119 protein-coding genes and 1 tRNA gene (2 of these 120 running past the window's edge) are annotated in these 113,414 nt (G+C 48.3%); 44 read left to right on the top strand and 76 right to left on the bottom strand.

The genetic code is table 11. The annotated features are described in order from the left end of the window. From N530_RS0105050 to N530_RS0105085, 8 genes are all read right to left on the bottom strand, one after another. A protein-coding gene (locus N530_RS0105050) for an HD family hydrolase (protein WP_026479811.1) crosses the window boundary here: on the bottom strand, window positions 1-207 show its start. The gene continues 360 nt to the left of window position 1, outside the view; only the first 207 of its 567 coding nucleotides appear in the window; its start codon is at window positions 205-207; its stop codon lies off the left edge, out of view. A gap of 68 nt (window positions 208-275) precedes the next feature. Next, window positions 276-551, bottom strand: a complete 276-nt coding sequence (locus N530_RS0105055; protein WP_018687641.1) for an HU family DNA-binding protein — start codon at window positions 549-551, stop codon at window positions 276-278. Window positions 552-780: 229 nt separating this feature from the next. Next, window positions 781-3,210, bottom strand: a complete 2,430-nt coding sequence (gene lon / locus N530_RS0105060; protein WP_018687640.1) for an endopeptidase La — start codon at window positions 3,208-3,210, stop codon at window positions 781-783. Between the two features lie 242 nt (window positions 3,211-3,452). Then, window positions 3,453-3,803, bottom strand: coding sequence for an AzlD domain-containing protein (locus N530_RS0105065; RefSeq protein ID WP_026479812.1), 351 nt, complete (start codon window positions 3,801-3,803; stop codon window positions 3,453-3,455). Continuing rightward, window positions 3,800-4,546: an AzlC family ABC transporter permease gene (locus N530_RS0105070; RefSeq protein ID WP_035266503.1), complete on the bottom strand. Its 747-nt coding sequence runs from the start codon at window positions 4,544-4,546 to the stop codon at window positions 3,800-3,802. The genes N530_RS0105065 and N530_RS0105070 overlap by 4 nt, the downstream gene beginning before the upstream one ends. 78 nt (window positions 4,547-4,624) lie before the next feature. Further along, on the bottom strand, window positions 4,625-7,105 hold the full coding sequence (gene clpA, locus N530_RS0105075) for an ATP-dependent Clp protease ATP-binding subunit ClpA (protein ID WP_026479813.1): 2,481 nt from the start codon (window positions 7,103-7,105) through the stop codon (window positions 4,625-4,627). After that, the gene (gene clpS, locus N530_RS0105080; protein WP_018687636.1) at window positions 7,105-7,473 is read right to left on the bottom strand and encodes an ATP-dependent Clp protease adapter ClpS; all 369 of its coding nucleotides are present in this window, start codon (window positions 7,471-7,473) and stop codon (window positions 7,105-7,107) included. Before clpS ends, clpA begins: the two co-directional genes overlap by 1 nt. 247 nt (window positions 7,474-7,720) lie before the next feature. Next, window positions 7,721-8,074, bottom strand: a complete 354-nt coding sequence (locus N530_RS0105085) for a phasin family protein (RefSeq protein WP_018687635.1) — start codon at window positions 8,072-8,074, stop codon at window positions 7,721-7,723. A gap of 272 nt (window positions 8,075-8,346) precedes the next feature. Between N530_RS0105085 and N530_RS0105090 the strand changes: the two genes are divergently transcribed. Further along, window positions 8,347-9,657, top strand: a complete 1,311-nt coding sequence (locus tag N530_RS0105090) for a D-alanyl-D-alanine carboxypeptidase family protein (protein WP_026479814.1) — start codon at window positions 8,347-8,349, stop codon at window positions 9,655-9,657. Between the two features lie 70 nt (window positions 9,658-9,727). On the opposite strand, the gene N530_RS0105095 is transcribed toward N530_RS0105090, so the two are convergent. The 5 genes from N530_RS0105095 to N530_RS19010 form a co-directional block, all read right to left on the bottom strand. Further along, entirely contained in the window at window positions 9,728-10,432 is a 705-nt protein-coding gene (locus N530_RS0105095) for a DnaJ domain-containing protein (RefSeq protein WP_026479815.1), read from the bottom strand. Continuing rightward, complete coding sequence (locus N530_RS0105100) at window positions 10,429-11,163, bottom strand: hypothetical protein (protein ID WP_026479816.1); 735 nt, start codon at window positions 11,161-11,163, stop codon at window positions 10,429-10,431. Before N530_RS0105100 ends, N530_RS0105095 begins: the two co-directional genes overlap by 4 nt. A 35-nt stretch (window positions 11,164-11,198) precedes the next feature. Next, window positions 11,199-11,636 (bottom strand): DUF1489 family protein, encoded by a 438-nt coding sequence (locus tag N530_RS0105105; RefSeq protein ID WP_026479817.1) that lies wholly within the window; start codon window positions 11,634-11,636, stop codon window positions 11,199-11,201. 43 nt (window positions 11,637-11,679) lie between these two features. Next, window positions 11,680-13,080 (bottom strand): L-serine ammonia-lyase, encoded by a 1,401-nt coding sequence (locus N530_RS0105110; protein ID WP_026479818.1) that lies wholly within the window; start codon window positions 13,078-13,080, stop codon window positions 11,680-11,682. Between the two features lie 105 nt (window positions 13,081-13,185). After that, window positions 13,186-13,326 (bottom strand): hypothetical protein, encoded by a 141-nt coding sequence (locus N530_RS19010; RefSeq protein WP_155851920.1) that lies wholly within the window; start codon window positions 13,324-13,326, stop codon window positions 13,186-13,188. Between the two features lie 401 nt (window positions 13,327-13,727). Here N530_RS19010 and N530_RS0105115 point away from each other — a divergent pair, with 401 nt between their 5' ends. From N530_RS0105115 to N530_RS0105125, 3 genes are read left to right on the top strand one after another with little or no spacing between them, the layout of a single operon-like run. Then, window positions 13,728-14,648, top strand: a complete 921-nt coding sequence (locus N530_RS0105115) for a DMT family transporter (RefSeq protein WP_026479819.1) — start codon at window positions 13,728-13,730, stop codon at window positions 14,646-14,648. After that, window positions 14,645-15,634, top strand: coding sequence for a heparan-alpha-glucosaminide N-acetyltransferase (locus tag N530_RS17450; protein WP_051540770.1), 990 nt, complete (start codon window positions 14,645-14,647; stop codon window positions 15,632-15,634). The genes N530_RS0105115 and N530_RS17450 overlap by 4 nt, the downstream gene beginning before the upstream one ends. Further along, the gene (locus N530_RS0105125) at window positions 15,621-16,106 is read left to right on the top strand and encodes an isoprenylcysteine carboxylmethyltransferase family protein (RefSeq protein WP_026479820.1); all 486 of its coding nucleotides are present in this window, start codon (window positions 15,621-15,623) and stop codon (window positions 16,104-16,106) included. Before N530_RS17450 ends, N530_RS0105125 begins: the two co-directional genes overlap by 14 nt. 12 nt (window positions 16,107-16,118) lie before the next feature. On the opposite strand, the gene N530_RS0105130 is transcribed toward N530_RS0105125, so the two are convergent. The 6 genes from N530_RS0105130 to N530_RS0105155 all read right to left on the bottom strand — a co-directional run bounded on the left by N530_RS0105130 (window position 16,119) and on the right by N530_RS0105155 (window position 21,023). Continuing rightward, complete coding sequence (locus N530_RS0105130; protein WP_018687625.1) at window positions 16,119-16,505, bottom strand: MerR family DNA-binding transcriptional regulator; 387 nt, start codon at window positions 16,503-16,505, stop codon at window positions 16,119-16,121. A gap of 124 nt (window positions 16,506-16,629) precedes the next feature. Further along, window positions 16,630-18,039 (bottom strand): magnesium transporter, encoded by a 1,410-nt coding sequence (mgtE, locus tag N530_RS0105135; protein ID WP_026479821.1) that lies wholly within the window; start codon window positions 18,037-18,039, stop codon window positions 16,630-16,632. A 153-nt stretch (window positions 18,040-18,192) separates the two neighbouring features. Further along, window positions 18,193-19,746: a sodium:alanine symporter family protein gene (locus tag N530_RS0105140; protein WP_026479822.1), complete on the bottom strand. Its 1,554-nt coding sequence runs from the start codon at window positions 19,744-19,746 to the stop codon at window positions 18,193-18,195. A gap of 11 nt (window positions 19,747-19,757) precedes the next feature. Next, window positions 19,758-20,195 carry a universal stress protein gene (locus N530_RS0105145; RefSeq protein WP_018687622.1) on the bottom strand — a complete coding sequence of 146 codons (438 nt, stop codon included), beginning with the start codon at window positions 20,193-20,195 and terminating at the stop codon, window positions 19,758-19,760. Between the two features lie 103 nt (window positions 20,196-20,298). Beyond that, on the bottom strand, window positions 20,299-20,580 hold the full coding sequence (gene yidD / locus N530_RS17455; RefSeq protein WP_035266420.1) for a membrane protein insertion efficiency factor YidD: 282 nt from the start codon (window positions 20,578-20,580) through the stop codon (window positions 20,299-20,301). After that, complete coding sequence (locus tag N530_RS0105155; protein WP_026479823.1) at window positions 20,580-21,023, bottom strand: iron-sulfur cluster assembly scaffold protein; 444 nt, start codon at window positions 21,021-21,023, stop codon at window positions 20,580-20,582. The genes yidD and N530_RS0105155 overlap by 1 nt, the downstream gene beginning before the upstream one ends. A gap of 167 nt (window positions 21,024-21,190) precedes the next feature. Here N530_RS0105155 and folE point away from each other — a divergent pair, with 167 nt between their 5' ends. Beyond that, on the top strand, window positions 21,191-21,814 hold the full coding sequence (folE, locus tag N530_RS0105160; protein WP_026479824.1) for a GTP cyclohydrolase I FolE: 624 nt from the start codon (window positions 21,191-21,193) through the stop codon (window positions 21,812-21,814). A 5-nt stretch (window positions 21,815-21,819) separates the two neighbouring features. Then, on the top strand, window positions 21,820-22,287 hold the full coding sequence (gene hisI / locus N530_RS0105165; RefSeq protein ID WP_035266422.1) for a phosphoribosyl-AMP cyclohydrolase: 468 nt from the start codon (window positions 21,820-21,822) through the stop codon (window positions 22,285-22,287). Between the two features lie 18 nt (window positions 22,288-22,305). On the opposite strand, the gene N530_RS0105170 is transcribed toward hisI, so the two are convergent. Both N530_RS0105170 and N530_RS0105175 read right to left on the bottom strand, forming a co-directional pair. Then, complete coding sequence (locus N530_RS0105170; protein ID WP_018687617.1) at window positions 22,306-22,737, bottom strand: CBS domain-containing protein; 432 nt, start codon at window positions 22,735-22,737, stop codon at window positions 22,306-22,308. Between the two features lie 83 nt (window positions 22,738-22,820). Next, window positions 22,821-23,537: a rhomboid family intramembrane serine protease gene (locus N530_RS0105175; RefSeq protein WP_026479826.1), complete on the bottom strand. Its 717-nt coding sequence runs from the start codon at window positions 23,535-23,537 to the stop codon at window positions 22,821-22,823. 357 nt (window positions 23,538-23,894) lie between these two features. Between N530_RS0105175 and N530_RS17460 the strand changes: the two genes are divergently transcribed. The 3 genes from N530_RS17460 to N530_RS0105195 all read left to right on the top strand — a co-directional run bounded on the left by N530_RS17460 (window position 23,895) and on the right by N530_RS0105195 (window position 26,039). Next, window positions 23,895-24,572: a PAS domain-containing protein gene (locus tag N530_RS17460; RefSeq protein WP_051540771.1), complete on the top strand. Its 678-nt coding sequence runs from the start codon at window positions 23,895-23,897 to the stop codon at window positions 24,570-24,572. 96 nt (window positions 24,573-24,668) lie between these two features. After that, window positions 24,669-25,271, top strand: coding sequence for a PilZ domain-containing protein (locus tag N530_RS0105190; RefSeq protein ID WP_018687613.1), 603 nt, complete (start codon window positions 24,669-24,671; stop codon window positions 25,269-25,271). A gap of 156 nt (window positions 25,272-25,427) precedes the next feature. Beyond that, window positions 25,428-26,039, top strand: coding sequence for a transglutaminase-like cysteine peptidase (locus N530_RS0105195; RefSeq protein ID WP_026479828.1), 612 nt, complete (start codon window positions 25,428-25,430; stop codon window positions 26,037-26,039). A gap of 130 nt (window positions 26,040-26,169) precedes the next feature. Here N530_RS0105195 and N530_RS0105200 read toward each other — a convergent pair whose 3' ends face one another. Next, window positions 26,170-27,183, bottom strand: coding sequence for a zinc-binding alcohol dehydrogenase family protein (locus tag N530_RS0105200; protein WP_026479829.1), 1,014 nt, complete (start codon window positions 27,181-27,183; stop codon window positions 26,170-26,172). 37 nt (window positions 27,184-27,220) lie between these two features. Continuing rightward, window positions 27,221-27,508, bottom strand: coding sequence for a putative quinol monooxygenase (locus N530_RS0105205; RefSeq protein ID WP_026479830.1), 288 nt, complete (start codon window positions 27,506-27,508; stop codon window positions 27,221-27,223). A 95-nt stretch (window positions 27,509-27,603) separates the two neighbouring features. Between N530_RS0105205 and N530_RS0105210 the strand changes: the two genes are divergently transcribed. After that, a complete protein-coding gene (locus tag N530_RS0105210) occupies window positions 27,604-27,960 on the top strand; it encodes a helix-turn-helix domain-containing protein (RefSeq protein ID WP_026479831.1) in 357 nt (118 codons plus the stop codon). 59 nt (window positions 27,961-28,019) lie between these two features. Here the strand turns inward: N530_RS0105210 and clpX are convergent, their stop codons facing one another. After that, the gene (clpX, locus tag N530_RS0105215) at window positions 28,020-29,309 is read right to left on the bottom strand and encodes an ATP-dependent Clp protease ATP-binding subunit ClpX (RefSeq protein ID WP_026479832.1); all 1,290 of its coding nucleotides are present in this window, start codon (window positions 29,307-29,309) and stop codon (window positions 28,020-28,022) included. Between the two features lie 281 nt (window positions 29,310-29,590). Further along, the gene (locus tag N530_RS0105220) at window positions 29,591-30,223 is read right to left on the bottom strand and encodes an ATP-dependent Clp protease proteolytic subunit (protein WP_018687607.1); all 633 of its coding nucleotides are present in this window, start codon (window positions 30,221-30,223) and stop codon (window positions 29,591-29,593) included. 218 nt (window positions 30,224-30,441) lie between these two features. Between N530_RS0105220 and N530_RS0105225 the strand changes: the two genes are divergently transcribed. The 3 genes from N530_RS0105225 to N530_RS0105235 all read left to right on the top strand — a co-directional run bounded on the left by N530_RS0105225 (window position 30,442) and on the right by N530_RS0105235 (window position 33,250). After that, a complete protein-coding gene (locus N530_RS0105225; RefSeq protein ID WP_026479833.1) occupies window positions 30,442-31,701 on the top strand; it encodes a cytochrome P450 in 1,260 nt (419 codons plus the stop codon). Between the two features lie 17 nt (window positions 31,702-31,718). Beyond that, window positions 31,719-32,897 (top strand): MalY/PatB family protein, encoded by a 1,179-nt coding sequence (locus tag N530_RS0105230; protein WP_026479834.1) that lies wholly within the window; start codon window positions 31,719-31,721, stop codon window positions 32,895-32,897. Between the two features lie 119 nt (window positions 32,898-33,016). Beyond that, on the top strand, window positions 33,017-33,250 hold the full coding sequence (locus tag N530_RS0105235; protein ID WP_026479835.1) for a hypothetical protein: 234 nt from the start codon (window positions 33,017-33,019) through the stop codon (window positions 33,248-33,250). A gap of 65 nt (window positions 33,251-33,315) precedes the next feature. Here N530_RS0105235 and N530_RS0105240 read toward each other — a convergent pair whose 3' ends face one another. The 4 genes from N530_RS0105240 to N530_RS0105255 all read right to left on the bottom strand — a co-directional run bounded on the left by N530_RS0105240 (window position 33,316) and on the right by N530_RS0105255 (window position 36,419). After that, window positions 33,316-34,593, bottom strand: a complete 1,278-nt coding sequence (locus N530_RS0105240; protein ID WP_018687603.1) for an O-acetylhomoserine aminocarboxypropyltransferase — start codon at window positions 34,591-34,593, stop codon at window positions 33,316-33,318. A gap of 135 nt (window positions 34,594-34,728) precedes the next feature. Next, window positions 34,729-35,157 (bottom strand): CoA-binding protein, encoded by a 429-nt coding sequence (locus tag N530_RS0105245; RefSeq protein ID WP_018687602.1) that lies wholly within the window; start codon window positions 35,155-35,157, stop codon window positions 34,729-34,731. Between the two features lie 21 nt (window positions 35,158-35,178). After that, a complete protein-coding gene (locus N530_RS0105250) occupies window positions 35,179-35,610 on the bottom strand; it encodes a VOC family protein (protein ID WP_026479836.1) in 432 nt (143 codons plus the stop codon). Next, window positions 35,610-36,419: an enoyl-CoA hydratase gene (locus tag N530_RS0105255; protein WP_026479837.1), complete on the bottom strand. Its 810-nt coding sequence runs from the start codon at window positions 36,417-36,419 to the stop codon at window positions 35,610-35,612. The genes N530_RS0105250 and N530_RS0105255 overlap by 1 nt, the downstream gene beginning before the upstream one ends. Before the next feature lie 96 nt (window positions 36,420-36,515). Here N530_RS0105255 and N530_RS0105260 point away from each other — a divergent pair, with 96 nt between their 5' ends. From N530_RS0105260 to argC, 7 genes are all read left to right on the top strand, one after another. After that, on the top strand, window positions 36,516-37,409 hold the full coding sequence (locus N530_RS0105260) for a hypothetical protein (RefSeq protein ID WP_026479838.1): 894 nt from the start codon (window positions 36,516-36,518) through the stop codon (window positions 37,407-37,409). A gap of 1 nt (window position 37,410) precedes the next feature. Then, complete coding sequence (locus N530_RS0105265) at window positions 37,411-37,842, top strand: PaaI family thioesterase (protein WP_026479839.1); 432 nt, start codon at window positions 37,411-37,413, stop codon at window positions 37,840-37,842. A gap of 235 nt (window positions 37,843-38,077) precedes the next feature. Then, window positions 38,078-38,542: a 50S ribosomal protein L13 gene (rplM, locus tag N530_RS0105270; RefSeq protein WP_026317143.1), complete on the top strand. Its 465-nt coding sequence runs from the start codon at window positions 38,078-38,080 to the stop codon at window positions 38,540-38,542. 5 nt (window positions 38,543-38,547) lie between these two features. Beyond that, window positions 38,548-39,102 (top strand): 30S ribosomal protein S9, encoded by a 555-nt coding sequence (gene rpsI / locus N530_RS0105275; RefSeq protein ID WP_018687596.1) that lies wholly within the window; start codon window positions 38,548-38,550, stop codon window positions 39,100-39,102. 75 nt (window positions 39,103-39,177) lie between these two features. Then, window positions 39,178-40,218 carry a GTP pyrophosphokinase family protein gene (locus tag N530_RS0105280; protein ID WP_026479840.1) on the top strand — a complete coding sequence of 347 codons (1,041 nt, stop codon included), beginning with the start codon at window positions 39,178-39,180 and terminating at the stop codon, window positions 40,216-40,218. Between the two features lie 145 nt (window positions 40,219-40,363). Next, window positions 40,364-41,311, top strand: a complete 948-nt coding sequence (gene speB, locus N530_RS0105285) for an agmatinase (RefSeq protein ID WP_026479841.1) — start codon at window positions 40,364-40,366, stop codon at window positions 41,309-41,311. A gap of 51 nt (window positions 41,312-41,362) precedes the next feature. Continuing rightward, the gene (argC, locus tag N530_RS0105290; protein WP_026479842.1) at window positions 41,363-42,289 is read left to right on the top strand and encodes an N-acetyl-gamma-glutamyl-phosphate reductase; all 927 of its coding nucleotides are present in this window, start codon (window positions 41,363-41,365) and stop codon (window positions 42,287-42,289) included. A 1-nt stretch (window position 42,290) separates the two neighbouring features. Here the strand turns inward: argC and N530_RS0105295 are convergent, their stop codons facing one another. Beyond that, entirely contained in the window at window positions 42,291-43,382 is a 1,092-nt protein-coding gene (locus N530_RS0105295) for a COX15/CtaA family protein (RefSeq protein ID WP_026479843.1), read from the bottom strand. A gap of 148 nt (window positions 43,383-43,530) precedes the next feature. On the opposite strand from N530_RS0105295, the gene N530_RS0105300 reads away from it, so the two are divergent. Together N530_RS0105300 and N530_RS17465 are read left to right on the top strand one after the other, a co-directional pair. Continuing rightward, the gene (locus tag N530_RS0105300) at window positions 43,531-43,761 is read left to right on the top strand and encodes a DUF2842 domain-containing protein (protein WP_026479844.1); all 231 of its coding nucleotides are present in this window, start codon (window positions 43,531-43,533) and stop codon (window positions 43,759-43,761) included. A gap of 139 nt (window positions 43,762-43,900) precedes the next feature. Further along, complete coding sequence (locus N530_RS17465; protein WP_155851923.1) at window positions 43,901-45,079, top strand: GNAT family N-acetyltransferase; 1,179 nt, start codon at window positions 43,901-43,903, stop codon at window positions 45,077-45,079. A 33-nt stretch (window positions 45,080-45,112) separates the two neighbouring features. On the opposite strand, the gene N530_RS0105310 is transcribed toward N530_RS17465, so the two are convergent. Further along, a complete protein-coding gene (locus tag N530_RS0105310) occupies window positions 45,113-47,287 on the bottom strand; it encodes a GumC family protein (RefSeq protein WP_026479845.1) in 2,175 nt (724 codons plus the stop codon). A 272-nt stretch (window positions 47,288-47,559) separates the two neighbouring features. On the opposite strand from N530_RS0105310, the gene N530_RS0105315 reads away from it, so the two are divergent. The 4 genes from N530_RS0105315 to N530_RS0105330 all read left to right on the top strand — a co-directional run bounded on the left by N530_RS0105315 (window position 47,560) and on the right by N530_RS0105330 (window position 52,160). Next, the gene (locus tag N530_RS0105315; RefSeq protein WP_026317141.1) at window positions 47,560-48,123 is read left to right on the top strand and encodes a polysaccharide biosynthesis/export family protein; all 564 of its coding nucleotides are present in this window, start codon (window positions 47,560-47,562) and stop codon (window positions 48,121-48,123) included. Then, on the top strand, window positions 48,101-49,270 hold the full coding sequence (locus N530_RS0105320) for a glycosyltransferase (RefSeq protein WP_051540772.1): 1,170 nt from the start codon (window positions 48,101-48,103) through the stop codon (window positions 49,268-49,270). Before N530_RS0105315 ends, N530_RS0105320 begins: the two co-directional genes overlap by 23 nt. A gap of 83 nt (window positions 49,271-49,353) precedes the next feature. Beyond that, window positions 49,354-50,910, top strand: coding sequence for an undecaprenyl-phosphate glucose phosphotransferase (locus N530_RS0105325; RefSeq protein WP_026479847.1), 1,557 nt, complete (start codon window positions 49,354-49,356; stop codon window positions 50,908-50,910). Continuing rightward, window positions 50,907-52,160 carry an O-antigen ligase gene (locus N530_RS0105330; RefSeq protein WP_026479848.1) on the top strand — a complete coding sequence of 418 codons (1,254 nt, stop codon included), beginning with the start codon at window positions 50,907-50,909 and terminating at the stop codon, window positions 52,158-52,160. The genes N530_RS0105325 and N530_RS0105330 overlap by 4 nt, the downstream gene beginning before the upstream one ends. Before the next feature lie 358 nt (window positions 52,161-52,518). Here the strand turns inward: N530_RS0105330 and N530_RS0105335 are convergent, their stop codons facing one another. From N530_RS0105335 to N530_RS0105370, 8 genes are all read right to left on the bottom strand, one after another. Continuing rightward, the gene (locus tag N530_RS0105335; protein ID WP_026479849.1) at window positions 52,519-52,758 is read right to left on the bottom strand and encodes a GIY-YIG nuclease family protein; all 240 of its coding nucleotides are present in this window, start codon (window positions 52,756-52,758) and stop codon (window positions 52,519-52,521) included. A 123-nt stretch (window positions 52,759-52,881) separates the two neighbouring features. Then, a tRNA-Pro gene (locus N530_RS0105340) sits at window positions 52,882-52,958 on the bottom strand. A gap of 220 nt (window positions 52,959-53,178) precedes the next feature. Beyond that, window positions 53,179-53,745, bottom strand: a complete 567-nt coding sequence (locus N530_RS0105345) for a MerR family transcriptional regulator (protein ID WP_026479850.1) — start codon at window positions 53,743-53,745, stop codon at window positions 53,179-53,181. A 73-nt stretch (window positions 53,746-53,818) separates the two neighbouring features. Continuing rightward, on the bottom strand, window positions 53,819-54,130 hold the full coding sequence (locus N530_RS0105350) for an integration host factor subunit alpha (RefSeq protein ID WP_018687584.1): 312 nt from the start codon (window positions 54,128-54,130) through the stop codon (window positions 53,819-53,821). A 96-nt stretch (window positions 54,131-54,226) separates the two neighbouring features. Continuing rightward, window positions 54,227-55,198, bottom strand: coding sequence for a beta-ketoacyl-ACP synthase III (locus N530_RS0105355; protein ID WP_026479851.1), 972 nt, complete (start codon window positions 55,196-55,198; stop codon window positions 54,227-54,229). A 5-nt stretch (window positions 55,199-55,203) separates the two neighbouring features. Further along, a complete protein-coding gene (gene plsX, locus N530_RS0105360; protein ID WP_026479852.1) occupies window positions 55,204-56,280 on the bottom strand; it encodes a phosphate acyltransferase PlsX in 1,077 nt (358 codons plus the stop codon). Between the two features lie 109 nt (window positions 56,281-56,389). After that, window positions 56,390-56,989 carry a DUF177 domain-containing protein gene (locus N530_RS0105365; protein ID WP_081773895.1) on the bottom strand — a complete coding sequence of 200 codons (600 nt, stop codon included), beginning with the start codon at window positions 56,987-56,989 and terminating at the stop codon, window positions 56,390-56,392. 12 nt (window positions 56,990-57,001) lie between these two features. After that, on the bottom strand, window positions 57,002-57,538 hold the full coding sequence (locus N530_RS0105370) for a ubiquinol-cytochrome C chaperone family protein (RefSeq protein WP_026479854.1): 537 nt from the start codon (window positions 57,536-57,538) through the stop codon (window positions 57,002-57,004). Window positions 57,539-57,654: 116 nt separating this feature from the next. On the opposite strand from N530_RS0105370, the gene N530_RS17470 reads away from it, so the two are divergent. After that, entirely contained in the window at window positions 57,655-58,182 is a 528-nt protein-coding gene (locus tag N530_RS17470) for an outer membrane protein assembly factor BamE (RefSeq protein WP_035266430.1), read from the top strand. 51 nt (window positions 58,183-58,233) lie between these two features. Here N530_RS17470 and N530_RS0105380 read toward each other — a convergent pair whose 3' ends face one another. From N530_RS0105380 to N530_RS0105415, 8 genes are all read right to left on the bottom strand, one after another. Further along, on the bottom strand, window positions 58,234-59,448 hold the full coding sequence (locus N530_RS0105380; RefSeq protein WP_026479855.1) for an MFS transporter: 1,215 nt from the start codon (window positions 59,446-59,448) through the stop codon (window positions 58,234-58,236). Continuing rightward, a complete protein-coding gene (gene nusB, locus N530_RS0105385; protein WP_026479856.1) occupies window positions 59,445-59,912 on the bottom strand; it encodes a transcription antitermination factor NusB in 468 nt (155 codons plus the stop codon). Before nusB ends, N530_RS0105380 begins: the two co-directional genes overlap by 4 nt. Further along, complete coding sequence (gene ribH, locus N530_RS0105390; protein ID WP_026479857.1) at window positions 59,912-60,355, bottom strand: 6,7-dimethyl-8-ribityllumazine synthase; 444 nt, start codon at window positions 60,353-60,355, stop codon at window positions 59,912-59,914. The genes nusB and ribH overlap by 1 nt, the downstream gene beginning before the upstream one ends. Before the next feature lie 35 nt (window positions 60,356-60,390). After that, the gene (locus N530_RS0105395; protein ID WP_026479858.1) at window positions 60,391-61,017 is read right to left on the bottom strand and encodes a riboflavin synthase; all 627 of its coding nucleotides are present in this window, start codon (window positions 61,015-61,017) and stop codon (window positions 60,391-60,393) included. Next, on the bottom strand, window positions 61,017-62,126 hold the full coding sequence (gene ribD, locus N530_RS0105400) for a bifunctional diaminohydroxyphosphoribosylaminopyrimidine deaminase/5-amino-6-(5-phosphoribosylamino)uracil reductase RibD (RefSeq protein WP_026479859.1): 1,110 nt from the start codon (window positions 62,124-62,126) through the stop codon (window positions 61,017-61,019). The genes N530_RS0105395 and ribD overlap by 1 nt, the downstream gene beginning before the upstream one ends. A gap of 18 nt (window positions 62,127-62,144) precedes the next feature. Further along, a complete protein-coding gene (gene nrdR, locus N530_RS0105405; RefSeq protein ID WP_018687573.1) occupies window positions 62,145-62,627 on the bottom strand; it encodes a transcriptional regulator NrdR in 483 nt (160 codons plus the stop codon). Between the two features lie 3 nt (window positions 62,628-62,630). Then, window positions 62,631-63,947, bottom strand: coding sequence for a serine hydroxymethyltransferase (glyA, locus tag N530_RS0105410; RefSeq protein ID WP_018687572.1), 1,317 nt, complete (start codon window positions 63,945-63,947; stop codon window positions 62,631-62,633). A gap of 159 nt (window positions 63,948-64,106) precedes the next feature. Beyond that, on the bottom strand, window positions 64,107-65,381 hold the full coding sequence (locus N530_RS0105415) for a murein L,D-transpeptidase (protein WP_026479860.1): 1,275 nt from the start codon (window positions 65,379-65,381) through the stop codon (window positions 64,107-64,109). A 129-nt stretch (window positions 65,382-65,510) separates the two neighbouring features. Between N530_RS0105415 and N530_RS0105420 the strand changes: the two genes are divergently transcribed. Continuing rightward, complete coding sequence (locus N530_RS0105420) at window positions 65,511-66,296, top strand: DUF1295 domain-containing protein (RefSeq protein ID WP_081773896.1); 786 nt, start codon at window positions 65,511-65,513, stop codon at window positions 66,294-66,296. Window positions 66,297-66,357: 61 nt separating this feature from the next. Here the strand turns inward: N530_RS0105420 and ldtR are convergent, their stop codons facing one another. After that, the gene (gene ldtR / locus N530_RS0105425) at window positions 66,358-66,870 is read right to left on the bottom strand and encodes a transcriptional regulator LdtR (protein ID WP_026479862.1); all 513 of its coding nucleotides are present in this window, start codon (window positions 66,868-66,870) and stop codon (window positions 66,358-66,360) included. A gap of 134 nt (window positions 66,871-67,004) precedes the next feature. After that, a complete protein-coding gene (locus N530_RS0105430) occupies window positions 67,005-67,466 on the bottom strand; it encodes a DUF6163 family protein (RefSeq protein WP_155851925.1) in 462 nt (153 codons plus the stop codon). A gap of 101 nt (window positions 67,467-67,567) precedes the next feature. Between N530_RS0105430 and hemB the strand changes: the two genes are divergently transcribed. From hemB to N530_RS0105450, 4 genes are all read left to right on the top strand, one after another. After that, a complete protein-coding gene (hemB, locus tag N530_RS0105435; protein ID WP_026479864.1) occupies window positions 67,568-68,569 on the top strand; it encodes a porphobilinogen synthase in 1,002 nt (333 codons plus the stop codon). Window positions 68,570-68,625: 56 nt separating this feature from the next. Further along, window positions 68,626-69,069 (top strand): RDD family protein, encoded by a 444-nt coding sequence (locus tag N530_RS0105440; protein WP_026479865.1) that lies wholly within the window; start codon window positions 68,626-68,628, stop codon window positions 69,067-69,069. A gap of 66 nt (window positions 69,070-69,135) precedes the next feature. Next, the gene (locus N530_RS0105445; RefSeq protein WP_026479866.1) at window positions 69,136-69,885 is read left to right on the top strand and encodes an arginyltransferase; all 750 of its coding nucleotides are present in this window, start codon (window positions 69,136-69,138) and stop codon (window positions 69,883-69,885) included. Between the two features lie 22 nt (window positions 69,886-69,907). After that, on the top strand, window positions 69,908-70,816 hold the full coding sequence (locus tag N530_RS0105450; protein ID WP_026479867.1) for a DMT family transporter: 909 nt from the start codon (window positions 69,908-69,910) through the stop codon (window positions 70,814-70,816). Here the strand turns inward: N530_RS0105450 and N530_RS17475 are convergent. The 3 genes from N530_RS17475 to N530_RS0105465 are packed head-to-tail and all read right to left on the bottom strand — an operon-like array spanning window position 70,778 to window position 73,380. Next, on the bottom strand, window positions 70,778-71,278 hold the full coding sequence (locus N530_RS17475) for a flavin reductase family protein (RefSeq protein ID WP_018687563.1): 501 nt from the start codon (window positions 71,276-71,278) through the stop codon (window positions 70,778-70,780). The two genes, N530_RS0105450 and N530_RS17475, sit on opposite strands and share 39 nt — an antisense overlap. A 14-nt stretch (window positions 71,279-71,292) precedes the next feature. Beyond that, window positions 71,293-72,198 carry an aldo/keto reductase family oxidoreductase gene (locus N530_RS0105460; RefSeq protein WP_026479868.1) on the bottom strand — a complete coding sequence of 302 codons (906 nt, stop codon included), beginning with the start codon at window positions 72,196-72,198 and terminating at the stop codon, window positions 71,293-71,295. Between the two features lie 24 nt (window positions 72,199-72,222). Then, the gene (locus N530_RS0105465; RefSeq protein WP_026479869.1) at window positions 72,223-73,380 is read right to left on the bottom strand and encodes an LLM class flavin-dependent oxidoreductase; all 1,158 of its coding nucleotides are present in this window, start codon (window positions 73,378-73,380) and stop codon (window positions 72,223-72,225) included. A 145-nt stretch (window positions 73,381-73,525) separates the two neighbouring features. On the opposite strand from N530_RS0105465, the gene N530_RS0105470 reads away from it, so the two are divergent. Further along, window positions 73,526-74,245, top strand: coding sequence for a GntR family transcriptional regulator (locus N530_RS0105470; RefSeq protein WP_026479870.1), 720 nt, complete (start codon window positions 73,526-73,528; stop codon window positions 74,243-74,245). Here N530_RS0105470 and N530_RS0105475 read toward each other — a convergent pair. From N530_RS0105475 to mscL, 5 genes are all read right to left on the bottom strand, one after another. After that, complete coding sequence (locus N530_RS0105475; RefSeq protein WP_026479871.1) at window positions 74,224-74,970, bottom strand: gamma-glutamyl-gamma-aminobutyrate hydrolase family protein; 747 nt, start codon at window positions 74,968-74,970, stop codon at window positions 74,224-74,226. The two genes, N530_RS0105470 and N530_RS0105475, sit on opposite strands and share 22 nt — an antisense overlap. After that, window positions 74,943-75,944, bottom strand: coding sequence for a GH25 family lysozyme (locus N530_RS0105480; protein WP_026479872.1), 1,002 nt, complete (start codon window positions 75,942-75,944; stop codon window positions 74,943-74,945). Before N530_RS0105480 ends, N530_RS0105475 begins: the two co-directional genes overlap by 28 nt. A gap of 198 nt (window positions 75,945-76,142) precedes the next feature. Continuing rightward, complete coding sequence (locus N530_RS0105485) at window positions 76,143-76,346, bottom strand: hypothetical protein (RefSeq protein ID WP_018687557.1); 204 nt, start codon at window positions 76,344-76,346, stop codon at window positions 76,143-76,145. 18 nt (window positions 76,347-76,364) lie between these two features. Next, complete coding sequence (gene parC, locus N530_RS0105490) at window positions 76,365-78,623, bottom strand: DNA topoisomerase IV subunit A (protein WP_026479873.1); 2,259 nt, start codon at window positions 78,621-78,623, stop codon at window positions 76,365-76,367. 174 nt (window positions 78,624-78,797) lie between these two features. Then, a complete protein-coding gene (gene mscL, locus N530_RS0105495) occupies window positions 78,798-79,211 on the bottom strand; it encodes a large conductance mechanosensitive channel protein MscL (protein WP_026479874.1) in 414 nt (137 codons plus the stop codon). 194 nt (window positions 79,212-79,405) lie between these two features. Between mscL and N530_RS0105500 the strand changes: the two genes are divergently transcribed. Continuing rightward, complete coding sequence (locus N530_RS0105500) at window positions 79,406-82,909, top strand: PAS domain-containing hybrid sensor histidine kinase/response regulator (RefSeq protein ID WP_026479875.1); 3,504 nt, start codon at window positions 79,406-79,408, stop codon at window positions 82,907-82,909. Window positions 82,910-82,913: 4 nt separating this feature from the next. Here N530_RS0105500 and N530_RS0105505 read toward each other — a convergent pair whose 3' ends face one another. From N530_RS0105505 to N530_RS18550, 6 genes are all read right to left on the bottom strand, one after another. Then, window positions 82,914-83,609 carry a response regulator transcription factor gene (locus N530_RS0105505; protein ID WP_155851927.1) on the bottom strand — a complete coding sequence of 232 codons (696 nt, stop codon included), beginning with the start codon at window positions 83,607-83,609 and terminating at the stop codon, window positions 82,914-82,916. An 81-nt stretch (window positions 83,610-83,690) separates the two neighbouring features. Then, window positions 83,691-83,993, bottom strand: coding sequence for a hypothetical protein (locus tag N530_RS0105510; protein WP_026479877.1), 303 nt, complete (start codon window positions 83,991-83,993; stop codon window positions 83,691-83,693). Between the two features lie 69 nt (window positions 83,994-84,062). Beyond that, entirely contained in the window at window positions 84,063-84,563 is a 501-nt protein-coding gene (locus N530_RS0105515) for a lytic transglycosylase domain-containing protein (RefSeq protein WP_026479878.1), read from the bottom strand. Window positions 84,564-84,710: 147 nt separating this feature from the next. After that, window positions 84,711-85,469: an N-acetylmuramoyl-L-alanine amidase gene (locus tag N530_RS0105520; protein ID WP_026479879.1), complete on the bottom strand. Its 759-nt coding sequence runs from the start codon at window positions 85,467-85,469 to the stop codon at window positions 84,711-84,713. Next, on the bottom strand, window positions 85,466-86,179 hold the full coding sequence (locus N530_RS0105525) for a DnaJ family molecular chaperone (RefSeq protein WP_026479880.1): 714 nt from the start codon (window positions 86,177-86,179) through the stop codon (window positions 85,466-85,468). The genes N530_RS0105520 and N530_RS0105525 overlap by 4 nt, the downstream gene beginning before the upstream one ends. 135 nt (window positions 86,180-86,314) lie before the next feature. Beyond that, window positions 86,315-86,941, bottom strand: a complete 627-nt coding sequence (locus N530_RS18550) for a hypothetical protein (protein WP_051540776.1) — start codon at window positions 86,939-86,941, stop codon at window positions 86,315-86,317. 162 nt (window positions 86,942-87,103) lie between these two features. Between N530_RS18550 and N530_RS0105535 the strand changes: the two genes are divergently transcribed. Together N530_RS0105535 and N530_RS0105540 are read left to right on the top strand one after the other, a co-directional pair. Then, complete coding sequence (locus N530_RS0105535; protein WP_026479881.1) at window positions 87,104-90,754, top strand: hydantoinase B/oxoprolinase family protein; 3,651 nt, start codon at window positions 87,104-87,106, stop codon at window positions 90,752-90,754. Between the two features lie 57 nt (window positions 90,755-90,811). After that, window positions 90,812-91,270: a lytic transglycosylase domain-containing protein gene (locus N530_RS0105540; RefSeq protein WP_026479882.1), complete on the top strand. Its 459-nt coding sequence runs from the start codon at window positions 90,812-90,814 to the stop codon at window positions 91,268-91,270. A gap of 21 nt (window positions 91,271-91,291) precedes the next feature. Here N530_RS0105540 and N530_RS0105545 read toward each other — a convergent pair whose 3' ends face one another. Further along, window positions 91,292-92,665, bottom strand: coding sequence for a serine hydrolase (locus N530_RS0105545; protein ID WP_026479883.1), 1,374 nt, complete (start codon window positions 92,663-92,665; stop codon window positions 91,292-91,294). Between the two features lie 164 nt (window positions 92,666-92,829). Here N530_RS0105545 and N530_RS0105550 point away from each other — a divergent pair, with 164 nt between their 5' ends. Further along, the gene (locus tag N530_RS0105550; RefSeq protein ID WP_018687543.1) at window positions 92,830-93,645 is read left to right on the top strand and encodes a GH25 family lysozyme; all 816 of its coding nucleotides are present in this window, start codon (window positions 92,830-92,832) and stop codon (window positions 93,643-93,645) included. Window positions 93,646-93,678: 33 nt separating this feature from the next. Further along, entirely contained in the window at window positions 93,679-94,854 is a 1,176-nt protein-coding gene (locus tag N530_RS0105555) for a lytic murein transglycosylase (RefSeq protein WP_026479884.1), read from the top strand. 47 nt (window positions 94,855-94,901) lie between these two features. On the opposite strand, the gene N530_RS0105560 is transcribed toward N530_RS0105555, so the two are convergent. Continuing rightward, complete coding sequence (locus tag N530_RS0105560; RefSeq protein WP_026479885.1) at window positions 94,902-95,468, bottom strand: TetR/AcrR family transcriptional regulator; 567 nt, start codon at window positions 95,466-95,468, stop codon at window positions 94,902-94,904. A 54-nt stretch (window positions 95,469-95,522) separates the two neighbouring features. Here N530_RS0105560 and N530_RS0105565 point away from each other — a divergent pair, with 54 nt between their 5' ends. Then, window positions 95,523-95,930, top strand: a complete 408-nt coding sequence (locus N530_RS0105565) for a RidA family protein (RefSeq protein WP_026479886.1) — start codon at window positions 95,523-95,525, stop codon at window positions 95,928-95,930. Between the two features lie 3 nt (window positions 95,931-95,933). Here N530_RS0105565 and N530_RS0105570 read toward each other — a convergent pair whose 3' ends face one another. The 4 genes from N530_RS0105570 to N530_RS0105585 all read right to left on the bottom strand — a co-directional run bounded on the left by N530_RS0105570 (window position 95,934) and on the right by N530_RS0105585 (window position 99,971). Next, window positions 95,934-97,154, bottom strand: a complete 1,221-nt coding sequence (locus N530_RS0105570) for an alanine racemase (RefSeq protein ID WP_026479887.1) — start codon at window positions 97,152-97,154, stop codon at window positions 95,934-95,936. 213 nt (window positions 97,155-97,367) lie between these two features. Further along, window positions 97,368-97,955: an FMN-dependent NADH-azoreductase gene (locus N530_RS0105575; RefSeq protein WP_026479888.1), complete on the bottom strand. Its 588-nt coding sequence runs from the start codon at window positions 97,953-97,955 to the stop codon at window positions 97,368-97,370. Between the two features lie 94 nt (window positions 97,956-98,049). Then, complete coding sequence (gene metF, locus N530_RS0105580) at window positions 98,050-98,964, bottom strand: methylenetetrahydrofolate reductase [NAD(P)H] (RefSeq protein ID WP_018687537.1); 915 nt, start codon at window positions 98,962-98,964, stop codon at window positions 98,050-98,052. After that, on the bottom strand, window positions 98,964-99,971 hold the full coding sequence (locus N530_RS0105585) for an ArsR/SmtB family transcription factor (RefSeq protein WP_371179694.1): 1,008 nt from the start codon (window positions 99,969-99,971) through the stop codon (window positions 98,964-98,966). Before N530_RS0105585 ends, metF begins: the two co-directional genes overlap by 1 nt. Window positions 99,972-100,053: 82 nt before the next feature. On the opposite strand from N530_RS0105585, the gene N530_RS17485 reads away from it, so the two are divergent. Continuing rightward, on the top strand, window positions 100,054-100,437 hold the full coding sequence (locus tag N530_RS17485; protein ID WP_211097844.1) for a DUF2293 domain-containing protein: 384 nt from the start codon (window positions 100,054-100,056) through the stop codon (window positions 100,435-100,437). A gap of 4 nt (window positions 100,438-100,441) precedes the next feature. Here the strand turns inward: N530_RS17485 and N530_RS0105595 are convergent, their stop codons facing one another. Both N530_RS0105595 and N530_RS0105600 read right to left on the bottom strand, forming a co-directional pair. Beyond that, window positions 100,442-101,122 (bottom strand): SDR family oxidoreductase, encoded by a 681-nt coding sequence (locus N530_RS0105595; RefSeq protein ID WP_026479889.1) that lies wholly within the window; start codon window positions 101,120-101,122, stop codon window positions 100,442-100,444. 52 nt (window positions 101,123-101,174) lie between these two features. After that, window positions 101,175-102,047 carry an alpha/beta hydrolase gene (locus tag N530_RS0105600; protein ID WP_026479890.1) on the bottom strand — a complete coding sequence of 291 codons (873 nt, stop codon included), beginning with the start codon at window positions 102,045-102,047 and terminating at the stop codon, window positions 101,175-101,177. Between the two features lie 115 nt (window positions 102,048-102,162). On the opposite strand from N530_RS0105600, the gene N530_RS0105605 reads away from it, so the two are divergent. Next, the gene (locus N530_RS0105605; protein WP_202899020.1) at window positions 102,163-102,834 is read left to right on the top strand and encodes an RluA family pseudouridine synthase; all 672 of its coding nucleotides are present in this window, start codon (window positions 102,163-102,165) and stop codon (window positions 102,832-102,834) included. 134 nt (window positions 102,835-102,968) lie between these two features. After that, the gene (locus tag N530_RS0105610; RefSeq protein WP_162150936.1) at window positions 102,969-104,132 is read left to right on the top strand and encodes a YdgA family protein; all 1,164 of its coding nucleotides are present in this window, start codon (window positions 102,969-102,971) and stop codon (window positions 104,130-104,132) included. 91 nt (window positions 104,133-104,223) lie between these two features. On the opposite strand, the gene aspS is transcribed toward N530_RS0105610, so the two are convergent. Further along, entirely contained in the window at window positions 104,224-106,023 is a 1,800-nt protein-coding gene (gene aspS, locus N530_RS0105615) for an aspartate--tRNA ligase (protein ID WP_026479893.1), read from the bottom strand. 774 nt (window positions 106,024-106,797) lie between these two features. Between aspS and N530_RS0105620 the strand changes: the two genes are divergently transcribed. Further along, window positions 106,798-107,376 (top strand): hypothetical protein, encoded by a 579-nt coding sequence (locus N530_RS0105620; protein WP_026479894.1) that lies wholly within the window; start codon window positions 106,798-106,800, stop codon window positions 107,374-107,376. Window positions 107,377-107,387: 11 nt separating this feature from the next. Then, window positions 107,388-108,545 (top strand): ribonuclease D, encoded by a 1,158-nt coding sequence (gene rnd / locus N530_RS0105625; protein ID WP_018687525.1) that lies wholly within the window; start codon window positions 107,388-107,390, stop codon window positions 108,543-108,545. Between the two features lie 9 nt (window positions 108,546-108,554). On the opposite strand, the gene N530_RS0105630 is transcribed toward rnd, so the two are convergent. The 4 genes from N530_RS0105630 to N530_RS0105645 all read right to left on the bottom strand — a co-directional run. Continuing rightward, the gene (locus N530_RS0105630) at window positions 108,555-110,075 is read right to left on the bottom strand and encodes a Ppx/GppA family phosphatase (RefSeq protein WP_026479895.1); all 1,521 of its coding nucleotides are present in this window, start codon (window positions 110,073-110,075) and stop codon (window positions 108,555-108,557) included. A gap of 17 nt (window positions 110,076-110,092) precedes the next feature. Further along, window positions 110,093-112,336, bottom strand: coding sequence for an RNA degradosome polyphosphate kinase (locus N530_RS0105635; protein ID WP_371179695.1), 2,244 nt, complete (start codon window positions 112,334-112,336; stop codon window positions 110,093-110,095). Window positions 112,337-112,413: 77 nt separating this feature from the next. Next, window positions 112,414-113,091 carry a DnaA ATPase domain-containing protein gene (locus N530_RS0105640; protein ID WP_026479897.1) on the bottom strand — a complete coding sequence of 226 codons (678 nt, stop codon included), beginning with the start codon at window positions 113,089-113,091 and terminating at the stop codon, window positions 112,414-112,416. A 30-nt stretch (window positions 113,092-113,121) separates the two neighbouring features. Further along, window positions 113,122-113,414: the final stretch of an AI-2E family transporter gene (locus N530_RS0105645; protein ID WP_026479898.1), read on the bottom strand. Its footprint extends 862 nt past the window's final position; 293 of the gene's 1,155 nt are visible here — the last part of the coding sequence; its start codon lies beyond the right edge, outside the window; its stop codon occupies window positions 113,122-113,124.

Below are 113,414 nucleotides of genomic sequence, written 5' to 3' on the forward strand. Positions count from 1 at the left end.
CACAATATCGTGGATGAGTAACATTTTTAAAATCTTGAGACGATCCAGCTCGGCAGGCGCAGACTCAAGGAGAATCATTGCGGCAAGTGTCGTCTGCCAAGAATGTTCAGCTGAGTTTTCAAAACGATCTTCGCCCAGCGGCTTGGTTTGCCTTAATACGGATTTCAGTTTTTCGCTTTCCAGCAAAAATGAAACAATATTTTCCATTTTTTTATCCCCAAAAAAACGAAAGCCCGCGAACATGCGCGGGCTTTCGTACAAATATTATGCAGAAATTAGCTGTTCACAGCGTCTTTCAGGCCTTTGCCTGCAGAGAACTTAGGAACTCGTTTAGCAGGAATATCAACAGGCTGACCTGTCATAGGGTTACGGCCAGTTGTTGCAGCGCGCTGCTGAACAACGAAATTACCGAAACCAAGAACACGAACATCGTCGCCGCCCTTCAAAGTTTCTGTAATGACTTCAAAAAGTGCTTCAACAGCTGTTGTTGCATCGCTTTTTGTGATGCCAGCTTTTTCGGCTACAGCGCCGGCCAATTCGTTTTTATTCATTTCATTATCTCCAAGTTCCCATCGTTGAATATCAACGAATCAAGTTTGCCTAAAGCAATACGGGATAATAACGAGATTTTCGGTGTTTAGAAATCGAAACGGGCAAAACCCTATATTTTCTGGGGTTTCTGCACCGCTTTTGCTCATAAATATAAAAAAACGCCGCAAAATGCGGCGTTTTTCGATCAAAATACAGAGCGTATTTAGCACGCTCCATATATTTTCAGGGTCAGTGAGCCAGATTCGCAGCCTGATTGGCACGTGCCAACCGCAAATCAGCTGCTAAAGCCTCTTCTTCTTCGCTCCACTCAATCGGTACTGGTTGCTCAACCAGCGCATGAAGCAAAACCTGATCCAAGTGTGCTACCGGCACAATCTCAAGTGCTGACTTCACATTGTCCGGAATATCAGCCAGATCCTTGGCATTGTCTTCTGGAATAAGCACTTTCTTGATGCCGCCACGCACCGCTGCAAGAAGCTTTTCTTTCAGACCACCAATTGGCAGCACGCGTCCACGCAGTGTGATCTCACCTGTCATTGCAATATCCTTATGGATCGCAATACCTGTCAAAATCGACACAATCGATGTTGCCATCGCAATACCGGCTGATGGACCATCTTTTGGCGTTGCACCTTCCGGCACGTGAACATGGATGTCCCGCTTGTCGAACTGTGTTGGCTTAATGCCGAACTCAATTGCCCGCGAACGCACATAGGATGCTGCCGCAGAAATTGATTCCTTCATCACATCCTTCAGATTGCCGGTAACCGTCATTTTGCCTTTACCCGGCATAGCGACGCCTTCAATCGTCAGTAATTCACCGCCAACTTCCGTCCACGCCAATCCAGTCACAACACCAACACGGTCTTCTGTATCAATTTCACCATGACGGAATTTCGGCACGCCCAGATAATCATCAAGATTATCTACAGTGACTTTTACCGTTTTCGTATCGGTACGTAGAATCTCAGTCACGGCTTTACGGCCAAGTTTCATCAATTCGCGTTCCAAAGAGCGCACGCCAGCTTCACGGGTGTAAAGCTGAACCGTTCTGCGGATTGCATCTTCATCAACCGAAAACTCACCGTCTTGAAGCGCATTGTCTTTGATCGCCTTCGGCATCAAGTGACGTTTTGCGATCTCGACTTTTTCGTCTTCTGTGTAACCAGCGATACGAATGATTTCCATACGGTCCATCAATGGGCCAGGAATATTCAGCGAGTTAGCGGTCGTAATGAACATCGTTGATGACAGATCATACTCAACCTCAAGATAGTGGTCCATGAACGCATTGTTCTGTTCAGGATCAAGCACCTCAAGCATTGCAGATGATGGATCGCCACGGAAGTCCTGCCCCATTTTGTCAATCTCATCGAGAAGGAACAATGGGTTGGATTTCTTAGCTTTCTTCATCGACTGAATGATCTTGCCCGGCATAGAACCAATATAGGTTCTGCGGTGACCACGGATTTCAGCTTCATCACGAACGCCGCCAAGCGCCATGCGCACAAACTCACGGCCTGTTGCTTTCGCAATAGACTTGCCAAGCGATGTTTTACCAACTCCTGGAGGGCCAACAAGACACAAGATTGGGCCTTTGAGTTTGTTCTGGCGTTTTTGAACGGCCAGATACTCAATGATCCGCTCTTTGACTTTTTCCAAGCCATAATGATCTTCATCCAGCGTTGCTTGCGCTTCGTTCAAATCATATTTGACTTTGGTTTTCTTGTTCCACGGAATAGAAACCATCCAGTCCATATAATTGCGAACAACTGTCGCCTCAGCAGACATAGGGCTCATCTGCTTGAGCTTTTTCAGCTCAGCATCAACCTTTTCGCGCGCTTCCTTCGTGAACTTGGTTTTAGAGATTTTCTCTTCAAGTTCAGCAAGCTCGCCGCCGCCGTCCTCGCCGTCGCCAAGTTCTTTCTGGATCGCCTTCATCTGCTCATTGAGATAATATTCGCGCTGCGTCTTTTCCATCTGGCGTTTAACGCGGCTGCGGATACGTTTCTCAACCTGAAGTACGGAAATTTCAGCTTCCATGTGATCAAGCGCTTTTTCCAAGCGCTCTTTCGTCGAAGCTGTTTCCAAAAGCGTCTGCTTATCAGCAATTTTGATTGCAAGATGCGATGCAACTGTATCAGCCAGTTTAGAGAAATCCTCAATCTGGCCTACAGCGCCGACAACATCGGGCGAAATCTTTTTGTTGAGTTTTACATAATCTTCAAACTCAGACGCAACCGAACGCGCAAGCGCCTCGACTTCAATCGGGTCTTCTTCGACCTCAGCTGTGACGATCGCTTCAGCTTCCATGAAATCATCACCATTGATGAATTCAGTCACTTCCACACGGCTCACACCCTCAACCAATACTTTCACAGTATTGTCAGGAAGCTTTAGGAGTTGCAGCACATTGGCAAGCGTGCCGTTTGTGTAAATACCGTCGCCAGAAGGATCATCATCGCCAGCATCATGCTGTGTGACCAACAAAATCTGACGGTCGTTTTCCATCACATCTTCAAGCGCACGGATTGATTTATCGCGTCCGACAAAAAGCGGGACGATCATATGCGGAAAAACAACAATATCGCGCAATGGTAGAACGGCATAACGCCCGTCAACACCACCCGCTGCTGCTTCCATGATTTGGTCGCTCATAGTCTTTCCTTTCGTGCCTTTCGGCAGATATTTTAGACACATGCTAACATAGCCCTGTGTCCCGTCTTTTAGGGCACTTTTCGATGCAGTTAATTAAGGCATCTAGTCGGTGCTCAGTGTAATTGGAATTTCAAACACCTGATTTCAAGGATTTTAAACACCGTATGCACACGAATCATCGGGTATTCTGCCCTATTCGTGCATTTATGCAAAGATTAGGCCCACTTATCCTATATTTAGCCCTAAATTCCGAGCGCCATTCCGGCGGATAGAACCACAAGGGCTGCTAAAACACCAAGCCCGACATGTCGCCCGATAAAGATATAGGCCGCAAAGCCAGAAAGCGCTGCCGCTATGCGCAGCAAAACAGGCGTTTCGGCCAAGGCACCGGACGGAAAGACAATCAACTGCGCAATAACAGCTGCAACCAGCGCTGTGGCAACGGATCTGATATAGACCAAAATTTCTGAACTATCATCAATTCGGTTACCCATCAGCACACCGAGCCAACGCCACATATCCGTGGCAATCCATCCCGCGATAAGAATAAAGACCAGCGGCCACCACCACGTATCAATCGCATCAAAGGTCATGCGTCACCTTTTGCCGTTTGCTTGCGCCAAATACGCCCAATAATATAAGCGGCCGTTCCGCCGATGAAACCGGTGGCAAGAAGATCTATCCCCGGAAGGGTGAGGTAGAAATAAGGGCCGATCATAAGGCCGATAACCATTGCTATTTTGCCCGTAACTTCTCGTGCAGAGCCCCAAAGCGAGGTTAAAAAATAGATGGGCGTTAAAAAGAAGAGCACGCCCAGCACTTTTGGCGAAAAACTATTGGCCGATAGATAAACACCAAGCACCACGAATTGATTAATGGCCGTGATCGTGCCGCCTAACCCGCCAAAATAGTACGTTCTATATTGTTTGGGCACATCTTTGAAACGGCGCAGTGCAATGACCCATGCCGTGATTGCGATAAAATGCGACAATAAAAGCAGAACCCATGTGCGCGTATTCTTCGTGCGCATCTCTGGTATTAGCGCAATCGCCATCGGCATCATACGCGCAGAAGACAGCGTGACAGCGATAAAGGCTGCAATCAACGTTGCACCATTGGATATGGCCGTAATCAGCACCACACAGGCTGGCAATGCCCATATGGTCGATGTCATGACCAATGCTTGAAGCATTGTGATGCCGTTTTCTCTGGCCAGTCCTGCAAAGCCCACAAACGCACACATCAATAAAAAGGTCGGTAGGCAAATAGCCTCACGCATACCTTTTAAGAGCCAATAGCGGCCTGCATTTTCTGGATTAAGAGATTCGTCGTTCATGCCCTTCGCTACCATGATTATAAAAAACGTAAACAAAAAAGCGCCGGAACAATGTCCGGCGCCTTATTCGTTTTATGTTTATTTACGTGGCACCTTAGGCACACTGGATCGGCCTTTTGTACCACTGCCGCCCTCGTCTTTGTCATCCTTGGTTGGCTTTTTGGATGCACTTGCCGCGGGTTTACGTTTAACAGGCGCTTTGGTTGCCGTTTTGGCCTTGGCACCTGCCTTAGCCGTCACTTCAGACTTAGGCTTTATCGGCTCTTGTTCGGCGATTGTGTCGAGTTTTAAAGTCTCTACACCGCTCTTATCTTTTTCAACGGTGACTTTAACAGTACCGCCTTGTTTCAAGCTGCCGAACAGTAATTCTTCCGCCAATGGCTTTTTGATGTGCTCTTGAATGACACGGGCAAGCGGACGCGCGCCCATGCGCTCATCATAACCCTTATTCGCAAGCCAAGAGATTGCCTGCTTTGAAAGATCGAACACAACATTGCGATCAGCCAATTGAGCCTCAAGCTGCATAACGAATTTCTGCACCACTTTGTGGATAACAGGCACCGGTAGCGGACCAAACGGAATGATCGCATCCAAACGGTTGCGGAATTCCGGTGTGAAGAGCCTATTAATGGCTTCCACATCATCGCCCTCACGTTTGGAAGAACCAAACCCGATGGCATTTTTAGCCGCATCAGAAGCACCAGCATTGGTTGTCATGATAATAACAACATTGCGGAAACTCACTTCCTTGCCATTATTATCTGTCAACTTGCCGTGGTCCATCACCTGCAACAAAATGTTGAAGAGATCTGGATGTGCTTTTTCGATTTCATCAAGCAGCAACACGCAATGCGGGTTTTGATCGACGCCGTCCGTCAACAAACCACCTTGGTCAAAGCCGACATATCCTGGAGGCGCACCAATCAAACGCGATACGGTGTGACGCTCCATATATTCAGACATATCAAAGCGCAGTAATTTAACGCCAAGTGATGATGCCAGCTGATTAGCAACTTCGGTTTTACCAACACCTGTTGGGCCAGAAAACAGATAAGAACCAATCGGCTTTTCGATTTCGCGCAAGCCTGCCCGCGCAAGTTTGATCGATGAAGACAAGGATTCGATTGCGAGATCCTGTCCGTAAACGACGCGCTTTAGCTCTTTTTCAAGACCAAACAGAACCTGCTCATCATCTTTCGATACAGATTTAGGCGGAATCCGAGCGATTGTCGCAATGGTTTCTTCAATGTCGATGACATCAATCAGTTTTTTGCGTTTTTTCGCAGGCACCAACATTTGGCGCGCGCCAGTTTCATCAATCACGTCAATCGCTTTGTCTGGCAATTTACGGTCATTGATATAGCGCGCGGAAAGTTCAACCGACGCTTTAACGGCTTCGTCCGTATATTCCAGATTGTGATATTCCTCGAAATACGGTTTTAGGCCGCGCATAATGTCGATTGCATCTTCAATGCTTGGTTCTTTGACATCAATTTTCTGGAACCGGCGCACAAGTGCGCGGTCTTTTTCAAAGAAATTACGAAATTCTTTGTATGTTGTGGAACCAATACAGCGGATTGAGCCCGATGAAAGCGCAGGCTTTAGAAGGTTTGACGCATCCATTGCGCCGCCTGATGTAGCGCCAGCACCGATGACCGTGTGAATTTCGTCGATGAACAGGATTGCGCCTGGAAAATCTTCCAGTTCTTTGACAACTTGTTTCAAACGCTCTTCAAAGTCACCGCGGTAGCGTGTACCTGCGATCAAAGCGCCCATATCCAGCGAGAAGATCGTATCATCTTCAAGCACTTCTGGCACATCGCCATCAACGATACGTTTTGCCAAGCCTTCGGCAATCGCTGTTTTACCAACGCCCGGATCACCCACATAAAGCGGGTTGTTTTTTGAACGGCGGCAAAGCACCTGAATGGTACGGTTAATCTCTTCAGTACGGCCAATAAGAACGTCGATCTTGCCAGCGCGTGCCTTTGCATTGAGGTCCACGCAATAAGATGACAATGCGCTTTCAGGTTTTTTAGCACCTTCTTCGCTTTCGCCCTGTCCGAGATTTGGACCGCCTTCTTCTGCACCATCTGGTGTGCGTGCCACAGATGCGCCCGGACGCTTGGCAATGCCATGCGCGATATAATTGACCGCATCATAGCGTGTCATATTTTGCTCTTGTAGGAAGTAAGCGGCATGGCTTTCACGTTCAGCAAAGATTGCGACAAGCACATTGGCACCGGTTACTTCTTCACGGCCAGATGATTGCACATGAATGACTGCGCGCTGAATAACGCGCTGGAAGCCAGCCGTTGGCTTGGCGTCCTCATCATAACCTGTGGCAAGGTTGGCCAGCTCATTATCAACATATTCAAAGAGCGTGCGGCGCAAAGCGTCCACATCAACATTGCAAGCATCAAGAACTGATTTGGCGTCAGAATCGTCAATGAGCGCCAATAGCAAGTGTTCAAGCGTGGCATATTCATGCTCGCGCTCGCTTGCTAGTGTCAGTGCCTGATGAAGCGCTTTTTCCAGACTTTGGGTAAATGCCGGCATTATTTTTTCTCCATCACACACTGTAAAGGGTGTTGGTTTTGACGCGCAAAATCCATCACCTGTGTTACTTTCGTTTCGGCAACTTCATATGTAAACACACCGCACTCGCCGACGCCATACTGATGAACATGCAACATGATTTGTGTCGCTTGGTCACGGTTTTTCTGAAAAAATCTTTCCAGAACATGAACAACGAATTCCATCGGCGTGAAATCATCATTAAGCAGCAGCACGCGGTACATATTCGGCTTTTTTAGTTTCTTGTCGGTACGCGTGATAACGCCTGTGCCACGGCCGCCATCAGACGCACCGTCATCGTCCTCATTATCAGGACCAAGTGTTATCGAAACTCGTTCATCATTTTTCATTGTCAGCAAAAGTTCTACTCGGCTTATATCACTCGAAGTTGCGCGTATTATGTAAGCACTCATGTTCTGATTTTAAGCCCCTTATATAAACGTGCAAGCTTGAGCCGAGCTTTCATTCAGTTTTGTTAGCATTTGAGCCCAATATTTAAGGCTTTCTCGTGTTAAATTATACAAAAAATAAAACCCGCCTGCTCTTTCGAACAGACGGGTTCATATCTAACCGAAGCGAGAAACGCTTCAGGCAATATTATTTTGTTGTTTTAGCAGCCGGCGTAGCAGCAGCTGGAACAAAAGCTTCGAAAGGCTGGAAAGCTTCTTTAGCAACATTCATGTAAAGTTCAGACATTTTTGTAGCCTGCGCAACCATCGCTTCGTAAGCTGATTTCGCATAGTCTGTCTGTACTTCCATTGCTTTTTCTACTGATTTTGTAGCAGTAAGTTTTTCAAAAGCAGCTGTACCAGTTTCGTACTGGGACTTAGAGAAGTCTGTCGCTTCTGATGCAATAGTCTGCATGCCTTTTGTCAAAGACGCATATGACTTCAATGATGAGTCCATCATTTCTTTGTTTGTTTTGCTAATTTCTTCGAATGACTTGATCATGGGAGTGACCTTTCAAATTGGTTTTCTAAGTATCTCCGAGTTACGTCGCCGCTCTCGTTAGGGAATATATAGTGTGCACCGCACCATAATGCAAGTGTCAATTTGGTGCAGTGCACCATTTTCGTTGTTTTATCTATTTTTAGTCAAAACCGTCTCAAATTGGATAGAAATCGATTACCATAAACGGATTGGTAACCCTGTTCGGCTAGGTTTTGGAAAGTAATGGCTTTGAAAGCCTGTGTTTGAGTTCAGTGTAAAAGTGTGAGTTAATCGTGTTCCAGTCATCCGACCGCCCGACGTCCTTCGCCAAATCATCAAAGTTCAGGGTCATAGCCGCCGTGCTTGTCGCCTTCTTTGTCGCTGCACCTGTTAGTCAGGCGCATGCGAACTCAAAATATGCAGGTATCGTGATTGATGCCCGAACAGGCAAAACGCTTTATGACTATAAAGCAGACGAAAAGCGCTATCCGGCATCGCTAACGAAAATGATGACGCTTTATATGCTGTTTGAGGCAATGAAGCAGGGCAAGGTCAAGAAATCGACCAAAATCCGCATTTCTAGTCATGCCGCATCAATGGAGCCATCCAAGCTTGGCATTAAAGCAGGCGGTTCACTTACTGCTGAACAGGCCATTTATGCGCTTGTTACCAAATCAGCCAATGATGTTGCCGCGGCAATTGGTGAGCATCTGGCAGGAACCGAAAGCAATTTCGGTGTCATGATGACCCGCAAGGCACATCAATTGGGCATGAAATCAACGGTGTTTCGCAATGCGTCCGGTCTTCCAGATTCCAGACAAGTATCTACAGCCCGCGACATGGCGCGCCTAGGCATTGCTTTGCAGGAACATTTCCCACGTGAATTTGAATACTTCAATACACGTAGCTTCAAATATGGTCGCTCAACATTCGGCAACCACAATCGCCTGCTTGGTAAAGTCAAAGGCGTGGACGGCATTAAAACCGGCTACACACGTGCTTCTGGTTTCAACCTTGTTACTTCTGTAAACACGGGCGGTCGCAGCATCGTTGGTGTTGTTCTAGGTGGCCGTACAGGCAGCTCACGTAATGCACAGATGACAAAACTCATAAACTCATATCTCGGCAAAGCTTCGCGCCGTGGTGGTGGTGATTTAATTGCAAAAGCAAATCCAACCCAGTTCGCAGCGCCAGTACAAGCAGGTATCGCGAGCATATCGCCGTCGCGCTTGCCTATTCCGGCAGATTTACAGCGTCCAGAAGTGACACAAGAAGCCGTTGCCGTTGCTTACGCCCCTGTTCCAAAGCCGCGCGTGAATGTTGATAGCGGTATCACGACAGCATCCATCAAGCCGCGTTCAGGCTGGGTCATTCAGATTGCTGCATTGGACAGTCAGTCGCTTGCTCTTGATTATTTGCGTGATGCGCAATCCAAAGCATCTTCAGTTCTTGATCAACGCGATCCTTTTGTTGAAGTATTCAAAAAAGGTAATGCAACATATCACCGTGCACGCTTTGCAGGCTTTGCCTCTAAATCAGATGCATGGGACACTTGTTCAGCGCTGAAACGTTATGATTACGCCTGTATGGCCTATCAAAAGTAACCCTTTTTATCACCTTTGAGTGAATGTGTTTGTTCACTCAAATTCAAATTCTGAACCCTCGTATTTTGTATCAGGATCTATCTTCATGCGCTCGCAACAAAAAGTCCTTCGCCTCGTTAACCCGCTGCGCCAAAAACGCGCTACCGCCAACATCGGGGTGAACGCGCTGCATCAAGCTTCGATGCGCCTTTCTGATTTCCACAGCGGTCGCTCCCGCCTCAATGCCAAGGATCTGATAGGCTTCTTGATGTGTCATGGCTCCAGATTGAGCCGCGCCAGTGCGCCCCGCGCTCGCGTTCGCCTCAAAGTCATCTCGCCATTGCGGCAAACGGCGGTCAAGATACGCCTCTAATAATTGCATACTTTCATGGTCGCCGGACATTTCGGCGGCCAAAATCAGCAGCGCTTCGTCGCTAAGCGCGTCAAGTACATCGCCCTCATAGCTACCAGCCAGCACAACACCGTTCATGGCGCCGGTATCATGATCGAGCATCATTTCCAGCATCGCGGTGCGCACCGTTGATTTTTGCGCCTTGGCTTTTGTAACGCCGCTATATTTGCGCATCCGCGAAAACAGAGCAAAAGCAACCATCATCATCGGCCCGCCGATAGAAACCCTGCCCGCAAAGCTTAGAATGATACCAACAACGCCAAGGATGATTGGCACAGCAAGCCGCAAACCTTTCGCGATCTGCGCTGGTTTTGCATTAACGGCATAAATACCCAGCAAAACGGCAATGCCAATACAGCCAATGAGTACGAGAAGAATGGTCATGATCTTCTTCCGCCTGATAGTTTTTCTAATAATAATTTATCTGATCGTGCGCCGCGCAATTGAAGCGCTTTTATGCCGCCAGTCGCATAGATGGCAATTGATGACAGCAAGTCTTTCAATACATTGGGCGCATTGCGGTCAAACCTGAACCAGCCCCCCGATGATAAGCGCGCGACTTCTTTAAATGTTGCTTCGGCAAGGTTGTTATGACCTTCCTGAAACACGAAAACAGGCACTTTGCGCATGCCAAGCTGCGCAGCCGCATGGCCTAAATCATCTGGATTTTCTTCCATCGCATCACCAATATAAACCAAGGCATTGATCGGCATATTGGCATTCTCATCAATAGCGTGTTTCAAAACTTTATTGATTTGTGTGTGGCCCGCTCTGCAATCAATCTTGCTCATCATTGTGGCCAAGTCATCGCCGGAGCGCACCCAGCGCGATGCACGGCACTCGCCGCTGCCGCGAAAATAAACCAGCTGCATGGACAAGGGCGTTGATTTGCTGACCGCTTTGAACATCTCCGCTTGAATATGGCACGCCATATCCCATGTTGGCTGACGGCTCATAGTCGCATCGAGTGCCAAAACGACCCTGCCCTTTGCACCATTGGCGGCACTCTTGGCTTGATTGAGAAAGCTGCTGATTTCAGACGCAGAAGACCGCGCCACCGCGCCGCCTTTTGCAGTCGTTGGGTTTCGTACAGGAATTTTTGAGCGCTCTTTCATGATTATAAAATGGCGCTCTTGTTTACTTATGCAAGCTAAATCAGGCCAAGGCCTGCTAATTCAGCGCGCATCTCTTCTGGCATATCTGAAATTTCAGCTTCTCCAGCACCTAAATCGCGCGGCGTATCTTCTGCTTTGAAATATCGCCACCCTTGAAAAGGACGCTTTGGTTGGTGGGCGGTGAGCACAAGTTCAGGCTTCATCACAATATCGCAGCGCGAAATGCCTTGGCTGTCATTATAGGTGCGCAGATCAATAATCTCTTGTCTGCACTGCACGCGGCCCTTGATTACCCAATAGAGCGATCCCGCGCCGATGATTTCATCTGCGCGCTTTGGTGCCATACGTGTCGTATGCACAATTTCAAGCGGTTGCTTAACGCTGCTCAAACGCTTTTTACGGCGTTCGATCGACTGCGCCAAATCGTCAACAGTTTCCACGCCGACGCATAATTTTATCAGATTTAAGGCCATATGTTTAAAATGGACATCTGCCTGCAGAAATCAATGGTGCGCTTTAACAAGCCACAACATTCACAGCCAAACCGCCCTGACTGGTTTCTTTGTATTTCTCATCCATATCGCGGCCTGTTTGGCGCATTGTTTCAACGCAAGTGTCAAGCGACACGATATGTTCGCCGTCGCCCATCAATGCCAAAGATGCGGCCGTTACCGCTTTTACCGCGCCAAGGCCGTTGCGTTCAATGCATGGCACTTGCACGAGCCCTGCGACCGGATCACAGGTCATGCCGAGGTGATGTTCTAAGGCAATTTCAGCAGCATTTTCGATTTGTTCTGGCGTGCCGCCCATAATCGCAGCAATTCCGGCTGCGGCCATTGCAGAAGCAGACCCCACTTCGCCCTGACAACCGACCTCTGCACCCGAAATCGACGCATTGTGCTTTATCAAGCCGCCAATGGCCGCCGAAGTAAGCAAGAATGTGCGAATATCTTCCGGTTTAATATTATCATGGAACTTTGTGATGAACTTCAACACAGAAGGAACAACACCGGCCGCCCCATTGGTTGGCGCGGTGACAACACGGCCACCGGCCGCATTTTCTTCATTGACCGCCATTGCGTAAACATTCAGCCAGTCATTTGCTTCCAGCGGGTTAAACTTGTTCGACAAGCGTCTTTCGTCCAAGCGCTCGGCCAATTGTGCAGCGCGGCGGCGCACTTTTAATCCACCGGGCAAAATACCGCTTTCATTCATACCGCGCTCAATGCAGCCATCCATCGCAGACCAGATACCATCCAGCTTGGCGTTTAATTCAGTCTCACTGATACGGCAAAGCTCATTATCGCGTTTCATCGCCGCGATGGATTTGCCTGACTTTTTAGCCATGGCCATCATTTCATCGGCTGTTTTGAAGGGAAAAGGTACATCGGGTGCTGGTTCTGGCGTGGCGATATTATCAAGCCGCGCCAATTCTTCTTCTGTGACTACGAACCCGCCGCCTACAGAATAATAGACGCGCCGCAATAATGTGCGTCCTTCACCATCATAGGCGCTAAAGGAAAGTCCGTTCGCATGGCCTGGCAAGGCTTGTTTCTTGTCGAAAACAAGATCGATTTTTGGATCAAAATCGTAAGCAGGATGACCTTCTGGTGTAACTTGCCCTGTCTCTTTGATGGCAGAAATGATTTCATCAATTTTGTTGGGATCGATTTCGGCGGGCAAATAGCCAGCCAAGCCCAGCATAACAGCGCGGTCTGTCGCATGGCCAACACCAGTGAAAGCCAATGAGCCATGCAGGGATGCACCAAGACGCTTGATTTCTGAGGCTTGTGGTTTGGGCCAGTTGCCGGAAAGTATTTCTTCCAAGAATCGCGCGGCAGCCGTCATCGGCCCCATCGTATGCGATGAGCTGGGCCCAATACCAATTTTGTAGAGGTCAAAGACGGACAGAAACATAAACAAACTCCGGTTGTCGTACTAACTTAAACCAAGCTTGCTAGAAGTTTCGCTCTTTGTCGACATGTGCTGTCAGAAGCGCGACATAAAAGAGAAATACCGGATTTAAGAAACCGGTTGAACTGTGTTTGAAGCTAGTTCAGGGCCTGAGCCACTCAACATAGCGATGATACAAACCAACACGACGAAAATACCAAGAGCCCAAGCGGTAATGTTCCAGCAAGGCTTCTCTACGTGATCTTCCATATGAACTTTGCCCATAATTAATTTAAACCCAACGAGCTGTTTGAACAGCTGTCGTGAAGACGGCGTATAGGCCGGTGTATCTGGGGACGCAAGTTAAAAAACTATTAACGCCGTGAATGGCTGATATGCACCGAAAGCATAGAAGAAAACAAAGCCCGACATTTCAATCACTTAAATAGATAAGAACGCTTAATATCTATTAACATCACAATTGGCACTCTAGGTGACGCCTGTGAAATAGAGTGGAAAACCAACTTGAAATCAAAAAACGTCACAAATTTAGATATTTATACCGCTCCTAAAACTCTAACGTTTTGGCTTTCACGTAGCGATTAAGAATGGTCTAGGGTCTCATTGATGATTCCGTCCACCGTATGAGCAACCCTAGGAAGAAGCCTCACATGAACCCGATTCGAAAAGCCTCGCCTGCGGACCTTGCTCTCCTTCTTTTTGTCGCGATCATTTGGGCAATGGCTTTCATAGCCATTAAAATTGCCGTGCCAGAAGTTGGGCCTCTCTGGCTTGCCGCCATTCGCGTTGGCATTGGCGCGCTTGTTTTAGCGCCCTATGCGATTTATCGCGGTATGGCGCTGCCGAGTTCGTCAAGAATGTGGACGCTGATTATCGCAATGGCTATTCTTAATGTCGTCATTCCATTTTTCCTCATTTCGTGGGCAGAACTGACGATTGATGCAGGCGTGACCTCACTTTTGATGGGTGTCGGCCCTTTTCTAGCATTGGTATCTGGTCATTTTTTCACCAATGATGACAAAATCAATATGCGCAAAGCAATCGGTGTGCTTTTTGGGTTTGTTGGTGTTTTGACGATTGTTGGCGCTGATGCGCTAAGCCAAATGGGCGACAGCAATATTCTTGGACAACTGGCAGCGCTTGGCGGCTCTTTGTGTTATGTAACGGCAGGTGTTCTTATCCGCAAAATTGATATGCCGCCGACACGTTTGGCTTTTCTAGCCTTGTTAATTGGCACGGTTATTTTGTTTCCGCTCGCACTTCTATTTGCCGATCCAATAAGCGCCATGCCTTCGTCATACGCCATGATGGCGCTTATTTTCCTCGGCGTTTTACCAACCGGCGTTGCCTATATCATCCGGTTCTATCTCATCAATAAAGTTGGATATTCCACCTTTTCCATGTCAATTAATTTGATACCCGTTTTTGGTATTTTCCTTGGGTTTTTAATTCTCGGCGAGCCTTTAAGGCCACAAATTCTGATTGCGCTGGCCTTAGTGCTCATAGGCCTGTTCATTGCCAAATCTGGCGGCCCAAAGGGCGAAAAGATCGATAAAGAGGCCGTTTCATGAAGCAACACAAAACAAGACTTCCCTTTCTTGATGTTTTGCGCGGTATCGCCTTGGTGGCGATGGCAATTTATCACTTCGGCTGGGATTTAGCGTTCTTCAATTATGTCGCGCCCGAACTCGTGAATGAAGGCGCATGGAAATATTTTGCCCGCAGCATTGCCTCATCATTTCTAATTTTGGTTGGCGTCGGGCTAATACTCGCCCACAGCAAGGGCATAGGCTGGCAAGGTTTTTGGAAGCGCTGGGCGAAAGTTGCAGGCGCTGCATTGATCATTACAATCGCAACGTATTTTGCGACACCGGACGCGTTTATCTTCTTCGGCATTCTGCACCAGATCGCATTCGCGAGCCTTGCCGGATTATTGTTCTTACGGCTGCCATGGCCAGCGCTCATCATATTGGGTGCCGTTTGGATTGGTGCTGCGCCCTATTTGCGCTTGGATGCACTGAGCGGTCTGCATATGGCATGGACAGGTCTTGCCAATGAAACCGTGCGTTCTAATGATTATGTGCCTGTATTTCCGTGGTTTGGTGTCGTTCTTATCGGCATGGGTATCGGCGCGTTTCTGTTTCAGCGCGAACAACTATTTACGAACCCGTTTGCAAGGTTTTCACACACTTGGCTTGGCCGGTTTCTGGCCTATATTGGTCGTCACAGCCTGATTTTTTATCTCATACACCAGCCTATTCTTATCGCGCTGATATATCTTTTTTCGCTTGTTATGCCTGCGCAAATTGACCCGGCGCGGCTTAGCGCCGATTTTCAAAGCAACTGCCAGCAGACCTGCATGATGCAATATGGTGAAGCGCGCTGCACATTCTATTGTGGCTGTGTTGAAGCAGATCTTGCCGCGGTCGACCTGTTTACGCCCCTTATGAACGGCACAATCAAATTTACCGAGGAAGAACCCCTTGCTATCTCGCAAGCTTGCAGCTTGGATATGCTAGCCATACCGCAAGAGGACGCAACAAATGACAACGGATAATAATTACAAGGACCGCCCAAATACCATTCCTTGGCCACCGATAGTTTTAGTGTGCACAATCGCGATTGGCTTTATTTTATCCGGACTTGTACCGCTTGGATTTCCACGCACCATTTTGGGCGAATTGCTCTTTGGCCTTGGCCTTATGCTTATCGTGCTGGCATTGTTGATTGATGTTTCTGCAATGCGTTTGATGAGAAAGCACCAAACAGCCATTTTGCCCAATCGCGGCGCTGATAAATTGTTGACCAAGGGTATTTTCGCGTTCAGCAGAAACCCAATTTATGTTGCCAATATCATGCTCATCATTGGCCTTGGTCTGACTTTCGGCACATTCTGGCATTTATTACTCGCGCCAGTAGCAGCATTCGCAACGCGCAAATTGGCGATTGATCGCGAGGAAAAGCATTTAGAATCGCGCTTCGGCAACGCGTTCAGAACCTATAAAAAGAAGGTCAATCGCTGGGTTTGACTTGAAGAGAGATCAGGATGTAACACGCATCTCTGCCAAACGGTTGACGCATGCTTCTTCTACAGCATCAAGCTCGGCCAATGTTTCTTCAATGTCTTTGCGCTTTTGCCGTAGTTCGCCGCGCTTTTCTTCAACGCGGTCTACAATTTTCTGCAATTGGCCCGCCTCACCTTGAGGCGCTTTATACATCTGAATAATGTCTCGAATTTCAGCGATTGAAAATCCAAGACGCTTACCGCGCATAATTTGCTTAACGAGCAAGCGGTCCGCAGGGCGAAAAAGGCGCGTGCGCCCGCGCCGTACCGGAGCGATGAGCCCCTCATCTTCATAGAACCGTAAAGTGCGGGTCGAGATTTCAAACTCGCGTGTCAGTTCTGTAATGGTATAAAATTCGCGCATAATATGTGCCTCCCATGTCGGAGACATTCCCCTATTTGCGAACGACTAGATAAAATTCTTACGTAAAAGTCAATTAATATATGACCTATTGGTCAAATAAACTACAGTTTAATTAATGCACTATTTAAACAAGGAATACCGCAGCCAGCCCCAAAAAGGCAAAGAAGCCAATAACATCGGTAACGGTCGTCACAAATACACTGGATGCACTGGCTGGATCAATGTCCATTTTTGCAAGCATGAGAGGAATGAGAATACCCGCAAGAGCGGCGCAAATCATATTGATTATCATGGCCGCTGCGATCACCAGCCCCAACGGCACATTGCCAAACCAAGCAGACGCCATCAGTCCAATCAATATCGCAAATAACATGCCGTTTATGAGGCCAACGGTTAATTCACGGCGAATGATACGCCCTGAGTTATAGATATCGATATCTTTGGTTGCCAGAGCGCGCACAGCAACCGTCATTGTTTGCGTGCCCGCATTACCGCCCATAGAGGCGACGATCGGCATGAGAACCGCTAAGGCGACCATTTGTTCAATTGTCGCGTCAAACATGCCAATGATGTAAGACGCGATGATTGCAGTTGCCAAATTGACAAGCAGCCAAACAAAGCGCGAGCGTGTGGTCGATATGACATTATCGGACAGTTCTTCGTCGCCAACACCAGCTAGGCGTTTAAAGTCTTCTTCTGCTTCCTGCTGGATAACATCAACGACATCGTCAATTGTAAGCACACCGACCAGCCGGTCGTTTTCATCGACAACCGCAGCAGACAGCAAGTCATATTGCTCAAATATTTGTGCAGCCTCTTCCTGATCCATCTCGGCAGGAATAGCGTGGCGTGTTTCGCGCTGAATGTCTTCGACGCGCACATCGCGCCCTGCTCGCAAAACGCTATCCAAATCAACCGCGCCCACGAGGCGGAATGTCGGGTCAATAACGTAAAGCTGTGAGAAGCTATCGGGCAGATCATCGGTATCGCGCAGATAATCAATCGTTTGGCCAACCGTCCAATAAGGCGGCACAGCAACAAACTCAGATTGCATACGGCGGCCAGCTGATTCTTCAGGATAATCCAAAGAACGGCGCAGCCTGATACGCTCGGTAAACGGGATTTTAGCCAAAATGTCGGCCTGATCCTCCTCCTCCATATCCTCAAGGATATAGACGGCGTCATCGGTATCCATCTCGCGCACAGCAAGCGCAATCTGTTCATTCGGCAGGACGGTCACGATATCCATACGGATCGCTTCGTCCACTTCCGTTAGCGACGAGAAATCAAACTGATCACCCAAAAGCGCAACAAACTCTTGGCGCTCATTTGGCTCCAAAGCTTCAATCAGGTCGCCAAGTTCAGATTCGTGAAGATTTTCGACTGTGCGTTGAAGTTGCTCGACATCACTTGCCTCGATGGCATTCGAGATTTGTTCGATGACGTCCGCGCGAATAACACCGTCGTCACCGTAAATTTCGGTGCCGTCAGAAGTCGCGGTTTGCGCTTCACGGATGTTTTCTGTTTCTGACATCAAAGATTATCGCACTTAACTCTATAAGGATTGAAGCCTTATTGGCTTTCTTTAAGAGTTATATGACGGAGCGCTAAATGCAAATGTATTGATGACAAGTCTTTTAAAAAAAATTCAAAGTGGAGGCATTTATATAAATGCCTCCACAATTATTTAGTGTTTAAACTTCTTGATCTCACCAGACGCCAAACGAGCGCTGTAAGACTTAAGCTCTTTCTTCACGAGCTTCATGAGGAAGTATAAAGCAAAGATGTTCACGACCGCCATTGCGAAGATCGCGGCATCAGAGAAGTCAATAACGGGGCCAAGGCTGGCCGCAGCACCGATGATAATAAAGATACAGAAGATTGTTTTGAAACTAAGCTCCTGCATTTTGCCTTCACCGAACAGATAGGTCCAAGCTTTCAATCCGTAATAAGACCAAGAAATCATGGTTGAAAAGGCAAAGAGCACAACGGCCACAGCCAAAACATATGGGAACCAAGAGATTGACGCGCCGAAAGCCGCTGATGTTAATGCGACACCAGAATTGTCACCTACCGTTGCAATCGCGTTTCCTGCTTCATTGAGAACGAATTGGCCTGTGGCCGGATCCATAATCAACTGACCAGAAATTGTGATAACCAAAGCTGTCATTGTACAAATAACAACAGTGTCAATCAGTGGCTCAAGCAGTGAAACGAAGCCTTCTGTAATTGGCTCATTTGTGCGAACAGCAGAGTGCGCAATCGCCGCTGAACCAACACCCGCTTCGTTTGAAAAGGCTGCACGTTTGAAACCTTGGATCAAAGCGCCTACAAAGCCGCCCGCAATACCAAGTCCTGTAAATGCACCTTCAAAAATCTGGCCAAATGCCCAACCGATTTTGTCATAATTGACAATCAAGATTATCAATGCGGCGCCAACATAAAGAACGCCCATAAATGGTACGATCTTCTCAGTCACGTTCGCAATCGACTTAATGCCGCCGACAATCACAGCAAACACGATAACTGCGAATATTACACCGGTAATCCAACCTGGATAATCTCCTACGATACCGGAAATCTGCGCATGAGCCTGATTGGCTTGGAACATATTGCCGCCGCCCAAAGCGCCGAGAATACAGAAGATTGAAAATACAATCGCCAGTATTTTACCACCCGGTAGGCCAAGTTCATCAAAGCCCTTTGACATATAGTACATAGGGCCACCAGAAACGGTGCCGTCGGGATATTCATTTCGGTATTTCACACCAAGCGTACATTCGGTAAACTTGGACGCCATACCCAAAAGACCCGCTAAGATCATCCAGAATGTCGCTCCTGGGCCGCCTATACCGACAGCAACAGCAACACCGGCAATATTACCTAGCCCAACAGTACCCGAAAGCGCTGTTGCAAGGGCCTGAAAATGACTGACTTCACCTGCATCATTTGGGTCAGAATAATCGCCTTTTACCAATTTGATCGCATGGCCAAAAAACCGGAACTGCACAAAACCAAAGTAAAGCGTGAAAATTGACGCCGCGACCACAAGCCAAAGCACAATCCATGGGAAAGTTGTGCCCGGAAATGGTGCAAAGATCAGATTTACAAATGGTCCTGTTACAGTGGCAAAAACCTCATTGACCTTTTGGTCAAGTGTTACGACTTCTTGCGCGTAAGCTGTTGAAGCCGCTGCGGCTGCCGCAACTTGCGAAAACAAAATTGTTTGAATTTTTTTCATATTATCGCCCCCTACGCCACAACAGTGACAGGAACGCTAGCGCTCATGACAAGGTTAGAAGTTGCACTGCCGAAAATACGCTTCGTAAAGCCGCCTGCAGATGAGCGCGCGACGACGATTTGTTGCGCATTATTTTCTTTTGAAATGTCATTCAGTGCAGTGGCTACATCGCCGTGACGAACGATACCTTCGGTTTTCACCCCTGCATCTGATAATTTCTTAATCGCTGGATTTATAATGCGTTCTTTTGCAGTCGAAATTTCTTCTTCACGGCGCTTGTGCCGCACTGCATTTTCTTCAGCTGTTTGAAATGAATAGGGTGACCATTCGATGATATAAGCAACCAGAATTTCACAATCGCCAATAAGGCCTGCTAGATTCTGTGCATATGCCAACGCTCGTTCACCTGTTTCGTGACCATCTAGGCCAACCACAAGTTTCGTCGTCATTTAATATTCCTCCCTAAAACATCCATCCCCCTTGATGGATTTTAAGAGTGAAACACAAATAATAATAAGCAGCAACAAGTACTAATTTAGGCTGTTGATAGATTTATTCTATCGGCACATTGTCAATGCCACTTGTACCGCCGGGGCCGCACCGTATGACACGCCGAAAAGTCAGCCAACCACCACGAAACAAGCCGTGGCGCGCAATAGCTTCATAGCCATATTCAGAACACGTCGGTATATGGCGGCACGTATTACCAATAAATCCAGACAGGGTGAGCTGATAAAGCCGAATAAAGCCTGTGCCAAGCAACCGCCCCGGTGTGCGGCGCCATTTACCCTGCCAATTGCGAGAATCGGGTTGTTTTTTATGGTTGGCGCACATTATGCAGCCGGTTCCTTTTGGCGCTCAATCTGATCGATTGCATCAACAATAGCGTCAAAGACAAGCAATGTTGATGCATGGCGCGCCTTATAATCTTTGACCGGCTGCAGATATTTGAGCTCTGCAAAACGCCCCTGAGGCGGCTCACCCTCTTCTTTGAGCATCTGAATCATTTGGCTACGCGTGTCGCGCAATTCCTGCGCTTTGGCACCAATGATATTAGAGGCAACAATTGATGCTGCTGATTGGCCAAGTGCGCAAGCCTTAACAATCTGCGCAAAATCAGAAACAACATCGTCGTCCATCTTCAAATCAATAGAAATCGTCGAGCCACAAAGTTTTGAATGCGCTTTTGCAGTTGCATCAGGGCTTTCTAGTGTGCCAACACGGCAAATATTACCTGCATATTCAAGCAACTTGGAATTATATACATCATCAATCATGTTCAGACCGCGTCAAAAAGTTACTTAAATAAAGTGGCAATCCACCGTTCGCATTCTATATAGGTGTTTGAAAGAGCGATCTGCAAGGTCGCGAAACCGCAGTGTTTATGAAATAAGACCTCTAGCGCTAGCTGAGTCTGTTTGATGCCTTTTGTTGGAGACGAGCCGTGGATGCCATTGTGAATAAGCTGCCAGGCAAGGAAAATACTATGTTGGATAATAACAACACGAAACCAACTCAGGCTGAAGCGGAAGAAGCAGTACGCACACTCCTGCGCTGGATAGGTGAAGATATTACACGTGAAGGCCTGCTTGATACGCCCAAACGCGTTGTGAAAGCTTATGGCGAACTGTTTGGCGGCTATAATGCTGACCCTTCTGAGGTTCTGGGTAGAACCTTTGAGGAAGTCGCCGGTTACAATGATGTTGTGCTGGTCAAAGACATTCACTTCCACTCACATTGCGAACACCACATGGTGCCTATCATCGGCAAAGCGCATGTTGCGTATTTGCCGGATGAACGCGTTCTTGGTCTTTCAAAGATTGCACGCGTCGTTGATATTTTTGCGCACCGTTTGCAAACGCAAGAAACAATGACAGCCCAAATCGCCACATCAATTGATGAAACGCTCGCACCGCGCGGTGTTGCCGTGATGATTGAAGCTGAACATATGTGCATGGCTATGCGCGGCGTTCGCAAGCAAGGCTCAACGACAATAACAACACGGTTTACCGGTGAGTTTGATAAGCCGGAACACCAATATCGCTTCCTCGAAATGTTACGTCAGTAAAATCTATGAGTTTGCCCGTGTCACAAATTGTTTTCGCCTCTGCTGATGTCTCCAAGCAAGAATTGGATTCAGGCGACTTGTTTCGCCCGCGTTTTAATGAGGCTGGACTTATCACGGCAATCGCTGTGGATGCGGAAGACAACACCATATTGATGGTGGCATATATGAATGCAGAAGCGCTGAAACTCAGCTTGCAAACGGGCATCGCCCATTATTGGTCACGCTCACGCAATGCACTTTGGAAAAAAGGCGAAACATCTGGCAATGTGCAGATCATCGCAGAAATACGCACCGACTGCGACCAAGATGTGGTCATGATGCGCGTGCGCACGCAAGATAGTGGTGCAAATTGCCATACGGGCCGAAAAAGCTGTTTTTACAGAAGCTTAAAAGTAGCCGATGACGGGAAAGTTGTTCTTTCTTTTGATGAGAAAGACCAACCGCGTTTTGACCCGTCAAAGGTCTATAAATAACGCCAAATATGCGCCGTATTAAACGGAAGCAATATAAGATTTAATTTCTTCTGCTTCGGCTTCAACAGCAGCAATGCGGCGTTTAACAACATCACCGATTGAAATAATGCCGACCAGTTTTCCATCTCGTGCAACTGGAACGTGCCTAAAACGGCCTTTCGTCATCAGTTCCATGAGTTCTGCAATGTTGGTACTTTCTGCACATGTCACAACGTTTTTTGTCATGTGCGTTGATATGGCACTGTCTAGTGCTTCTGCGCCATGATTGGCGATTGCACGCACCACATCACGCTCCGACAAAATGCCATCAATACTGCCATTTCCAGACGATACGATTAAGGCACCAATCTTATGCTCACGCAGTGATTTTACCGCGTCCATGGTCGTTGTTTCAGGCGGCAAGGTAAAGACTTCCGAACCTTTAACTTCCAATATGCGTGAAGCTGTCATCGTTCATTCCTCCTACAAAAAACCATCTAGAAAGAAATGATGTACACAAACGGCATGTTTGACAAGACGCTATACTGCTTTCTTTACTTATGGCGCTTTGTATCCAGATAACCGATGGCGAAAAATCCTGCGATAAGCCCGCCTATATGGGCCTCCCATGCAATGGATGCGCCGCCGCTAAGCCCAAGAACATCTGACCCGAAAGCAAAGTTTAGAACCATCCATATGGCCAAGAACGGAATAACGCCGCGTTGGCGAAGCGAATCTAATGGACCATAGAGCGGCCCCGCAAGGCCAGCACGTGGGTTGCGCCGATTGGCTTTAAATCCGAAACGCGCAGCACCGCCTAAAAATCCAGAGACAGCACCCGATGCACCAATCAACGGCACCGTATCGCCGTAATAAATAATCGTGTGTAATATCACCGCGCCAAGTGCAGTCAGTATCCAGAACAAAATAGAGCGCAGCGCGCCAAGCCGGTAAGCAACGGGCGCACCAAAGGCAACAAGCCAAACCATATTCATGCCCAAATGGGTCCAATCACCATGCAGGAAAGTGTGCCCAACTGGCGAAATCAACGTCGGTAAATCTAACGTGAAAAACTCTGGCGTGAAGCGTATTGGGAAATAGGCAAAGGTGACGAACACCCATTCAGCAAGCTGCTGCGAAAAAACCGAATTGCGCAAAATGTGCATGCCGACACAAATAACAACGAACACCACCAAAATCGCAGGTAAGTTGAATATAGGCTCGCGCGGCTTTTCCTCGGCAAGCTCATTGTCGACGGGTAGATTTTCCATAGGCACCTGCAGTTCGTATGATTGTTACATCCCTACATAATATCAATGGGCATTTTTGCCAGCACCTATAGGGCATAAAAAAATGGCCACTGATGTTTCCATCAATGGCCGTTGAGACGAGTCCCTGCTCACCCCTAAATTTGTGCTGTTTGGAACGAGTGGCTCCAAGTTGGTTTATTAATGCCATATTAACGAACGGCTATCAAACGAAACAGCTTGTTAAGGTTAACAAATCTTTTCCATTTATCGCCCCTGCTTTGGCCCGCTTCGTGCAACGCCTGTCTCAAGAGAGCTGCAAGGCACGTCATATGTCCCGTCTTGCAACAGTTGAAACAGATAAATGGGAAACTGATAGCGATGCTTCACAATGGCACAACGCAGTTGTTTGATTATTGGAATGCCGTCAAAGGCAACCGCACAGCACCCTTGCGATCTGAAATTGCGCCGGCTGCAATATCATCCATATTACCGTCGACCTTTATTCTTCATCAAGACGACACTGGACAGATGGTATTTCGCCTCGCAGGCACTGCATTATGCTTGCTCTTTAGCGAAGAGTTGAAGGGCAAGCCCTTTGACCATCTGTTAGATCAGGATGACCGCAACCTCATGCGCCGCACCCTATCGTCGTTACAAACAGAGATGGTTGCCGTTGTGCTTCAATTAGATGGCACATCTGAGCGCGGGCGATCTGTTCAGATTGAAGCGCTGCTTTTACCGATGATGGATGAAGAGCCCCGTATTCTTGGCTGCTTGCACACAATGGACATGCCCTATTGGATCGGCGCAGAAGCTTTGATGAGCCTCACCATTTCAAACTTGCGGATTATTGATGCGGGAAAAGAGCTTATATCGCTTCATAACCGTCCTGCAGTCGCTTTGTCGCAACGTAAAGCGGCACCGCAGCCCTTTCAATCAAGTAGCAAATTCGCCGTTTTACAGGGCGGAGCAATGCTTGGCGCGAAACAAGCGCCGCGCGTTGCTACCCGATTACAAAAGCCAAATTTAGTTATCCTGCCTGGCGGGCGATCATGATCAACAATATATAAAAATTTAAGCCCGCGGCTTACCTGTTGTTAACCTCGATGCCTCATTCTAAGGGGACTATTTATTAGACTCGTGGAAAAACCGATGAGCTTTGCCCCAAATGCAGCTGAGATTGACCTAACTAGACGCCAGTTTCAGCGCGTCGATGTTAATTTAATTGGCCGCTATATGTTGCAGGACCGTTCAGAACATGAGTGCAAGATTTGCAACATGTCACCGGGCAGCGCAGCATTCATATGCAACAAAGTTGGTGAAATCGGAGAACGTGTCGTCGCCTATATCGATCATGTTGGTCGCATCGAAGGTAAAATTACCCGCATTACAGACGTTGGCTTTGCGATTGAGTTGACCTCGACAGCACGTAAGCGCGAAAAACTTGCCGCGCAGCTTACTTGGCTTGCCAACAAGCATGAGCTTGCTCTTCCTGAAGATCGTCGCCACGAACGTATCGTGCCACAGAAACAAGCTGTTGTGTTGTCGCTTCCAGATGGGCGTCAATATCGCTGCCGTATCATTGATTTGTCTCTGTCCGGCGCAGCTATAGAGTTGAAAGTAAGACCTGCATTGGGCTCGGCTGTGACACTTGGCAATATGCGTGGGCAGGTTGTTCGTCATTTTGAAGACGGAATCGCAATTGAATTTGCAGTAATTCAGCGACGTGAAAGCCTCTCAGATTACCTAAACTAGGCAATTTATATCAGCAAAAACAATATGTTGCTGAGAATACGCAAAAAATACTTTGAATTTTACACGTAATTTCACAGAATTTGCCTCAAATTTACACGCCAGAATTCGGCTGATTTAAAACTCTTGCTGTCAGTGTTCATCCCACAGGAGATGGACATGACAACAATTAAAAAATCAGCGATTAAGTTTTTAGCTTCCGCATTCGGCGCTGCACTGTGTACCATTATGGCATCGAGCGGCAGTGCCTATGCGCTCAGCATGAAAACGACGAATTTTACCACACAGCCAATTGGCCACAATGAGTTTTGTAAAGCTGCCCCCGTTGAATGCCAACGCACAGGCCGCAACATAGCACCGCATCAATTGACGCGTGCGAGCTGGGCTAAAATTGTCGATGTAAACAATCACGTGAACACGACTGTCGCCCCGCTTACAGATCTTGAAATCTGGGGCAAAATGGAAGTTTGGTCATACCCAACAAATGTTGGCGATTGCGAAGACTATGTTCTTTTGAAACGCATCAAACTGATTAAGGCTGGCATTAATCCGGGCAATCTTTTGATTACCGTGGTCAAACAACCCAATGGCGAAGGTCATGCCGTTTTGACTGTACGCACCGATCGCGGTGACTTCATTCTTGATAACCTTGTCGGCCGTATCGATGATTGGCGTGACACACCTTATGAATACCTAAAGCGGCAATCGACTGAGCATGCTGGTCGCTGGGTAACAATCGAAGACAACCGAAGCCGTATCGCACGGAACTGACGTGTAAATAGCAACACTGTTAATTTGAGTTTGCCCGGGTCGAGTCCCATCATCCATCCCCAGACTTGGGCAACGGCCGATCTTCTTAATTGAAGATCGGCCTTATTTTTATTCGCTAACAAGCTTTGTTCTAAAAGCCTTCGAGCACAAGTTTGCCCCGCGCTTTTCCGCTTTCAAGAATAGCATGGGCGCGTTTCAAATTTTCTGCATTGATTATGCCAAGTGTCTCTGTCGCCGTTGAGCGGATTTTACCGTCATCAAGCAATGCGGCAACTTCGTTCAATATATCGCCCTGCCGCTGCATATCATCTGTTTCAAACAGCGAGCGCGTAAACATCATTTCCCAATGTATCGACACGGCTTTGCCTTTGAACGGCATAATATCGAAGCTTTCTGGATCATCAATCAATCCAAATCGCCCCTGCGGTGCGATCAGCTCTCCAACTTGTGCGGCATAGCTACCCGAATAATTTGTCGAGAATACAAAACCGGGCTGACCTATGTCCAAGGCTTCGATCTGTGCAGCCAACGGCTTGCTGTGGTCAATCACATGGTGCGCACCCAACTCTTTGACCCAGTCCATTGTTTCGGGGCGTGATGCCGTTGCTATAACGGTAAGATCCGTCAAAGCACGCAGCAGCTGGATTGCGATTGAACCAACACCGCCTGCCCCGCCAATGATCAAAACCGCAGGTGCAGCGCCTGGAACAGGATCATTCACACGCAAGCGGTCAAACAGCATTTCATGCGCTGTCAGCGTTGTTAATGGCAAGGCAGCGGCTTCTGCATCTGTCACCGATTTAGGTTTAGAGCCGACAATGCGTTCATCCACGAGATGATATTCAGAGTTTGTACCCTGCCTATTAATGGCGCCAGCATACCAAACCTCATCACCTGGCTGGAACAATGTCACATCGCTGCCTGTCTCGACGACTTCACCAACCGCATCCCAGCCTAAAACAACAGGAACATCATTTTCTGATTGCTTGCGGCCACGTATTTTGAAATCAACCGGATTAACCGACACAGCCTTTACCCGAACCAACAAATCTCGGCCTGTTGGTTGCGGCTTATCCATTTCCAATTCAACCAGCGCCTTGTCATCGACAATCGGCAAGCTCTCATAATATCCAATTACTTTCATTTTATTCTCCATCGCCGCAAAATGTTGCGGTGTTTAATCAAGCTATTTTGCTGAGTTCATTGACACTGAAATTAGCAACCGCTCCATCCGTTGCCTCCATATAGGCTGCTAAATGCGGCGCACTCATATGCTGCTGCCAAAGCTCACGGCTTTCCCAGTTTTCATAAAACACGAAGAAGCCCGGATTCTCATTATCGCTGTGTAGATCATATTGCAGACAGCCCTGCTCTGCGCGTGTGATCGACACGAGCTTCTCAAGCTGTGTGCGTACCAAATCTTCGCTGCCAGCAACCGCTGTAATTTGGGCCAGAATAGTAAGTGCCATGTCAGTTCCTTTTTTGACAATCAATCAAGTTAGATGCATATGAGACTTTACACACAATCTGACAAGTACGCACAATTGATGCATATAGGTACATTATGGATACTGTAGAAACGCACACACATCTACCGGCACAGCGCTTTGAAAATTATGATTGCAGCGAGGGGTGCCCCGTTGAAGCAGCGCTTGAACAAATTTCAGGTAAATGGAAGGGCTTGATTATCTTCCACCTGATGCAAGAAACTCTGCGCTTCAACGAGTTATCCCGCCGCCTTTCTGGCGTGACACAGCGCAGCCTGACGAAGCAGCTACGTGAATTAGAAGCTAGCGGCATTGTTCACCGGAAAGTCTTTGCTGTGGTACCACCAAAGGTGGAGTATCGCCTGACAGATAAAGGCCGCGAACTGCATGATGTGATTGAAGCATTACGCTCTTGGGGAAGCCGTTACAGATAATAAAAACGCCGCAAACTCAATGAGCTTGCGGCGTTTTTAAATTTAATAGTGCTCGCTCTTTAAGCTGAAGCGTTCTCTGCTTCTTCGGCACGCTCTTCATAAATATAAAGTGGGCGCGCACCGCCGCGAACAACTTCGTCAGATATAACGACTTCGCGTACACCTTCCATCGCTGGCAATTCGAACATTGTGTCCAGCAAAATGCTTTCCATAATAGAGCGAAGACCACGAGCACCTGTTTTGCGCTCGATAGCTTTTTGCGCGATTGCGCTCAAAGCATCTTCGTGGAATGTCAGCTCTACGTCTTCCATAGAGAAGAGACGCTGATACTGCTTCACGATCGCATTTTTTGGCTCGGTCAGAATGCGGATAAGCGCTTCTTCATCAAGATCTTCCAATGTTGCAAGAACCGGCAAACGGCCCACGAACTCAGGAATCAAACCAAAGCGTAGCAAATCTTCTGGCTCAACCTTGCGGAAGAGTTCGCCTGTCTTGCGCTCATCAGGCGCTTCCACAGAAGCGGCAAAACCAATGGACGTACCTTTACCGCGCTCGGAAATGATACGGTCTAGACCCGCAAATGCACCACCTGAAATAAACAGGATGTTTGATGTATCAACCTGCAAGAATTCCTGCTGCGGATGCTTACGGCCACCTTGCGGCGGCACGGAAGCAACAGTGCCTTCCATGATCTTCAAGAGTGCCTGCTGTACGCCCTCACCCGATACATCGCGTGTAATAGACGGATTATCAGACTTACGAGAAATTTTGTCGATCTCATCGATATAAACGATGCCGCGCTGCGCGCGTTCAACATTATAATCAGATGCCTGAAGCAGTTTGAGAATGATGTTTTCAACATCTTCGCCCACATAACCAGCTTCTGTCAGTGTGGTTGCATCGGCCATTGTGAACGGCACATCAATCACACGCGCTAGCGTTTGAGCGAGAAGCGTTTTACCGCAACCTGTTGGGCCGATCAGCAAAATGTTAGATTTCGCCAATTCCACATCATCGTTTTTCTCGGCATGTGCCAAACGCTTATAGTGGTTGTGAACAGCAACAGAAAGAATGCGTTTCGCATAAGGCTGGCCGATGACATAATCATCAAGCGCACCCAAAATCTCTTGCGGTGTTGGCACACCTTCGGACGATTTAGCCACAGAGGATTTATTTTCCTCGCGGATGATATCCATACACAATTCAACACATTCATCACAAATGAAGACGGTTGGTCCTGCAATTAGTTTACGCACTTCATGCTGGCTCTTGCCGCAAAAAGAGCAGTAGAGTGTGTTCTTTGCGTCTCCGCCTGAACTTCCACCACCACTATTACCGACTTTGCTCATCAATTCGTCCCTATGTTTCGCAGCATATTCTACTATGCCGGATTTTGCCCTTTCGGGGGCTATTTGTCCCGTGATTACCGATCATAAGGTAAACGGATACTATTTAACTGGACGCAAAACATTTCCAGCGTGATTCGTATCAACATGTGACCACACTTCTTGTAACCAACACATTAACGCGTCCAAAATTTAACGCGATTGCGCAAATACGCAATCGCAAAGGCGTGTCACAATTGCCGCACTCACGTCTAAAACAACGCAATATGCGTTAAATCAGACGATTACTTAGCGCTTTCGCTCTCAATCGCCGCACGTGACGTGATCACTTTGTCGATCAAGCCAAATTTTTGTGCTTCATCAGAAGACATAAAGTTATCGCGCTCAAGTGCGTTTTCAATCGTGTCGTAGTCCTGACCTGTGTGTTTGACATAGATCTCATTCAAACGACGCTTCAAGCGCTCTGTGAACTTGGCGTGGATCATAATGTCCGTTGCCTGTCCCTGATAACCACCTGATGGCTGGTGCACCATGATTGATGCGTTTGGCAATGCAAAGCGCATATCTTTTTCGCCAGCGGCAAGAAGCAACGAGCCCATGGACGCTGCCTGCCCTGTACAAAGCGTAGACACAGCAGGCTTAATGAACTGCATTGTATCATAGATCGCCATGCCAGCAGTCACAACACCGCCTGGTGAGTTGATATACATTGCGATTTCTTTTTTCGGGTTTTCTGCCTCAAGAAAAAGAAGCTGCGCACATACGAGTGTCGCCATGCCGTCTTCAATCGGGCCCGTGATAAAGATAATACGTTCTTTAAGAAGGCGTGAAAAAATATCATAGGCGCGTTCACCGCGTGCGGACTGCTCCACAACCATCGGCACAAGGTTCATCGCGGTTTCAATTGGATTGCTCATTTATCACCTTTGGCGTGTTAGCTTGAATTCATGTTTAATTTTGCGAATGCAAAATTATAATTCTAATTCCCGACTTCATAGACATTTCGGGAATCATTTAAATCTGTTCCTGATAAATAGGGTGTCAAACCCCTATTTCGCAAGGTAGGTATGGGAATTTGGTTTAAAGGTGGTTTATACATTCCATTCCTACCCCTCTTTCACATCATTTATTTGCTATGACCATCTGCCCAAATTACCTTAAAATTACGTTGAAGCCCTCCGGCCCCCATGTATCCATTGACCCACATGAGCCAGCCTTCGTTCAGAACCCCTATGCTGCATATGCCGCCTTGTTTGAGGCTGGTCATCCGGTTTTCTTTTGGGAAGAATATGGCATTTGGTGCCTGGCAGGTTTTGATGCCGTCAATACTTTGTTTCGTGACCGCCGGTTTGGACGACAAATATTGCATGTGGCAACCCGCGAGGAACTTGGCTGGCCAGAGCGCCCTGCACATTTGAAAAACTTTGATGATGTCGAGCGCCATTCACTTTTAGAGCTTGAGCCGCCCGGCCATACGCGTTTGCGCAAATTGGTAAACCGCGCCTTCGTATCACGGCAGGTCGAATTGCTGCGCCCGCAGATTACAGACCTTTGCCTGCAACTTGCGGATAAGTTTAGCGGCGAGACTGAACTTTTGGCTGATTATGCAACGCCGCTTCCCCTTACGACGATCTGCCGCTTGCTGGGTGTTCCCGTTGATGCTGGCCAGCAATTGCTTGATTGGTCGCACGCCATTGTGAAAATGTATGTGCTGGACCCAACGCCTGCCGATGAAGCAGCCGCGGACAAAGCGTCGAAAGACTTTGCCGATTTTCTGCGTCATCACATTCAGCAGCATAAGCAGGCACCGAAGGATGATCTGCTCTCAACGCTCATCGCCGCCACAGAAGATGGTGACCGATTGACGGAAGACGAGTTGATTTCAACGATTGTCGTGCTGCTTAATGCTGGTCATGAAGCAACGGTTCATCAGCTTGGCAATGCTGTGAAAACGATTCTAGAAAGCGGCATAAGTCCTTCAAAACTATTTGAAAGTGATGCTTCAACAATTGCTACGGTCGAAGAGTGCATACGCCATGACGCGCCGCTGCACATGTTCACGCGCTATTGCCTTGATGATCTAACACTTGAAGTCGATGGCGCATCTATTCCTTTGAAAAAAGGTCAACAGATCGGACTTCTCTTGGGAGCAGCCAATCGCGACCCACGCAAGTTCGATGCGCCTGACCAGTTTAATCCGGAACGCTCGTTCCAAGGCAATGTATCGTTCGGCGCTGGCATTCATTTTTGCATTGGGGCACCGCTCGCGCGGCTTGAGTTGCAAATAGGACTGCGTACATTGTTTGAACGCGTACCGGATTTAAAACTATCGACACCGCCGCAATATCGCGACATTTTCCACTTTCACGGACTTGATAAAGTTCTCATTTCATAGACGACAAAGAGGCATTCATGACCACCCCAAACTTTGACGAACAGATTAAACGCATTGGCACAAATTGCGCCAAATGGGACGCACTTGAGAGCACATATAACATTGCGAGCGACGAAGGCTTGGCCATGTGGGTGGCTGACATGGAATTTAAGCCACCGCAATCGGTTCTTGATGCGCTGAGCTCAATGGTCGATCACGGCGTCTTTGGGTATTATGGCGATCAAACCTCTTACAAAAACGCTATCGTAAACTGGATGGACCGCCACCATAATTGGAAAATTGACCCAGCGTGGATTTTCACGACGCATGGCCTCGTTAATGCTACGGCATTTTGTGTTCAAACATGGTCTAAGCCCAATGATGCCGTTATCCTGTTCACGCCTGTTTATCATGCCTTTGCACGCATTGTTGAAGCCAATGGTCGCCGTGTGCATGAAAGCCCTCTGATTGATAAAGATGGGCGCTATGTGCTTGATATGGAAGGTTTGGAAAAGAGCCTTAAGGGCGATGAGACAATGCTCATCTTCTGCTCACCGCACAATCCGGGTGGACGCGTTTGGTCAAAAGACGAACTAAAAGAAATTTGCGATTTCTGCATCAAGCATGATCTGCTTTTGGTGTCTGATGAAATTCACCATGATCTGGTTTTCGGTGATGCCAAACACACAATCATGAGCTTGATGGGCGAAGACATCAAATCGCGCCTTGTCATGATGACGGCAAGTTCAAAGACATTCAACATGGCGGGCGGTCATTGCGGCAATGTCATTATTGAGGACAAAAAGCTTCATGGCGAGTTCGACGCAACGCTGAAAGCCAATGGCATTTCATGCAATAGTTTTGGCATTCGCATGACGGAAGCTGCCTATAATGGCGGCGATGAATGGCTGGAAGCGCTTCTTGCCTATCTATCAGAAAACAAACGTATTTTTGATGAAGGCATTAATGCCATCCCCGGCATTCGCTCGATGAATTTGGAAGCAACCTATCTTGCTTGGGTTGATTTTTCAGGCACTGGCATGGACCGCGCCGAGTTTACAAGGCGCATTGAGAAAGATGCCAAGATTGCCACCAATAATGGGCCTACATTTGGCTCAGGCGGCGAAAGCTGGCAGCGCTTTAACCTTGCTGCCCCACGCGCACAAATCATCGATGCCGTGGCGCGGATGCAAGCTGCCTTTGGTGATATGCAATAGGAAGCATGGCAATCAAGATAGCGTATCTGATTTTGTCGGATACGCTATTTTTGTAGGCACGAATTTTAACAATCTTGCGCTAATCATCCACGCTCAAGTCAGCAAGGGATTAAACGCATATGTTCGGCAGTTCAAAATCACGCCTTCCAGCCATTATAACATTTACAGACGGCAAGCAGCTTAAATGTGAAATTACACCGGGCTCAACACCCGGCCTCATGTCTGCCATTAGCGGCGAGAACGTCTTTATGGATCTGTATGTGGAAGGCAAACGTAAGTTTTACTTACGTCAGCATGTGCTTAGCGTTGAAGAAGACAGCGAAGCTGTAGCGCTTAAAGAAAGCAAAGCTTAAATCTCAACGAATTCATCGTGTCCAAGGCGGGGCTATCCCCGCCTTGAAGTTGTTTGAAGGCTGGCTTAGCCAAGCGCCTTATCAATATCTGCAATGATATCGTCAACGCTTTCAATACCAATTGAAAGTCGAACCACATCATTGCCAGCGCCTGCTGCTTCGCGCTGTTCGTCCGTCAACTGGCGGTGCGTTGTTGACGCAGGGTGGATAACAAGCGAGCGTGTGTCGCCAAGGTTAGCAACATGGGAGATTAGTTCCAAGCTTTCCACGAATTTGACGCCTGCATCATAGCCGCCTTTTAGGCCGACAGTGAAAACACCACCTGCCCCGTTTGGCGAATATTTCTTTTGCAATGCGTTGTAAGGATCATCTTCCAAACCGGCATAACGCACCCACGACACTTTATCATGTGATTTCAAGTGTTTTGCGACCGCAAGCGCATTGTCGCAGTGACGCTGCATACGCAAGGACAAGGTTTCTGCACCAGTCAAAATATTGAATGAGTTTTGCGGAGAGATCACGGGACCAAAATCGCGCATACCCAACACGCGGCAAGCGATTGCAAACGCAATATTGCCAAGTGCTTCATGCAACACAACGCCTGCATATTCCGTGCGCGGCTTTGAGAGCATCGGGTATTTGTCTGTTGCAGACCAATCGAATGTGCCGCCATCAATGATGAGACCGCCCATAGAATTGCCGTGCCCACCGATGAATTTAGTCAATGAATGAACAACAATGTCCGCACCATGTTCGAATGGGCGAATAAGATATGGCGTTGCCATTGTGTTATCGACGATCAGCGGAATGCCATGTTTTTTAGCTACTGCTGACACAGCTTCAAGATCGGTGACGATGCCGCCTGGGTTCGCCAAGCTTTCGCAGAAAATAGCTTTCGTATTCTCATCGATCTGGCTTTCAATCGTAGACACATCATCCATATCGGCCCAGCGCACATGCCAATCGAAGTTCTTAAACGCCTGATTAAACTGGTTGATTGAACCGCCATAAAGCCGGTTTGCTGCGATGAAATTATCACCCGCATTCATGATCGTGTGGAAAACCAGCAATTGTGCGGCATGACCAGATGAACATGCAAGAGCGGCTGTACCGCCTTCCAATGCTGCGACTTTTTCTTCGAGCACTGCTGTGGTTGGGTTCATCAACCGTGTGTAGATATTGCCAAATTCCTGCAAACCAAAAAGCTTAGCTGCATGGTCTGTGTCTTTGAAAACATAGGCTGTTGTCTGATAAATTGGCGTAATGCGTGCACCCGTCGTCGGGTCAGGCGATGCGCCAGCATGAATTGCGAGTGTGTCGAAACCGGGTGTGTGAGGCGCCATATTCATCTCCTAAATAAATTTATGTATGCGTTATTGAACAATTGCTCGCCTTTGCAAAGGAAGGATTTTCTAACAAAGCTCGAATGAGCGGGCATATACATGCATTTCAAGCAATTTGCTGAAATTATAATCTGGTTAAAGCCTCAGTCGTGGTATCTCAATGGCAGGGCAGCGGTCTTGCACAACAACCAGCCCCTGCTCCTCAGCAAACAGTGCCGCTTTATCATCGCGCACGCCGAGCTGTGACCAAATGTATTTAGGCTGCGGCGTCAGATCGAGCGCTTCTTCGATCACGCCGAACAAATGCTCCGGCGCGCGGAATACATCGACCATATCAATCGGCTCCGGAATATCGGCAAGGGATGCGTAAGTCATCGCTTTGTTGATGATACGGCCTGAATGACCCGGATTGACGGCAAAGACCGTGTAACCTTTGTCGACTAAATACCCGATCACCCGGTTGCTAGGTCGGTCGCGGTTAGCAGACGCGCCAACGACTGCGATGGTTTTCACTGTGGTCAGCACATCGCGCAAAAACGCATCTTCATAAATATCGTGGTCCAAAAAGTATTACTCCGGCAAAAATTATTCGGGCAACGGCATGTTGCGGTTTTCATCAAGTGGCGCAAATGGATTATGTGCTAATTCCCAAAGATGACCATCGGGATCTGCGAAATAGCCTGAATAGCCACCCCAGAACGTTTTATGAGGCTGTTTGGTCGCCGTAGCGCCGCACTTGATTGCATGCGCAAACGCCTCGTCCACGGCCTGTTCATCATCAAGATTATGGGAGATCGAAACACCGCGATATTGCACGGGCATATCTTCGACACCTGCATCATCAGCCAGAGCCGCTTTACCAAACAGTCCTAAAACCGTACCGCTCGTGATAAAAAAAGTGACGCTGTCTTGGCTGGCTGAAGACTTTTTAAAGCCAAGCTTTTCGTAAAATGTGGTGGAGCGTTCAATGTTCTCAACACCCAGCGTTATCATCGTCAAACGTGGCTCAAATACCATTAACGGTCACTCCACTTTGCTTCACGCTTTTCAATAAAAGCTTCAATGCCCTCGCACGCATCGCCTGCCAGCATGTTTTCCGTCATCACTTTGGATGTGTAATCATAGGCTTCACGAAGCCCCATCTCTGCTTGTGCGTAAAATGCCTGCTTGCCCGTTTTGACGGTCATTTGTGATTTTGAAGCGATCATGGTCGCATATTTTGTAACCACTTGATCCAGATAATCTTCGGGAACAATGCGGTTAATCAAGCCATATTCTTTGGCATCGCCTGCCTCAATCGTCTCGCCAGTCAGCAGCATTTCCATTGCTTGTTTGCGGTGAACATTGCGCGTGAGAGCGACCATTGGCGTTGAGCAGAACAAGCCGATATTAACACCGGGAGTACAAAAGGTTGCCTTGTCGGTCGCGATTGCCAAATCACATGTTGCAACCAGTTGGCAGCCTGCGGCCGTTGCCAAGCCATTAATGACCGCGATTACGGGCTTTGGACATTCATTGACTGCCAACATTAGCTCCGAGCACAGATCAAATGTCTGCGTGAAGAACGCCTGCCCCTTATCTGCATCCGCACGTCTGGCTGTCATTTCTTTTAAATCATGGCCGGCGGAAAACACTTTACCCGCATGACCAATGACAATGACGCGCACGCTATCATCAGAGCCGGCGGCAACAATTGCATCACGCAATGCTGTCATCAACGCAATCGACAATGTGTTCGCTGAACCATTGTTGAGCGTCAAATGCAAAATGGCATCTTTTTGCAGCGATAATAGAATTTTATTTTCCGATTGCGGGACGGCTGACATGGCTTTAGCTTCCAGTTGAATATCGATTTCAAACTACCAGTGTCAGGCTCCAAGTGACAAGGGTGGCCGACGACTTGTTACAATGGATTTGTTCATATGAGCGCTCAACAAAACACAGTCAGCTACGAACGCTATGATTTCTGGAGCGTCTCGACGCTGCACTTATGTGCATTGACCTTTGTTGCGCTGAACGCAGCGCTTGCATGGCTTCGCGGTGAAACGGATTTCATTATCGGCGCGCTCTATCTTCTAACATTCGTACATATGGGATTTTGTATCGCGCGCAATAATTTTAGCGGATCGCGCAAAACGACATGGATATTATTGGTTCTAGCTCTGCTCGTGAGCGAGTCAATAAGGTTCTCAGGCTACCTTATCCCAGCCAGCCAATTAACTTCCGGCATTACCACCGCTCCCACTGTCGGGCCCTATATTGGTAAATTTATACAAAATATGACGCTTATTGGCCTCAATCTTTCTGATCTTGGCGCATTGATTTTCTTATTGATACTTGGGGCGAGCATGACTGCCTATTTCAAAATCAATAGCCATGGCGAAGGCACGCTGGAGCGAATTGTTGTACTGGGCATCCTTTTGATGTTCGCACTGCTTTTAGGAAGCGTTCTTTTTAGCGGAGCCGATACTTCCGCGACAGCTGGGGGAAACGATCCTGCCCTGCCGCAATGGTATCTTTTGCCGTTTTATTCAGCGCTGCGTGCCATTCCCAATGAAGTTGGCGGCATCATCATGCTGTGTATCATGCTCATAATTCCAATTGCCGCTATTTTTATAGGAACCCCAAAAGCAAAAGGACGGCGCCTGTTTATGCGCATACTTATGGGGCTTGCGCTTGCATCTTTTGTTGGTCTTGGTGTCCTTGGCGCGCAATCCGTCAATAACAATATGATGATCGCTTCTCAGGTGCTGATTGCCATTTACTTTTCATATTTCATTATCGGAACGATTTTGACACCGAGACCGGAGAATTAAAATGACTGAATTTAAACCAGTGATGACTGCGTCTGCTATTGAGCATTTTCTTGATACGCAGTTTTCAGAAGTTCATGTCGATGGCCGTGTATTTTCAGTTGTTGATGTTTCTCCAGCAAAAACAACGCTTCGCCTTGACCCAATTGCGCGGCATTTACGTCCCGGCGGCACCGTTTCAGGGCCAACACTTTTCGCGCTGGCAGATGTTTGTGCTTATCTGGTCATTCTTGCTCATATCGGCCCGATGAAGCACACCGTTACGACCAATCTCAATATCAACTTCATGCATAAGCCTAAGCCCGGCCCGCTTAATTGCGTCTCGACCTTGCTAAAACTTGGTAAAAGGCTTGCTGTTGTTAATTGCGATATATTGGATGAAAATAAGACGATTGTGGCCCAAGCAACGGCAACATATTCAATTCCATCGAAATAATTATACGGTAAAATAATACCACACTGTTAAGTCACTGTTTTTGCTTAACATTTACGTTTTGACGTTTTCAATATCACTTGACAGTGCCCCTCACCCTCAGTAAACGCAGCTCTATCGCGCAAAGCTTCTGTTTTGTGCGGTTTATTTTTTGGAATATGCGATCAATTTGCATCCCAAATACAAGCAACAAAAAAAGCCTGAACCGACTGGTGACGGATATCTAAAGGAAACTCTTATGCGCACATTTTCGCAGAAGCCTCACGAGGTGGAGAAAAAGTGGCTGATTATCGACGCTGAAGGTCTCGTCGTTGGTCGTCTTGCCTCTATTATTGCTCACCGTCTTCGCGGCAAGCACAAGCCTACATTTACACCGCATGTTGATGATGGTGACAATATTGTCGTTATCAACGCTGACAAAGTTGTCTTCACAGGCAAAAAACGCAGCGACAAAATTTATTACTGGCACACAGGCCACCCAGGCGGCATCAAGCAGCGCACAGCTGACCAACTTCTTCTTGGTCGCTTCCCAGAGCGCGTTCTTGAAAAAGCTGTTGAGCGTATGATCCCACGTGGTCCGCTTGGTCGTCGTCAGATGAAAAACCTTCGCGTTTACGCTGGCTCTGAGCACCCACACACAGCTCAACAAGCAGAAACGCTTGATGTTGGCGCAATGAACTCCAAGAACAAGAAAGTTGGTTGATCCAAATGGCTGAAATTAATTCACTTGAAGAACTGGGCGCAGCAACTGGCGCTATCTCTGCCGAAGCTGCTGTTGAAGCTGCACCGGTTTACGAGAAAAAAGTTGATGAATATGGCCGTGCCTATGCAACTGGCAAGCGTAAAGACGCTGTCGCACGTGTATGGTTGAAGCCAGGTTCTGGTAAAATCACAATCGTTGGTGAGCCTAAAAAGCGCGATGTTCGCTCTAAAGCCCGCAAAGAGAAGGTCAAAGCAGTTAAGTCACGCGACTTTACTGAATACTTTGCCCGTCCTGTTTTGCAGATGGTTATTAAGCAGCCGCTCATCGCAGCGAACCGCGAAACACAATACGACATCGTAATCAGTGTTGCTGGTGGTGGTCTTTCTGGTCAAGCTGGTGCTGTTCGTCACGGCATTTCAAAGGCTTTGACATATATGGAACCATCATTGCGCGGCGTTCTGAAGCCAGACGGCTTCCTAACACGCGACAGCCGTACAGTTGAACGTAAGAAATACGGTCGCGCAAAAGCCCGTCGTTCTTTCCAGTTCTCAAAACGATAAAAATAAACTGGCATTTATTGTCAGCTGCATTGAGCGGGGCTTTTCAGCCCCGCTTTTTTTGTGCATTTATACCAAATGGATTTTGATAATTATTACGTTGAGAACGAACAAAAGTTTAATGCTCTTGGCGATGCAGTGGAATCGCTAATTCGCAATATTGCTCGGCAGAGAGCAATTGAGTTCGTCTCAATAGAGAACAGAATAAAGACAAGAGATTCTTGCGCCCTAAAAATAAAAACAAAAAGCTATAAAGATCCCGCTCGAGAGATGCAGGATATAGTTGGTGTTAGAATTGTTGTGCACTTTATAGACAATCTGCAAGTTTTTATCGAACTGATTAAAGAAACATTTCAAATCGACGAAAAGAATAGCTACGAGGAGAACGGAGGGCTTGGAACTGACAGAGTCGGCTACCGCTCTAGCCATTTCGTTTGCACTTTTGATCCTAAAAGATGCGAACTCGAAGAATATTCTGGGTTCAGAAAGATACAATTTGAAATACAGATTCGAACCATTCTTCAACATGCATGGGCTGAGTTGGCCCATGATCGAAGCTACAAACTTGATGGCGGGTTACCAAAAAAAATCCGTAGAGAAGTGAATTTATATGCTGGCATGTTGGAAATCGCTGATCGCAATTTCAGTAAAATAATTACAGACATTGAAGAATATAAGAAAAAAATCACCACCCAACCAATACAAAAGCAAGAGATCGATAGCTTTACCCTGAAGAAGTTTTTAAATGAAGCGGCAATAAAATTTAATATCGATTTAGTCGAAGAGGCTGCTAAAGTTGACGAAAAGCTGGCCGAAGAAGTTCGAGATTTCGGCATTAAAGATATTAGCGAACTTGCTAATATTTTTGATGAAATTGCATTGGAAGCTATGTCAGAAGAAACAACAACTAACTACTATGGATTTTTACGAAGTATTTTAACATGGTATGATCTGCCCAGATATATGCAACGCGCACACAATGGGAACTGGAATGTAATTGACAAACGTTATTTGAAAAAACTTGAACTCAAATACCCAGATGCCCTCAAAATATTTAGTGACCATAGTGTAGAATTAGAAGAGGAATTGGAACCGTTTTGGGAGTCGGATATTGAATAGCGGTAAAGCGACTTCTAAATATATGTTTTGAATAAGCTTCTCTCACTTATCTGTAATATATTATCTACCTTCATCTGGTTCATGGCATTTCGAACTCGATCAATTGGGTATTCTTTTAGCGCGTTACTTAATTAGGATTAAAACTATGCCATCGACCAAAATCGACAACGCTTTTACAGCACGTACTCTCAATGCAGCAGCAGAAGACCCAACGCATGCAGGTGCGTTGTCATTCATGCGCCGCAAATATTCCAAATCACTTAGCGGTGTTGATGTCGCGGTGATGGGCGTACCTTTTGATGCTGCGGTCTCTAACCGTCCCGGCGCACGTTTTGGCCCGCAAGCGGTTCGGCGTGCTTCAGCAATTTTTGATAATGATCCGCAATATCCATTTGATGCAGATTTGTTTGAAAATCTGGCTGTTGTTGATCGCGGCGATGTTCTTTTAGATTATGGCAATCACAGCCAGACGCCAAAACGCATTGAAAAAGAAGCGGCAAAAGTTGTTGAATCGGGTGCCAAACTCATCACAATCGGTGGTGATCACTATGTTACGTGGCCAACTTTAAAAGCGCATTTTGCCAAATATGGAAAAATGGCTCTTATTCAGTTTGATGCCCATCAGGACACTTGGTTTGATGATGGCAAACGCATTGACCATGGTTCATTTGTTGGGCGTGCTGTGCGCGACGGAACGATTGATCCTGAACACTCCATTCAGATCGGCATCCGCACCCATGCGCCAGAAGATTGCGGCATTAAAATGCTGTATGGTTATGATGTTGAAGAAATGCGTATCGCCGAGATTGTAAAAGCAATCAAAGAGCGCGTTGGCGACATGCCTTGCTATATCACCTTTGACATTGATTGCCTTGATCCGGCCTATGCACCTGGCACCGGCACGCCCGTTGCGGGTGGTCCATCTACGGCAAAAATGCTTGGTGTATTGCGCGGCCTTGGCTCGCTCAACATTGTTGGCGCGGATATTGTAGAAGTTGCCCCAGCCTATGATCACGCCGATATCACGGCAATCGCGGGCGCTTCTGTTGCTATGTATTATTTGGGCCTGCTTGCTGAACAGAAGAAGAAGTAGTTCACACATTGATTCCGCAAATGCGGCTAAGTTTTTGGAATTAGAATCAAAATGACTAAATCAGTTTTTATTGACGGCGAGCACGGAACCACTGGCTTGCAAATTGCAGAGCGGCTTGCTGCACGCGATGACATCAATCTTTTATCGCTTGCGATGGAAGATCGGCGCGACAATGAAAAGCGAACAACAATGCTGCGCGATGCTGATATTGCGATTCTATGTTTACCAGATGATGCTGCGCGCGAAGCTGTTGCACTGGCTGAAGATTCCGGCACACGGTTTATTGATGCGTCAACTGCGCACCGTATTGCTGATGGCTGGATCTATGGTTTTGCAGAAAGCGAGCCGGGCCAGCGCGAGAAAATCATCCACGCGCAAAATGTCACGAATCCGGGCTGTTATTCAACAGGCGCGATTGCCTTGCTGCGTCCCCTCACCTTAGCGGGTCTATTACCGAGCACCTATCCAGTGACCATAAATGCGGTTTCTGGCTATTCAGGCGGCGGCAAGCAGATGATTGCGCAGATGGAAGACGCCACGCGTGATGACGCAATAGAGGCACCTTATTTTGCCTATGCGCTTAGTTTGAAGCACAAACATGTGCCTGAAATAAAAGTGCGTAGCGATCTTACACTTGATCCAATTTTTACGCCAAATGTTGGCCGTTTTGCTCAAGGCATGCTGGTCAATATTCCGCTGCATGCAGATGCGATGAATGGTGCCTCTCGCGAAACTATTCATCAAGCGCTTGCTGCTCATTATGCAGACCAAGACATCGTTGAGATTGTTCCTAACGCTGTAACTGACGGTTTGGCGCGCATTGATCCAACTGAAATGGCGGGAACCGACCGCATGAAGCTTTATGTTTGCGCGCGTGAAGACGGCAAGCAAATCAACCTTATTGCTTCATTGGACAATTTGGGCAAAGGCGCATCAGGCGCAGCTGTTCAAAACCTTAACTTGATGCTTCAAGCCTAATTTAAGTGAGGCCGTGCGTATGTGCACGGCCATCTTTTAGCGGTAGCGGCCCAACAAGCCCGCGCCAATGCGCAACCGCAAATGCTAGAACTATAAATGCCAAGCCTTGGTGCACGAGTGCCCAATCCAGCTGGACCTCCGTTAGCAGCGTTGCAATACCAACAATCGCCTGACCTATCACTAAGATAAGCAGCATTGTGGCACGCCATGTGTGGGTTGAACCAGCGGCCCAGCGCCAACAAATGATGGTATGCAGCAAAACGGCGGCCAAAACGACATAGGCACCCGTGCGGTGAACGAACTGCACAATTGCCGGATTTTCAACCAGATTATGCCAGCCTAGCGATGCTTCCCACATTACCGATGGGAAAAAACTATTCCCCATCATTGGCCATTCATTAAAGACAAGTCCTGCATCCATGCCGGCAACAAGCGCGCCAAGATAAATCTGAAAGAAGATCAATATGGCTAAAACACCGCCTATGAATGATGAATTGGCGGTTGGTTTGAGATCATTGCGATGCGGGGCAATGCCGCGCGCGACCCACATTATAAGCGCGAGTATCAATGCGGCCATGCAAAGATGGGTTGCCAAACGATAATGGCTCACATCAACCCGCTCGCTCAAACCTGACGACACCATCCACCAGCCGATAAAGCCTTGCAAACCACCCAAGGCAAGCAAGCCCACAAGCGGCTTTTTGATACGGTTGTCTAATCTGCCTGTTACCCAGAAAAAAGCCATGGGCAATGCAAAGACGAGGCCCAAGCTGCGCGCTAAAAAGCGGTGCGCCCACTCCCACCAAAAGATGAATTTGAACTCATCCATCGACATGCCTTTATTGACCAGCTGATATTCAGGAATCTGGCGATATTTTTGCAGCTCCTCTTCCCAAGCAGCATCAGTCAATGGCGGCACGACGCCGTGAATTGGTTTCCACTCTGTGATTGAAAGGCCAGAATCGGTCAGACGCGTCGCACCGCCAACAATAACCAGACACAGCAACATCAACGCTGTGAAATAAAGCCACTGGCGCACCATTTTGCGGTTTTTCAATTCGCGCTGAAGGCTATTTTGTTCTGGCTGTGACATGAGGGTAATTTCCATTCATTATGTAACGCGCTATTTCGCAAAATAGCTGCCTTCATACAAGTGTCGGTTTGTCGCGGACATTTGTTGCCAAACGCCTCGGTTTGATGGCAAAGGTCAAGAAACGAATATTACCAATTGGGACGAATTAATGCCGACACGTCTAAAATCTTTTATCGGGATGCTTCTGCTCGTAACAATGGTGATTGTTTACGCATTGGTTGCCACCACTGTGGCCACATACCGACTGGCCGATAGCGAATGGTATATCCATTTAGCGTTTTTCGGCCTTTCTGGTCTTTTATGGGTGGTCCCTGCGATGTTTGTCATTTCTTGGATGCTTAGACCCAGCAAAAAAGAAATTGAGAGAAACAAACAATAGAATTTGAATAAACCAAGTAACCTTTCAAAAACCATGTTTTGAAAGATTACGGTGGAAACGCGCTAAATCAAGCAGCAAGTTCAAAACGCTAAAACATTTGAAACTTGCACATGCAATCCTTACGCAAACAGGATTGGATATGTCACACATATTAGAAAATACGTCGGCCACAAGTGATCGGAAAACCCGAACACGCGCAGCCTTCTCAGTTCGTGCGATCACGGATAGACAAGAAGCGCTGTCTTATGTCGACCAATTATCTGATGATGTGGTGACAACCGGCTACCAATCAAAAATATTCCTGTCCGCATGGCTTTCTAACGATACAGCCAAACCACTCTTTCTCATTTTCAATAAACATGGCTATGGCGATGTTTTATTACCATTGGAGTTGCAGGCTAAGAAGACGGCAATCTATTGCGGCGAATCTCATGCGAATGGTAATTTTCCCGTCGGAAAGCGCGACGATATTCTCGCCCTTTCAAACATTACGATTTCAGAAATATCGAAAGAATTGCGAAATCTCAATTGTGCGGCGGATGCTCTCTTTCTTGAACGTCAACATGAGCAATGGGATGGCATCAAGAACCCGTTTGTTTTCGAAAGCAGTCAAGCCAGCCCGAATGTAGCGCTATCGCTGAGCCTTGAGGGCGGATTTGAAGGCGTTCAAGAGCGCCACCACGGCAAACGCAAGCGCAAGCGGCAACGCAGCCATATGCGCAAGCTAGAGACGTTCGGCACTGTGCGTTATGTTGAACAAGTGCCTTGCCATGATGTCGAAGCTGTACTCGATGCGTTCTATGAAATGAAAACGGCACGGTTCAAAGAGCTTGGTCTTTATGACGTTTTTGCTGATCCATCTGTTCGCAACATGTTTGGCAAAATGTTTAAAGACAGCTGTGCGCTCGATAAACCGACACACACATTGCAAGCCGTTTATTGTGATGATGAACCTGCGGCTATCATTGGGTGCACACACCATAAAGGACGCCAAACCGTTGAGTTTGGCACTTTTGCAGAAAAGTTCGCAGATTGCGGTCCAGGCGATTTGTTGTTTTTCAATTCAATCGAAACAGCATGTGCAAGAGGCTATGATATTTATGACTTTGGCGTCGGTGATGAGTTTTATAAACGCCGCTGGTGCGAAATCGAAACATGGCACCGCGAAACCCACATTCCAATTAGCGCACAGGGTAAGCTAAAAACCACGCTGCGTATTTTGCGTGGCCGCATTGTCAAAGCCGTTAAGACCAACACATTCGTGTGGGCAAAAGTGAAGACTGCCCGCAAACATGTTGGAAACTTGTTTAGGCGCTGAACATTTGTTCAGCACCTAACTCAAACTTTTAGATTATGCGTGATATCGGTTTGATGTCGGCGGCAATGGCGCATCGACATTGCCTGACGTGACGATCAACACATCCTCATAGCCGCCAGCAACCAGATCTTCTGCAGCAGCAACAACCTGATTTGAATCTGGCTCCACCATCGATATGATAATTTCGCTTTCCGGTGTTGTCAGTCTTTTAAGACCACTTGCATCCGTTGGCCCGCAATCAACCACAACTAGATCGTAAGCAGAGCTCAGCGCATCCATAATCATTGGCAAGCGATCAATCGCACGCATCGCCAAAACAGCGTCTGCATTGCCTGTCGGGATAATATGGGCCCGTGTTGCCGCATCGCAGTGAATAACGTCTGAGTAAGGTGCCTGCGAGGCCAAAAGCTCGGTAATGCCGGGCAATGTAAAGTCTGCGAGCATATGCTGCGAAGATGCAGCAGTGCCCGTTAAATCAACAAGAACGACACGCAATCCCTCATCTGCTAAATGCCGAACAAGGCTTACAGAACACATGCTGCCTGCATCACCTTCTGGCGATACAATAATGGCACGGCCGGCACCCTTTTCGATAAGTTGATTGGCAAGCGAAGCGACTGAGAAATTGTCGTTTGCTATATATTCTGGTTCAGGAACATGTTCCTCGCGTTTTTGATAAACGGCGGCTGCGCTTTTGGGTGCATTGTTTGCAACCGGCATTACGACAGGCATGGCAACGGGCATCGCAACAACATTGTCCTCATCAGGTTTTGCACGGGCCGCAGCAACAGGCACCAAAGCGCGACCAGAAAACAACTCGCTCATTAATGTCACAAGAACCATAATGATGAGCGAGCCAACAAATGTTGCGCCCAAGAGCGGAACCATTTTTGGAAACGCAGCTTCAATCGGCGTTAAAGCCGGAGAAATAATGCGTGCTTTGGCTGGCACATCTTCGCGCTCACCACGCGATTTTGCCTCACGGAAACGCAAGGAATAGCTTTCAAGCAATGCGCGCTGTGATGCTGCTTCACGTTCCAACGCTCTAAGCTCGACTTCCTGTCCGCTCACCTGCGATGTGGCAGCTTTTTGCTCGTTCAGTGCGCTTATGAGATCTTGTTCCCGCTCGCGGTTAATCGAAGCCTCGTTGCGCAATCCTTGCAACACGCGTTCAGCTTGTTCACGCACTTGCTGGTTAAGATCGTTAATTTGAGATCGCAATGCCTTGATACGCGGATGCGCAGGCAGCAGCGTCGTTGATAGATCCGCAATTTGTGCGTTCAAACGAACCTGCTGCTCACTCAATCGCTCAATGAGCGCTGAAGAGATCACATCCGGCAATGTATCAAGAGCAGCGCCGCTTTCCAGTGCGCGCTCAACAGATAGAACCCGCGCTTCAACACTTGAACGTTCGGCGCGAACCCGTGAAAGCTCTGATGCTAATTCGCCAAGTTGCTGGCTCGCAAGTGTGCCGTCGTTTTCACTTTGAAAAAGATCATTTGAAGCGCGGAAGTCTTCCACCCGCGTTTCAGCTTCAAATAGGCTGCGCTGTAGCTGTGCGATTTCAGACGCTAGAAAGTCAGCCGCCTGCCCGCTCGTATCACGTTGAGATTGGCTCTCCAGTGACACATAAGCTTTTGCAATGGCGTTAGGAACGGCTTTGGCAAGTTTGGGGTCTGTCGATTCAAATTCAATAACGACGACACGTGCAGGCTCGGCAGAATAAACTTCCAAGCGCTCACGCATCGCTTTGAGAATACGCTGTTCGCCCGGCAATTCATTTTCTCCTGCCGTCAATTCACGCGGGTCATCGACCAAGCCAAAGGCAATAAGACCTTCTTTAAAAGCGGAAACATTCTGCTCTGAGGAAAACTCGGCCATTTCTCCAAGTTTCAATTCTTTAGCAACTTTGAGCAACAAATCTGATGAGCGAATAATTTCGATCTGACTGGCAATACTTTCAACGTCAATTAAAGGCTGTTCTGCTGGTTGGTTATCTGTCGATGGGCGGGTGTAAACGGATTCATTTAAATCCAGCAATACACGCGTGTCCGCTTTATATTTTGGAGAAACCATACTCAGCAACCCAAAAACAACGGCTGTGAGTATGAGGGCGATGATAATAATACGGAATTTATCGCGCCAAACAGCACCGAACAAACGTCCCATATCAATATCGGCGTCGCGTGACTGGACTTGATCCGACATACTCATAACTCCAACTCAAAATACAAACGACTAAACACTTACCCACCCACCTTCTAAAGCAACATGGTAACCATAGAGTAAACCTGCCCTTAAAGCTTTGTTCGCAAAGGTAACTGAAGGGTTAAGCTTTGGGCGCTGACGGCGGATACGCCAAGGAATTGACCGCTCTTTGACCAGTTTTTTACCAGCCATTAACCTTAACAGCGCGATAAAGGGGCTGAGTTTTATTGCGCAACGTGCGCAGATTCTGACCGGAACGCGTTATGATGAGTATGAAAACAACCACACGAATGATCGCACTAAGCATTGCTTTGGCGAGTTTAAGTGCTTGCACAGGTTACCGCCCTGCACCGCCCGCATTTCACGATATCATCAATCAACCCTATATGTTGGATGCCGGAGATCAGATTCGGGTTACCGTGTTTGGTCAAGACGATCTGACCAATACATATAATGTCGACAAATCAGGCTACATTTCATTCCCACTGGTTGGCGCAATCGCAGCACGCGGACGTACTGTCCAGCAAATCGAAGGCGCAATCGCAGCATCTTTGCGCAATGGTTACTTACGCGATCCTGACGTTTCTGCGGAAGTTGCCGCATACCGCACAATCTTTGTAATGGGTGAAGTTGGCGCTTCGGGCCAATATTCTTATCGGCCGGGCATGACAGTACAAATGGCCGTTGCCGGCGCAGGTGGTTTTTCTTCACGGGCCAATCAGAGCAATGCGGATATTACACGCCAAATCAATGGTAAAGTAATGACCGGACGGGTTCTCATTTCTGATCCCGTTATGCCAGGCGATACTGTCTATGTCCGCGAACGGATTTTCTAGTCCAGTGCATAAACCAGAAACGTTACGCATCGTCCATATATTGCGCGCACCTATGGGCGGTGTGTTGCGCCATGTTCGAGACCTTGCACTTGCGCATGCAAAACTCGGCCATGAGGTTGGTATTATATGTGATGCCAGTGGTCCGGCAGGCTATAATGAAGCATTGCTTGAACAGCTTGAACCTCACCTTTCTTTGGGAATTACGCGCACCGCAATGAGCAGAAGTGTTGGGCCATCTGACATCACTTCTACAATGACAATTCGCAATCTGATTAAATCGCTGCGCCCTGATGTTGTGCATGGGCATGGCGCAAAAGGCGGCGTTTACGCCCGTATTTGCGGCTCGCTAATAAGCACCGATCACGGACGCCCTGCGCGGCTTTATTCGCCCCATGGCGGCAGCCTTCATTTTGATCCTGCCAGTAAAAACGGCAAGATTTATTTCGTTATTGAGAAAATTCTCGAACGCTTAACGGACTGCCTTTGTTTTGTTGCCGACTTTGAGGCCAGCGCCTATCGCAGCAAGGTTGGCACGCCAAAATGTCCGTCACGGGTTATTTACAACGGGCTTGCGGAAGATGAATTCGAACCCATCACCCTTGCCGATGATGCCGCCGACTTTTTGTTTATTGGCGAAATGCGGATGCTCAAGGGACCAGACCTTATGCTGCGTGCGCTTTCCAGATTAAAAGCTGAAGGCGCGCAAAACATCAGCGCTGTTATGGTGGGCGAAGGCCCTGACCGCGAAGAAATTCATACCCTCATAAAAGAACGTGAACTGCAGACCAACGTTACGTTGCGCCCGCCAATGCCTGCTCGAACAGCGTTTTCACTGGCTAAAACCGTGGTTATGCCTTCGCGCGCTGAGGCGATGCCTTATATTATTTTGGAAGCCTTGGCCGCGCAGCGTCCACTGATCGCGACCAATGTTGGCGGCATTCCTGAAATCTTTGGAAAAGCAAAAGACGTGCTCATTGAGCCTGATGTCGATTCTTTGACGGCTCGGATGCGATTTGCATCTGAAAATCCTGATGATTTCATGGCACGAATGCCTGATCATACTGATTTACGAAAAGAATTCTCAATCGACACAATGTCAAACTGGGTACTTGAAGCCTATTACAAAGCAAAGTCTCGACGAAAATAAGTCGAATGGTACAGCTTTTATCAAGCGTTTCTTAGGGTTGCGGCTCTATTGTCGTCACAACCGCCCCGTGGGTATGCAAACAAATGACCAATATTGATCCAAAAGAAAAATACTCTCGTACTGCTGTCGCCAATTATGACGACGGCGAAATGCTTGTCGTAAAACCGGGCAAGTTGAACGATCTTGCAGCGCGTATTGCCGCTGAATACCGTGTGGATACGGTATCGCCTGCGATGTTGACCGGCTTTATGCGGCTGGGTGAAGCGCTTGTACTTTTTGCGATCGGCATTGCGATTATGGTCGTCTATGTCGGCGTGAAATGGACGCCTGTGGCAAACGGATTGGTTTGGCATTACCTCCTATCCTCCGCCATTGGCGCAGTCCTCACCATTGCTTTTTTTCAAGTATTAGACCTTTATCAAACCAGTGCACTTAGGCGCTCTTTCCGCACATTTCCAAAAGTTCTTCTGGCGTGGACATCGACCTTTGCTATCTTATTGATTGGTGCCTTCTTCTTAAAGATTTCAGAAGACTTTTCGCGCGTTTGGCTCGCCTCTTGGTATATTGGCGGCGTCATTTTCCTATTCTTTGAACGTCTCATGCTCAATTTTTGTGTGCGCAGATGGGGCCGCAACGGCATTATGGAGCGCCGCGCGGTCATCGTTGGCGGCGGAAAACCTGCTGAAAAACTGATCCGCTCGATTGAGCAACAAGCCGATAATGACATTCGCATTTGCGGCCTCTTTGATGACCGCGATGACCTACGCTCGCCGCCGATTGTCGCTGGATACCCGAAACTTGGCAATATCGAAGAATTAGTGGAATTTTCACGCCGTGCACGCATTTCTATGCTGATTGTTGCTTTGCCGCTTGATGCAGAAGATCGTGTTTTGGCGATGCTGAAAAAACTGTGGGTACTTCCGGTTGATATCCGCCTATCGGCACACTCAAACAATTTGCGCTTCCGCCCACGCACTTATTCTTATGTCGGCAACATTCCTATGTTCGACATTTTTGACCGCCCTATCCGCGATTGGGATTCTGTCGCAAAGCGTGCCTTTGATATTTTCTTTTCTGTCCTAGGCATCACGCTGCTCTCGCCAATTATGCTGGGTGCCTATCTTGCTGTGAAATTGACCTCAAAGGGACCAGCCATTTTCGTGCAAGAACGCCATGGTTTTAACAATGAGATCATTCGCGTTTACAAGTTCCGTTCGATGTTTGTAGATCAGCAGGACCTAACGGCTAGAAAATCGGTCACGAAAGGCGATCCGCGCGTAACCCCTGTTGGCCGCATTATTCGCAAAACGTCAATTGATGAATTACCGCAGTTTTTCAATGCTTTGCGCGGCGACCTATCGCTTGTTGGGCCACGCCCCCATGCCGTTCACGCGCAAACACGTGAAAAGCTTTATGGTGAAGTGGTTGATGGATATTTCGCGCGCCACCGTGTGAAACCCGGTGTTACTGGCTGGGCTCAGATCAATGGTTGGCGCGGTGAAATCGACCATGATGACAAAATCAAAATGCGCACTGAATGCGATCTCTATTACATAGAAAACTGGTCGCTGATGTTTGATCTACGCATCTTATTCATGACGCCCATCAGCTTGTTCACAAAATCGGATAATGCCTATTGACCGATACCAGCTTACATTACGGTGCCCCAAATGGCCTAACGCTTGCTGAAAAAAATCGCGCTTTGATCGCGATTTTAAGCGGTTTCGCGTTATGGACCGGCGCGTTTTTAAGCGGATTTGTAATCGCTGAACCAGCGCCTTATGAGCTTTTCATGGCTGGCCTGATTGGCGTTTGGGCTTTGCTGGGGCTTAAAATTCCAGCCTCTATTTCACCGCTCGTTGTCTTGATACTTCTGTTCAATGTTGGCGGCATTGTATCATTAATGACGATGGATAATTGGTCGAGCCAAGTTATCTATGTCGCCGTTTCATTTTTCCTCGGGCTGACATCAATCTTCTTTGCCGCCGTCATTGCGGCAAGGCCAAGCCTGCTTAGGGTCATTTTCTCTGGCTATATGGCTGCAGCGCTCATTACAGGCACAATCGGTATTCTTGCCTATTTCGGCGCAATGCCAAGTGCTGACCTCTTCTTGCGCTTTGGGCGCGCGAAAGGCGCCTTTCAGGATCCCAATGTTTTTGCGCCGTTTTTGTGCTTACCAGCGCTCTTCTGCTTGCATCAAATCTTGGTACGCCCCGCGATCAAATCACTGCCATATATGGCGATGCTTCTTGTCATTGCGCTTGGTATATTTCTATCGTTTTCACGCGCAGGCTGGGGGCTTTTTGTTCTTAGTGCACTCCTGCTAACAGCGGCGCTCCTGATATCCAACCCGTCGGGCCGTTTTCGTGTGCGCGTGACACTATTGGCTATAAGTGCGCTAATCGCGGTTAGTGTTGCACTTCTCATAGCGCTACAATTTGAAGCCGTGCGCGATATCTTTTTCACACGCGCTCAATTGGTGCAGGACTATGATGGCGCGCGTCTGGGACGCTTTGCCCGCCACTGGATTGGATATATGATGGCGACGGAGCACCCGTTCGGCATCGGTATTCTTGAGTTCGGTGAGATGTTTGGCGAAGATACACATAATATCTGGCTCAAAGCTCTGTTTGATTATTCATGGCTTGGCTTTTTTGCCTATGTCACGCTTATGGTTTGGACTTTGGGCGCTGGTCTGAAAATTCTCTTTCGTAATCGGCCTTGGCAACCATACTTGCTGTGTACCTATATTATCTTCATCGGCCATATCGTCATTGGCAATGTGATCGACACAGACCATTGGCGGCACTTCTTTTTGCTGCTGGGCATCATATGGGGCTGTATAGCGGCGGAAAATTATCACCAAAATAAGCTTGCTGATTCTCAATAAGTGGTCGGAGCGGCGGGATTTGAACAATTAAAGATTAATTTTACTTATTTTTCCATTGCCTAAAGATACAAAATTAGGATGGGCGCAATTCCTCAGAGCCAATAAAATAAAATCCTCTAGTATATGCAAAGGAGCTAGATTGGACGGCTCTTTTCCATTCACAGCAAGGTTAAAGCTGGCACAGCCGCACGGGCAACGCCATAAAGTTGCTTGCACTGCTTCCAACTATTCTAAAAAGGAAGCTGCTTTTTATTTCCATTATTCAGCATCCATTGTGCCAACTCTAGCTCTTGAGCAGTAAGGGAACGCATATCTGAAAATGAGTCATTCATATGTAAGCAAAGGGATAGATTCCAACCTAAAAATGCTTCTTAGCAAATGCTCTACCGGAGCCAGATTTTAAATATCTTTCGAATTTATCTGCCTTATCATGATCGGGAAAAGCGATATATCCAACGAGTTTCCATGGAGCAAATTTCTTTGTATGCCTAGATTCCCCTTTGTTATGCTCGCTATGACGCTTTTTAAGATCAATAGTACAACCGGTATAATATCTGTCAGGATCAGATTCGCTTTGAAGCATGTATACATATTTCATGTAGTCCGCCTTCGCCCTTCGGGCTTCATCGTGACACCCGCTTCGCACGCTCCGGCTTTGATTGGCTTCCGCCCAATCACGCCGTAGCTAGATTTTGGTTTTGCCAAAATCAGCGAAGGCGGATGGTCGGAGCGGCGGGATTTGAACCCACGACCCCTCGCCCCCCAGGCGAGTGCGCTACCGGGCTGCGCTACGCTCCGACTATCATCGCTATAGCTGCCTCTTTATCACCAGACAAGACTGCAATTGAACAGAGCTCTGTAATCTTACAGAGCCCATAACAAACGAAAATGTAGGCAAAAAAATACCGCTATCCAAAAAAGGAAGCGGTATGAGTTAAGTGAGTAAAAGACTGGTGTTAAATCCAGTAAGCAAGAAATACGGGGTAGATATTAACTTGCGGTTAAGCCTCAAGAATATTTAGCGCGCCTGATCTAATAAACGTTTGCACTCAAGAAGATCGAATAGCGCCTCTTGCAACAATGTTCGGTTATCTCGGCTCATGCCTTCGCCAGCGATCGCATCTTCTTTTGCGTTTTTGCTGCGATTGAAAAGCCCGCGCCCCTTCGCTTTTGCTTCTCCGACAAGCACGTTTTCGTCCATAGTGTCAGATTTTGCGTTCTCGCGTAGTTGCTGAGAAGCTTTATCGGCTTCCTCAGCTTGTGCATGCGCAGCTTCTTGGTTGCGCTTGGACATTTCTTCCAATGCACTCAGGTCGCCTGTGCCAATAGCAATGGCAAATTGTACCCCGTTTTGACGTAAAATTTTCTGTACACCCTTAATGGTGTAGCCTTCTTCATAAAGAAGATGCTGAATACCGCGCAGAAGATCGAGATCAGCGGGCCGATAATAACGGCGACCACCACCGCGTTTCAGCGGCTTGATTTGGCTAAAGCGTGTTTCCCAGAAGCGCAGTACGTGTTGAGGCAAATCCAACTCATCAGCAACTTCACTGATCGTGCGAAACGCGTCTGGACTCTTATCCATAATCAACACCTACCTAAAATCACATATCGCACATACTAAGCGAGGCGAATCAACGCTCCTGATCATAGCCTAGTTAACGTGAGCTACGGCGGAAACCTTCAATTACATGATTCTTAAGGACATTTGAGGCTTTGAATGTAACCACACGCCGCGGCGTGATGGGCACCTCTTCGCCTGTCTTAGGATTCCGGCCGATCCGCTCGTTCTTCGAACGAACCTGAAATGTTGCGAAGGAGGAAAGCTTTACTGTCTCGCCTCGCACAATGGCATCGCAAATCTCATCGATGATCATTTCAACCAAAAGCGCCGACTCGGTGCGGGATAGGCCCACCTTCCGATATACAGCCTCCGACAGGTCAGAACGTGTCAACGTCTTGTCCGTCATTTGGCGTTTCCCCTCAAAGTTTCGTGGTATCGGCGAAAGTTATAGAAATTACTGTAGTGAATCAAGGCCAATAGACTTCTAAAGCGCTAAATTAAGTTACCAACGTAATAATACTGCGCCCCAAGTAAATCCACCACCCATTGCTTCAAGTAAAACCAAGTCACCTTTCTTGATCCGTCCATCAGCAACTGCGACTGAAAGTGCTAAAGGTACAGACGCTGCAGAAGTATTACCATGTTTATCAACAGTAATAACCACTTTTTCTGCGGGTATACCTAATTTTTTAGCTGAAGCATCAATAATACGGCGATTTGCTTGATGGGGAACGAACCAATCTATCTGCTCGCCAGTAATACCTGCAGTTTCAAAGGAATCTTCGATCACGTCTGTGATCATGCCAACAGCATGTTTGAAAACTTCCTTGCCAACCATCCGTAAATGGCCAACGTCTCCGGTCGTTGAAGGGCCACCATCCACATAGAGTTTTTCTTTGTGGCTACCATCTGAGCGCAAATGAGCCGCTAGAATACCGCGATCCGACGTTAAACCAACGCCTTCAACGGCTTCCAGTATAATAGCGCCTGCCCCATCGCCGAACAAAACGCATGTTGTGCGATCTTCCCAATCCAGCAAACGCGAAAATGTTTCTGCACCAAGGACCAGAACCCGCTTTGCCATACCGCCGCGTATGTAAAGGTCAGCGGTTGTCGTTGCATAAACAAACCCTGTGCAAACAGCTTGCAGATCGAAAGCTGCACCGTGTTTCATTCCGAGACGGTTTTGAATATTAACGGCAGTCGCTGGAAACGTATTGTCAGGCGTTGATGTGGCGCAGATGATCAAATCGATATCATCTGGCGTCAAACCCGCATTGTCTAATGCTGCGCGCGCGGCAGTTTCGCCAAGCGATGCGGAGGTTTCCCCCTCACCAGCTATGTAGCGCTGCTTAATGCCAGTACGCTGCTCTATCCATTCCGATGTTGTGTCAATTTTTTGCTCGAATTCTGCATTCGGCATAACGCGCTTTGGCAAAGCACTACCAACACCTATTACCGCTGATCGGATCATTGAATCTACTTTTCGCTCTTGTTTTCGTTGAGTTCCGGCACTGTTACCGCAGGTGAACTGCGTCCCTGACGTGTATGGAACTGCTTGATATCTATATCGATTTTTCTTTGCAACTCGTTACGAACCATATCGTGGCCCATATCCAAAGCAGCCGCAAACCCTTCGCTGTCAGTGCCGCCGTGACTTTTGATCACAATGCCATTGAGGCCCAGAAAAACACCGCCATTAACTTTGCGCGGGTCCATTTTTTCGCCCAAGCGCTTAAACGCACTGCGCGCAAACATATAGCCAATCTTAGACATCAATGAATGCCCCATGGCGGCGCGTAAATATTCGCCGATTTGCCGCGCTGTGCCTTCAGCTGTTTTAAGGGCAATATTGCCCGAAAAACCTTCCGTCACGACAACATCAACCGTGCCTTTGCCTAAATCATCGCCTTCAACGAAACCGTGATATTCCAATGTTGGCAAATCCGCATCGCGCAGCAAGCGCCCTGCTTCTTTTACTTCTTCTTGGCCTTTGATCTCTTCAACGCCCACATTAAGCAGACCAACAGTCGGGCGTGGATTTTCAATCATTGCGCGCGCCATTGCAGCGCCCATGACGGAAAAATCAACCAATTGCTGTGCATCAGCGCCAATCGTCGCGCCAACATCCAGAACGATGCTCTCTCCGCGTAAAGTCGGCCAAATCGCAGCAATAGCAGGGCGTTCAATATCTGCCATTGTACGCAGGCAAAAGCGTGACATAGCCATGAGTGCGCCCGTATTGCCAGCAGACACACAAACATCCGCCTCACCGGTTTTAACGGCCTCAATAGCCTTCCACATCGATGACTTCCAGCGCCCTTGCCGCAAGGCTTGAGACGGCTTGTCATCCATACGCACAGACACATCGCAATGCACGAATGTGCTGGCGGCTTTTAATTTGGGAAACTTATCAATTTCAGGCTGAACTTCAGGTTCTTTGCCATAAAAAATAAACTTTAACTCAGGATGACGCTCTAGCGCGATTGCTGCGCCGGGTATGAGTACCGACGGGCCATGATCGCCGCCCATCGCATCCACTGATATTGTGACCAAAACTGAACCGTCCCGTTTATTAATTATTTAATTCAGGTTATTTTCATGTTCTCTTGAACAAGACGAAAATAACGGTTTTATGGCAGCGAACAAGCTTTTCCTCAAAGCTTCACAGCTTGTCTTTTAAAGCTGCAAGCGCTGCAAAGGGATTTTCTTTGGCGTCAGCCTTATCTGAAGCGCTTTCTTCTGCAAACTTTTGAGCTTCTTCCTCTGCCCCGTCAATACGCGGATATGGATTGATCTCAAGTGCAAAAAACTCCGCCGCGATGTCTCCCACGTCCAAAAATGGCGATTGAAAGACTTCCGGCACATCGTCGCCTTCAGCATCAATCAACAATTCATTAGCTTCGCCAGTAACAGCAGGCTTTGCCAATTTCGACGTTTCAGGCACAAAAACCGCGTTTATTTCTTCGTTGACCGTCTCTTCCACAGGCTCCAACGTAATCACACATTCCTGATAAAGCTGCGCTTTTAGGGGCCCAGATACTCTCACACCGTCCTTATGCCAGCGCTTGATGTTCAACTTTGCAGACAATGACGATATCGACAGCACGCCCATGCTTTTAGCCAGCGCCGCAAGTACATCCGCGTCCGGTTCAATCTTCACGTTCAGCCCCTTCGCAGGCAGCTTTAATACGTTGATTTTTTGCGATATGGGGCTTGGTAAAGCTGAGCCAGATGCATTTTCATCCATATGATTCTCATTCATTCGCAAATTACCTTACGGTTGAGGAAAATTAATTTCGCCGCGCAACAATTGATCCTCATCAATCTTGGCCAAATGAGCAGCGCTCGTGATCATATATTGAGCCAGCGCTTCAGATGCTAGCTGTTCTTTGCTATCGGGCGTAATGTTACGGACAAGCGCGTCTTTTAATGCATCAATATTATTATCATCCAAAGCCTTCCAATAAGGCCCCATGCGCCCATAGAACATTTTTCCCAGCTTTTTCATACGCTTGGGAACACCCGCGTCCCCCACACCGAGCTCGCGCACAGAGTGATCTAGCTCCAAAAAGAACTCATCAAGCACATCTTGGCTCAGCTCTTCTAATGCAGGCGATGTGCTGCGTGTGCGGAAAAGAAACAATATCATGTGAAGTCCGATGGCTTCATAGCGGCCTATCGGCGTATCAGGCACACCCCATTCGGCATAAAGGACCGGCTGACGACCAGCTTCAATAATATGTGCATAGAGCTTAGAAACGATTATCTCGTTCGGATTTTGTTTTTTTGGTCGAAACAGTGACATAATCATAATGCAAACCCTTACTCTATTCGGCACTCGAATAACTTATACTTGCTGCTAGCGCGTTGCGCAGACGCTTGCAAGAAGGCGGTATGTGCGGTACCGGACAATAGAATATATAGAGTATGCGTACTCTGCTTAAGGAGATAGATGTGGCGGCAAAGAATTCCAAGACCGATAAAAGAGGTCATTTCATCGCAGCAGCAGTTGCAGTCGCAATGCTTGGCGTTTCGGGCTGCTCAACATCGAGTGTTCTAGGGTCCAAAGAAACCTTCAAGCAAGGTTATGTCATTGACGAAGAAACAATGGCGCTTGCGCCTGTTGGTTCGAGCCGTGAGCAAGTTTTGCTAGCGCTTGGCACACCCACCACTACGAATAATTTTGGCGGCGAAGTCTTTTACTATATTTCCCAAACGCGCGTTCGCTCTGCTCAGTTTTTAAAGCCTAAGCTTGTCGACCAGCGTGTATTTGCGATTTATTTCGATGACAGCGATACGGTAAGCCGCATTGCCGATTACGGCCTTAAAGATGGGCGCGTATTTGACTTTGTTGCTGGCGCAACGCCAACGGGCGGTAAAGACCAGACATTCCTAGGTCAAATCCTGACAGGATCTCTAGGCGGCCCTTCAGCTTCCAGCATTCTGGGACGCTAACAGCCTCAATCAATATATTAAACGCTGCAAATCACATTGGTTTGCAGCGTTTTATTTTGCCAAAGATTTACGGCGCACAACGAAAGCTTGGCCCAACAGGACAAGCAAGCATAGCGCGCATACAGGCAATACGATCCAATTGAGCATATCCCAGCCATAGGCGTTTAGCGTTGCACCAGATGCAAATGACGCAATTGCTACAGTTGTGAACAGCGCGAAATCATGCACGCCTTGAATCTTGTTCTTTTCAGATGGGCGATAAGTGTCTGTGAGCATGGCTGTTGCGCCAATAAAGCCAAAGTTCCAACCAACGCCCAATAATATAAGCGCAAACCAAAACTGCCAAAGCGCAAGACCCGATAGCGCAACAATTGCGCAGCCAATCAATAAAATCAGTCCCGTCGCGACGATTTTCTCTTTACCGAATCGCACAATCAATCTGCCGGTAAAGAAGCTCGGCGCAAACATAGCCATAACATGCCATGAAATGCCTAAGGTCGCATCGTTCAATGAGTGCCCGCAGCTTATCATGGCAAGCGGTGCGCCTGTCATCACAAAGCTCATTAAGGCGTAGGTTGTGACGGCGCACACAAAAGCGATTAAAAAACGCGGCTGCGAGATAATTTCGAGCATAGGGCGTTCCGCGCCCGATGGTGCATTTGCGTCTTCTACTGGCACGGGCAAAGTGCGCAATGTCATTAAAATGCCTGCGCCAATGATGCCCAGAGCCACCACCGATATGAATGCACCTGCAAAGCTTACAGGCTGCAGCATATCTTTGGTAAAGATAACGGCTTGCGGTCCAATGATTGCGGCAAATACACCGCCGCCCAGAACCCAAGAGATTGCCTTTGGCTTAAATATTGCTGGTGCTGCATCGGCTGCTGCAAAGCGATATTGCTGAACAAAAGAACCGCCGACACCAAGAACGGCCAGTGCCACGACAAAAAACCAGAAATTATGCTGGATCAAGGCCAATGCGGCCAAAGCACCGCCAACACTTGAAATTAAGGAACCTGTTGAAAAACCATAGCGGCGTCCAACAGCACGCATCAGCATTGCAGCTGGCAATGCGCCAAGCGCAACGCCGACATTATATCCGGTGACTGGCAGTGTTGCGAATGTCTTATCGGCGCCTAAAAGGTAGTGACCAGCCAAACCGCCGATAGAAATTGCAATCGGCGCACAGGCACCGACAAAAGCTTGAGAAATAGCGAAAGTAGCGGCCGTGCGCTTGGCTTCACCAAGGTCTAGCGTATCGCTCATTTTTTCTCACGATACTTACGGGCTATACGGTCAAGAACAGCATTAACGAGTTTCGGCTCATCACCATCTTCAAAGAAGGCAACCGCAATATCAATATATTCAGAGTTGATCACGGCAACTGGCACATCCTTGCGCTCAAGCAGCTCAAAAGCCCCTGCCCGTAAAATCGCGCGCAATGTGCTGTCGATGCGCGATAATGGCCAATCTTCTTGCAAAGCATCACGAATGATAGGGTCTAGCTTGGTCTGATCGCGTACAACGCCTGAAAGGACGCCGCGAAACCAAGAGGCATCCGCTGCCACATATTCTTCGCCGTCAACGACTTGACCTAGACGAAATGTTTCATATTCGGCCGCGATCTCAAGTACGCCAGCGCCAGAAATATCCATCTGGAATAATGCTTGCACAGCGGCAAGCCGTGCAGCGCCGCGTTTATTTGCAGACCTAATCTTCCCTACAGCCATCAAACTTGACCCAACATTTTGAGCTTCAAGCTATGCATCGTGATTGCCGCACGCGCCGCAAAACCGCCCTTGTCTAGCTCAGTCTTGCGCACACGCGCCCAAGCTTGAATTGCGTTTTCAACGGTCAAAATACCATTACCAATTGGCACACCTTCAGACACAGACAGGTCCATCAGTGCGCGGGAGCTTTCATTGGACACAATATCAAAATGGTAAGTTTCGCCGCGAATGACCATGCCGAGTGCAACATAACCATCATAATCGGTGACACCGTCTATCGCATAAGCAATAGCGGCTGGAATTTCGAGCGCGCCCGGAACTGTCACCACATCATAGGTAACACCTGCTTCATCGAGCGCAGCTTTCGCGCCTTCGAGCAAGGCATCCGCCATGTCGTCGTAGAAACGAGCTTCAACAATTAGAAAATGAGGGGCATCTGACATGAAAAATTCCGGCTGTTTTGAAATGAAATGGCTGACTACGCCTCTTTACCCGCCTCTGCAAGACGCGAAATGTAACGTTCTACATATCTGGCGATTTGATCGATCTCAATATTGACCTTATCACCCACTTGAACCTGCCCCCAAGTCGTAACTTTTTGGCTATGGCGAATGAGTAGAACATCGAAAATATCGCCGTTAACGCTGTTAACAGTCAAAGACGTTCCATCAAGGCAGACCGAACCTTTGGGCGCGATATATTTTGACAAAGCGGATGGCGCTTCAAGGAAAAAACGTGTTGCATCACCTTCAGCTTCAATGCGTGTCACGGTGGCAAGGCCATCAACATGACCAGACACCATGTGGCCGCCATACTCATCGCCGACTTTCATCGCGCGCTCGGTATTAATGCGTGTGCCTTCCACCCAAGTGGCAGCACTTGTTAAACGCAGCGCTTCTTCCCAAGCCTCAACTTCAAACCAGATATTATTACTATCCGGCGACGATTTTGCTGTGACTGTTAAACAAACGCCTGCACAGGCAATCGATGCGCCAATATCAATCGTTTGCGTGTCATAGGCTGTGCGAATACGAAACAGCTTACCGCTGGCAAGTTCTTTAACGCTGTCAATTGTTGCAATATCGCTGACGATGCCTGTGAACATTAGTTTTTCCCGATTTCAAAATAACGATCAGGACCGAATATAGCGCGTCTTTTGATTACAAAACCATCCGGTAAATCGCCGCTTGTCACAGGGCTTGCAATTCCGCTTTTGCCGACCTCTACATCGCTTTCAAACAAGCAGATATTTTCAACCAGATCGTCACTCAAAAAGCTTCGAGCCACCTGTCCGCCGCCTTCAACCAAGGCGCGCGTGATGCCAATTGCGGCTAAATCTTCCATAAGTTCTGGCAGCGCAATGCGGCCATCATGAATGTCGCAGGCCATAATTTTCGCACCGTGATCAGCCAGCGCTTTCGCATTGTCTGATTGCGGATAGGCTGTTGCCACATAAAGCGGTGCCTGATCAATGGTGTGAACCAATGCGCCATCGACACCCAATCGTGCGCCCGTGTCCAAGACAATGCGCGCAGGCGATCTGTTTTCCAATCCTGGCAGGCGGCAGGTCAACGTGGGATTATCGATGATAGCAGTATCAACCCCAACGATAATAGCGTCATGTTCAGCGCGCAATATATGGCTTTGATGCCGCGCCTGTTCTTGCGTAATCATCAATTGACGGATTTTACGGTCGCCGATCATGCCATCGGCAGAAACCGCAAGCTTTAGAGTCGCTTGCGCCCGTTTCGTCATAGATCGATTCAAGTAAGAACCAAGCACTGTGCGTGCCTCATCTTCCAGACAGCCAACAAGAACTGTGATTCCTGCCTCGCGCAGAATATTATAACCTTTGCCCGATACGCGCTCATCAGGATCGGTCAAGGCACTCACAAGTCGGGTGATGCCCGCATTCACAAGCGATACAGCGCATGGCGGTGTGCGGCCATGATGCGCGCAAGGCTCCAATGTCACATAGGCTGTCGCGCCTTTTGCGTGTTCGCCAGCTTCTGCCAAAGCGGCAGCTTCCGCATGGGGCCGCCCGCCAATATCTGTGATGCCACTGCCAACGATAACGGGTCCATGGCCCAAATCTTTGACAAGCAAAGTTGAGACTGACGGATTGGTGCCGGTGCGCGCTAAATGACGCCGACCGAGCCGAATGGCAGCCGCCATAAATCGTTCGTCTGTTTTGGTAAGATTTTCAGCCGCCATTATGTGCGCCTTGCAACATTAGTCGTCTGCTTCTGGTTTAGCGACCGGTAGATTTCCACCAAGTTCGCCCAAAAGCTCTTGAAAGTCGTTGGGATCACGAAAATCCTTATAGACCGATGCATAACGCACATAGCCAACATCATCGAGATTTTTCAAAACCTCCATAACAAGCGCGCCCACATCATCCGATGCGATTTCCTGTTCACCGCTGCTTTCAAGCTGGCGCACAATACCGGACACAGCACGTTCAATGCGGTCGGCTTCAATTGGGCGTTTGCGCAGGGCAATTTCAAACGACCGCGCAAGTTTATCGCGTTCAAAGGCAACTTTGCGGCCGTTTTTCTTTACAACGTAAAGCTCGCGCAATTGCACGCGCTCAAATGTTGTGTGCCGCCCGCCGCAATCATTACACACACGTCGCCGCCGGATAGCCGTGTTATCCTCTGCAGGACGGCTATCTTTAACTTGTGTGTCTTCTGAATGGCAAAACGGGCAGCGCATTTATCAACTCATATAATCGTAAATCGGGAAGCGGTTTGTTAGCTTGATAACGTCTTCTTTAACAGATGCTTCAACACCAGACGTATCGCCGCCCTCACCTGCTGCGGCAACGCCGTCAACAATACGAACAATCAGCTTGCCAACTTCACGGAATTCAGCAGGACCAAATCCACGTGTGGTTGCAGCTGGCGTACCAAGGCGAATACCAGATGTGATTGTTGGTTTTTGCGGATCGTTCGGCACGCCGTTTTTATTACAAGTAATAAATGCACGGCCAAGCGCTTCTTCCGTCGCCTTGCCTGTCACGCCTTTCGGGCGCAAATCAACCAGCATTAGATGCGTATCTGTACCACCTGAAACAATGTCCATGCCGCCTTCGACAAGTGTTTCCGCCAAGATTTTAGCATTCTGAGCAACAGCGCTCATATATGTTTTAAATTCTGGGCGTAGCGCTTCGCCAAATGCAACAGCTTTACCAGCAATAACATGCATCAATGGGCCGCCCTGAATACCAGGGAAAACAGCAGAATTGATTTTCTTCGCGATCGCTTCATCATTGGTCAACACAAGGCCGCCGCGTGGGCCGCGAAGCGTTTTATGCGTTGTTGATGTTGCAACATGGGCGTGTGGGAACGGGCTTGGGTGCAAGCCTGCAGCAACAAGACCTGCAATATGGGCCATATCAACCCAAAGGATTGCATCAACAGAATCAGCAATTTCGCGGAAGCGTTTAAAGTCGATAACACGTGAATATGCAGAACCGCCGGCCACAATGATCTGCGGCTTGTGTTCTTTTGCCATTGCTTCGACCTGATCGTAATCGATCAGACCTGTTGCAATATCCAGACCGTATTGAACGGCATTGAACCATTTACCAGACTGGTTTGGACGTGCGCCATGTGTGAGGTGACCACCGGCATCAAGGCTCATGCCGAGCAGTGTATCGCCCGGTTTTGCAAGCGCCATAAACACAGCTTGGTTTGCCTGACTACCAGAGTTAGGCTGAACATTAGCAAAATCACAGCCGAAAAGCTCAAGAACGCGTTCAATCGCTAAGTTCTCAGCAATATCAACATATTGACAACCACCATAATAACGGCGGCCAGAATAGCCTTCCGCATATTTGTTGGTCATGATTGAGCCTTGTGCTTCGATCACTGCGCGTGATGCGATATTTTCCGAAGCAATCAATTCAATTTCATTGCGCTGACGGCCCAGTTCTTGGCGAATTGCACCAAAAACAGCCGGATCGCGGTCGCTCAAAGTTTCATTGAAAAAATCGTTGGAAAACTGCGTCAGATTAGCACTATCAGTCGACATAAACGGTCACCTTTCATGATTTAGAAGATGAGGATCTTCACATGTCGTCGCTCTAACAGATGATTACCCCTATGTCATCGCTAGAATCGACACCAAAACGGCGCATCCAAAACATTGAATGCGCCGCGCACGTTTTCTAGCAAGTTTCGACTTAAAAATTTAAAGTGAAGTCGCAGCTGTTTCCAACTCACCAACACCGTCGCGGTTGTAAATATCATCGCGGAAGTGAACAACGCTGTCGCCTGTCGACCATGCGCTGATATATACAAAATATACTGGCACTGGCGTGCTTAGCTGAATTGGCGTGCTCTCACCTGATTTGATGATTTGTTCAATTTGGCCGCGCGTATAGCCAGCTTCTGATGACAACAACCAAGCCGATAGTTCACGGATATCTTGAATACGCACGCAGCCAGACGACTCAAAGCGCAAGAATTTACCGAACAAGCTCTGCTGCGGTGTGTCATGCATATAAACAGCATGCGGGTTGTGGAAGTTGATCTTGGTCGACGACATCGCGTTGATCTTGCCCGGCTCCTGACGGAAGCGCAGCGCAACAGCTTCATCTGTTGCCCAGTTCACTGTTTCAGGTGCCACTTCCTGACCGCCACCATCAAACAAACGAATTTTGTTGCGTGTCAGATAGGTTGGATCTTTGCGCATTAAAGGAATGATATCTTTGCGGATGATCGACTTTGGTGCAGTCCAATATGGATTAAGAATAACTTCGTGAATCTTGGACGAAAGCACCGGTGTTTCGCGGTCAATACGGCCAACAATGGTTTTATGACGGCGTTCAACACGGCCATTGGTCACAGCTTCCAGCTCAGTACCTGGAATGTTGACCATAACAAAACGATCACCAAGATAGCCTGACATAGAACGCAAGCGCACAAGGTTTGTTTCCAACTGGCCAAGACGTGTCTGCGCATCAACATTTAATGCAGCAAGTGTGTAGTTACCCATAACGCCATCGGCGCCCATACCATGACGCGCCTGAAAGCGCTTCAAGCCCGCATCAAGGAAAGAATCGAATGTTGTGCTATCGCCGGAATTACGTGCCATATCGCCAGAAATGATAAGGCGCTGACGTAATTGACGCACGGCATTGTCACGCACACCAACTTTTAGGCGCTGTGTCGCATTAACCCGTGGCCATCCACCGTTTGCGACGATGCGTCGGTAATTATCAATCGCCACTTCCACATAAGACACGGTTGAAGGGCTGAGAATTGGAAGGCGGCTATCGACAGCAGCTCTATTGCTAGAGCCTGCAGAATCAAACTGATCATCCCAATTGCCGCGCTGTGGTGATTGCAAAATATCACCAATTGATGCCTGAGCGTTCGCCGCTGAAGGTAAAATTGCCGCTGCGCTTAACGCTGCTGCAGATTTTAAAACTGTACGTCGGCTACTTTTAATAAATCCGGTCATGGGTTTCCCGCGTAGTGGATACAAATAAGATTGCGAAACTATAATATGTTGTGCTTCGTAACATCGTCAACTTAACAAAGCGCAAACCATAATAACAATAGCGCGACTACCAAAGGTAATCTCGGACTTATGTACATTGCTCTTGCATTGACCCTAGCTGTCACCCTTACCTGTTTCATTGGAATATGGCTAATAAATGTCATGACACAAGATGCTGGGGTTATTGACTATTATTGGGGACCAGGTTTTGCGGTTATCGGCGGGGTAAATCTTTATCTGCTTGGCACCGGCTCATTTTATGAATGGTTTTTGTTCGGCGCCGTTTGCTTATGGGCGCTTCGATTGGCGGGTTATTTAATCAATCGCCACCATGGCAGCACACTAGAAGATGGGCGTTACCGTGTCATGCGCGAAAATGCAGGACGTGGATATTGGTGGAAAAGCTTACTTACGGTTTTCATATTACAGGCAGTCTTGCTTTGGCTTATCGCCGCCCCTCTTCACGTTGCATTTGGGGCCGACTATGCAGCAATCCCCCTCCTCTTTTGGCTGGGCATTGCCGTGTTTGCCTTTGGTTTTGTTTATGAATGGGTTTCAGATCATCAATTAGCAACGACCAAGACGACCAGTGGGCACAGCGTAAGATCTCTAACACTGGTCAAAAATGGCCTGTGGAGCCGATCACGGCATCCCAATTATTTTGGCGAAATTGTCCTATGGTGCGGCATTTCAATCGCAGCTTTTGCGCTATCGGGTTCGATATTGAGCTTTGTTGGCCCTGCACTTTTAGCATTCGTGATGATCAAAGTGTCTATTCCGCTGACAGAACAGCATTTGGAGAAAAGCCGGCCAGCCTATTCGTCCTATAAAAAGACAACACCGATGCTTTTGCCGCTCGGCAAGGCGAAAAAGTAGCCCTTCATAAACAAAGCGCCGCATGATCTGCGGCGCTCTATTTGTAACATCAGAGTTATTCTTAGAGACGGTACATCACTGTGTCGTTCCAGAAACGGTCCAAACGCTGCATTGTGCGATTCATCGCTTCAAACTCTGCATTGCTGATGCCACCCACAGACTCGATTGACGCAACGTGGCGATCATAGAGTGCGGAAACTGACTTTGCGACTGCGACGCCTGAATCTGTAAGGCTAATGCGCACTGAACGGCGGTCTGAACGTGAACGCTCATGATTGATGAAACCAAGTTCAACAAGTTTCTTGATGTTATAAGAAACGTTTGAACCAAGGTAATATCCACGAGAGCGCAGTTCACCTGCTGTCAGTTCACCATCACCGATATTGAAAAGAAGAATTGCCTGAACAGCATTGATATCGTTGCGGCCTTGGCGGTCAAATTCGTCTTTCACCACTTCTTGAAGGCGGTGATGAAGGCGCTCAACCAATTGCAAAGATTCAAGATATAGCTTGCTGGTAGGCGAAGTATTCGTCGTCGAGTGGGATTCCCCCACCTTATTTAATTCGTTTAACATTGTAGCCTCACTGTATGTCGCCGATGTTTCTCGGCTTGTGAGTTCAATCTATCGAAGACGTATAAAATTCGAATTAAAAGCCAGCGTTAACAACCTCTTACAGTTCGCTATTGTGAGTTTTGCTTAACAAGAGCTTACAGGTGTTCGAATCCGGTACGCTGCTGGCGTCGTTTCTCAATGAATATGCCTGCCGATAAGAGCGCCCAAAATAAAATAGCAATGCTGTGCGTTAAAACTGTCATTGAGCGCGGTTCAAACAATTCTGTCCAAACGCCAAAAGCTAAAAGCTCAAGACACATGGCAAATAGCCACAGAACAACGCCCCATGATTGGGTCATCCACAAGCCCAAACCAGCAGCAGGCAGAATGACGGCCAAAACAGTCTTGAGCATACGCCAATGGGTATCCAGCATATCGAATCGCAAATTGCCGTTTTGCGTGATGCCGGTAAGCTGCGCCCAGTTCATCAATGCGGCGATGAGGCACAGCACTGCCATGGTTCGCAAAAACCATACATATAAAGACACAATGAATGTGCGCTTGGAGCCATTGGTTTGCATCGTGTGGAGAACCGCACCTAATCGTGGATGAGGCATAATCGCCTCTTGGCTTAATTTGCTACCCTAGCTCTTGGCTAAATGCAAAGTCCCGTGATACGCCCACAAGGAGTTGTACACGGACTAAATGGAATAAATAAATGCGCAATATTGATGACATTGTTCAAAGCCGCCGATTACGCCGTATGCGTAAAGCACAATGGTCGCGTAATCTTGTGCGTGAAAATCAACTCACGGTGAATGATCTGATTTGGCCCATTTTTCTTGTTGAGGGTGAAAACCAGACCCAGCCGATTGATGCCATGCCCGGTGTTTCGCGTTTGAGTGTCGATATGGCTGTTGAAGCTGCCAAGAAAGCCCATGATCTTGGCATTACGCTGATTGCGCCATTTGCCCATGTGCCTTTTGAAAAGAAAGATGTCACCGGCTCTCACATTCTTGATGAAGACAACATCATCTTGCGCGCCGTCGCAGCGATTAAAAATGCAGTGCCTGAAATCGGGCTTATGACAGACAGCGCGCTTGATCCGTTTACAGATCATGGCCATGACGGGGTTTTGCGCGATGGTATCATCGTCAATGACGAGACCGTTGATATACTTGCGCGCGCATCGGTTTTGCAGGCGCAGGCAGGCGCAGATATTATCTCACCGTCCGATATGATGGATGGCCGAATTGGTGCCATTCGCGATGCGCTTGATGCATCTGGCCAAAGCGACATTGCGATCATGTCTTATGCGACAAAATTTGCTTCTGCCTATTACGGCCCCTACCGCGAAGCGATCGGCACATCCGGTCTCTTAAAGGGCGACAAGAAAACGTATTACATTGACCCTGCGAACTCAGACGAAGCCATTCGCGAGGCCGAACAAGACATTGCAGAAGGTGCTGACATGATCATGGTCAAGCCTGGCATGCCTTATCTGGATATTTGCCGCCGCCTCAAAGACACGTTCCAAATGCCGACCTTTGCCTACCAAGTGTCGGGCGAATATTCGATGATTGAAGCTGCGGCTGCCAATGGCTGGGTGGACGGCGAGCGCGTCATGATGGAAAGCCTGCTTGCTTTCAAACGTGCTGGCTGTGACGGCATTTTGACCTATTTTGCACCAAGGGTCGCCGAAAACTTGGCCAAGAATTGAAATCAGCACCGATTGTTCCCATCTATTTGTAGAACAAAGAATGAGGACAAGCATTGATGAATAGCGAAGCTGACATACAACACTGGCGTCTATTAGAGGGCGTGCGAACAAGACGCATCTTTGCGTTTTTTATCGATTACGCCATGGTCCTGCTCTTAATAGCGTTGGCAGTTCCTCTAATTGCAGTGCTTGGCATTGCAACATTAGGCGCCGCATGGCTGCTTTATCCAATCTTAGGCTTTCTTGTTGCCGGAATTTATATTGCATGGACCGTTGGCGGTGAAAAACAGGCCACATGGGGCATGCAAATGATGGGTATCAAACTGTCTCGGTATGATGGGCAGCGCATTGATTCCATGACCGCGATTGTTCATGCCGTTTTATTCTGGGCCACAACCGCAATCTTTATGCCGCTTTTACTGGCTCCGTTGTTTTTAGAAGATAAGCGCACCTTGCATGATCTTGCCCTTGGAACACGCGTTATCCGCTCAAATGCTTGATCAAACTGTACCTTGACGTTTGCCAATTTGTGACCAATTTTACTCTGGCAATCTTTTTGGGTGATGATGACACAGCACGATACAAAAACACCGCAGTTTTTTCTGACATCACCGTCTAAGTGCCCCTATCTTGACGGGCAGATGGAGCGGAAGATATTCACGCATCTTGTTGGTGACAAAGCACCGGAATTGAATGAGCTTTTGACGCAAGGTGGTTTCCGCCGCAGCCAAAATATTGCATACCGCCCCGCCTGTGAAACCTGCCGCCGCTGTGTGTCCGTGCGTATTTTGGCCGATGAATTTAGACCAACGAAGAATATGCGCCGCATCATAAAGGCGAATAATGATCTGATTGGCACTGAGCTTAATCCAGAACCAACGTCAGAACAATTTTCATTGTTTCGCGCCTATCTGGATTCAAGGCACCGCGATGGCGGCATGTCAGACATGACAGCGCTGGACTATGCGATGATGGTCGAAGACACGCATGTAAATACCAAGATCATTGAGTATCGCCGCCGTGGTCCTGACAGCTTCATAACGGGCAAAGGTGAAGGTCCGCTGATTGCCGTTTCATTATGTGACCGCATGAATGACGGTTACTCTATGGTTTACTCATTCTTTGACCCGGATACGGAATTCAAATCCTTGGGCACATGGATCATTCTTGATCATATCTCGCGAACAAATATCCAAGGTTTGCCATTTGTTTATTTGGGGTACTGGGTCGCAGGTTCACCTAAAATGGACTACAAGTCTCGCTTTAAACCGCAACAGCACTTGACCGCGAATGGGTGGGAGCTTTACCGCGGTTAAGTGAACCACCGGATAAAGCGACATGACTCCCTATCAAAAAGGCCTATTGATTACTGGATTTGGCGGCTTGGTGCTGACAATCGACATTCCACTCATCAGGCTTGGCGGCGGTGATGCATGGTCGGCGCAATTTACCCGCTCTGGGCTAGGCTTAGTAATCGCACTCTTGTGCTGGGTCTTCATCAGATTACGACAGGGCAAACGCGTCTCGCTATTGCCGGGCCGCGCCGGCATGGTCGTGGCTGCCTTTTATGGCTTGAGCGCCATTGCTTTTGTTGCTGCGGTCTTCAACACAACGACCGCCAATCTCGTTTTTATTCTAACGTCCACAACCATATTTTCGGCACTATTGGGCTGGGTTATCCTTCGCGAACGTCCTAAGACTGCAACGCTCATCACAATGGCTATTATGGTGTTCGCGGTATTTTTGATTGTTTCAGAAAGCATTCAAAGCGGCAATTATTTTGGCGATTTGTGCGCCGTGGCAGCTTCTTTTGCATTGTCATTGGGAATCGTATTTGCCCGTTTGAGCGGCAAAGATATGGGTTTTGCGCCCATGATTGGCGGCATAATACCTTTGATATTAGCGACTGGCGTTTTGCTTTCAAAAGGCGGTGTATCAGCATTTCACCTTGATGCCGCTTGGTGGACAATCGCCAATGGTGCGATTGTTATTCCCATTGCATTTTGGTGTCTTGCGACTGGTCCTAAATATCTATCTGGGCCAGAAGTAGCGATGTTCTATCTTTTGGAAACAGTTTTGGCGCCGATTTGGGTCTGGATCATCTTTTCAGAAGCGCCCACCCGAAACACGATGATCGGCGGCACAATATTGATTATTGCGCTTATAGGCCATTCGCTTTGGCAATTACGCAGCGAGCGAAAACGGCGATCAGCTGAGCGTAACGAACTTGCCACCAATATAGGTTAAAGGCATTTTTTCACCCGATGCAAAAGCCCGCACGCGCCCAATTAGAATATCGTGGTCGCCTGCCCCAACAATCTGGTTGATATCGCAGTCAAACCACGCACTGGCCTGCGGCAAGATCAAGCGCCCACTTTCAAGCCGGCGCACCTCAACTTCCGCAAAGCGGTCCGCATGATCGCCTTTGGTAAAGCGCATCGCTGTATCGGCCTGCTCTGCGGCCAGAATGTTGACCGTATAGCCTTTGGCCTTTGCAAACGCATCATGGCTGGATGAAGCCTTGCGAATGGACCAAAGCACCATTGCTGGATCAAGCGACACCGTGTTGAAGGAATTGCATGTCATGCCATAGTCTTGGCCTTCGAAATGCGTGGTCACGACTGTGACGCCGGTTGCAAAACACCCCATCGCTTTTTTAAGCTGATTGGCGTTTAAGGCATCAAGGTTTAAATTTGCATCAGCATTCATTAGAGAAATCTCCTTCACGGCACTTCGTGACCTTCGGCTAGCGTCCACAATTCAAACCATGTTTCACGGTCTATTTTTACGTTCATTGCATTTGATATTTTTGCAATGCGCTCGATATTATTCGTGCCTATTACCGGCATTATTTGTGCTGGATGAGCAAGCAACCAAGCAATTGCCACAGCATCGGCACCAACATTTTGCTCATTTGCAATTTCTTTCAACCGCGGCATCACGCGCTTTGCAGCTTCATCAGATGTATCGAACAGTCGCCCGCCCGCCAAAGATGACCAAGCCATAATCGGCATATCTGCCTGCTGGGCTTTGGCAATCTGGCCATTTGTAAACGGCGCGTGTTCAAGAATGTTGACCTCGATCTGATTGGTCAAAATCGGATGTTTCATCGCGGATTGCAGGAGTTCAATATCCCACGGCATAAAGTTTGAAACACCGATACCGCGCACTTTACCGCTATCGACAAGCGCATCGAGTGCAGCGCCTGTTTCATGGTGATCCATCATCGGATCAGGACGGTGGATAAGCAGCATATCAATGACGTCGACACCAATACGCTTGAGCGAATTTTCGACCGAATAATTAATGTGGGCCGCCGAAGTATCATAATATTTCACGCGGCGCTGCGGGTAAGCTTCACCCGTTAGCATGATATCGCATTTGGTTATGATCTGCATTTTGCTCTTTAGATCACTGCGCCCTTTAAGCGCATTGCCAAAAAGCTCTTCGCACACATAGCCGCCATAAATATCGGCATGGTCAAATGTCGTAATGCCTTGATCCAAGCAAGCTTCAACCTTGCGGATAATATGCTCCGAAGACGTGTCTGCATCATCACCTAAGCGCCACACACCATAGATTAGGCGGCTCATCTCAGGCGCGGCGTTTTTAAAGTCGATCATTTGCATGCTAGAAAGTCCATTATCCATCAGTTACTTACGTGTACCATTGCCAAGCGGCGTTGGTGGTGTTTCGTCTGGTACACGCCCATATAGATGAGGCATTGAGCATGTTTTCAAGTGCGGCAAGACCTTGGTGCCAAATATTTCGCATTCATCCAAGTGAGGATAGCCCGAAAAGATGAAGGATCGGATACCCATCTTCTGATAGGCTTCGATCTTGCTCATCACCTGATCAACAGAGCCAACCAGCGCTGCACCACAGCCTGAGCGCGCACGGCCAACCCCTGCCCAAAGATGCGGCTCAATAAAGCCAAACTCGTCAGCACGGTCACGGTTGGCGGCTTGCAGCGCTACACCGTAGTTTTTTGCATCCAAGGCACGTTCGCGAATTTCTTTGCCTTTTTCATCTTCAAGCTTGCTCACCAGCTCGTCCGCATATTCATAGGCTTCTTGCTCGGTATCGCGCACAATCATATGAACCCGCAGACCATAATCGATCGTGCGGCCATGTTCCGTTGCCCGTGCGGCCACGCTTTTCATGCGCTCGGCGATAAGTTCTTCAGGCTCAGGCCACATCAGATAAACGTCACAATGTTTTGCGCAAAGTTCAACAGCGTCGGGCGAATAGCCGCCAAAATAAAGCAATGGGCCGCCATTTTGTTGGTACGGGCGAACCGGATCTGTGTTGAGGCCCTTTAGATTATAGATTTCGCCTTCATAGTTGATTTCATCTTGCGTCCAGCATTGACGCAGAATTTCGACAACTTCAGTCGAGCGTTTATAGCGATATTCACTCGATGCTTGCTCACCGGGAAATGGTGAAGAAATGACATTCAGCGTCAAGCGCCCTTTCATCATGTGGTCAAGCGTTGCAACGGCGCGGGCGAGCATGACAGGATGCACTTCACCGCAGCGAATAGCGGCCAATAGATTGATATTATCTGTAATCGGCGCCATCGCAGATGCGAAAGTCCATGTGTCCATACCAACTTGATAGGATGATGGGCAAAGACAATTGCGAAAACCCAATTGGTCGGCGCGCTGAACAATTTTGCTGGTATTTTCCCAAGATGAGCGAAGATCGCCCTCTGGTACACCTAAATAACGATAGTCATCTGAACAAATCGGCGCGAACCAAGATACTTCTGCTGCATCTACATCCGCTGATTTTACGGGGACAATCGTCATTTCGCCTTCTCCTGCCTAGATCTGTTGGTGCTGTTCTACCATTTCAATTGAAATGTATCAATAGTGAATGAATTTAGAACCCATAATTTATCGTGACATGACCAAGCGCCCCTTTTATTATTGCGCCAAGTTTGGGGGAAAAACCTTGCCTGATAAGAAACAACGCGGCGGTGCTTTACCGCTCTATATGCAAATATCAGAACTATTATCGCGCGAAATTGCCGCTGGCATTTGGCCTGATGGAACGCGCCTGCCAACAGAGGCCAACCTTGCCGCGCATTTAGGTGTTGCAGTTGGTACTTTGCGTAAATCGCTTGCGGATTTGGAAGAGAAAAAACTGCTTGAACGCATCCAAGGGTCAGGCACCTATGTGCGCAAACGCGCAAAGTCCGGTTCGATTTATGAGTTTCTCCATTTAGAGCTTAAATCTGGCGCTGGCCTACCAACGGCGCAAATATTGTCTCTCGACAAATGCCCATGCCCAGATTTCTTGCCGCCCTTTGGAGACGGTTCATCGCACCATGCATGGCGCGTGCGTCGTTTGCGTTTTTTGGGCAAAACACCTGCCGCGCTTGAAGAGATCTGGTTTGATGCACGCCACGCACAAAGCTTAGACATTGAATCAATGCCAGAAGCTATGCATTTGTTTTACAGGCAAAATTTAAACTTCTGGATTGCGCGTGTTGAAGATGCTGTTAGCGTGTCACCATGCCCAGACTTTGCGCCAAGCGATGGCCCTTTCACACAAGGAACACCGCTTGGATATGTGGAGCGTGTGTCATGGGGCAATGCGGATACAGTGGAAGAGTTTAGCCGTAACTGGTTTGACCCTAGCACTGTTGCTTATGTGGCAAGATGGGCGTGACCTTTAAACCAATCATCCAAAACATTGCGATACCAAGCCTTTAGCTTTGCATCATAGGCTTCAAAGCCAGCATTTTGTTGATCTTTTGATTGCGTGCCTGGGCGGCCAATATATTCGCCAAATTCTGACTGCCACTGCGTCAAAATTGGCCGCGTCACTTCAGGATGAAACTGCAATGCTAATGTTTTATCGGCTCTGAATGCTTGGTTGATGTGCGGATTATCTGCTTGGGCTGTGGCGAGCAATTGCGCACCAGCAGGCAATGTCCATGTTTGGCTATTGCCGTTTAAAACCATCATATCGTCAGCCAAGCCAATGGCTTTGCCTTCTGGCTTTGCATCAATCGCGTAAAACCCCATCGCCATTGCACCATCATCGCGGTACGAGACTTTAGCGCCCATAGCAGTTGCAATCATCTGGCTACCCAGACAAACGCCGACAAGTGGGATTTGCTTGTCCATCGCATCCTCAATGAACTTTAATTCATCAAGCAGGAATGCATTATTGCTCGCCGTCGCTTCAGAAATCATTTGCGGGCCGCCCATAACCATGACGCCCGCCTCATCGCCAATAAGCGCAGGCAATGTTTCGCCCTTCCAAGGCTCAACAACGCGCACATCATAGCCTTGAGCAATCAAATGCTGACGACCAGCATCTGGCTCTGCAATTTGCCAATGTTCAATTACATAAAGTGGTTTTACTTCACCACGCGACCCTGCAACCATCGATGCCAACTCTCTGCTGTACCATTAAATACGTTGAGATCGATCTTTGTCGCGACGCCTTTTGAAAGTCCAGTACCCGAATACTGCCAGAAGGCAAAATCCTGATTTGGATAACGGGTTATTGGATGCTCAGCGACAGACCGCAGCCAGAAGGAGTGATCTTTGAACTGACCTTTTAGATTGTCATCATAAAAGTCAGGCGCTGTGTAAATAATCGGCTTTTGACCATAATGGCGTTCGATCAGGCGTGACCAAACTTCCATTTTGGCCAGCACATCTTTTTTAGAAATTTTGCCTGGGCACGTTTTGCGGTTGCCGTGCCATTCAACATCAAGCACCGGCGGCAAAGCGCCCTTTTCTTTGGGCACATGACGTATAAACCAATTGGCCTGCTCTTCAGCATTACGGCACCAATACATGAAGTGGTAGGCACCGCGCGGAATGCCAGCTTTCTTCGCTTCGTTCCAATTTTGCTTAAACAGACGGTCAACATGCTTGCCGCCTTCTGTCGCTTTAATAAACGCGAAATTTGCGCCTTGGGTGCGCAGTTTTTCCCAATCGATATCTGACTGCCAATGGGAAACATCGACACCGTGGACTTCAAATTTAGAAGGATGGCGCGCGGGATGAAATTTTATCGGATGCGCATCGCGAAAATTCTCTGAATAGACTTTAGTGCGTCCATGCTTTGGCTGTGGCGCTGCCTGTTTTGTCAGATTTTCAGGTTTTAATGCTGCAACCTCAATCCGTTTGGGAGCTGGTTTTTGCTGCGCGCTCAATGGCGCAGGAAATGGATTTTGTTCTTCAAGTGAGAGCGGCTCAAACGTATCAGCCCGATCACTTTGGGACACATTGATAGAGTTGACGACCTCTGCTGACGGCCTCAATTCAAGCACGTCGCGGGTTGTACCAGACGTACAAGCCGTTAACGCGGTTGCGGCAAAAGCCAAACTGGCAAAAACTGCCAAACGCATATCAAATCCACTCACATTAAAGATATTATTCTGCGCAGCGCGCAATTTTCGTAACCTTAACGGACAATGAATAAACAATCGGCAAATTGATCTGGTTAACAAAAAGCTAATATGGCGCGCCTTGAAACGCGCCTTTTATCGGCAATTTGATGAGTTTAGGCGCTTAAGAGAAATTCAGCTTCAATGCGGCAGTGATGGTCAATCGCAATAACGGCACTTTGCATTGCGCTGAATAAATCTCAGGCGCGTTTCGCCGCCATGTTTGGCAATCAGCTCCGGTATATCGAACGCATATTCAGCGGCGCATTTAAGGCATTTGAATTTTGCACCAAGACGCATGTGCAGCATCTCGTTCAAGCTCAAATGGTAGTTGTGTTCATCAGCATAAAACTCTTTGACCATAACTACCTCGCCTTTTACTTAGCTGAATTTACCCGATCGCGGAAAACCTTTTGGCACCATTCGCCCTGCTCCAGCACGTGCGCCCATATATTCGGCGAGCTCCTCTTTCGTGCGATTATGCGCGCGAGAAGAACTATCGAACCATGTTAAGCCCTCATCCAGCTTGAACAGCGTGACATCCTTAATGCCGCCATCCTTAAACTTTTGAAGACGCACGCCTTTACCGCGTGTCATTTCAGGTACTTGGTCTAAAGCAAAGAGCAACATCTTACGGTTTTCACCAACGCTTGCCACGTAATCTGCGCCTTCTGGCACTGGGTGACAGATCAAAGCTTCGTCAGGCAATTTGACGTTCATGACCTGCTTGCCCTTGCGCGTATTGGCAATGACATCGCTTTCACCCACGATAAACCCGTTACCGACACTGGAAGACAGGAACAATTTGCGGCCAGCCTTATAAACAAAAGCGGTCAAAATATCGCTGTCATTATCCATATCGACGACAAGACGAATTGGCTCGCCATGGCCACGCCCGCCCGGCAATCGGTCGGCACCAATTGTGTAGAACTTACCGACTGTCGTGAAGACGATAATCTTATCGGTGGTCTGCGCGTGGAAGGCCGTTTTGAGCTTGTCGCCTTCCTTGAACGAGAACGAGGAGAAATCAGCGACATGGCCTTTCATGGCCCGCATCCAGCCTTTTTCAGACACGACAATCGTGACCGGCTCTTTTTCAATCATCGCTTCTTGAACAGCTTCAAGATCGATTTCTTTTGCATCAGCAAAGTTCGTACGGCGTTTGCCGATGTCAGTGTCTTTGCCGAATTTCTTTTTCACATCCTTGATTTCAAAAGCGATGACTTCCCATTGCTTATCTTCAGATGCCAGCAAGGCTTCGATCTGGTTTTTCTCTTCCGTTAAAGCATCAAATTCTTTTTTGATCTCAACTTCTTCGAGCTTATTCAAAGCACGCAAACGGAGATTAAGGATAGCGTCCGCTTGAACTTCGGTAAGTTCAAACGTTCTTATCAACTCGGCCTTGGGGCGATCCTCAAAGCGCACAATACGGATGACTTCATCAATATTGAGATAGGCAATCAGAAACCCGCTCAATGTTTCTAAGCGGCGCTCAATAATGCCCAAACGGTTGCGTGAACGGCGCACAAGCACATCGCGTCTGTGCTCTAGCCATTCGAGAAGCATTTCGCGAAGGTTCATCACCTTCGGCGTAACGCCTTTTGAAAGCACATTCATGTTGAGCGAAATGCGGGTTTCAAGCTCGGTTAGCTTGAACAAGGATTCCATAAGAATCTCAGGGTCAACCGCCCGCGACTTCGGCTCCAACACGATGCGTACATCTTCGGCACTTTCATCGCGAATATCTTCCAAAAGCGGTGTCTTTTTGGCGATAAGTAGTTCGGCGATCTTTTCGATCAACCGCGATTTTTGAACCTGATACGGAATTTCCGTAACGATAATCACATAGCCGCCGCGCCCTGTGTCCTCTTTGTGCCAGCGCGCACGCGTTCTAAATCCGCCGCGCCCTGTTTTATAGGCTTCAAGAATATTGGCACGCGGCTCAACAATCGTTCCTCCCGTTGGAAGGTCCGGCCCTTCAACATATTCAACCAGTTTTTCAATGGTAGCATTTGGGAACTTGATGAGATGAAGTGCGGCATCGCAAAGTTCTGCGGCATTGTGCGGCGGAATATTCGTTGCCATACCAACCGCAATACCGGCGGAACCATTGGCCAAGAGATTTGGAAAAGCGCCCGGCAATACAACAGGCTCTTTATCTTCTTCATTGTAGTTGTCGCGAAAATCGACCGCGTCTTCACTCAAGCCCTCAAGCAGAAGTGTACCAACCTCTGTCATGCGCGCTTCTGTATAACGATAGGCCGCAGCATTATCGCCGTCGATATTACCGAAATTACCCTGCCCGTCGATCAATGGATAACGAACAGAGAAATCCTGTGCCAATCGCACCAGCGCATCATAGATCGCTTGGTCGCCGTGCGGATGGAAGTTACCCATCACGTCACCAACGATTTTCGCGCATTTTTTGTAAGCGCTTCCGGGGTTCAGCTTGAGCTGATACATCGCGTAAAGGATGCGTCTGTGCACTGGTTTCATGCCATCGCGTGCATCGGGCAAAGCACGGTGCATGATCGTCGATAGCGCATAGGCCAGATAGCGCTCTTCAAGCGCAGCTTTAAGATCTACCGGTTCAATTGCCTTGCCCGGTTCATCAGATGGTGGTGGCGTGTTCTTTGACATGCACTTTCGTTAGCGCTTTGCCTGATTCGCGGCAAGATTGAAGCGCGTCAACTCACAGATCGTAAACAGCTTCAAGTTTCACGGAAGTTTTGTGACAAATATTCTTACGAAAACGAGGTGCGAGACAAAAATCCCGACAAATTGCCGGGATTTTTAGATTAAAGATTTGAGTGATTACTTCTTTAAAAGATCACGAATTTCTTCAAGCAACTGAACATCAGCTGGCGGTGCCGCTGGCACTTCAGGTGCTGGCTCTTCTTTGCGCATCATGTTGTTGACGGCTTTAACCATCAAGAAAATGATGAAGGCAAGGATCAGGAAGTTAATTGTCGCTGTGATAAAGCTACCATAGGCCAATACAGCGCCCTGCTCTTTAGCGGCATCCAGTGTAGTTGCAGTCACTTCAGATGAAAGACCTGCAAAATAGTTATTGAAATCCAACCCACCAAAAACAGCGCCCACAACTGGCATAATAATGTCGTCAGTCAATGATTTAACGATTGTGCCAAAAGCACCACCGATAATAACACCTACCGCCAAATCCATAACATTGCCTTTGGCAATAAACTCTTTGAACTCACCGATCATTCCCATTGCGTATTCCTTTTGATTAAATCGTTTAATAAAATTGTTTCATTTTGAGAACACTCGTAATGCAACTGCTCTGGAGTTGCAAATATTTAACAAATTCATAAACACATACGATAGCCGTAAGTACGGTTTCAAATTGCGATAATTTCCCTCATATTAACTCAAGTAAAATTGACGGGCGGGGAAACGACATGCAGGGCTGGCTTATCGCGTTGGCGGCATTCATCTATTTGGCAATGCTATTTGCCGTTGCTGCCTATGGTGATCGGCAAACATCTACGCGGTTGTCGCGCCCACGACCGTTTGTCTATGCGTTTTCCTTAGCCGTTTATTGTACTTCATGGACGTTTTTGGGTTCCGTCGGCGTCGCAGCTGATCGCGGATTTGAATATTTTGGCATTTATGTTGGGCCAATATTGCTCTTTACCGTTGGGTTGCCGCTGGTAAAGCGCATTGTCCGGCTCAGCAAATCAGAACGCATAACGTCAATTGCTGATTTTCTGGCTGCTCGATACGGCAAAAATGCACGCGTTGCTGCGCTCGCAGTGGTTATCGCGATCATTGGCACTGTGCCCTATATCGCCCTCCAGCTCAAAGCCATTTCTGACACCGTGACCTTGATGGTGACGCATTATAATGTTTCAGCCGACAGCACGATTTTGAACTTTGATGTCGCATTCATCGTCGCGATAACATTGATTATATTTGCCATTTTATTCGGCACCCGCCACGCCGATGCGACCGAACACCAGGACGGCCTGATTCTTGCCGTCGCGCTCGAATCCATTATCAAAATCGTTGCCTTCATCATTGTTGCGGTGGCTATCACATTTTTCCTTTTCGATGGTTCGCCTGCCATTTTGGAGGCTTTCAAATCGAACGCCGAAACGCAGCGCGCAATCATCAAAGGCAGCTCGCTCAGCACATGGCTCGTGCTGACATTGCTCAGTGCTGCGGCTGTGATCGTGCTACCGCGCCAATTTCACGTAATTGTTGTCGAGAACAGATCAGAGGATGAACTCAATCACGCCGCGTGGATTTTCCCGATCTATCTAATCGCCATTAATGCGCTCGTCATGCCGGTGGCCATTGCTGGCATGCTTTATGTTAAGGGCGGCACGCCTGCCGATCTTTATTTGTTGGCTCTGCCCCTACAAGCAGGCCATGACTGGCTTGCTATGGTTGCCTTTATTGGTGGGCTTTCAGCGGCAACAGCGATGGTTATTGTAGCAACCGTCGCTCTTTCCATTATGATTTCGAACAACATCATTATCCCTTTATTGCTGTGGCGTTTTGGCGGCGTTTTGCAAACATCGGGCAATAATTGGTCAAACGTTATTTTGAATATGCGGCGCATTTCAATTGCTGTCGTTATCTTTGCAGCCTTTGCCTATTATCAACAAACGACACAAAGCGCACCGCTGGCCGCGATTGGACTGCTTTCATTTGCCGCCATGGCGCAGTTTGTTCCCTCTATGCTGTTCGGGCTTTATTGGCGAAAAGCCAATGCGCGCGGTGCCTTTTTCGGCATGCTCGGCGGCGCAATAGTTTGGTCCTATACGCTGCTCATTCCAGCGCTTTCCTCGCCAACAATTGCGTGGATACAGCCCGGCCCTTTCGGCATCGCCGCACTGCAGCCACAAGCCTTATTTGGTGTGCAGCTTGAACCGCTAACGCACGGCGTTTTGTGGAGCATTGGCATCAATATTCTGCTTGTGATTATTGGCTCACTTTCGCGCGCATCAACGCCGCTTGAGCGCGTACAGGCAGCAACATTTGTTCCCCGCAGCCAGCAAGCCAGCAGTGAACTCAAGCGCTTTACAACCACGGTAACCGTTGATGAGGTCAAAGAGACCGTTGCGCGCTATGTCGGCATAGAACGTATGCAAAGAGCATTTGCAACTTACGAAGACCAAGAAGACAAAAAGCTGGTCGGCAGTAATATCACCGATGTTAATCTTGTGCGTTATGCCGAGCAAATACTCGCAAGTGCCGTTGGATCGTCCTCAGCGCGCCTTGTGCTTGGCCTGCTTTTAGAAAAAGACGGAATATCACCTGATGAAAAAATCCGGCTTCTTGATGATGCATCCGAAGCGCTTCAGCAAAACCGCGATCTACTACAAATCGCGCTTGATCAGATGGACCAAGGCATCACGGTTTTCGACAAGGATTACAAACTCAAAAATTGGAACCGCCAGTTTAGGCATTTGCTCAATCTGCCCGCGAAATATGGTCATTTTGGCATGCCGCTGAAAGACATTGCAGAAGCCCTTCTTGATCACGGAGAAGTAAGCACCAATCTGCGCGATGACTTTGTCAGCCATATTAGCCAAGCAAGTTCGGCCTGGCTGCTCCCACTTGCTAAAAGTGGACGCATTTTAGAACTTCGTTCAAACCCCATGCCTGATGGCGGTTTGGTCGTCACCTATACGGACATTACAGGGCGGGTTGAGGCCAATGAAGCGCTGGAGCGATCAAAGCAAAGCCTTGAGCAGCGTGTGCAAACGCGTACCGCAGAACTAACCTCTGTGAATGAAGCGCTGGCAAAAGCACGCCAAGAAGCTGAAACGGCAAATATCGGCAAAACACGCTTCCTTGCAGCGGCGGGTCACGACATTAGCCAGCCGCTCAATGCGGCGCGTCTTTATACAGCGTCCTTGGTGGAACGCACGGTTGATGTTGAACACAGGCACCATGATATTGCCTTGAAAATTGATGCAGCCCTTAGCTCTGTCGAAACAATCATCGGTGCGGTTTTAGACATTTCGCGGCTTGATGCGGGCGCATTGAAAGCAACACGCGCGGCATTTGAAATGAACCCGTTTCTTGATCAACTGCGCAATGACTTCTTGCCGCTTGCTAAAGAAAAGAACTTGGAACTTATCGTTCTGCCTTCCAGCACAATTGTTGAAAGCGACCGCGCATTGCTCATGCGCGTTGGCCAGAATTTAATTTCTAATGCGCTCAAATATACCCGCAAGGGCAAAGTGCTGGTCGGTGTGCGCAGATATGGGAACGCCTTAAAACTATGTGTTTATGATACGGGCATTGGCATTCCTGAACACAAAGTGGACTCCGTTTTCAATGAATTTGAAAGGCTCAGCGAAGGCGCATTGATCGCTCGCGGCCTAGGACTTGGCCTATCAATCGTTGATAGAATATCCCGTGTTATCGGGTCAGAAGTGGAAATCCGCTCTGCACCGGGCGCAGGCACAGCCTTTATGGTGTCATTAACTGCTGCCAGCGCAGCCTCTCTGCCCAAAACGAAAAAGAGCCCCAAACAGGTGACGCAAGCCAATTTGCTGGGCGGGCTTAACATTGCTTGTATCGACAATGAACCGTCCATCGTTGAAGGCATGTCTGTCTTGCTTGATGGTTGGGGCGCAAGCACGATTTGTGCAACCAATATTGCAGAATTAAGCAGCAAGCTTGACGATGCGCCTCGCCCACCGAACGCAATTATTGCCGATTATCACCTCGACAATGAGGACGGCATCAGTGCGATTGCGACAGTGCGTGAAAAATTTGGCACGGATTTGATGGCGATTTTGATAACGGCAGATCGTTCAAACACAATAAAAGCGCTTTGCGCAGATGAAAACATCTCGCTCCTCAACAAGCCGCTTAAACCTGCTGCCTTGCGCGCTTTGCTGCATTCAATTCCGCGTGAAAAACCACATGAGGCAGCTGAGTAATTACTTAAGAAGAAGCGGTGTCGTTTTGGCTATTGCTGTCTCGCAATATATCCGCGCCAATTTTTGACAGGCGGATAACGGCTTGCGTGCGGCTATCAACATCGAGTTTTTGTAGCACAGCTGACACATGCGCTTTGACCGTCGCTTCGGAAACACCAAGCTCATAAGCGATCTGCTTGTTCAAAAGCCCTTCGGCAAGCATACCCAGCACACGCGCTTGTTGCGGAGTGAGTGTTTTAATGCGTGCAATTAAATCGACAATTTCTTCATCTTCATCACCTGCTGGAGACAGATCATGCGGCAGCGCGATATCACCAGCCAGAACGCTGTTTACAGCTTCTCTGATTTGGTCCGTTGATGCTGATTTAGAAATAAAACCGGAGGCACCAAGCTCAATCGCGCGGTGGACAGTAAGATGATCATCGGACGCAGAAACAATAACAACGGGTACGGATGGGTAAGATGCGCGCACAGAGACAAGCGCAGAAAGACCCGATGTGCCGGGCATGTTAAGGTCTAAAAGCAAGAGATCGACCTCATCATGCTCTTTAAGAGCTGCCATGGCGCTTGAGAAATCATACGCCTCGATCATCTGGTTGGGTTCAATTCCATCGCCGATATGATCGCAAATAGCCGACTTAATCGCGTCGCGGAATAAAGGGTGGTCATCTGCAATGAGAACGGTTGTTGGCACAAGCACACCTTAAATTGTGAACAATGGAGTTCTTATGCGGTCTGCAGGCTGCCATCGTCAAGTCAGGTGCGAACTAAGTCTATGTAATTATCCACGAAAAGCACGTGCAATGCGCGGCAAGCGCATGACAAACCAGATGACAACCCACACATTTCCCAAGAACGGAATCGGTATAATCCAGAATAAGGCTTGGCGACTGCGTTCAACCAAAACGATAATGACGGCAAACATCAGGAAGCCAAAATAAAGATCAGCGAGCGTTACAATGCCCCATGGGTCAGTGGACAACCAGCGGCCTGCCTGTGAAAAATTGCCCTGAAACAGCGCCCAGACAATGAGCGCGGCAAACACCGCGCCCAATATTGCCAGTAATGTTCTTAGCAGTCCCATTTCATCACTCCATATTTAAGCAATGAAATAGAACACGCTCACAATTTGTCTAGCGAATGCAGCGCAATCTTAGCGAAGGAGCCGCTGCACTTTATTACAATAGTTCTGCGAAATAGGATTCATGCGCTTGGCACCGTGGCCAGCATTGTAGCGCAAAATAGTGCCACATGTGCTTCCGCTTGCCAGTTGGCGTGCTTTGCCAAGATATTTCATGCCATATTTGATGTTCGTTTCAGGATCGTAAAGTCCTTTGGCAGAACCACGATAACCAACCAAACGCGCTGTTGGCAGACGTAATTGCATCAAGCCGATTTCGCCAGCTGCACCGCGTGCGCTTGGCTTATAGCTGCTTTCAGAAAACACCACAGCATGTGCAAGGCCGACAGGAATGTTGTTGGCTTTGGCATGGCGCGAGATAATCGCGTGGTAAGGCTTACCCTTGCTGGAAAACTTTGCGCTGACCTCTGTCTTTTTTGCCACTTTTGTTGAAACTTTGGCGTCTTGCGTCGTTGCGCAAGCAGACAACGTCACTGCCACGAATAGTGAAAGAACAAACTTATAAATTTTCAAACTGAAACCCTCGATTAACGCAATGTGCGATCAGCGGGCGGAGTAACGCTTGGTAATGCGAAGCGTCCACTCAAACAAAGAATCAGTTTGTAACAAACCGACATTAATAATTTTATTAAATTCAATGGCTTATGATATATTGCTGAACTAGGGCAACGCGCTCAAGAGGCGATGCAATGTATCAATCGTTGACATATCAGCGACACCGTCAACACGTTTGGGACGGAAATGGCGCTGAAACGCTTCGACAACGCCCTTGGTTTTTGCATCAAAAACACCGTCAACATCTATGCGGTAACCATAGAGCCTAAACATGGCCTGCAAAGCTTCAATGGGCTGGCCCGTTTCACCTTCGCTAAAATAACGTCCACCTGCAATGGCCGTTGGCTCTGTCCAGTGGCCGACACCCGCTTGCGCAAGTAGTTTCCAGTCAAAGTTCTCACCTGGATCTAATTTGCGTATCGGTGCCACATCGGAATGGGCAAGCACATGCGCGGCAGGAATTGCGTAGCGTGACAAAATCGATTGGCAAAGCTTAACAAGACTTGCCATCTGCGCTTTAGGATAATCTGGCAAACCAGCAGGATGACCACCATTGACGATCTCAATGCCAATCGAGCGCGAATTGGTATCCTCTTCGCCTTTCCAAAAGCTATTGCCTGCATGCCAAGCACGGTCCGCCTCACGCACCATTTGCACAACACGCCCATCTTCATGGACGATATAATGCGAAGAAACTTGGCTTTCCTCGCTACAAAGCCATTCTTGTGCGCCCTCACCGCTATCCATGCCCGTATAGTGCAGCAACAACATATCGATTGCTCGATCATCTTTGCGCGGCCCAAAATTGGGCGATGGGCATATTTCAGCGGTTTCAAAATCGGCTTTAAATATTTCAGGCATCATAGGCGCTTCAAATCTGCTTCGACCGAATGCCACGCATCATTAATCGCAGCCATTCGGTCTGTGGAAATCTTCATGAATTCCATCGGCAGGCCGCGCGCAAGAAAATTATCCGGATGATGTTCACGCACTAAGTCCATATAGACAGCACGCGCATCGCTATATTCGACGCCATGTTTCAACCCTAAAATACGATAAGGATCGCTTGCGCCCTTATCGACATGCCGCGATAAAATGCGGTCAAACTCGGCATCTGAAATCGAAAATATCGCTGCGACTTCTTGCAAAAACGCCAATTCATTACTGTGTAATAAATTATCAGCTTTAGCGATGTGGAACAAACCGTCGATGATATCGCGCAGGATTGGACAGTTCTCGCCTTCTTGTGAACTGCATAAATTGGCAAGCTGCGCAGCATAGGAGTCAAAGCCTGCTACGTCTTGTTTCGCCAAATTGTAAAGCATGGATACCTGATCGGCATGCTCATCGGGAATATCAAATATTTCTTTGAAAGCATCGACTTCGGATTGCATAACCACACCGTCGGCCTTTGCCATTTTGGCAGAAAGCGCAATCATGGCGACCGAAAATGCAACACGGCGCCGTGTCTCAGGATCGCCTTCAAACAATGTGCGAACGGCTTCAATCACTGCACTAAAGGCAGGGATAGCCGTAGCAGACACGAAATCAGTTATGCGAACCCAGATAGACATTTGGCGGCGCTTTCTTTGAATCGCGTCACTCATAATGCAATTGAAAGAAAAGTTTAAGTAAAACTTCCGTGGCGGTTCTTAAAAAAGTTTAGCCGAGGTAAAATCGCCGCGCCAAAGAGCGCGGCGATAAAATAATTATTGAGCTTTTGGCTCTTCAACAGCAGATTTCACGTCATCAGCAGCTTCTTTAACTGCATCTTTGGCAGCTTCGGTTGCTTTTGCAGCTGCGTCATCAGTCGCCTTTTTCAGCTCTTCAGCCGTTTGACCTGTTTTCTCTGCACCAGTTTCAACGGTTTTCTTGGTCGCGTCCATCATGTCGCTGGCTTTTTCTTTAGCGTCATCGGCCATGTCACCAGCTTCTTCTTTACCAGTGCCAACGGCCTTCTTGGCAGCGTCCATCATGTCGCTGGCTTTTTCTTTAGCGCTATCGGCCATGTCACCGGCTTTTTCAACGGCATCGTCTGCCATTGTTTCAGCGCCTTCAACCAATTCACCGGCTTTAGTTGCAGCATCACCAGCAGCTTCTTTAACTGTATCAACAGCTTCTTTTGCCATGCTTTCAGCATCTTTAGCCACTTCACCAGCTTTTTCAGCGGCATCATCGGTTGCTTTTTTCACGCTTTCGGCTGCATCATTAGCTTTTTCAGTTGCTGTCTGTGCTGCACCCTCAACATTTTTCTTCGCTTCTTCAGCTTCATTGCTACAAGCACCTACGGCCAGCAAAGCGAGAAGGGAAACAGATGCAATCAATAATTTTTTCAACTTAAGTCTCTTTCGTTGGCGCCATATCAGCGCGGTTTAGTTTAACAATCTACATATGTGATATACCCAATCTAATTTCAACAAAAACACGCGTTTTAAAGTTAAAATCGTTGGTTATACCAGATGTACTTGAATATTATGCATTAGAATATGGAGTATTTTATGTCGGCAAGTCGTTGGGACTTTTGGATTGATCGCGGCGGCACATTTACGGATGTGATCGGGGTTGAGCCCAGCGGCGCGTTACATAGTCACAAACTTCTGTCTGAAAATCCTGAAAGCTACCCTGATGCTGCCGTGCAAGGGATACGTGATCTGCTTGGCATAAAAGCCAATGAGCCCGTACCATCTGAAAAGATCGGCACAGTTCGCATGGGAACCACAGTTGCGACAAATGCCTTGTTGGAACGCAAAGGCGATAAAACCCTATTGCTGATCACGAAAGGCTTTCGCGATGCGCTGCGTATCGCTTATCAAGCGCGGCCCGATATTTTTGCCAAAGAGATAATTCTGCCCGAGCAGCTTTATGAGCGTGTGATTGAAGTTGATGAACGCGTCTTAGCGGACGGCACGGTTGAATTACCCTTTTCTAGCAATGCGCTCGAACAGCAGCTTGCCGATGCAAAAGCTGATGGAATCGACAGCGTCGCAATTGTTTTCATGCATGCTTGGTCATTTCCTGCCCATGAAAAGCTGGCCGCAATCATGGCGCAGCAATGCGGCTTTTCACAAATTTCCGTGAGCCATGAAGTCTCGCCCTTGGTAAAACTTGTCGGACGCGGCGACACAACGATTGTTGACGCCTATCTTTCACCGATCTTGCGGCGTTATGTTGAGCAAGTTGCAGGCGCTTTAGGCATAACAGATGATGCAGACAGCCCTCGCCTGCAATTCATGATGTCATCGGGCGGTTTGACGGCGGCAGAGCGTTTCCAAGGCAAGGACGCGATCCTATCTGGTCCAGCTGGCGGCGTGGTTGGCATGGTAGAAACCTGCGCGATGGAAAATTTCGATCATGTCATCGGCTTCGACATGGGCGGCACGTCGACCGATGTTGCCCATTATGCTGGTGAATATGAACGTGCGTTCGACACCGAGGTTGCAGGCGTTCGCATTCGTGCGCCCATGATGCGTATTCACACCGTAGCCGCTGGTGGCGGCTCAATCTTAAAATATGAAGATGGACGTTTTCAAGTTGGGCCAGAATCTGCAGGGGCTAACCCTGGTCCTGCCTGCTATCGGCGCGGCGGACCGCTCACAGTTACTGATGCCAATGTTATGCTTGGCAAGCTCGACCCTCACTTCTTTCCGCCCATTTTTGGGCCGGACCGCGATCAACCGCTTGATGCCGATATTGTGCGTGAAAAGTTTGAGAGCCTTGCCGCAGATATTGGCGATGGGAAATCGGCCGCCGAAGTTGCCGAAGGGTTTTTAACGATTGCCGTTGAAAACATGGCGAACGCAATCAAGAAAATATCCGTGCAGCGCGGCTATGATGTGACGCACTATGTTCTTAATTGTTTTGGCGGCGCTGGCGGCCAACATGCTTGCCTTGTTGCTGATGCGCTCGGCATGACGTCAGTGCTTATTCATCCATTGTCAGGTCTGCTCTCAGCTTATGGCATTGGATTATCAAAAACCTATGCGGCACGCCAACATGCCCTTGTTCAACCGATGCACGAAGATGTGCGCGGTGAAATGACAGGCCTTTTGAATCGCTTGAAGCAAGATGTTCAAGCAGAACTTACACAGCAAGGCGTTGAACGCGGCCGCATTGCGGTTCAGCAAGCATTGCATATTCGCTATGACGGCACAGACAACACGATTGAAGTTGCCTTTAACGGCAGCGATCTTAAAGCTGCAAAGCTTGAATTTGAAAAAGCCCACAAAGCGCAATTCGGGTTTATTTCAGCTGGCCGAAAACTCATTATTGAAGCGGTCGGCGTTGAAGCTATTGAGACTTCCGAAGCAAAACAGTCCAATGACAATCATGATGCAGCAGCTTCTTATGAAGCTACGCCTGCACAGGAAACACATATCTTTGCAGATAATAATTGGCATAAAGCCAATGTGTTTATGCGGCAGGAACAAACACCGCACGATCAACGCTTGAAAGCTGGTGCGACACTTAACGGCCCTGCGCTGATTATTGAAAACAACCAAACGATTGTCGTTGAAGCAGGCTGGCAAGCGCGCTTAACAAATAACGATATTATCGTATTGACCCGCGTGGAAGAAAAATCACGCCTCGCGGCCGTTGGCACAAAAGCTGACCCTGTGATGCTGGAAGTGTTCAATAATCTATTCATGTCCATTGCCGAACAGATGGGCGTCACACTTCAAAACACGGCCTCCTCTGTCAACATTAAGGAACGTCTAGACTTCTCCTGCGCGGTATTTTCTGCCGATGGTGCCTTGGTTGCCAATGCGCCGCATATGCCTGTGCATTTGGGATCAATGGACCGCTCTGTTGAAAGCATCATTCGGCAAAACCCCAACATGAAACCGGGCGATGTTTATGCGCTTAACGCGCCTTATAATGGCGGCACGCACCTACCCGACATCACGGTTGTCACGCCTGTGTTTTCTGATGATGAAACCGAAATTCTGTTCTTCACGGCGGCACGCGGACACCACGCCGATGTTGGCGGCATGGCGCCCGGTTCAATGACACCGCGTGCAACCCATGTCGACCAAGAAGGCGTTTTGATTGATAATTTCAAATTGGTTTCTGAAGGCACATTAAATGACGAAGCGTTTCTGGAGATAATGACCAATCATCAATATCCAGCGCGAAATCCGCAGCAAAACCTTGCTGACATCACGGCGCAAATCGCGGCCAATGAAAAAGGCGCAGCCGAACTTCGGCGCATGGTTACGCAGTTCAGTCTGCCCGTTGTGCAAGCTTATATGATGCATGTGCAAGATAATGCCGAGGAAAGCGTTCGGCGTGTTATCGACCGTTTGAGCGATTGTGAAGCGATCTATCCAACGGACAATGATCAGCAAATCGCGGTCAAGATTACCGTCGACAAACAGGCCCGTGAGGCCACCGTCGATTTCACCGGTACATCGCCGATGAATGGTAATAATTTCAACGCGCCTGAACCTGTTACCCGCGCGGCGGTGCTTTATGTTTTCCGCATCATGGTGGAAAGCGGCATACCAATGAATGCAGGCTGCCTGAAACCGATCAATATCATCATTCCAGATGGTTGCATGTTGAAGCCGACCTATCCGGCAGCGGTTGTGGCTGGCAATACCGAGACATCGCAGAACGTCACCAATTGCTTGTTGCAAGCGCTGGGCGCAATGGCCAACGCGCAAGGAACGATGAACAATTTAACATATGGCAATGCGGAATATCAAAATTATGAGACTATCTGTTCTGGCGCACCGGCTGGTGCCATGAATAATGGCCGCGGCTTTCATGGCGCTTCGGGGGTTCACACCCATATGACCAACACGCGCATGACCGATCCTGAAATATTGGAAATGCGCTTTCCTATCGTTGTTGAGGATTTTTCCATTCGTGAAAGTTCAGGCGGCAAGGGAAAATTCAATGGCGGCGATGGTACGCGCCGTGCCTTGCGGTTTACCAAAGATATGGATTGCGCCATCCTTTCATCGCACCGTTATCACGCGCCCAAAGGGATTAATGGCGGCGGTGACGGACAGTTAGGCAAGACTGAAGTGCAGCGCTTGGACGGCACAATAGAAGTTTTGAAAAACGCAGATCAAACCTTCGTTAAAGCTGGTGAGATCGTGATCGTTACTACGCCAACAGCTGGAGGCTATGGCAAAAAGAACTGACCATCATTTTTCCTTATTCTCACGTCATAGGCTGCGTGGGAATAAGGATATTTGCCAATGCATCGCCGCCACTTTCTGTATGCCGTTTTGTTTCTGCCTGCCGCTTGTGTGAGTGCGCCAAAACCTCAAATCGCACCGCGTGCCATTGAACAAGCAGCGCCGACCACGCTTGACCATCATATTGCTCAATATGCATCTTTTTATGATGTGCCAGAAAGTCTGGTTCACCGTGTGGTCAAACGCGAAAGCACTTATAATCCCAAAGCACGCAACGGGCCTTATTATGGCTTGATGCAAATCTTGCCCGCAACGGCGCGCACAATGGGCTTTCAAGGCGCACCGAACGATCTATTGGACGCTGAAACCAACCTTAAATATGGCGTCAAATATCTGCGCGGCGCTTGGCTTTTATCCAATGGCAGCCACGACCAAGCGGTCAAATGGTATAGCCGCGGTTATTATTACGAGGCTAAAAAGCGCGGCATGTTGGTCGAAACGGGGCTTCGGCCCGGCTAAAGCCTTTTTCAATTTCCCACCTCATTTGGTTGCTTGAATAACTGCTTCTGCCAATTTGCCGGGCATATAGCCAACATTAGACGGCGTCAGGCCAAGCCGAACAATGACAATGTCATTTTCCGGTATAATCGCAATCGACTGCCCATCATGGCCTGCTGCCCAAAAAGTTCCTTGCGGCAATTCACTGACTTGCGTTTCACGCTCGGCAGGCGGCAAGCGCCATAGATGTCCACGGCCATATTTACCGCTCGATGCAGGATGTATGTCGGTCATCCAATCCACATATCCAGTCGGCAACAAAGAAACACCGTTCCACGCGCCACGCTGCAATAATAATTGCCCGAAACGTGCCCAATCCCGTGCTGTGGCATATAAGTAAGAGCCGCCGACAAAATTGCCTGCCGCACCCTGCTCTAAGACTGCGCTTGCCATGCCAAGCGGCTCAAACAATGCTTCTGATGGAAATGCGTTGGGATCTTCGCTCTTTGCGACAGCATTTTGCCAATATTTGGAAAGAATGACGCTGCTACCGGACGAATATTCAAAAATATCACCTGTCGGCTCCGGCGTTTCAGAATCAATCGGTTTGCCCGCTGCAAAAGCTGCCATATCTTCTTCAAGATAGAGCATACGTGTTACATCAGAAACGGAACCATAGCCTTCGTTCCATTCCAGATCGCTCACCATTGCCATTAGATCGCGCACGCGAATGACATCACGGTTATCACCGCGCCAGCTATCAAAATTGAGTGTATCATCAACGCTCAAAATTCCGCGCTTTTGAGCAACGCCAATCAGCGCCGCAGTCACCGTTTTGGTCATTGACCAGCCGAGCAGCGGCGTTGCTTCATCAAAACCCTGACCATAACGTTCAGCGATAATGCGGCCGTCTTTGACGATCACGATAGCCCGCATCCCTTCACCCGCAAGTGCCGGATCATTAAGAACAGCTTCTAGCTCTTGGTTCGTGTCTGTGTTGACTGTGTTTCCTTGCGGCCATTCATCATTGTTCAAATCAACTTTCGGCGCAATGAAGGCATCATGCGCACCGACAATGCCAAGTTGGCGTGCATCAGGCACGATTGTGCAGCCGCGTTCTTTTGTTCCAAAGGCGAGCCCCTTACCAATAAAACCAAAGAGGCCTGTTCGAACGACCGTTGTGCCCGCGCGTTCATCTATTGAATAGCGCATCAGTTTAAGCAGCGGATGGCCTGGCGCTTGCACATCAATTTTAAGAACATCGTCAGGATTACGGCCCGTTAAAACGACATTGGAGCAGATCATTTTTGCCGTGTAATTTGCTCCAACACGGATCAAATCCGGCGGTGCAATGGTGAGCCAAGCAAGTCCCACTATAATCAACAAAATTAAACCGCTTAATATTTTTCGTAACATGTTTTCCGCCAGAATTATGGTTAATCAACGATTAACGGAACGTTGCTATAGGTCAAGAAGGTTCAAAAATAGTCGACAGACAAAATAGCATTACACTTCTTGTGCCACTGGTTTGCCAATATTCAAAACCATAAGGTGTCACTGGGCTAAATGATGGGCACATTATGAAATTTGATTCGGTACGAAAGCACCTAGGACTTGGCGCTGTGATTTTCAGCATGTTTTCACTTAGCGCATGTACATCTGTAGATTATGCAGGTCTATCGCCGAGCGTAAGCACCGTTTCTGCAAATCCCAGATATGGTGACAGCGATCCCATCACATCATGGCAAGGCGGCGCGCCATTTGGATTTCCAATTCACGGTGTCGATGTTGCAAAATATCAAGGCGATATTGACTGGCCAACGCTCAAGCAACAGGGCATCGAATTTGCCTTTATCAAAGCCACTGAGGGCGGTGATGTGCTGGACCCTATGTATGCCAAACATACCAGCGGCGCACGGCAAGCACGCATTGCCAGCAGCGCTTATCATTTTTATTATTTTTGCACCCCGGCGAAAAAACAAGCTGAATGGTTCATCCGCAATGTACCGCGCATAAGAGGCTCCCTGCCCCATGTATTGGACATGGAATGGAACCCGCATTCTCCGACATGTAAACTGCGCCCTCCGGCAGCAAAAGTGCGCCATGAAATGGAAATTTTCATGCGCACGATCGAACGTCACTATGGAACACGGCCGATAATTTACACGACGGTCGATTTTCACGAAGAAAATTTAGCTGGCCATTTTAAGAACGATTCCTTCTGGTTACGCTCGGTTAAAGCACACCCAAAGATCACTTATCCGGGGCGGTCATTTGTGTTTTGGCAATATACGGGCACAGGCCGCGTTAAAGGTGCCACGGGTGATATCGACTTGAATGTTTTTGCAGGATCGCGCGATCAATGGCGTGACTGGGTTAAGCGCTCATCGCGCTAAAATTAATTCTTAAATTTACGTGGGAACTGAACAATGAATTTGATGAAATCTGTTTTAATCGCAGGCGCTGCGACCACAATACTCTCAGCAAGCGCTTATGCTCAAAGCTGCGGCGGTGACTTTAACGCTTGGCGCTCCCAGATGGTTGATGAAGCCAAAGCCGAAGGCGTTTCAGGCGCAGGCATTCAAGCGATGCAAAATGCGAAGATTGATCCAGCAATCCTGAAAAAGGACCGCGCCCAAGGTGTTTACACCCTTGATTTCGTCGAATTTTCACGCCGCCTTATCAGCCAAAACCGGATTGATAACGGACAAAAGAACCTTAAAAAATACGCCTCTGTTTTTGAGCGTGCGCGCCAAGAATATGGTGTTGCGCCAGAAATCATTACATCATTTTGGGCTTTTGAAACCGATTATGGTGCAATTCAGGGCGACGACTTAACAATCAATGCTGTGACAACACTTGCGCATGATTGCAGGCGTCCAGAACTGTTTCGCCCACAATTGATTGCGCTGGCGAAATTGATCGATCAAGGCATCGTGCCTGCCGATGTTACAGGCGCTTGGGCTGGCGAAATCGGGCAAATTCAAGTTCTGCCTGCTGACTATTTGACCAAAGGCCGTGATGGCGATGGCGATGGAAGAGTAGAGCTTAAAACATCTGCGCCCGATGCGATTATGACGGCAGCTAATTTTCTATCCAAGATTGGCTGGCAGGCAAACCAGCCTTGGCTGCAGGAAGTGACCGTGCCCAATGAAATGGAATGGTATGATGCAGGCTTGCACAAACGCCTTCCGGTTTCAGAATGGAAAGCGCGCGGCGTTAGCGCCCGTGGCGGCTCTTTGCCTGCCAACCTTGAGGCGAGCCTTGTTTTGCCCATGGGCCGCAAAGGACCAGCGTTTTTGGCCTATCCAAACTTCACAATCCTGCTGGAGTGGAACCAGTCACTTACCTATGTGTTGACGGCTGCCTATTTTGGCAATCGTCTTGGCGGCGCACAGATTTATAATGCAGGCACGGACCATAACGGCCTACCTGCTGAAAGGCTTAAAGAGTTGCAGGTTAAGCTTAGCGCCGCTGGTTATGATGTGGGCAAGGCCGATGGCATACTTGGCGCAGGAACGCGCGCAGCTGTGCGTGAAGTTCAGCACAAGAACGGCCTTCCTGCGGATGCATGGCCAACCGAAATTTTGTTCAATCATTTATGATTTTCAAATGATGCATCGATGGGCTGCATGAAGACGTGTGAATGAGATTATAAAACCGAACGGAAAATTGCTGAAACCTGTTCGGTTGAGGGCTTTGGCCCTTGGCCCGTCGCATACATCAGTGCGATTCCATCAATAAGCCCTGCACATGTCTCTATGGGAACATCGTCTTTTCCATCGGAAATAAGCTTTAGAAAAAACGCGATGGGCCTGCGCGCAGCCGCTGTGAGTTTATCACCTACCCCTGATAAATCATCACGGCGTGCAGCCGCTAATGTCAGCTCCATACGTGCTAAGAACAGATGCCGCGAGGAATCTGCATAGGAAGCAAGCTCATCAGCAACATAAGCGACGGCTGCATCCATGCCATTTTGCGCAACTTTGTCAGCAAAACCGACCTGCAATTCATCGCAATCTTTTTCCAATAATTTTGCCAAATGATCCGCTGCGGCAATCAAAAGATCAGTTTTCTTTGAAAAATAGTAAGATGTTGAGCCTTGCGGCAGGCTCGAGATTTCATCAACCGCACGATGTGTCATCCCCTCCAAACCCTTACTGGCTAAAAGGCTAATCGCTCCATTGAGCATCGTTTCGCGGCGTGCAGCTTTATTCATTGACAGTTTTTCTCTACATATGCAGAGATTTCCTTTTCCAACATAGAGTTTAGTATGACACAAGCCATTACCAGATTGAACCCTTCCACACTGCCAGATGCAGGTGAAATGGGATATTCTCAAATTAGTATCGTAGAGCCAGGCCGTATGGCCTATATCTCAGGCCAAGTTGCATGGCGACCAGATGGCCTGCGCGTTCCAGAGAGTTTGGAAGAGCAAGCCAAGATTGCTGCATTGAATGCTAAAGCAGCACTGGATGCGGTTGGCGCAAACCCTGAAAACATTGTCATAGCGCGCATTTTCATGGTGGATTTAAATCCGGATACGCTGAACCAGATTTTTCCTGCCATACTGGATATGTTCGGCGGTGCGAAACCATGCATCACAGGTGTGGGCGTTGCATCGCTTGCTGCACCAGACCTTAAAATCGAAATTGAATTGACTGTGCGCTTGCCGAACTAAGTTCTAATCTCCCATAGTCTCAAGGCTGGCACGGCCTGTTGGCGCTTCACCAATTTCGAATGCGTTTTCAACTTCAACAAAAGTATCTGGGTAAAAACCGTTGAAGTGAGAGCGCAGTGAAAGCGAATAAGCGCCAATATTGCCAATCTCGATCCAATCGCCGGTGTCGATTGTTTCCGGCAGATAAAATGGCCGTGTCAAAATATCAACGGAATCGCAGGTTGCACCGCACACTTTAAATGGGACGATCTTTTCTGGATCGCCATTGCGACGCCTAATTGTCGGGTCAGGTATAATTCGCGCTGGCATCGTCATTTTGCCGGTCCAGCTATCCGATAATGACGCCCAAATGCCATCATTGATATAAAGGCGCTTACCTTTACGCAGCAGCACGCGCACGATGAGCGAGAAGGCCCGTGCACAAATCACCCTGCCTGGTTCGGCAACCAATGGCAGGTCATCAAAGTCATATTCTTTAACGGCCCCATCAATGCTCTGCATGAGCGCTTCTAAGCCGGGGGTAAAATCATTTGTTTTCTTTGGGTCACGGCCATAATCGGCAGGAAATCCGCCGCCAACATCGAGCCCCACCAAGGGAACATTGGCGCGTGTGCGCACCCAATAAGCCGATGCAATCGCTTTTTCATAGGTGTCTGCATCTTCGATCTGGCTTCCCACATGAAAACAGATTCCTGTTTTAAAGCCGATACGGTGCAGCCTTCTTAAAAGATCGACGGCATGGCTTGGCGCAGCACCGAACTTTTTGGAAAGCTCATAGGCTGCGTGGCCTTTGGTTTGCAGGCGCACAAACACCGTGACTTGCGTGTGATCAATATCAATGGCGCGGCAAACCCGCAGAACTTTGACGATCTCATCTTCATGATCAACGACGAGCGTGCGAATTTTGTAATGCTCAAGCGCAAGGCGAATATCGGACTGCGCTTTGACCGGATGCATATAAAGCATTTCTGCATCGGGCGAATATTTGCGTACAATTTCAAATTCGGCTGGAGATGCCACGTCGAACGCCGTTACGCCTGCATCAACAAGCGTTTTAATCACCATCGGCTCGCCGTTGGTTTTCACCGCATAGGCGGTTTGTCCGGGGAACAGGGATTGGAAGCGCTTTGCGTCCTCGATCAATACGTGCGGGCGAAAACAATATACGGGCTGATCTGGCCTTAGAGCCAACGCCGCCTCAGTGCCGTCCAAATACCGATCCATATTTCGCTCCCGCAAATCACAACTGATTTGTGAAACCTAATGCAGGGCCGAGTGATGCGCCACCCATAGCGTGATGTGCGGCTAGAACATTAACCGCTTAATTCAATTCAAGTCGAAATCGCTTTGAACGAAGAACACGAGTGGCGCTTAAATAAATACCGCGAATGTGGGCGTAAACATTCGCGGTATATCGTTTTTACGAACCGTTAGAAATTAAGCGGCCAAACGCTCGATTTCAGCATTGGCTTTTGCAAGAGATGCAGCTTCATTTGCCACAAGGCCGTCGGCGGCAATAATTTCAACATCTGTGATGCCGATAAAGCCGAGAACTTGGCGAAGATAAGGTGTTGCAAAGTCGTATGGGCTATCAACAGGCACGCCGCCTGAAGCGATGACGACATAGGCTTTTTTGTCCTCAAGAAGACCTTTTGGTCCTGTTTCAGTATATTTGAATGTGTCGCCTGCGCGGCAAACCATATCGATCCATGCTTTAAGCGCGGCAGGTACAGAAAAATTATATATTGGCGCGCCGATGACGAGAACATCAGCTGCCTTTAGCTGCTCAACAAGCTTGTCGGACAGTTCCAAATGCGCTTTTTGTTCAGCGTTACGGTCTGCCTTAGGCGTCCAGTTTGCGCCGAGCCACTTTTCATTTACGTGCGGAATAGTCTGCGTTAAATCGCGTTCCTGCACGTCAAAATTTCCGCTCTTATTGAGCTTTGCAATCAGCTCTTTGCTAAGATCGCGGCTATGGGAATTCTCATGACGGGCAGATGATTGGATAGAAAGAATTGTAGGCATTATGGTCTCCTTGGAAGGTAATTCTGGAGAGCATATAAGCGCTATAACTGTTCACACTAGACAGCGTTTCGGCGACAGACTGTTCAACGTTTCCTTATGCAGCCCAAGCAGAATTGTCATTTCCCTTGATGCCGATCAGCTTACACAATGCAAAAACAAGGTCGGGCCGGTTCATCGTATAGAAGTGAAAATCGGTCACGCCGCGGTCAACAAGGTCCGTTACTTGGTCTGCGGCAATCGCTGTTGCAATCATCGCATGGGTTTGCGCATCGTTCTCAAGGCCAGAAAACCGGTCCGCTAACCAAGCAGGTACATTGGTTTGGCATCTTTGTGCAAAATTGGACATGGCTTTGAAATTATGGATTGGCAAAATACCCGGCACGATTGGCACATTGATACCAGCGGCACGCACACGCTCAACATAGCGCTCATATAAATCATTCTCGAAAAAGAACTGCGTAATCGCGCGGTTCGCACCATTGTCGACTTTGCGCTTCAACATTTCTATGTCTGCATCAAAGTCTGGGCTTTCGGGGTGTTTTTCAGGATAGGCTGCCACCGACACATCAAAATCTGACGTGGCTTTGAGGCCTGAAACCAGATCAGCGGCATTTTCATATCCGCCTTCTGTTGGCACATATTGAGTGCCCATACCCGTTTCAGGATCACCGCGCAGCGCAACAAATCTACTGATACCCATCGACGCAAAGTCGCGTATGACTTCATCAACTTCTGCTTTGGTCGAGCCAACACAGGTCAAATGCGCGGCAGCTGGCACGCCAGCCTGTTCTAAAATTTTGGCAAGCGTGCGCCTTGACGGATCGCGGGTGGAGCCACCTGCGCCATAGGTCACTGAAATGAAGTCCGGTGAAAGCGGTGCCAATTTTGTAATTGTTTGCGCTAATGTTTCTTCCATCGCATCATTTTTAGGTGGAAAAAACTCAAAGGAAATGCGCAAGTTACGCTCTTCAGCAGCACCATGCGTCCGCGATAATACTGATCCGGTCATTATGCTAATTTCTCCACATGTGCAGTATCTGCAATTTCAATTCGTTTGTCTTCGGCAGCCCAAATCATGACGGTCAAAGGATTGCCGTCATTGGTGCCAGAGGATTTAATTGCTTTTGACGCGATTGACTGTAGCCCTGCCTCTTTAAACCAACCCTCTATGGCCTTGGTTTCAAATCCGAGGCGTTGATGCTGATGTTCCTGACGCAGAAACTCCATTTCATGCGGTGCAAAATCCACGACGACCAATCGGCCAGACGGCGATAGGCTTCGCATTGCCTCGCGCATCGCAGCTGCCGGATCATCCAAATAGTGTAGCACCTGATGGATGACGATTAAATCATAGGCGTTGCGCTCGACGGGCATGTTGTAAATATCGCCAAGCCGAACCTCGACATTGGACAGTTCTGCCGCTTCAAGATTTGAGCGCGCAACGCCAAGCATTTCGCGGCTGGCATCAATACCAACAGCAGAACGATAGTAAGGGGCAAACAGCTCAAGCATACGCCCAGTGCCCGTGCCAATATCCAGCATATTGTTGAATGGGCCCCTGCCTGTAATTTCAAGCAGCGCTTTTTCAACATCACCGTCAGCGGCATGCAACATGCGCAGCTTGTCCCAGCTGGCAGCATTTTTGGCAAAATATTCTGCAGCAGCAGCACGGCGTTTTTGCTTCACTGATTCCAAACGCTCAAGATCACGCTGAACAACCGGATCTGTGGGCTCAATGGCTGCCAATAATGAATGCACAAGGTCAGCCTTGGTGCCGGACGAGACAAGCCGGAAAAGCGCCCATGAACCTTCCTGCCAACGGTTTATCAATTGCGCATCAATGAGTAATTTCAAGTGACGCGAAACGCGTGGCTGAGATTGGCCAAGAATCGCGGTAAGGTCTGAAACGGTCAAATCGCCATCGGCAAGCAAACGCAAAATGCGCAAACGGCTTGGCTCCGCAATGGATTTAAGGCAATCAACATAGGGATCGATTTGAAACATAGCACTCTCAATTAAATGACATAAACATATCTTTATATCACAAATGCAAGCGCTACAAGCACCATATTGAATGTTACCAATAGATAGTTGAATTATGAGCACACGATTTCAAGTTGAAATGTCCAAAGCTTTGAACGCATTGGTGCCCCATGCGCCGCTCAGCGAAGTGATCGCCATCAAAGACATTGCCCGCAAACGCCATTTGCGGCACCTACCTGCCAATATTAGCGCTTGGTTGGCGGTGACGACACATGTGCGCCACAACCACACCGATTATGATGAATTGCTTGATGAGGGCTATGATAGCGACAGCGCGCGCCACTTTGTGCTGGATGCGATGAACGATGTCTTGCGTATCTGGGGTTCAACACGCCTGATCGATGCGGATGAAGATGAGCTATCGCTTATCCGTAATCACAAAGTGAATGTTGCGCATGAAAATGAGGACGATGGAGATTTTGATGATGAGCCAGAATAGCGCATCACCATTCCATTGTTGAACCATCATAGGCAACGAATGTGCCCGTCTTGCTCATATCGATATTCTCGACCAAGTCGGCGATACCACTGACACTTTCATCAACGGAAATATCAGCGCCCTGTCCACCCATATCGGTGCGCACCCAGCCAGGATGCACCAACTGAACGGGAATGTATATTTCACGCAGATCAGTGGCCAATCCTTGCATCACTTTATTGACGGCAGATTTTGATGCGCGATACGCAATGCGATCCGAGACTTGATAAGCCATTTTGCCCATCTGCGACGATATGGTGATGATACCGGGCCTTTTGCTCTGTTTAATATGCGGCAGAAAAGCCTGACACATCATCAATGGCGCAAGCGTGTTGATCTCTAGCGTCTTGGCAAAACCAGCAAAATCCATATCCAGCGTTGATTGTTTTTCTGGCCCGATCACGCCGGCATTATTCACCAGAACGTCAATTGCGCCTTCAACACTAGATGCAGCCTTTTTAATGGCTTCATGGTCCGTAACATCGAACACCAAGACATCAATTTTTGCGCCAAAGGTTGATTTAAGCGCTTGGGCGTCGGCATCGTTTCGCACCGTCGCGATAATGTTATGGCCGCGCTTTATCAGCTCTGCGGCCAATGCTTGTCCAATACCGCGTGCAGCGCCCGTAATTAAAACTCTCGCCATTGTGTTTCCTCGTTTTGGCTGAACATAAGGCCAGATAAATTTCTTGCTTATTTTAACGCGTCACTCTTTTCAAAAAGCGCTCAATAGCAGCGCTTGCAGCGTCACCTGGGGTTCCTAACCGCGCAGCAATTGCGCCATGACGATAGGCCGTGCCATGGAAAATTTCGGTTGGCGTGCCAAGTCCTTTGATTAGATTTGCATAGCCAATCGAAATTGAACGTCGACGCTCACCTTGGCTGCTAGAATAAAGTATCAAATGTGGCGGCATCCGTTTTGTTGAACGGGCATAGGTCGCAGGCGACCACCGCATCCAGTTTTTTGGCTCATCGGTAAAGGCCAGTCCAAACATAGAGCCAATTGACCCACGTTTTGTGGCATAGGCCAGCAAGTCATAAGCCTGCACATCATTGGGAATGATACCGCGAAAGCCTTTTGCTTGCCCTTTGGAAGCAATCAAGGCTGAAAGATGCGCGCCTGCAGAATGCCCCATCAGGACCATACGGTTAGGGTCGCCGCCATATTTACGGATATTTTTGCGCGCCCAGTTCATAGCCGCGGTTACATCATGCACCTGCCCGTCAATCGTTGTTGCTGGCACTTTGCGATAATCCATCGCGACAAAGACATAGCCCTTGGACGTCAACCATTCTGGCATTTTATAAACGCGCTTGCGGTCGCCTTTTGCCCAGCCGCCGCCGTGAATATATATCACAACGGGTTTTTTACGCGCAAACAGACCGCGTCCGCCTTCAGGCTCATAAACATCTAGCTGCAAATTACCGGAGTATCGGATACCGTCATGCAGTTTGGCTGCACCAGCTTGCATAGGTGCAAGCAATAATGTTGCCCAAACCGCAATAAACGAAACGATTATGCGCGCCGAAAAATGATAACGCTGCGCGCTGATATGTGCTGAAGCACCCATGGATCATCCAAATTCTTGATCAAATTGCCCTAATGAAACCGATATACTCGATTTTAGGCAAAATTGTATGGGCTACACGATATTTTTTGATAAACAGCCGCAAATGAATTTGGAAATGACCGTGCTCCCACTACGCCCACGCCCTGACTACAATCCGCCAATGGTTCCACTCGCCGTTGTTTATGAAGATGAATTTGTGCTTGTTCTGGATAAACCGACCGGTTTGCTGACTGTTTCGGGCACGAGCCCGGGCACGCATGACTGCCTCGAATCGCGCGCTATCGACTATAATCCTGAGGCGCGTTTGGTGCATCGGCTCGACTGGGACACATCAGGCCTGATCATATTTGGTCTAACGGCCAAAACGCGCGCCCATTTAGGACGTCAATTTGAGGACCGCGTTGTTAAAAAACAATATATTGCGCGTGTATGGGGCCACCCAGATCAACAATCAGGTGTTGTGAACCAGCCCTTGCGCTGCGATTGGCCAAACCGGCCGCGCCAGATGATCGACCACGAGCAAGGGCGCGAAGCGATTACAGAATGGGAAGTTATTTCCCAAACAGAAACAACAAGCGACCTTTTGATGAAGCCCAAAACGGGCCGCTCGCATCAATTGCGTGTCCATTGCCAATATCTGGGCCATCCAATCATTGGCGACCGTATGTATGCACCTGACGAGGCTTATCACGCCCATGAGCGCATGTGCCTGCACTCCACACAGGTTGAGTTTTATCACCCTGTCACACGCGAGTGGTTAAACTTAAAAAGCCCCCCACCTTTTTAAGTATAAAAATAGCGTATATTTATGCGAACTTAGCTTCGCGTCATTTTTATCACATAATTGCCTTGCAGCTTGCGCCAAGCGCCGTATCTTTGGCGCATCATCCAACTTAAGAGACAGGCCATAGTATGCTGCCCATGATTTTTAAAACGACAGTCGCAACAGCGATCATTTCAACATTTGCCACATCAGCATTTGCGGCAATTGACGGCCAGACAGTGCTTGATCGCCTCGCTGCGCAACTCGAGTTGCAAGGCCTCACACTCAGTGCTGAGAGCGCTAGCGTTGAAGGCGGCGATGACGTTGTTCTCAAAGGCGTCACTCTTAAATATGCAGAAACCGATTCTGTGAAAATTGATTCATTCATTCTTCAAGATGTCATCGAAGCCCCCAATGACGGCTATGTTGTTGGCCGTATCGGCGTACCGGGATTTGAAACAAATGATGACGATGTAAAATTTTCTTTTGGCGGTGTTGTTATTGAAGGTTTCTTTATTGCTGGCCCCAATGAGACAGACCCTATTTTAAAAGGTTCTTTTTATAGAAACGCCATCGGCGCTCCGATCAAGATTAGTAGAAACGGCAAAACCATTTTTTCTGCAGGAAAAAGTTCAGCAACGATTTCTGACTATCAGCCAGGCGGGAAAATAAGCTCTGACATGGTCATTGAAGATCTTTTCATTGACTTCACAGCGACTGGCGATGCCAAGACAATCGAAACGATGAAAGCGCTTAATTACGAGCAGATCAATGGTACGCTTGAAGCCAAAGGCACGTGGGACCTTGGCAATGGCGATCTTATTCTTGATCCAATGACACTATCAGCTGACGATGCTGCAGACCTTACTTTCCGTTTTGAAATTGGCGGCTACACACCGCAATTGGCAACGGCCATGCAGGAAATGCAAAAAGCCAACAAAGACAATGACCAGCAGATGGGTCTTGCGATGCTCGGCATGATGCAGCAATTGGATATTAATTCAGCCTCAATCACGATTGATGATAAATCCCTGACGGGCCGGCTGATCGACTTCTTTGGTGCACAGCAAGGCATGAACCGCGAGAGCACAGTGGCTTTTGCAAAAGGCATGCTGCCCCTTGGTCTTGCACAGCTCGGCGATCCAGATTTTGCTGCCAAGGCAAGCGCTGCCATTGGCCAATATCTGGATAACCCTAAGAGCTTGACGATCTCTGCGGCCCCAGCCTCACCTGTACCTGTTGCGCAGCTTATCGCGGCGGCCACATCAAACCCTGCGTCATTGATCAGCGCTCTTTCGCTGAAACTTGAAGCAAATAAATAATCTCATATTACGAAAAAGGCCCGCTGTGAAATCTCGCAGCGGGCCTTTTTGATTCTCGTAACGCGTTATGAAAGCGCAGCGCTTACCGCGCTCAATCTTTGATGATTGGATTGATGCGCAGGTTGAGTTCACGCAATTGCTCGTTACCCACTTCGCCCGGTGCACCCATAAGCACATCGCGCGCTTGCTGGTTCATTGGGAACATTGTGATCTCACGCAAGTTCTTTGCGCCAACCAACAACATAACCACACGGTCAACACCCGCAGCCATGCCGCCATGCGGCGGTGCGCCATATTGGAATGCACGGTAAAGACCGCCAAAGCGCTCTTCAACAGTTTCCTTCGACAGACCAGCATATTCAAACGCCTTGACCATGGATTCAGGCAAATGGTTACGAATACCGCCTGACGCGATCTCGAAGCCATTACACACCAAATCATATTGGTAAGCTTTAAGCGCTAGCTGCTGCTCTTCAGTGGTTGCAGCGTCCAGCGCCTCTTTGCCACCCTGCGGCATAGAGAACGGGTTGTGTGCAAATTCAACGCGCTTGTTGTCTTCGTCCCATTCGTAGAACGGGAAGTCGACAATCCAGCAAAGCTCAAAGCGGTTCTCATCAATCAGACCCGCTTCTTCGCCTGCCTTCTGACGTGCAGCACCGGCAAAGGATGCAAACTTTTTCGGATCGCCCGCTGCAAAGAACACAGCATCGCCAATTTCAAGACCTAGCTGCTGGCGAAGCGCTTCTGTGCGTTCTGCGCCAATGTTTTTTGCGATTGGACCGGCAGCATCAAACTTGCCTTCAAGCTCACGCCAGAAGATATAGCCCATGCCCGGCTGGCCTTCGCCCTGCGCCCATGAATTCATGCGGTCACAATGTTTGCGGCTGCCAGCGCCCTTAACAGGGATTGCCCAAACTTGGTGTTTCGGGTCTGCATCCAAAATGCCAGCAAACACGCCAAAGCCTGAACCACGGAAATGTTCTGAAACATCCTGCATAACGATTGGGTTACGCAAATCCGGCTTATCTGAACCATACATGCGAATGGAATCGTCATAAGCAATGCGGCGGAAAGTCTGCGACACAGGTTTACCGTCCGCAAATGCTTCAAACACATTGCGCATGACTGGTTCCATCGTCTCCAGAATCTCGTCCTGCTCAACAAAGCTCATTTCAAGGTCGAGCTGGTAGAACTCGCCCGGCAGGCGGTCTGCACGCGGGTCTTCATCGCGGAAACATGGTGCGATCTGGAAATAGCGGTCAAAGCCACTCATCATGATCAGCTGTTTATATTGCTGCGGCGCTTGCGGCAGTGCATAAAACTGGCCCTGATGAATACGGCTTGGCACGAGGAAGTCGCGCGCACCTTCCGGCGATGATGCCGTCAAAATTGGCGTTGAGAATTCAGTGAACTCGATCTTGTTCATCTCTTCACGCATTTTGGCGATAATGCGCGTGCGCTTCATGATGTTGGCGTGCAGTGTTTCACGCCGCAAATCGAGAAAGCGGTATTTTAGGCGAATATCTTCAGGATAATCCGGCTCACCAAAAACAGGCAGCGGAAGCTCTTCAGCTTTCGATAGCACTTCAATATCGCGCGCATAAATTTCGATTTCGCCGGTTGGCAAATTCGCGTTGATTGTCGCATCGCTGCGCGGCTTCACATCGCCATCGATACGCAGAACCCACTCGCCGCGCGCCAATTCAGCAGCGTTAAAGCAAGGAGAATCCGGATCGGCCACAACTTGCGTTATGCCATAATGGTCACGAAGGTCGATAAAAAGAACGCCGCCATGGTCACGAACACGGTGAACCCAGCCAGAAAGCCGGACTGTGTTGCCAGCGTCAGATTTACGTAAGGCGCCACAAGTGTGACTGCGATAACGGTGCATGATAAATGCCTTTAGTTATAATGATACTATTTAAGTGCACCGCTTAATTCAGCTGGCACGAGAAAGCAATGTAGGATGCTTGGTTGGTGTGCTGTTTATATTTGCCTTCAGGTAATTGTCCTTAATATGCATGCCGATTACAACAACTAGCCACCAAGGCTTAAACCAATTTCCGTCATCCTAGGCTCAAGACTGAGGATGACGGTGTCTCAGGTCAAATGTTGCACCCTCCCTCCCACTTTTAAAAGGGGGAGGGATACAGGGTGGGGGTTATTCAAACAATCCGTATTCCGCCCCCACCCGATCAGCCGCGCTGCGCTTGCTTCTCGTGCCTCCCCCGCCAGCGGGAGGAGGCAGAAACATTCGCCCCTCAACAACTCATACATAGAACGCAAGATTCCGCGGTTAGCCACCTGCCCTTCTCCCGCTTGCGGGAGAAGGTGGATACGAGTGCAAACGAGTAGACGGATGAGGGGGACAGAGAATTCCCCTCACCCAGTTGCGGCTAACGCGCAAATGCGCGAAGCCTCACATCCCTCTCCCGCAGGCGGGAGAGGAAAAAGGATGCTTGGTTCGCGCAGGGTTTATATTTGCCTTGTGGCAATTGCCCTTAATATGAATGCCGAACTGTGCTTGCGCGCCCTATCTCTCCCCTTGCGGGAGAGAAAGCAAAAACTTGGGCTTGGTTTGCCAAGTCCTTAGTTTTTGCAAGAGAGGGGATAAATTAAACACCCATCTTATCCACCAACCACAAAACACCCGCACACTGCGGCGATGAACAACGCACCTAAAGCCATTGCCATTGAGAAGAACCGCGCTGCGCTTTTGCGTCTCGTGCGGTATTGGCTCATAATCGCCACGATGTTTCATGCAGAACGCGTTTTGCCACGCCGGATTGGGCTGTGGGTGTCGGACACAATTTTCAAGTTAGAAAGAGCCACCTATTATTTGCAGATTGCGTCAGGCTTTGTGCAGATAGCCATGCCTGTTCAGCAACATGATCCCATAACAATTAAAACCGTTGTCACACGGCTTAAAGCGGTGAAAAAAGCGCTTATCCGGTTAAAGCCAAGCGCCGAGGGCCAGCCCCAACACGGCCAATGTTTGGCGCGGCCCCTCTTGAACAATCATTCACGCGGCTGTGCATTTTATATCCGCAACAGTGCTGCAAAGCTTGTGCTGGCCGTTTTTAACTGCCGTGCACCGCCCTGCCTACATATGGCACGCCCAAATTCAAAATTTGCACTCTATAAATCGCACCACTTAAGTGCGATAATGCGATCACACGCCTTCACACAACCCGCACGCTTAAAGCCAACAATTCCATTCGACTCTTTGCGTCACCTCCGATAAATAAAATTCTTATGAGCTTAATAACGATAAACGACACTGCCACCCTCGCCGATGTTTGCGCGCGCTTTGCAACCCATAAATATGTGACCGTTGATACGGAATTTGTCCGTGAGACAACGTTCTGGCCGGATTTATGTCTGGTGCAGGTTGCCTCTGATGATGAAGCGGTTCTGATTGATCCGCTTGCAGAAGGCATCGATTTGACGCCGCTTCACGATTTAATGGCGAACAAGGATGTCATCAAAGTTTTTCATGCGGCCCGTCAGGATGTGGAAATATTCTACAAACTTTCTGGCAAACTGCCCGAGCCTTTGTTCGACACACAGGTTGCAGCGATGGTGTGCGGCTTTGGTGATTCCATTGCTTATGACCAATTGGTGCGCCGTATTTCCGGTGCGCATATCGACAAATCTTTGCGGTTTACCAATTGGAAGCTGCGTCCGCTTTCTGATCAACAGCTTGAATATGCATTGGCAGATGTAACGCATTTGCGCGATGTGTATAATTTTCTCAAGGACAAGCTGGAAGAAGAAAACCGCACCCATTGGCTGACCGAAGAGATGGATATTCTCACGACGCCAAAGACCTATGATCTGCCGCCGAACGAGGCTTGGACACGGCTTAAATTACGCATCAAAAAGCCGATCGAATTTGCGATTTTAAAAAATCTGGCTGAATGGCGTGAAAATGAAGCACGTGAGCGCAATGTGCCGCGTAACCGGATCATAAAAGATGATGCGATTTACGAAATCGCGCAAAGCCAACCCAAAGACACCGATGGTCTTTCACGGTTGCGCACCCTGCATAAGGGCTTTGAAAAATCGGCAAGTGGGCGCTCGATCATAGATTGTGTTGCGCGTGCCCATGCGCTTGACCGTGATGAATTGCCGAAGATTCCGCGTCCTGCGCATTCGCCAGAAGGCACCAGTGCGGCCGTTGATTTGCTGAAAGTTCTGTTGAAACTTACAGCAGAAGAATTCGATGTTGCGGCCAAAATTATCGCGTCTTCAGATCAGCTTGAGCAGATCGCGATCTTGGGCGAAGAAGCCGATGTGCCCGCGATGAAAGGCTGGCGCAAAGAGCTTTTTGGCGAAAGAGCGATGAAATTGCTCGATGGAAAATCAGGCTTGCGCTTTGAAAACCGCAAGATTGGTGTTGTCGATATTTAATAACGCAGGCTAAGGGCGAATACTGACGGAGATTTTCCAGCCTGTGACTTTTGACAATTGATTGATCCGGCCGGCGGGACGTTCTCCGGCTAAAGCGCGCAGGCTTTCAGGCAGTGTTAACATCATTTCCTTATCGCCCGTCTGCTCCCACTCAAGGTTGCTCATGACGCCCGGCATTGCAGCGGTAAACAAATATGCAACCCGCATAAAACCACCAAGGAGCCTTGAACGCTCCCAAATTCGATCTGTTGTAATGCTGCGGATTTCTGGCGCGAGCGACTCGTTTTTAAGTCCCTCATAACGAAAGTAATTTGACAGCGCGATATAGGCCCGCCCCTGATGATCAACTTGAACAAAACTGCCATAAGCGAGAATCGCAAGCGACTGCATCGCGCGGTAATCGGCATGGGCGCGCCAGCCAATATCGGCCAAGAGACACGCCGCATCGCGGTAGCGTTTTTCGTCAACGCTTTCGTCAATCCCGAACTTCTCGAAACTATATGCAGTCCACTCAGCCAATTCGCGCGCATGGCGCGGCGAACGTGCGCGCAGAATTGCTAGCTCTCCTGCGGCTTCATACAATGCGTCAGCACGCTGCGTCTCTTCATCAAGCTGCGCATAAAGATATCCTTCGCGCAAACCACTGGAAGAAAAGACAATTTTGCTCGGCTCCATCCTCTTGATAACTTCTGCAAGAACAATAGCACCATAAGGCAGCAACGCTCGGCGGGAATTAGAAACGTCGGAAATTCCCTCGAATTTATCCAGATTGCCTTGCTTGATTTTATCGAGGAATTTCAGCAACTCCTCCGGTTCAACCTCATAGGAATGTGTGACATGCAAAGGATAGTTTGTCGAAGATATGTGCAGCTTGGCGATGTTTCGCCACGTGCCGCCAACAGCATAGAAGACGCGGCCTTTGCCGGTATCAAGGATATCTGCGGATTTTATATCTTTGCGCGTGATTTTTTCAGCGGTTGGAAACGATGCTTCTGCACGTTCGCCAAGACGAATGACCCCGAGCGGCATCGTTATGCCTGTTCCCGCTAAATCGCCATTAATATCAACGAGTTCAAGACTACCGCCGCCCAAATCGCCTGCAATACCATCTGGGGCACGAAAGGCTGAAATAATGCCTTGAGCAGAAAAGTGCGCTTCCTCTAAACCCGTTAAAATATGAATGGGTTGGCGCAGAATACGCTCTGCCTTTTCAACAAATTCGGGGCCATTTTCGGCTTCGCGTGCAGCAGCCGTTGCGACGATATACAATTCTCCAACGCCAACCTGATCGGCCAAGGCACGGAAGCGAACCAACGCTTCAAGCGCCTCTTCAACCGCGCCATCGTCCATACGATTGGTCGCAGCAATACCGCGCCCCAAACCACAGGAGACTTTTTCGTTGAACAAAATAGCCGGAGAACGCACCAATCCTTCGTAAAGCACCAGACGAACTGAGTTTGACCCGATATCAATAACGCCAACCGGATTTCGGCCTTTTAAACGGCCTTGAGCGTCTTCAGTTTCAATCACACAAATTACCGATGCTTTTATTTTATCGTCGATGAAGCATCTTGCGCTCTTTTCTTATGCGCAATCAATCCCGGTGCAGAAGATTTCAGTGCTTTTCCACGTCCAGAAAGACTTGGATTGGTCATAAAATAGGTTTGAGCATTGAACGGCGCTTCATCTGGCAATGGAATAACACGTTTTGAGCGACCATCGGATAGCAAATCATAGCTTTGCTCATTGTCCAAAAGATTGGCGAGCATAATTTGGTTGACCACTTGTTGTAACACTGTCGCATTTTCAAGCGGCACCAATGTTTCTACGCGGCGGTCCAAATTACGCGGCATCAAATCGGCAGAACCGATATAAACGATTGGCTTTTTGGACGGCAATCCGCGGCCATTACCAAAGCAAAAGATGCGGCTATGTTCGAGAAACCGGCCGACGATAGATTTCACACGAATGTTTTCAGACAGGCCTGGAACTTGCGGACGCAGACAGCAAATGCCGCGAATAATCATGTCGACTTCAACACCCACAGCGCTTGCTTCATACAAAGCATCGATGATTTTTGCATCGACAAGTGAGTTCATCTTCATCCAGATCGCACCGGGGCGACCTGCTTTCACATGCTCAATCTCTTCGTTGATGTGACGCAAAATTCGGTCGCGCATATAATAAGGCGACACGGCGAGCTTCAAATCTTGGCCCGGATCAGCATAGCTTGTGATCAGATTGAACACGCGCTGCACATCATGTGCAATCTGGTCATTACAGGTGAAGTAAGAAAGGTCTGTGTAAATCTTTGCTGTAATCGGATGGTAGTTGCCAGTGCCTAAGTGAACGTAATTGCGAAGCCCTGATTCTTCTTGTCTGACAACCAGAGACATTTTCGCATGGGTTTTCAACTCGACAAAGCCGAAGACGACCTGCACCCCTGCTCGCTCCAAGTCACGTGCCCAACGAATATTGGCCTCTTCATCAAAGCGGGCTTTCAATTCCACAAGCGCGGTTACGGATTTGCCTGATTCAGCAGCATCCATGAGCGCACGCACAATCGGGCTGTTGTTTGATGTTCGATAAAGCGTTTGCTTGATCGCCAGCACATCGGGGTCGGCTGCTGCTTGACGCAGAAACTGCACCACAACATCAAAGCTTTCATAAGGGTGGTGAATGATGATGTCTTTTTCATTGATCGCGGCAAAGCAATCGCCTGAATGTTCGCGCACCCGCTCTGGAAAGCGTGCGGTGTAGGATTTGAACAAAAGATCATCGCGCGGTATTTTTACAATTTCTGACACCGTACTGAGCGCCAAAACCCCTGTCTGTACGCTCACACGGCTCTCGGGCACTTCCAGTACATGACTTACGAAATCGCGCAGATTTTGAGGCGTTTCAGAATCATATTCAATCCGAATAACTTGTCCACGGCGGCGACGTTTAAGCGCGCTTTCAAAATAGCGCACCAAGTCTTCCGCTTCTTCTTCGACCTCAAGATCGCTGTCACGAATAACGCGAAAAGTACCTGCACCTTTAACTTCATAGCCCGGATAAAGCTTGTCGATATATAGGCTAACAATAAGTTCAAGCGATACGAAGCGAAAGCGCGTCCCATCCGTTGGCACTTCCACAAACCGATTAAGCGCGACCGGCAAACGGATCAGCGCATTCATAGTTTTGCGGTTCTTTAAATTGATCAGTTCCAACGCGATGGAAAAACCAAGATTGGGAATGAATGGAAATGGATGTGCCGGATCAACAGATAAAGGCGTCAAGATTGGGAAAATCTTTTGCAGGAAATGATCTTCAAGCCACGCTAAATCTGCAGGCAATAATTCTTCGGTTTTAACGATCTCAATATTTTCTTTGCGCAGCTCTTCTAGAAGCGAGGACAAAGTGGCCTGTTGTTCACATTGAAGCTTGGTGATTTCTTCAATCACCATATCCAATTGTTCTTGCGCCGAAAGACCGTCGATAGACCGTTGGCTGACTTGCTCCCGCACCTGCCCCGCTAAACCCGCGACACGCACCATAAAAAACTCGTCAAGATTGGCAGCGGAAATCGACAAAAACCGCAGGCGCTCAAGCAAAGGTTGGCTCGTATTTTGAGCTTCTTCCAAAACACGCCAATTGAACTGGAGCCAAGAAAATTCGCGGTTCACAAACCGTGCAGGATCGTTCTCGGCAATCATCTTTATAGATGATGCAGCGTTTCCGGAAGTTTCTTCGAAAGAGTTAATCATGCGACCCATATTCTTATCAAGAGTTCTATCGACTCGCCGTATTTATACCAGCTATATGACAGAAATAAATCGCTATGCACTAGGGGCAGTTTGAACCAATAAGAAACTGGTTTTCCACACTATTCACTGTCAATCGTTTCAAGCACACGGGCGATCAGAGGCTTTGTAATACGCGCCTTAGACTTCAGCGCTTCCCGATCAAGAAGATTGACCACATGGTTTGCACTGCCAAGGGAGCGATCTATGCGTGTTGCCAAATACTCAACAATATCGGGGCCAACATTAATCTGCCTGTCAGCAAATAATTTGGCAAGAACAGCGCGCAGAAGCGCATCATCTGGTTCGCCAATTTCAACGGTCGTGGCAGCCTTAAAGCGAGAGCGAAGGTCTGCCGTTTCTAAACGCCACAAAGCTGGGTTGTTTTCGGCCGTAATCAACATGGTTTGCTGCGCATTGCGAACAGCGTTCATGAGGTGAAATGTGCGGGTTTCGTCGAAGTTCCCCTCAGACAACCCATCGATTAGGATTGGGCGGCCTTGTTGCGCTTCATCCAGATCAACATCTGATAATTCCGACGGATTAACACGGTGCGCCTGTGCCGCCTCGCACCAAATCTCGGCAAGGTGCGATTTTCCATAGCCTTTAGCGCCAATCAAAATAGCCCAAGGCGAAGGCCAATGCGGCCAGTTATCAATAAGAGATGCCGCATTCAAATTGGCAGCACTGACCACCAAATCATCGCGTGTCAGCGATGGTGCGCCCCTCAAATCCAGCAGTAGCTGATTTGCTTCAACCATTAAAAAACGCTCTAGCCAAACTCAATGCGGCTATTCTTCTATTTCAGCTTTGGTCTCTATAGCACGCCCTGCGCTTTCATTTTGGTAAAGATCGCTGTGAAGATAGGCCGAAAGAGCAAACCGCACCAACACGCCAACCGCAGCAGCAGCGGGTACAGCGATTAACATGCCTGTAAAGCCGAGCAGTGAACCAAATGCGAAAAGCGCAAACATTAACCACACCGGATGCAAACCAACGCTATCGCCAACCATTTTTGGTTGAAGGAAATTACCCTCAAAGAACTGACCAGCAAAGAAAATCGCGGCGATGATACCGATTTGAA

Source organism: Ahrensia sp. 13_GOM-1096m, assembly GCF_000620605.1.
In the GTDB taxonomy this organism is placed as follows: Bacteria; Pseudomonadota; Alphaproteobacteria; order Rhizobiales; family Rhizobiaceae; genus Ahrensia; species Ahrensia kielensis.

What these genes read in the sequence shown, in the direction of transcription:
- rpsI (WP_018687596.1), top strand. Translation starts at nt 38,548, where the DNA reads ATGGCTGAAATTAATTCACTTGAAGAACTGGGCGCAGCAACTGGCGCT.
- N530_RS0105300 (WP_026479844.1), top strand. Translation starts at nt 43,531, where the DNA reads ATGCCGACACGTCTAAAATCTTTTATCGGGATGCTTCTGCTCGTAACA.
- N530_RS0105355 (WP_026479851.1), bottom strand. Translation starts at nt 55,198, where the DNA reads ATGATCCGATCAGCGGTAATAGGTGTTGGTAGTGCTTTGCCAAAGCGC.
- N530_RS0105205 (WP_026479830.1), bottom strand. Translation starts at nt 27,508, where the DNA reads ATGGCACTTACTATTCTGGCCCAAATTACAGCGGTTGCTGGCAGCGAA.
- lon (WP_018687640.1), bottom strand. Translation starts at nt 3,210, where the DNA reads ATGAGCGACCAAATCATGGAAGCAGCAGCGGGTGGTGTTGACGGGCGT.
- N530_RS0105065 (WP_026479812.1), bottom strand. Translation starts at nt 3,803, where the DNA reads ATGACCTTTGATGCGATTGATACGTGGTGGTGGCCGCTGGTCTTTATT.
- N530_RS0105475 (WP_026479871.1), bottom strand. Translation starts at nt 74,970, where the DNA reads ATGGTTGCAGGGTCGCGTGGTGAAGTAAAACCACTTTATGTAATTGAA.
- N530_RS0105570 (WP_026479887.1), bottom strand. Translation starts at nt 97,154, where the DNA reads ATGGATCGGTATTTGGACGGCACTGAGGCGGCGTTGGCTCTAAGGCCA.
- hisI (WP_035266422.1), top strand. Translation starts at nt 21,820, where the DNA reads ATGAGTTTGCCCGTGTCACAAATTGTTTTCGCCTCTGCTGATGTCTCC.
- parC (WP_026479873.1), bottom strand. Translation starts at nt 78,623, where the DNA reads ATGTCAAAGAACACGCCACCACCATCTGATGAACCGGGCAAGGCAATT.
- N530_RS0105550 (WP_018687543.1), top strand. Translation starts at nt 92,830, where the DNA reads ATGAAATTTGATTCGGTACGAAAGCACCTAGGACTTGGCGCTGTGATT.
- N530_RS0105565 (WP_026479886.1), top strand. Translation starts at nt 95,523, where the DNA reads ATGACACAAGCCATTACCAGATTGAACCCTTCCACACTGCCAGATGCA.
- clpA (WP_026479813.1), bottom strand. Translation starts at nt 7,105, where the DNA reads ATGCCGGCATTTACCCAAAGTCTGGAAAAAGCGCTTCATCAGGCACTG.
- N530_RS0105420 (WP_081773896.1), top strand. Translation starts at nt 65,511, where the DNA reads ATGTACATTGCTCTTGCATTGACCCTAGCTGTCACCCTTACCTGTTTC.
- N530_RS0105450 (WP_026479867.1), top strand. Translation starts at nt 69,908, where the DNA reads ATGACTCCCTATCAAAAAGGCCTATTGATTACTGGATTTGGCGGCTTG.
- N530_RS0105240 (WP_018687603.1), bottom strand. Translation starts at nt 34,593, where the DNA reads ATGGCGCCTCACACACCCGGTTTCGACACACTCGCAATTCATGCTGGC.
- N530_RS0105125 (WP_026479820.1), top strand. Translation starts at nt 15,621, where the DNA reads ATGACAACGGATAATAATTACAAGGACCGCCCAAATACCATTCCTTGG.
- N530_RS0105255 (WP_026479837.1), bottom strand. Translation starts at nt 36,419, where the DNA reads ATGTCAGCCGTCCCGCAATCGGAAAATAAAATTCTATTATCGCTGCAA.
- N530_RS0105370 (WP_026479854.1), bottom strand. Translation starts at nt 57,538, where the DNA reads ATGATTATGTCACTGTTTCGACCAAAAAAACAAAATCCGAACGAGATA.
- ribD (WP_026479859.1), bottom strand. Translation starts at nt 62,126, where the DNA reads ATGGCGGCTGAAAATCTTACCAAAACAGACGAACGATTTATGGCGGCT.
- N530_RS0105485 (WP_018687557.1), bottom strand. Translation starts at nt 76,346, where the DNA reads ATGGTCAAAGAGTTTTATGCTGATGAACACAACTACCATTTGAGCTTG.
- N530_RS0105100 (WP_026479816.1), bottom strand. Translation starts at nt 11,163, where the DNA reads ATGAAAGAGCGCTCAAAAATTCCTGTACGAAACCCAACGACTGCAAAA.
- N530_RS0105235 (WP_026479835.1), top strand. Translation starts at nt 33,017, where the DNA reads ATGTTCGGCAGTTCAAAATCACGCCTTCCAGCCATTATAACATTTACA.
- clpS (WP_018687636.1), bottom strand. Translation starts at nt 7,473, where the DNA reads ATGAAAAATGATGAACGAGTTTCGATAACACTTGGTCCTGATAATGAG.
- N530_RS17465 (WP_155851923.1), top strand. Translation starts at nt 43,901, where the DNA reads ATGTCACACATATTAGAAAATACGTCGGCCACAAGTGATCGGAAAACC.
- N530_RS0105260 (WP_026479838.1), top strand. Translation starts at nt 36,516, where the DNA reads ATGAGCGCTCAACAAAACACAGTCAGCTACGAACGCTATGATTTCTGG.
- mscL (WP_026479874.1), bottom strand. Translation starts at nt 79,211, where the DNA reads ATGATCGGTGAGTTCAAAGAGTTTATTGCCAAAGGCAATGTTATGGAT.
- ribH (WP_026479857.1), bottom strand. Translation starts at nt 60,355, where the DNA reads ATGTCAGATGCCCCTCATTTTCTAATTGTTGAAGCTCGTTTCTACGAC.
- N530_RS19010 (WP_155851920.1), bottom strand. Translation starts at nt 13,326, where the DNA reads ATGGAAGATCACGTAGAGAAGCCTTGCTGGAACATTACCGCTTGGGCT.
- N530_RS0105560 (WP_026479885.1), bottom strand. Translation starts at nt 95,468, where the DNA reads ATGAATAAAGCTGCACGCCGCGAAACGATGCTCAATGGAGCGATTAGC.
- N530_RS0105540 (WP_026479882.1), top strand. Translation starts at nt 90,812, where the DNA reads ATGCATCGCCGCCACTTTCTGTATGCCGTTTTGTTTCTGCCTGCCGCT.
- N530_RS17470 (WP_035266430.1), top strand. Translation starts at nt 57,655, where the DNA reads ATGCGTACTCTGCTTAAGGAGATAGATGTGGCGGCAAAGAATTCCAAG.
- N530_RS0105110 (WP_026479818.1), bottom strand. Translation starts at nt 13,080, where the DNA reads ATGTTTCTGTCCGTCTTTGACCTCTACAAAATTGGTATTGGGCCCAGC.
- N530_RS0105520 (WP_026479879.1), bottom strand. Translation starts at nt 85,469, where the DNA reads ATGATGCCTGAAATATTTAAAGCCGATTTTGAAACCGCTGAAATATGC.
- N530_RS0105605 (WP_202899020.1), top strand. Translation starts at nt 102,163, where the DNA reads ATGACCGTGCTCCCACTACGCCCACGCCCTGACTACAATCCGCCAATG.
- N530_RS0105595 (WP_026479889.1), bottom strand. Translation starts at nt 101,122, where the DNA reads ATGGCGAGAGTTTTAATTACGGGCGCTGCACGCGGTATTGGACAAGCA.
- hemB (WP_026479864.1), top strand. Translation starts at nt 67,568, where the DNA reads ATGCGCAATATTGATGACATTGTTCAAAGCCGCCGATTACGCCGTATG.
- N530_RS0105070 (WP_035266503.1), bottom strand. Translation starts at nt 4,546, where the DNA reads ATGAACGACGAATCTCTTAATCCAGAAAATGCAGGCCGCTATTGGCTC.
- argC (WP_026479842.1), top strand. Translation starts at nt 41,363, where the DNA reads ATGACTAAATCAGTTTTTATTGACGGCGAGCACGGAACCACTGGCTTG.
- N530_RS0105170 (WP_018687617.1), bottom strand. Translation starts at nt 22,737, where the DNA reads ATGACAGCTTCACGCATATTGGAAGTTAAAGGTTCGGAAGTCTTTACC.
- N530_RS0105315 (WP_026317141.1), top strand. Translation starts at nt 47,560, where the DNA reads ATGAAAACAACCACACGAATGATCGCACTAAGCATTGCTTTGGCGAGT.
- N530_RS0105500 (WP_026479875.1), top strand. Translation starts at nt 79,406, where the DNA reads ATGCAGGGCTGGCTTATCGCGTTGGCGGCATTCATCTATTTGGCAATG.
- N530_RS0105145 (WP_018687622.1), bottom strand. Translation starts at nt 20,195, where the DNA reads ATGACGACGAAACTTGTGGTTGGCCTAGATGGTCACGAAACAGGTGAA.
- N530_RS0105095 (WP_026479815.1), bottom strand. Translation starts at nt 10,432, where the DNA reads ATGACCATTCTTCTCGTACTCATTGGCTGTATTGGCATTGCCGTTTTG.
- N530_RS0105200 (WP_026479829.1), bottom strand. Translation starts at nt 27,183, where the DNA reads ATGAAAGTAATTGGATATTATGAGAGCTTGCCGATTGTCGATGACAAG.
- ldtR (WP_026479862.1), bottom strand. Translation starts at nt 66,870, where the DNA reads ATGTTAAACGAATTAAATAAGGTGGGGGAATCCCACTCGACGACGAAT.
- N530_RS0105250 (WP_026479836.1), bottom strand. Translation starts at nt 35,610, where the DNA reads ATGGTATTTGAGCCACGTTTGACGATGATAACGCTGGGTGTTGAGAAC.
- N530_RS0105105 (WP_026479817.1), bottom strand. Translation starts at nt 11,636, where the DNA reads ATGGCCTTAAATCTGATAAAATTATGCGTCGGCGTGGAAACTGTTGAC.
- N530_RS0105545 (WP_026479883.1), bottom strand. Translation starts at nt 92,665, where the DNA reads ATGTTACGAAAAATATTAAGCGGTTTAATTTTGTTGATTATAGTGGGA.
- N530_RS0105115 (WP_026479819.1), top strand. Translation starts at nt 13,728, where the DNA reads ATGAACCCGATTCGAAAAGCCTCGCCTGCGGACCTTGCTCTCCTTCTT.
- metF (WP_018687537.1), bottom strand. Translation starts at nt 98,964, where the DNA reads ATGACCGGATCAGTATTATCGCGGACGCATGGTGCTGCTGAAGAGCGT.
- rnd (WP_018687525.1), top strand. Translation starts at nt 107,388, where the DNA reads ATGAGCTTAATAACGATAAACGACACTGCCACCCTCGCCGATGTTTGC.
- N530_RS0105320 (WP_051540772.1), top strand. Translation starts at nt 48,101, where the DNA reads ATGTCCGCGAACGGATTTTCTAGTCCAGTGCATAAACCAGAAACGTTA.
- N530_RS0105280 (WP_026479840.1), top strand. Translation starts at nt 39,178, where the DNA reads ATGGATTTTGATAATTATTACGTTGAGAACGAACAAAAGTTTAATGCT.
- N530_RS0105575 (WP_026479888.1), bottom strand. Translation starts at nt 97,955, where the DNA reads ATGCCTACAATTCTTTCTATCCAATCATCTGCCCGTCATGAGAATTCC.
- N530_RS0105190 (WP_018687613.1), top strand. Translation starts at nt 24,669, where the DNA reads ATGAGCTTTGCCCCAAATGCAGCTGAGATTGACCTAACTAGACGCCAG.
- N530_RS0105130 (WP_018687625.1), bottom strand. Translation starts at nt 16,505, where the DNA reads ATGCGCGAATTTTATACCATTACAGAACTGACACGCGAGTTTGAAATC.
- N530_RS0105210 (WP_026479831.1), top strand. Translation starts at nt 27,604, where the DNA reads ATGGATACTGTAGAAACGCACACACATCTACCGGCACAGCGCTTTGAA.
- N530_RS0105155 (WP_026479823.1), bottom strand. Translation starts at nt 21,023, where the DNA reads ATGATTGATGATGTATATAATTCCAAGTTGCTTGAATATGCAGGTAAT.
- N530_RS0105465 (WP_026479869.1), bottom strand. Translation starts at nt 73,380, where the DNA reads ATGACGATTGTCCCCGTAAAATCAGCGGATGTAGATGCAGCAGAAGTA.
- yidD (WP_035266420.1), bottom strand. Translation starts at nt 20,580, where the DNA reads ATGTGCGCCAACCATAAAAAACAACCCGATTCTCGCAATTGGCAGGGT.
- N530_RS0105480 (WP_026479872.1), bottom strand. Translation starts at nt 75,944, where the DNA reads ATGCGTTTGGCAGTTTTTGCCAGTTTGGCTTTTGCCGCAACCGCGTTA.
- N530_RS0105380 (WP_026479855.1), bottom strand. Translation starts at nt 59,448, where the DNA reads ATGAGCGATACGCTAGACCTTGGTGAAGCCAAGCGCACGGCCGCTACT.
- N530_RS0105265 (WP_026479839.1), top strand. Translation starts at nt 37,411, where the DNA reads ATGACTGAATTTAAACCAGTGATGACTGCGTCTGCTATTGAGCATTTT.
- N530_RS0105310 (WP_026479845.1), bottom strand. Translation starts at nt 47,287, where the DNA reads ATGTCGGATCAAGTCCAGTCACGCGACGCCGATATTGATATGGGACGT.
- N530_RS0105085 (WP_018687635.1), bottom strand. Translation starts at nt 8,074, where the DNA reads ATGATCAAGTCATTCGAAGAAATTAGCAAAACAAACAAAGAAATGATG.
- N530_RS0105610 (WP_162150936.1), top strand. Translation starts at nt 102,969, where the DNA reads ATGATTTTTAAAACGACAGTCGCAACAGCGATCATTTCAACATTTGCC.
- glyA (WP_018687572.1), bottom strand. Translation starts at nt 63,947, where the DNA reads ATGTCGACTGATAGTGCTAATCTGACGCAGTTTTCCAACGATTTTTTC.
- N530_RS0105445 (WP_026479866.1), top strand. Translation starts at nt 69,136, where the DNA reads ATGACACAGCACGATACAAAAACACCGCAGTTTTTTCTGACATCACCG.
- N530_RS17475 (WP_018687563.1), bottom strand. Translation starts at nt 71,278, where the DNA reads ATGAATGCTGATGCAAATTTAAACCTTGATGCCTTAAACGCCAATCAG.
- mgtE (WP_026479821.1), bottom strand. Translation starts at nt 18,039, where the DNA reads ATGTCAGAAACAGAAAACATCCGTGAAGCGCAAACCGCGACTTCTGAC.
- N530_RS0105525 (WP_026479880.1), bottom strand. Translation starts at nt 86,179, where the DNA reads ATGTCTATCTGGGTTCGCATAACTGATTTCGTGTCTGCTACGGCTATC.
- speB (WP_026479841.1), top strand. Translation starts at nt 40,364, where the DNA reads ATGCCATCGACCAAAATCGACAACGCTTTTACAGCACGTACTCTCAAT.
- N530_RS0105140 (WP_026479822.1), bottom strand. Translation starts at nt 19,746, where the DNA reads ATGAAAAAAATTCAAACAATTTTGTTTTCGCAAGTTGCGGCAGCCGCA.
- N530_RS0105600 (WP_026479890.1), bottom strand. Translation starts at nt 102,047, where the DNA reads ATGGGTGCTTCAGCACATATCAGCGCGCAGCGTTATCATTTTTCGGCG.
- N530_RS17450 (WP_051540770.1), top strand. Translation starts at nt 14,645, where the DNA reads ATGAAGCAACACAAAACAAGACTTCCCTTTCTTGATGTTTTGCGCGGT.
- N530_RS17460 (WP_051540771.1), top strand. Translation starts at nt 23,895, where the DNA reads ATGCTTCACAATGGCACAACGCAGTTGTTTGATTATTGGAATGCCGTC.
- N530_RS0105620 (WP_026479894.1), top strand. Translation starts at nt 106,798, where the DNA reads ATGAACAACGCACCTAAAGCCATTGCCATTGAGAAGAACCGCGCTGCG.
- N530_RS0105220 (WP_018687607.1), bottom strand. Translation starts at nt 30,223, where the DNA reads ATGAGCAATCCAATTGAAACCGCGATGAACCTTGTGCCGATGGTTGTG.
- N530_RS0105295 (WP_026479843.1), bottom strand. Translation starts at nt 43,382, where the DNA reads ATGTCACAGCCAGAACAAAATAGCCTTCAGCGCGAATTGAAAAACCGC.
- aspS (WP_026479893.1), bottom strand. Translation starts at nt 106,023, where the DNA reads ATGCACCGTTATCGCAGTCACACTTGTGGCGCCTTACGTAAATCTGAC.
- N530_RS0105460 (WP_026479868.1), bottom strand. Translation starts at nt 72,198, where the DNA reads ATGCAAATGATCGACTTTAAAAACGCCGCGCCTGAGATGAGCCGCCTA.
- N530_RS17485 (WP_211097844.1), top strand. Translation starts at nt 100,054, where the DNA reads ATGAGCACACGATTTCAAGTTGAAATGTCCAAAGCTTTGAACGCATTG.
- nusB (WP_026479856.1), bottom strand. Translation starts at nt 59,912, where the DNA reads ATGGCTGTAGGGAAGATTAGGTCTGCAAATAAACGCGGCGCTGCACGG.
- N530_RS0105335 (WP_026479849.1), bottom strand. Translation starts at nt 52,758, where the DNA reads ATGAAATATGTATACATGCTTCAAAGCGAATCTGATCCTGACAGATAT.
- N530_RS0105555 (WP_026479884.1), top strand. Translation starts at nt 93,679, where the DNA reads ATGAATTTGATGAAATCTGTTTTAATCGCAGGCGCTGCGACCACAATA.
- N530_RS0105510 (WP_026479877.1), bottom strand. Translation starts at nt 83,993, where the DNA reads ATGGGACTGCTAAGAACATTACTGGCAATATTGGGCGCGGTGTTTGCC.
- N530_RS0105440 (WP_026479865.1), top strand. Translation starts at nt 68,626, where the DNA reads ATGAATAGCGAAGCTGACATACAACACTGGCGTCTATTAGAGGGCGTG.
- N530_RS0105175 (WP_026479826.1), bottom strand. Translation starts at nt 23,537, where the DNA reads ATGGAAAATCTACCCGTCGACAATGAGCTTGCCGAGGAAAAGCCGCGC.
- N530_RS0105055 (WP_018687641.1), bottom strand. Translation starts at nt 551, where the DNA reads ATGAATAAAAACGAATTGGCCGGCGCTGTAGCCGAAAAAGCTGGCATC.
- N530_RS0105230 (WP_026479834.1), top strand. Translation starts at nt 31,719, where the DNA reads ATGACCACCCCAAACTTTGACGAACAGATTAAACGCATTGGCACAAAT.
- N530_RS0105365 (WP_081773895.1), bottom strand. Translation starts at nt 56,989, where the DNA reads ATGAATGAGAATCATATGGATGAAAATGCATCTGGCTCAGCTTTACCA.
- nrdR (WP_018687573.1), bottom strand. Translation starts at nt 62,627, where the DNA reads ATGCGCTGCCCGTTTTGCCATTCAGAAGACACACAAGTTAAAGATAGC.
- N530_RS0105325 (WP_026479847.1), top strand. Translation starts at nt 49,354, where the DNA reads ATGACCAATATTGATCCAAAAGAAAAATACTCTCGTACTGCTGTCGCC.
- N530_RS0105195 (WP_026479828.1), top strand. Translation starts at nt 25,428, where the DNA reads ATGACAACAATTAAAAAATCAGCGATTAAGTTTTTAGCTTCCGCATTC.
- N530_RS0105225 (WP_026479833.1), top strand. Translation starts at nt 30,442, where the DNA reads ATGACCATCTGCCCAAATTACCTTAAAATTACGTTGAAGCCCTCCGGC.
- N530_RS0105350 (WP_018687584.1), bottom strand. Translation starts at nt 54,130, where the DNA reads ATGACGGACAAGACGTTGACACGTTCTGACCTGTCGGAGGCTGTATAT.
- rplM (WP_026317143.1), top strand. Translation starts at nt 38,078, where the DNA reads ATGCGCACATTTTCGCAGAAGCCTCACGAGGTGGAGAAAAAGTGGCTG.
- N530_RS0105395 (WP_026479858.1), bottom strand. Translation starts at nt 61,017, where the DNA reads ATGTTCACAGGCATCGTCAGCGATATTGCAACAATTGACAGCGTTAAA.
- N530_RS0105430 (WP_155851925.1), bottom strand. Translation starts at nt 67,466, where the DNA reads ATGCCTCATCCACGATTAGGTGCGGTTCTCCACACGATGCAAACCAAT.
- N530_RS0105535 (WP_026479881.1), top strand. Translation starts at nt 87,104, where the DNA reads ATGTCGGCAAGTCGTTGGGACTTTTGGATTGATCGCGGCGGCACATTT.
- N530_RS0105345 (WP_026479850.1), bottom strand. Translation starts at nt 53,745, where the DNA reads ATGGATAAGAGTCCAGACGCGTTTCGCACGATCAGTGAAGTTGCTGAT.
- clpX (WP_026479832.1), bottom strand. Translation starts at nt 29,309, where the DNA reads ATGAGCAAAGTCGGTAATAGTGGTGGTGGAAGTTCAGGCGGAGACGCA.
- N530_RS0105415 (WP_026479860.1), bottom strand. Translation starts at nt 65,381, where the DNA reads ATGACCGGATTTATTAAAAGTAGCCGACGTACAGTTTTAAAATCTGCA.
- N530_RS0105640 (WP_026479897.1), bottom strand. Translation starts at nt 113,091, where the DNA reads ATGGTTGAAGCAAATCAGCTACTGCTGGATTTGAGGGGCGCACCATCG.